The organism is Enterococcus sp. AZ089, from assembly GCF_050547225.1.
GTDB classification, from domain to species: Bacteria; Bacillota; Bacilli; order Lactobacillales; family Enterococcaceae; genus Enterococcus_D; species Enterococcus_D entomosocium.
The window spans coordinates 2,275,201-2,390,543 of the sequence record NZ_CP172954.1 but is presented as its reverse complement, the minus strand read 5'-3'; the positions used below and the strand labels follow the sequence as shown (position 1 = coordinate 2,390,543).

88 protein-coding genes (2 of these 88 only partly in view) are annotated in these 115,343 nt (G+C 42.0%); 71 read left to right on the top strand and 17 right to left on the bottom strand.

Features of this window, described 5'->3' with window-relative positions; translation table 11 throughout:
• The 4 genes from IGJ01_RS11070 to IGJ01_RS11055 form a co-directional block, all read right to left on the bottom strand.
• Positions 1-910, bottom strand: the 5' portion of a protein-coding gene (locus IGJ01_RS11070) for an ABC transporter ATP-binding protein (RefSeq protein ID WP_086373144.1). The gene continues 821 nt to the left of window position 1, outside the view; the window shows 910 of its 1,731 coding nt (coding positions 1-910); its start codon is at positions 908-910; its stop codon lies beyond the left edge, outside the window.
• Positions 911-962: 52 nt separating this feature from the next.
• Entirely contained in the window at positions 963-1,505 is a 543-nt protein-coding gene (locus IGJ01_RS11065; RefSeq protein ID WP_034878476.1) for a GNAT family N-acetyltransferase, read from the bottom strand.
• Positions 1,506-1,654: 149 nt separating this feature from the next.
• Complete coding sequence (locus IGJ01_RS11060) at positions 1,655-2,014, bottom strand: hypothetical protein (protein WP_218193189.1); 360 nt, start codon at positions 2,012-2,014, stop codon at positions 1,655-1,657.
• Between the two features lie 73 nt (positions 2,015-2,087).
• The gene (locus IGJ01_RS11055) at positions 2,088-3,020 is read right to left on the bottom strand and encodes a helix-turn-helix transcriptional regulator (RefSeq protein ID WP_430601080.1); all 933 of its coding nucleotides are present in this window, start codon (positions 3,018-3,020) and stop codon (positions 2,088-2,090) included.
• Positions 3,021-3,097: 77 nt separating this feature from the next.
• On the opposite strand from IGJ01_RS11055, the gene IGJ01_RS11050 reads away from it, so the two are divergent.
• The 8 genes from IGJ01_RS11050 (at position 3,098) to IGJ01_RS11015 (ending at position 11,371) form a co-directional block, all read left to right on the top strand.
• Positions 3,098-3,562: a VOC family protein gene (locus tag IGJ01_RS11050; RefSeq protein ID WP_430601079.1), complete on the top strand. Its 465-nt coding sequence runs from the start codon at positions 3,098-3,100 to the stop codon at positions 3,560-3,562.
• 193 nt (positions 3,563-3,755) lie between these two features.
• Positions 3,756-4,910, top strand: coding sequence for an LCP family protein (locus tag IGJ01_RS11045; protein ID WP_034868433.1), 1,155 nt, complete (start codon positions 3,756-3,758; stop codon positions 4,908-4,910).
• A 175-nt stretch (positions 4,911-5,085) separates the two neighbouring features.
• Positions 5,086-6,003: a cation diffusion facilitator family transporter gene (locus tag IGJ01_RS11040; protein ID WP_430601078.1), complete on the top strand. Its 918-nt coding sequence runs from the start codon at positions 5,086-5,088 to the stop codon at positions 6,001-6,003.
• Between the two features lie 768 nt (positions 6,004-6,771).
• Positions 6,772-9,438, top strand: a complete 2,667-nt coding sequence (locus IGJ01_RS11035; RefSeq protein ID WP_244732100.1) for a cation-translocating P-type ATPase — start codon at positions 6,772-6,774, stop codon at positions 9,436-9,438.
• 211 nt (positions 9,439-9,649) lie between these two features.
• Complete coding sequence (locus IGJ01_RS11030; protein WP_121261821.1) at positions 9,650-10,057, top strand: MarR family winged helix-turn-helix transcriptional regulator; 408 nt, start codon at positions 9,650-9,652, stop codon at positions 10,055-10,057.
• A 14-nt stretch (positions 10,058-10,071) separates the two neighbouring features.
• Positions 10,072-10,707 carry a nitroreductase family protein gene (locus tag IGJ01_RS11025; RefSeq protein WP_240457327.1) on the top strand — a complete coding sequence of 212 codons (636 nt, stop codon included), beginning with the start codon at positions 10,072-10,074 and terminating at the stop codon, positions 10,705-10,707.
• Positions 10,708-10,721: 14 nt separating this feature from the next.
• On the top strand, positions 10,722-11,009 hold the full coding sequence (locus tag IGJ01_RS11020; protein ID WP_016608137.1) for a putative quinol monooxygenase: 288 nt from the start codon (positions 10,722-10,724) through the stop codon (positions 11,007-11,009).
• 2 nt (positions 11,010-11,011) lie between these two features.
• The gene (locus IGJ01_RS11015) at positions 11,012-11,371 is read left to right on the top strand and encodes a DUF1304 domain-containing protein (RefSeq protein ID WP_244732097.1); all 360 of its coding nucleotides are present in this window, start codon (positions 11,012-11,014) and stop codon (positions 11,369-11,371) included.
• A 132-nt stretch (positions 11,372-11,503) separates the two neighbouring features.
• On the opposite strand, the gene IGJ01_RS11010 is transcribed toward IGJ01_RS11015, so the two are convergent.
• Positions 11,504-12,106: an ECF transporter S component gene (locus IGJ01_RS11010; RefSeq protein ID WP_121261817.1), complete on the bottom strand. Its 603-nt coding sequence runs from the start codon at positions 12,104-12,106 to the stop codon at positions 11,504-11,506.
• A 110-nt stretch (positions 12,107-12,216) separates the two neighbouring features.
• Between IGJ01_RS11010 and IGJ01_RS11005 the strand changes: the two genes are divergently transcribed.
• From IGJ01_RS11005 to IGJ01_RS10995, 3 genes are all read left to right on the top strand, one after another.
• Positions 12,217-12,837, top strand: a complete 621-nt coding sequence (locus IGJ01_RS11005; RefSeq protein ID WP_430601077.1) for a TetR/AcrR family transcriptional regulator — start codon at positions 12,217-12,219, stop codon at positions 12,835-12,837.
• A 368-nt stretch (positions 12,838-13,205) separates the two neighbouring features.
• Positions 13,206-14,696 carry an NlpC/P60 family protein gene (locus tag IGJ01_RS11000; protein ID WP_430601076.1) on the top strand — a complete coding sequence of 497 codons (1,491 nt, stop codon included), beginning with the start codon at positions 13,206-13,208 and terminating at the stop codon, positions 14,694-14,696.
• A 33-nt stretch (positions 14,697-14,729) separates the two neighbouring features.
• Positions 14,730-16,595 carry a glucosaminidase domain-containing protein gene (locus IGJ01_RS10995; RefSeq protein ID WP_430601075.1) on the top strand — a complete coding sequence of 622 codons (1,866 nt, stop codon included), beginning with the start codon at positions 14,730-14,732 and terminating at the stop codon, positions 16,593-16,595.
• 62 nt (positions 16,596-16,657) lie between these two features.
• On the opposite strand, the gene IGJ01_RS10990 is transcribed toward IGJ01_RS10995, so the two are convergent.
• On the bottom strand, positions 16,658-17,281 hold the full coding sequence (locus tag IGJ01_RS10990; protein WP_142964372.1) for a hypothetical protein: 624 nt from the start codon (positions 17,279-17,281) through the stop codon (positions 16,658-16,660).
• Between the two features lie 489 nt (positions 17,282-17,770).
• Here IGJ01_RS10990 and IGJ01_RS10985 point away from each other — a divergent pair, with 489 nt between their 5' ends.
• From IGJ01_RS10985 to IGJ01_RS10975, 3 genes are all read left to right on the top strand, one after another.
• Positions 17,771-18,148, top strand: coding sequence for a DUF7006 family protein (locus IGJ01_RS10985; RefSeq protein WP_005234961.1), 378 nt, complete (start codon positions 17,771-17,773; stop codon positions 18,146-18,148).
• 138 nt (positions 18,149-18,286) lie between these two features.
• Positions 18,287-19,054, top strand: coding sequence for a putative ABC transporter permease (locus IGJ01_RS10980; RefSeq protein WP_430601074.1), 768 nt, complete (start codon positions 18,287-18,289; stop codon positions 19,052-19,054).
• A gap of 205 nt (positions 19,055-19,259) precedes the next feature.
• Positions 19,260-20,456, top strand: coding sequence for a 3D domain-containing protein (locus tag IGJ01_RS10975; protein WP_194199525.1), 1,197 nt, complete (start codon positions 19,260-19,262; stop codon positions 20,454-20,456).
• A gap of 300 nt (positions 20,457-20,756) precedes the next feature.
• Here the strand turns inward: IGJ01_RS10975 and IGJ01_RS10970 are convergent, their stop codons facing one another.
• Positions 20,757-22,226 (bottom strand): helix-turn-helix domain-containing protein, encoded by a 1,470-nt coding sequence (locus tag IGJ01_RS10970; RefSeq protein WP_016621502.1) that lies wholly within the window; start codon positions 22,224-22,226, stop codon positions 20,757-20,759.
• Positions 22,227-23,086: 860 nt separating this feature from the next.
• On the opposite strand from IGJ01_RS10970, the gene IGJ01_RS10965 reads away from it, so the two are divergent.
• The 19 genes from IGJ01_RS10965 to IGJ01_RS10875 all read left to right on the top strand — a co-directional run bounded on the left by IGJ01_RS10965 (position 23,087) and on the right by IGJ01_RS10875 (position 42,747).
• Positions 23,087-23,956 (top strand): hypothetical protein, encoded by an 870-nt coding sequence (locus tag IGJ01_RS10965; RefSeq protein WP_016621501.1) that lies wholly within the window; start codon positions 23,087-23,089, stop codon positions 23,954-23,956.
• A gap of 49 nt (positions 23,957-24,005) precedes the next feature.
• Positions 24,006-24,938, top strand: coding sequence for an LCP family protein (locus IGJ01_RS10960; protein WP_005234969.1), 933 nt, complete (start codon positions 24,006-24,008; stop codon positions 24,936-24,938).
• A 15-nt stretch (positions 24,939-24,953) separates the two neighbouring features.
• Positions 24,954-25,733, top strand: coding sequence for a YveK family protein (locus tag IGJ01_RS10955; RefSeq protein WP_008378786.1), 780 nt, complete (start codon positions 24,954-24,956; stop codon positions 25,731-25,733).
• 9 nt (positions 25,734-25,742) lie between these two features.
• Positions 25,743-26,450 (top strand): CpsD/CapB family tyrosine-protein kinase, encoded by a 708-nt coding sequence (locus IGJ01_RS10950; protein WP_005234973.1) that lies wholly within the window; start codon positions 25,743-25,745, stop codon positions 26,448-26,450.
• 23 nt (positions 26,451-26,473) lie between these two features.
• A complete protein-coding gene (locus IGJ01_RS10945; protein ID WP_016621499.1) occupies positions 26,474-27,238 on the top strand; it encodes a tyrosine-protein phosphatase in 765 nt (254 codons plus the stop codon).
• 12 nt (positions 27,239-27,250) lie between these two features.
• The gene (locus IGJ01_RS10940; protein ID WP_016621498.1) at positions 27,251-29,068 is read left to right on the top strand and encodes a polysaccharide biosynthesis protein; all 1,818 of its coding nucleotides are present in this window, start codon (positions 27,251-27,253) and stop codon (positions 29,066-29,068) included.
• Positions 29,069-29,080: 12 nt separating this feature from the next.
• The gene (locus tag IGJ01_RS10935) at positions 29,081-29,695 is read left to right on the top strand and encodes a sugar transferase (protein WP_042890468.1); all 615 of its coding nucleotides are present in this window, start codon (positions 29,081-29,083) and stop codon (positions 29,693-29,695) included.
• Complete coding sequence (locus IGJ01_RS10930) at positions 29,692-30,588, top strand: sugar nucleotide-binding protein (protein WP_016621496.1); 897 nt, start codon at positions 29,692-29,694, stop codon at positions 30,586-30,588. Before IGJ01_RS10935 ends, IGJ01_RS10930 begins: the two co-directional genes overlap by 4 nt.
• Positions 30,581-31,801, top strand: a complete 1,221-nt coding sequence (locus IGJ01_RS10925) for a glycosyltransferase family 4 protein (RefSeq protein ID WP_016621495.1) — start codon at positions 30,581-30,583, stop codon at positions 31,799-31,801. Before IGJ01_RS10930 ends, IGJ01_RS10925 begins: the two co-directional genes overlap by 8 nt.
• Positions 31,794-32,816: a polysaccharide biosynthesis protein gene (locus tag IGJ01_RS10920; protein WP_016621494.1), complete on the top strand. Its 1,023-nt coding sequence runs from the start codon at positions 31,794-31,796 to the stop codon at positions 32,814-32,816. The genes IGJ01_RS10925 and IGJ01_RS10920 overlap by 8 nt, the downstream gene beginning before the upstream one ends.
• Positions 32,813-33,922, top strand: coding sequence for a capsular polysaccharide biosynthesis protein CapF (locus tag IGJ01_RS10915; protein WP_016621493.1), 1,110 nt, complete (start codon positions 32,813-32,815; stop codon positions 33,920-33,922). The genes IGJ01_RS10920 and IGJ01_RS10915 overlap by 4 nt, the downstream gene beginning before the upstream one ends.
• A 2-nt stretch (positions 33,923-33,924) precedes the next feature.
• A complete protein-coding gene (wecB, locus tag IGJ01_RS10910) occupies positions 33,925-35,049 on the top strand; it encodes a non-hydrolyzing UDP-N-acetylglucosamine 2-epimerase (protein WP_196044652.1) in 1,125 nt (374 codons plus the stop codon).
• A complete protein-coding gene (locus IGJ01_RS10905; RefSeq protein ID WP_244732088.1) occupies positions 35,046-36,158 on the top strand; it encodes a glycosyltransferase family 4 protein in 1,113 nt (370 codons plus the stop codon). Before wecB ends, IGJ01_RS10905 begins: the two co-directional genes overlap by 4 nt.
• A 14-nt stretch (positions 36,159-36,172) precedes the next feature.
• Positions 36,173-37,402: a glycosyltransferase family 4 protein gene (locus IGJ01_RS10900; protein WP_244732085.1), complete on the top strand. Its 1,230-nt coding sequence runs from the start codon at positions 36,173-36,175 to the stop codon at positions 37,400-37,402.
• Positions 37,403-38,332, top strand: a complete 930-nt coding sequence (locus IGJ01_RS10895) for a glycosyltransferase (protein ID WP_430601073.1) — start codon at positions 37,403-37,405, stop codon at positions 38,330-38,332.
• A gap of 12 nt (positions 38,333-38,344) precedes the next feature.
• On the top strand, positions 38,345-39,415 hold the full coding sequence (locus IGJ01_RS10890) for an EpsG family protein (protein WP_244732079.1): 1,071 nt from the start codon (positions 38,345-38,347) through the stop codon (positions 39,413-39,415).
• 12 nt (positions 39,416-39,427) lie between these two features.
• Complete coding sequence (locus IGJ01_RS10885; RefSeq protein WP_005234993.1) at positions 39,428-40,864, top strand: flippase; 1,437 nt, start codon at positions 39,428-39,430, stop codon at positions 40,862-40,864.
• Positions 40,865-40,870: 6 nt separating this feature from the next.
• Positions 40,871-41,506 (top strand): CatB-related O-acetyltransferase, encoded by a 636-nt coding sequence (locus IGJ01_RS10880; protein WP_196044668.1) that lies wholly within the window; start codon positions 40,871-40,873, stop codon positions 41,504-41,506.
• 74 nt (positions 41,507-41,580) lie between these two features.
• A complete protein-coding gene (locus tag IGJ01_RS10875) occupies positions 41,581-42,747 on the top strand; it encodes a nucleotide sugar dehydrogenase (protein ID WP_430601072.1) in 1,167 nt (388 codons plus the stop codon).
• A 112-nt stretch (positions 42,748-42,859) separates the two neighbouring features.
• Here IGJ01_RS10875 and IGJ01_RS10870 read toward each other — a convergent pair whose 3' ends face one another.
• Positions 42,860-43,474, bottom strand: a complete 615-nt coding sequence (locus tag IGJ01_RS10870) for a helix-turn-helix domain-containing protein (protein ID WP_244732074.1) — start codon at positions 43,472-43,474, stop codon at positions 42,860-42,862.
• Positions 43,475-44,107: 633 nt separating this feature from the next.
• On the opposite strand from IGJ01_RS10870, the gene IGJ01_RS10865 reads away from it, so the two are divergent.
• Positions 44,108-47,239 carry a MucBP domain-containing protein gene (locus IGJ01_RS10865; RefSeq protein WP_430601071.1) on the top strand — a complete coding sequence of 1,044 codons (3,132 nt, stop codon included), beginning with the start codon at positions 44,108-44,110 and terminating at the stop codon, positions 47,237-47,239.
• An 82-nt stretch (positions 47,240-47,321) separates the two neighbouring features.
• On the opposite strand, the gene IGJ01_RS10860 is transcribed toward IGJ01_RS10865, so the two are convergent.
• A complete protein-coding gene (locus IGJ01_RS10860) occupies positions 47,322-47,993 on the bottom strand; it encodes a CPBP family intramembrane glutamic endopeptidase (RefSeq protein ID WP_430601070.1) in 672 nt (223 codons plus the stop codon).
• A gap of 234 nt (positions 47,994-48,227) precedes the next feature.
• On the opposite strand from IGJ01_RS10860, the gene IGJ01_RS10855 reads away from it, so the two are divergent.
• On the top strand, positions 48,228-49,790 hold the full coding sequence (locus tag IGJ01_RS10855) for a polysaccharide deacetylase family protein (RefSeq protein ID WP_430601069.1): 1,563 nt from the start codon (positions 48,228-48,230) through the stop codon (positions 49,788-49,790).
• Between the two features lie 71 nt (positions 49,791-49,861).
• Here IGJ01_RS10855 and IGJ01_RS10850 read toward each other — a convergent pair whose 3' ends face one another.
• A complete protein-coding gene (locus IGJ01_RS10850; protein ID WP_016620542.1) occupies positions 49,862-50,746 on the bottom strand; it encodes a helix-turn-helix domain-containing protein in 885 nt (294 codons plus the stop codon).
• 1,153 nt (positions 50,747-51,899) lie between these two features.
• On the opposite strand from IGJ01_RS10850, the gene IGJ01_RS10845 reads away from it, so the two are divergent.
• From IGJ01_RS10845 to IGJ01_RS10790, 12 genes are all read left to right on the top strand, one after another.
• Positions 51,900-61,310, top strand: a complete 9,411-nt coding sequence (locus IGJ01_RS10845) for an Ig-like domain-containing protein (protein ID WP_430601068.1) — start codon at positions 51,900-51,902, stop codon at positions 61,308-61,310.
• A 102-nt stretch (positions 61,311-61,412) separates the two neighbouring features.
• Positions 61,413-62,882 (top strand): adhesive domain-containing protein, encoded by a 1,470-nt coding sequence (locus IGJ01_RS10840; protein WP_429960663.1) that lies wholly within the window; start codon positions 61,413-61,415, stop codon positions 62,880-62,882.
• A 14-nt stretch (positions 62,883-62,896) separates the two neighbouring features.
• Positions 62,897-63,205, top strand: coding sequence for a hypothetical protein (locus tag IGJ01_RS10835; RefSeq protein ID WP_086332525.1), 309 nt, complete (start codon positions 62,897-62,899; stop codon positions 63,203-63,205).
• Positions 63,202-63,849, top strand: a complete 648-nt coding sequence (locus tag IGJ01_RS10830) for a WxL domain-containing protein (protein ID WP_430601067.1) — start codon at positions 63,202-63,204, stop codon at positions 63,847-63,849. Before IGJ01_RS10835 ends, IGJ01_RS10830 begins: the two co-directional genes overlap by 4 nt.
• A 111-nt stretch (positions 63,850-63,960) precedes the next feature.
• The gene (locus IGJ01_RS10825) at positions 63,961-65,004 is read left to right on the top strand and encodes a DUF916 and DUF3324 domain-containing protein (protein ID WP_005235023.1); all 1,044 of its coding nucleotides are present in this window, start codon (positions 63,961-63,963) and stop codon (positions 65,002-65,004) included.
• A gap of 658 nt (positions 65,005-65,662) precedes the next feature.
• A complete protein-coding gene (locus IGJ01_RS10820; protein WP_005235024.1) occupies positions 65,663-66,391 on the top strand; it encodes a LytTR family DNA-binding domain-containing protein in 729 nt (242 codons plus the stop codon).
• Positions 66,392-66,419: 28 nt separating this feature from the next.
• Positions 66,420-72,350 carry a bacterial Ig-like domain-containing protein gene (locus IGJ01_RS10815; RefSeq protein WP_430601065.1) on the top strand — a complete coding sequence of 1,977 codons (5,931 nt, stop codon included), beginning with the start codon at positions 66,420-66,422 and terminating at the stop codon, positions 72,348-72,350.
• A 270-nt stretch (positions 72,351-72,620) separates the two neighbouring features.
• Positions 72,621-74,297, top strand: a complete 1,677-nt coding sequence (gene kdpA / locus IGJ01_RS10810; protein WP_086332521.1) for a potassium-transporting ATPase subunit KdpA — start codon at positions 72,621-72,623, stop codon at positions 74,295-74,297.
• A gap of 12 nt (positions 74,298-74,309) precedes the next feature.
• The gene (gene kdpB / locus IGJ01_RS10805; protein ID WP_016620534.1) at positions 74,310-76,340 is read left to right on the top strand and encodes a potassium-transporting ATPase subunit KdpB; all 2,031 of its coding nucleotides are present in this window, start codon (positions 74,310-74,312) and stop codon (positions 76,338-76,340) included.
• A 48-nt stretch (positions 76,341-76,388) separates the two neighbouring features.
• Positions 76,389-76,925, top strand: a complete 537-nt coding sequence (locus IGJ01_RS10800) for a potassium-transporting ATPase subunit C (protein WP_086316334.1) — start codon at positions 76,389-76,391, stop codon at positions 76,923-76,925.
• Between the two features lie 12 nt (positions 76,926-76,937).
• On the top strand, positions 76,938-79,538 hold the full coding sequence (locus tag IGJ01_RS10795; protein ID WP_008378731.1) for a sensor histidine kinase: 2,601 nt from the start codon (positions 76,938-76,940) through the stop codon (positions 79,536-79,538).
• Between the two features lie 11 nt (positions 79,539-79,549).
• A complete protein-coding gene (locus IGJ01_RS10790) occupies positions 79,550-80,251 on the top strand; it encodes a response regulator transcription factor (protein WP_016613477.1) in 702 nt (233 codons plus the stop codon).
• Between the two features lie 286 nt (positions 80,252-80,537).
• Here IGJ01_RS10790 and IGJ01_RS10785 read toward each other — a convergent pair whose 3' ends face one another.
• Positions 80,538-80,969 (bottom strand): GNAT family N-acetyltransferase, encoded by a 432-nt coding sequence (locus IGJ01_RS10785; protein WP_016613476.1) that lies wholly within the window; start codon positions 80,967-80,969, stop codon positions 80,538-80,540.
• Positions 80,970-81,251: 282 nt separating this feature from the next.
• On the opposite strand from IGJ01_RS10785, the gene IGJ01_RS10780 reads away from it, so the two are divergent.
• Positions 81,252-82,592, top strand: coding sequence for a peptidoglycan DD-metalloendopeptidase family protein (locus tag IGJ01_RS10780; RefSeq protein WP_430601061.1), 1,341 nt, complete (start codon positions 81,252-81,254; stop codon positions 82,590-82,592).
• 77 nt (positions 82,593-82,669) lie between these two features.
• On the opposite strand, the gene IGJ01_RS10775 is transcribed toward IGJ01_RS10780, so the two are convergent.
• Positions 82,670-83,038 carry an iron chaperone gene (locus IGJ01_RS10775; RefSeq protein ID WP_008378716.1) on the bottom strand — a complete coding sequence of 123 codons (369 nt, stop codon included), beginning with the start codon at positions 83,036-83,038 and terminating at the stop codon, positions 82,670-82,672.
• Positions 83,039-83,456: 418 nt separating this feature from the next.
• Here IGJ01_RS10775 and IGJ01_RS10770 point away from each other — a divergent pair, with 418 nt between their 5' ends.
• From IGJ01_RS10770 to IGJ01_RS10660, 23 genes are all read left to right on the top strand, one after another.
• Positions 83,457-83,969, top strand: a complete 513-nt coding sequence (locus tag IGJ01_RS10770; RefSeq protein WP_008378714.1) for a hypothetical protein — start codon at positions 83,457-83,459, stop codon at positions 83,967-83,969.
• On the top strand, positions 83,953-85,308 hold the full coding sequence (gene celB, locus IGJ01_RS10765) for a PTS cellobiose transporter subunit IIC (protein ID WP_016613472.1): 1,356 nt from the start codon (positions 83,953-83,955) through the stop codon (positions 85,306-85,308). The genes IGJ01_RS10770 and celB overlap by 17 nt, the downstream gene beginning before the upstream one ends.
• Positions 85,309-85,409: 101 nt before the next feature.
• Entirely contained in the window at positions 85,410-86,138 is a 729-nt protein-coding gene (locus IGJ01_RS10760; RefSeq protein ID WP_008378710.1) for a GntR family transcriptional regulator, read from the top strand.
• A gap of 789 nt (positions 86,139-86,927) precedes the next feature.
• On the top strand, positions 86,928-88,001 hold the full coding sequence (locus tag IGJ01_RS10755) for a DivIVA domain-containing protein (protein ID WP_087663937.1): 1,074 nt from the start codon (positions 86,928-86,930) through the stop codon (positions 87,999-88,001).
• Positions 88,002-88,138: 137 nt separating this feature from the next.
• Positions 88,139-89,446, top strand: coding sequence for a hypothetical protein (locus IGJ01_RS10750; protein WP_087663938.1), 1,308 nt, complete (start codon positions 88,139-88,141; stop codon positions 89,444-89,446).
• On the top strand, positions 89,443-89,817 hold the full coding sequence (locus IGJ01_RS10745) for a hypothetical protein (protein ID WP_005235091.1): 375 nt from the start codon (positions 89,443-89,445) through the stop codon (positions 89,815-89,817). Before IGJ01_RS10750 ends, IGJ01_RS10745 begins: the two co-directional genes overlap by 4 nt.
• On the top strand, positions 89,750-91,129 hold the full coding sequence (locus IGJ01_RS10740; protein WP_086316327.1) for a glucosaminidase domain-containing protein: 1,380 nt from the start codon (positions 89,750-89,752) through the stop codon (positions 91,127-91,129). Before IGJ01_RS10745 ends, IGJ01_RS10740 begins: the two co-directional genes overlap by 68 nt.
• Positions 91,122-92,165 (top strand): hypothetical protein, encoded by a 1,044-nt coding sequence (locus IGJ01_RS10735; protein WP_086316326.1) that lies wholly within the window; start codon positions 91,122-91,124, stop codon positions 92,163-92,165. Before IGJ01_RS10740 ends, IGJ01_RS10735 begins: the two co-directional genes overlap by 8 nt.
• Before the next feature lie 13 nt (positions 92,166-92,178).
• Positions 92,179-93,633, top strand: coding sequence for a hypothetical protein (locus IGJ01_RS10730; protein WP_430601057.1), 1,455 nt, complete (start codon positions 92,179-92,181; stop codon positions 93,631-93,633).
• Positions 93,634-93,671: 38 nt separating this feature from the next.
• Positions 93,672-93,995, top strand: a complete 324-nt coding sequence (locus IGJ01_RS10725) for a hypothetical protein (RefSeq protein WP_005235105.1) — start codon at positions 93,672-93,674, stop codon at positions 93,993-93,995.
• 25 nt (positions 93,996-94,020) lie between these two features.
• The gene (locus tag IGJ01_RS10720; protein WP_005235106.1) at positions 94,021-94,716 is read left to right on the top strand and encodes a type IV pilus modification PilV family protein; all 696 of its coding nucleotides are present in this window, start codon (positions 94,021-94,023) and stop codon (positions 94,714-94,716) included.
• Positions 94,717-94,759: 43 nt separating this feature from the next.
• Positions 94,760-95,446 carry a PulJ/GspJ family protein gene (locus IGJ01_RS10715; RefSeq protein ID WP_016613462.1) on the top strand — a complete coding sequence of 229 codons (687 nt, stop codon included), beginning with the start codon at positions 94,760-94,762 and terminating at the stop codon, positions 95,444-95,446.
• The gene (locus IGJ01_RS10710; RefSeq protein WP_430601055.1) at positions 95,433-97,481 is read left to right on the top strand and encodes a type II secretion system protein; all 2,049 of its coding nucleotides are present in this window, start codon (positions 95,433-95,435) and stop codon (positions 97,479-97,481) included. Before IGJ01_RS10715 ends, IGJ01_RS10710 begins: the two co-directional genes overlap by 14 nt.
• 14 nt (positions 97,482-97,495) lie before the next feature.
• A complete protein-coding gene (locus tag IGJ01_RS10705; RefSeq protein ID WP_244732023.1) occupies positions 97,496-99,070 on the top strand; it encodes a GspE/PulE family protein in 1,575 nt (524 codons plus the stop codon).
• A gap of 91 nt (positions 99,071-99,161) precedes the next feature.
• Entirely contained in the window at positions 99,162-100,472 is a 1,311-nt protein-coding gene (locus IGJ01_RS10700; protein ID WP_008378685.1) for a type IV pilus twitching motility protein PilT, read from the top strand.
• A gap of 3 nt (positions 100,473-100,475) precedes the next feature.
• Positions 100,476-101,687, top strand: coding sequence for a type II secretion system F family protein (locus IGJ01_RS10695; RefSeq protein ID WP_086332510.1), 1,212 nt, complete (start codon positions 100,476-100,478; stop codon positions 101,685-101,687).
• 75 nt (positions 101,688-101,762) lie between these two features.
• The gene (locus IGJ01_RS10690; RefSeq protein WP_008378681.1) at positions 101,763-102,287 is read left to right on the top strand and encodes a type II secretion system protein; all 525 of its coding nucleotides are present in this window, start codon (positions 101,763-101,765) and stop codon (positions 102,285-102,287) included.
• A gap of 96 nt (positions 102,288-102,383) precedes the next feature.
• A complete protein-coding gene (locus IGJ01_RS10685) occupies positions 102,384-103,136 on the top strand; it encodes a prepilin peptidase (RefSeq protein WP_430601054.1) in 753 nt (250 codons plus the stop codon).
• 108 nt (positions 103,137-103,244) lie between these two features.
• Positions 103,245-104,291: a type IV pilus biogenesis protein PilM gene (pilM, locus tag IGJ01_RS10680; protein ID WP_430601053.1), complete on the top strand. Its 1,047-nt coding sequence runs from the start codon at positions 103,245-103,247 to the stop codon at positions 104,289-104,291.
• 2 nt (positions 104,292-104,293) lie between these two features.
• On the top strand, positions 104,294-104,917 hold the full coding sequence (locus tag IGJ01_RS10675; protein WP_430601052.1) for a hypothetical protein: 624 nt from the start codon (positions 104,294-104,296) through the stop codon (positions 104,915-104,917).
• The gene (locus IGJ01_RS10670; protein WP_430601051.1) at positions 104,910-105,536 is read left to right on the top strand and encodes a hypothetical protein; all 627 of its coding nucleotides are present in this window, start codon (positions 104,910-104,912) and stop codon (positions 105,534-105,536) included. Before IGJ01_RS10675 ends, IGJ01_RS10670 begins: the two co-directional genes overlap by 8 nt.
• A gap of 21 nt (positions 105,537-105,557) precedes the next feature.
• Positions 105,558-109,601, top strand: a complete 4,044-nt coding sequence (locus IGJ01_RS10665; protein WP_430601050.1) for a pectate lyase-like adhesive domain-containing protein — start codon at positions 105,558-105,560, stop codon at positions 109,599-109,601.
• A gap of 252 nt (positions 109,602-109,853) precedes the next feature.
• Complete coding sequence (locus IGJ01_RS10660) at positions 109,854-110,567, top strand: demethylmenaquinone methyltransferase (protein ID WP_430601049.1); 714 nt, start codon at positions 109,854-109,856, stop codon at positions 110,565-110,567.
• A gap of 97 nt (positions 110,568-110,664) precedes the next feature.
• On the opposite strand, the gene IGJ01_RS10655 is transcribed toward IGJ01_RS10660, so the two are convergent.
• The 5 genes from IGJ01_RS10655 to IGJ01_RS10635 all read right to left on the bottom strand — a co-directional run.
• On the bottom strand, positions 110,665-112,470 hold the full coding sequence (locus IGJ01_RS10655; protein ID WP_005235129.1) for an ABC transporter permease: 1,806 nt from the start codon (positions 112,468-112,470) through the stop codon (positions 110,665-110,667).
• A 13-nt stretch (positions 112,471-112,483) separates the two neighbouring features.
• The gene (locus tag IGJ01_RS10650; RefSeq protein WP_005235131.1) at positions 112,484-113,236 is read right to left on the bottom strand and encodes an ABC transporter ATP-binding protein; all 753 of its coding nucleotides are present in this window, start codon (positions 113,234-113,236) and stop codon (positions 112,484-112,486) included.
• A 7-nt stretch (positions 113,237-113,243) separates the two neighbouring features.
• Positions 113,244-113,606, bottom strand: coding sequence for a YxeA family protein (locus IGJ01_RS10645; protein ID WP_005235132.1), 363 nt, complete (start codon positions 113,604-113,606; stop codon positions 113,244-113,246).
• Between the two features lie 168 nt (positions 113,607-113,774).
• The gene (locus tag IGJ01_RS10640; RefSeq protein ID WP_008378669.1) at positions 113,775-114,125 is read right to left on the bottom strand and encodes a hypothetical protein; all 351 of its coding nucleotides are present in this window, start codon (positions 114,123-114,125) and stop codon (positions 113,775-113,777) included.
• Positions 114,122-115,343 carry the 3' portion of a DUF1576 domain-containing protein gene (locus tag IGJ01_RS10635; protein WP_005235137.1) on the bottom strand. The gene runs 80 nt beyond the window's last position, so 1,222 of the gene's 1,302 nt are visible here — the last part of the coding sequence; its start codon lies beyond the right edge, outside the window; its stop codon occupies positions 114,122-114,124. The genes IGJ01_RS10640 and IGJ01_RS10635 overlap by 4 nt, the downstream gene beginning before the upstream one ends.

Genomic DNA, 115,343 nt, shown 5'->3' with positions numbered 1-115,343 from the left:
AACCTGATGCTGCCGCACGGGTAAAGATGATCACTAAGTTGGAAACCACGATCAATGCTAAGAGCATTTGATTCATGTAATTGACCAGTGCCAGCACTTGTCCTTGCTGCAAATTGCCTATATTGACTTTGAATCCACCGATATAAAACAACGCGATAATGCCGACATTCATGATCAAGGTGGTGGCAGGCGTCAATAAAGCAGACAGGTTTGTCACCCGTAAATAGACATCACTTAAATCATCAGTTGCCTTATCAAAGCGTTTCGTTTCCGTTTTTGTGCGGGCAAAGGCACGAATCACCCGAATCCCGCTTAAATTTTGACTAACTAGCTCATTCAACTCATCTAAATGGACTTGAACTTTCTTATACAATGGCACGGTTTTGGCGATGATCCAGAATAAGACGATACAAAAGAGCGGTAAAACGAGTAGGAAAATCAAGCCAGCTTGCCAATCAATGACAAAGGCCATAATCACAGAACCGATGCTTAAGAAGGGCGCCCGGACAACCAGCCGAATCAGCATCGCCAAAGCAATCTGCATCTGATTGATGTCGTTGGTCATTCGAGTAATCAACGTATCAGTACCGAATAAGTTCAGTTCGCTATGGGAAAGGGTGTTGATTTTTTTCATCAAGCGATTGCGTAATTCTGTCCCGAATCCTTGAGAAGCGACGGAAGCATAATACTGACAGATGACTGCACAGATCATCCCCACCACGGACATCACGATCATCCAGATCGTCATTTCAACGACCTTAGACCAATTGTTTTGCCGTAGCCCCTCATCGACTAAAGCGGCCATCTGCAAAGGCAGGACCAATTCAAACACCGCTTCTAAAAATTTGAAAAACGGACCAAGAATAATCTGTTTGCGATAATCCTTGGCGTAGCGTAACAAGCTTATCATAAAAAACCTCCTAAATTATTGCGGATGAGCGGACTTGTTCATCCTCATGAGCTTATGAGTGAACTTCAGCAAGATGTTCACTGACTAAACAGGCAAAAACCAAACTATCGGTCCATTCCCCCTTGTTCCACCAGTCTTGGATAAAATGTGCTTCTTGGCGCAATCCAATCCGTTGGCAAAGCTTGGCTGAGGCCTGATTGCGGGCATCTAGCGTCGCTTGGACCCGATGGATCTTCTGACTGGCAAACAACCAGTCCAACAACTCTTTCAAGGCTTCTTGAGCAAACCCTTGTCCGCCAAATGACGGATGGAAGGCATAGCCGATTTCAACGGAAGACGGCTGACCAGTAGACCACACCGACAAATCGCCGATGACCGTTTGATCGTGTAGTACCGCCAAAGAAAGACCTGCTTGGTCCGTCAAGGTGTGCTGTTGACATTTTTTGGCAAAAGACGCCGCTGCCGTTTCTGTCTGCCAAGGCTCATGAAGTAAGAAACGGCAAACTTCCGCTTGCTGATAAATAGCAAAGGTATCGGCAAAATCACTTTCTTGAAACGGACGGATCGTTAACCGTTCACTTTCCATACATACCATAGACAGCCTCCATTTCTTTAGGGACATCTTACCATAGAACGAAATAGCCGAAAACATTATCAGAAAAATACAACAACTTTCTTGTAAAAGAGTGTAAATTTCATGAAAATTCTTTCTTTTACAATTAGAACTTGCCAGTTGCTGCCTACTTACCACGCCTGCCAGCGGGCAAGAAAGGTTTTTTGCCAATCGCCCAAGGGCAAAATCACTCGCTGCATTTGAAAACGGTAGGTTTCCCCTTTATAAGTAAAGCGAATCGGGACGAGCATCCCTACAACAGGATCTTTGTGCTGTTTTTTTAGCTCAGCAAGCGGCAAGATTTTGTGCTGCAGGACTTTTGTCGAGAAAAGATTCAATGCCAAAATCGTCAATTGCTGATCATCTAAGACGAGCAGGGTACGGCTGGTGATGGCATTGAAGGACTGCCATTTTGCATAGCCGATCACAGCTCCTTCCGTCAAATAGGGGGCTGCCAACGCTTGGAAGGTTTTTTTATTTAAAAGAAACATGGGTAGAAAACTCCTTATAAGTAAGAATCGTTTTAGGCAGAGTGTCAACCATCATCGAACAGCGTGAAGACGCTTAGTCAGTTGTAAATGGCTGCAGCATCCGCCGAACTTTTTCAGTATACGCCTGTTTGAGGGCTAACGGTTCGATTTCTTTGATGGTTGGCCCAAATTGCAAGAGAAAGTCAGCTAGAAAATCAAGCTCATTTTCGCTGATATAGCCATCCAAACAAAGCTCACTAGAGCGTTCGGTCACTCTCATGTCAGGATATCGTTCTTGCATAACTCGTTCTTTCACTTGCGGTATCAAGCGGATCTGATAGGCCAATGTTTGAGTTATTACTCGCTGTTGCGTCTGTTTTCTGGCTAACTGATCTAAGGGATAGCCCTTTGTTGTCGTTACAACAAGTCCCTGCATTGCATCACAGCGATAGCGGCGAAAGGCCTGCTTTTGACAATCAAAGGCCAAACAATACCAGTAACCGGCACGAAAATCCAGCTGATAGGGTTGTACGGTCTTGTTCGTTTTTTGATAACGCTGATAGGTAAATTGGATGACCTGTTCTTGTACGATCGCTGAAAAAAGCGCTGAGAGGATCGGTGCACTCGTCAATTGAGGCACCCCTTGAAATGAAACCGCCGTCTCCATTTTTTCTAACCAGTCGGTATCTCCTTGATAAAAAGACTGCAAAAGTTTTCGCCGCAGCCCTTGATAGCTCCGATCAAAAGGAGAATCGGATAATTTTTGTAAGAGCTGTAAAGCAAAGAAAAGGGTATAACGTTCATTTTTGTCAAAGTACAAGGGGGTCAGTTGATTTTTTAAGATCTGATAGCCGCCATAACGACCGGTTTCTACCACGAGAGGCAAGCCCAGCTCTTCCAACGATTGGACATCGCGGACGGCTGTGCGTTTTGAAATCGCAAAGGTTTCCATCAAATCAGCTAGATGAAAAGTGGTTTTTCCTTGTAAATACAATAGCTCCTGAGTTAAACGTTCTGATTTTTTCATTTCTTTCTCCAATGGTGCCAAGTTTTGGCAATATTCACAGTTACACTTATGGTAACAAGAAAAGGAGGAACCAACAAATGATCGAACCAAAAATCGCTTTATTTTTGACCTTAGACGGCAAAGCCCAAGAAGCCATCCACTTTTATCAGGAAACATTAGACGCGACCCTCTTATTCGCCATCACCAACCAAGAATATCAAAAAAAACTTGATCCAACGCTGGAGATTCTTGCAGGTCAAGAACAGTATCTTTCTCATTCCATCCTACAAATCGGAGATTTCCAGTTGCAGCTGGCTGACAATCCATTGATCGAAGGGGAGCCCATTCAAGCAGGGAATCACTTATCCTTGAGTTTGACGATAGACGACACCAAAACAGCTCAAAAGCTTTATCAACGACTAGTGGAAATGGGCAGTCAGGTGATCCAGGCACCTAGTGAAAATCCGTTTGCGTTTTTTTATGCAAGTGTTCGCGATCCATTTGGTGTAATTATTCAGCTTACTGTCGAAAAAGAAGTTGATCCATCAAAAAAGGGTGAATGAAAAAAATCGTTTTTTAATAAAATATCCATAGAAGTTGACTAATTATCCAGCTTTCTTTCATCATCAGAATTATTTTTAAGGAATGTTTAAAGGACTTCACAGAAAAAGAATAAAACTTCTTAAAAAAATAGGCGGATCGCAAAAATTCTGGTACAATCGGGGAGAGCAATTCAGGAGAAATGAAGGAGGCACTATGGATAGAAAGACGAGATATAAACAGCAAAGAGCCCACAAAGCGCGCAACAAACGCGTGATTATTGGAGGAATCTTTCTTTTCGCCATTGCAGGCATCGTTTTATTTGCCGGCTATACGTATTATGCAGCAAAAAATTCAGTGGATAAAATGTTTAAAGAATCCGCTGTGATAACCTCTAACAAAGAAAAAGAGGATGGATCACTCAAAACATCCGATGTAAGTTCTAAGTTCGGTGTTTTATTGATGGGTGTCGATAATGATGAGGAACGTGAACAAACAGATCATTTAGACAGTGCACGTACTGATAGTTTGATCTACATGGTTTATGATGGCGAAAATAAAAAAATCGATATGGTCAGCATCCCGCGGGATATTTGGACGAATATCTATGATGGAACTGGAACAGGTACAATCTATACCACAGCAAAAATCAATAGTGCTTATACAGTCGGAGAAGAAGATGCCACGATCGAAACCGTTCAAAATTATTTGCAATTGCCAATCGATTACTATGTAAATGTGAATTTCATAAGTTTTAAAAAAATTATTGATGCAATTGGTGGTGTAACTGTAAATGTCCCTTACGACATAAATCAAGATTATGCCGCAGATAACTCTGGGGAAACATTGATTCCGGAAGGTCGTCAGTTGTTGAATGGTGAGCAAGCTTTGATTTTTGCGCGTATTCGAAAAATGGATACCGATGTTGATCGGGGAAATCGTCAGCAAGAAGTCATTGAAGCAGCAATTCATCAGGCTTTAAAAATTAATAACGTGACGAAATATCAAGAAATTTTAGATTCTGTAAGTAATGACGTAAATACAAACTTTAAATTTGAAGATTTAGTTTCCCTTGCTGGAAATATGATTTCAGGATTTGAAATCAATAGTCATACCTTTGAATGGTATGATGGGGAGTCTTACGATGGTCAGTCCATTGTGTACATCCAAGACTACTCTTACAATGAAATCCGAAACGACATGCTTAAGGCATTAGGCAAGCAGACAGAAGAACAGAGTACCCAAAATCAAAACACAGATGCTCAGACAGGATACGACGACGGGTCTCAAGGAACAGGTTATGGCAGCGAGTACGGTACTGACAACGGAACGGGCTATGGCACGGAGTATGGATCAGATTCAAATTATTAATGAAGTATAATTATCTGAAGCAAGCCAGGAGAAATCCTGGTTTTTTTGCGTTCAAGAGGGGAGCAAATGGTAAATCTTTGTCACAAGCCACTTTCGTTTTCATCTAAGAAGTGCAGTGCTATGCTTTAGATAAGAAGCAGCCTACTGCAGCGAGGCCGACACCGAAGGAGGAACCATGATGGAAAAACAGCAAGAACAAAAAGCCCGAAGAATCGTCTTGTTGACCCATGTCTTAGGGTTGCTCATGAAAGCCATTGGGTACTTCCTTAGCGGCAGTGCAGTTTTAATGAACGAAAGTATTCATAGTATGATCGATTGCATCAATCAAGGGCTTCTAGCCATCGGTGAAAACCGAGCACAGCGAGGACGCAGTGAATTGTATCAGTTCGGTGAAGGACGAGCGACCTATTTTTTTAGTACTGTGGTCGCAATGACGGTCTTTTTAGGAGGCGGCATTTTAGCTGTTGTCGAAGCCAGCCGCGATTTGTTGGACCCCACCCACGAAGTGGAGCAGATCCAGCTGGTGGCAGCAATCTTATTTGTCAGTTTGTTTATTGAAGTGACTGCAGTTCAAGAAGGCTGTCAAGAAGTCAAAGAACAAAATAAACAAAAACAACCCCTCGTCCGATTTTTGAAAGAAAGCCGGGATTCTGATTTACTATTAGGCTTTACGGAAAATTTGTTTGCCTTAGGAAGTGTGACGATCGCTATCGTAGGAATCTCATTGACTGCTTTGACAGGCAATCCGGTATTTGATTCCCTCGGGGGCATTTTAGGTGGATTGTTGTTGATTGCTGCTGCTGTCTTTTTAGCCAAAGAATTTTATAGCCTTTTGATTGGCGAAGGGGCATCCGCATCGGATTTACTGGCGATCAAACAAATTTTAGCCGACCCTGCAATCATTCAAATCAAAGATTTACGAACCCTTCATCTCAGTCCAGAGGAACTTCTGATCGTTGCCGACCTTACCTTGAAGCTAGCGCCGGATGAAGAACCAAGCACGTTTATTGATACCATTGAGCAGCAAATAAAGCAGGCCTTGCCTGAACTGCGGGTCTATTGCTATATCGAGAGTGAGGAAATTACCTCTTAAAGTCGAATATACGAAGCGTTCATCGGCTGGTGATTCATCATTCAACCGAAGAATGTTTTTTTTGGGGTAGTGGTGAGTTCGTGTTGATTGAACACAAAGGATCAATGGCTTGTTCTAAATTATAAGCTTTTCTGACGACCAAGAATTAGATTGTAAGCGGAAAAATCCAGCGATTTATCTATTTTTTTAGCAGTAAACAGTTTTTTTGTTCAAAAGTTTGTGTTTTTTTGTTAAAATAAAGTGAGGACAGCAAGCGTTCTCTTTTTAAAGTTATTTTTTTGCCCGAGTTGTAACATTGTAAATCACAACAAATTTATGGTGCAGGTTATCGATAAAAGACAGAGACTCATGCCTGTTTGCCATAGTCCCATTGTCTTTGAATCTCTGGCAATTTTTAGGTGATTCATTCTGTTACGACTGTTTTTTTACTTTGCTTGTGAAGCAAAATCCTTTGCGAACATCTTCATCCATGATAGGTTAGAAGTAGGCCGAATGGTTTTTTCACAAAGTACGTACATAGAAAGATCATTTGCGACTACTAAAAAAGCTACTTCACTGCTCGCAAAATGATCGGCGCTCAACACGCATACCTTTTCCCTCAGCCAGTCAACCTGCGCTTGCTTTTCTTATTGGCTATATTCCCTTCATTCAGCGATCGCCTGAACCAATTCAAATCAAAAATGACTGTGCAAGGTATCTGTAACGATGTATCCCTTCAGAAACGTGGAAACCCTCGGCAAGAAGTTTACAATTAAAAGGAGGAATTTGATGGAAAAATTTTACCAGCAAAAGACTGAAGAGACCTTGAAACATTTTGAAAGTGACCGCAAGCAAGGCCTAAGCGGGAAAGAAGCCGACAAACGCTTAGAAAAATACGGAGAAAACACGATCCAGCAACAAGAATCCCTTTCTGTATGGGAATTGCTGTGGCATAACTTGAACAACTTGATTGTTTATCTCTTGCTAGCAGCTGCGTTACTCTCTTTTGCGATGGGGGAAACGGTTGAAGGAATTGCAGTTTTGATTGCCGTGGTGATCGCTGTGATGACAGGATTCATTACAGAGCTACGAGCGCAAAAATCAATTGATTCACTTCAAAGCATGATTTACACTACCGCAAAAGTGATTCGTGATGGAGAAGTAATGGAAATTGAGTCGGCAAAGATCGTTCCAGGCGATATTCTCGTTTTGGAAGAAGGGGATGCTATTGCGGCAGATGCTCGCTTACTTGAAACGAGCAACTTTGCCTGCATCGAATCAGCGCTGACCGGTGAGTCAGAAGCTGTTGAAAAAGATGCACGAGAAACTTATGAAGAAGATGTTCCATTAGGCGATCGTCGCAATGTCGTTTTCGCAGGAACTGCGGCAACTCGGGGAAATGCCTATGCAGTAGTGACAGAAACCGGCATGAAGACCGAGGTTGGAAAAATCAGTGACATGCTGACGGGTGACAAAAAACGTCAAACACCGTTAGATATCGAATTGGACAAGCTTGGAAAAGCAATCATTATTGCAGCGCTCTTTGCTGCGGTGGCAGTTTTGGTCGCAGGTATTTTGACGAATCAGCCATTTGTCGAAATGATCCATATTTCGATTATTTTAGCGGTCGCAGCCATTCCTGAAGCAATGCCAGCCGTTTCGACAATCACATTGTCTCGAGGCATGCGAACGATGGCTGAGCACAAAGCTCTTGTTAAATCGTTATCTGCCGTTGAGACGCTTGGCGCCACCAGTATCATTGCCAGTGACAAAACGGGGACGCTGACAGAAAACCAAATGACGGTCGCCGAGATCATTTTAGGTTCAGGAGAAATGTTCAAAGTGTCCGGAAATGGTTACGAACCGAATGGAAAATTCTACAAGGCAGACTCGGAGGATGAAACCGAGATCGATGCAACCAATCATGATGCGCTGCAAGGGATGATCGAAAACGGTGCTTTATGTACCACCGCCACTTTACGTGAAAACGAGGGACAATACGAGATCCTCGGTGATCCAACGGATGGCGCGTTCGTCGTTTTAGGTCAAAAAATCGGCATCGATCGGCAAAAAGAGCAGGATAACGGTCTGAAGAAAATTGCAGAAATGCCTTTTGATTCCGACAACAAATACATGGTGACCGTGTATGAGGGGGATCAGCGGACATTGATCATCAAAGGAGCACCAGATGTCTTGATTGATTTAGCTGATGCTGATGCCACAGAAAAGGAACAGCTTCATGAATACAATGACACGTTAGCCAGTCATGGGCAGCGGGTGATCGCTGTCGGTTGCATCAAGGATTATCAAGGTGGAACGGATGAAGCAGAGCTGAAAGCAGCACTGCAGCAAATCAAGATCCAAGGCTTTGCGGGTATCGTCGATCCACCGCGAACAGATGTCAAAGAAGCAGTGAAGGTTGCCCAAGAAGCGGGGATCCGAGTGAAAATGATCACGGGGGACCATCCGAAGACCGCCTCCATGATTGCCAAAGAAATTGGCTTAAAAGACCATGAAAAAACCATGACAGGTCGAGAGATCGATGAATTGGCAGGACAGGAAGGCTTTAACGAAAAAATTGAAGAAGTCGCCGTCTTTGCTCGAGTCTCACCGAAAAATAAATTACAGCTTGTGGAAGCCTTGCGTGAAGAAGGCGATATCGTTTCAATGACTGGCGATGGTGTTAACGATGCGCCGGCACTCAACGGCGCTGACATCGGGATCGCCATGGGGATTCGTGGCACAGAAGTAGCCAAAGAATCTTCCGATATGATTTTAACGGATGACCGTTTTGGAACGATCGTCGATGCCATCAAAGAAGGACGCATCATTTTTGACAACATCAAAAAATATGTTTCTTTCTTGTTCTCATGTAATATGGTTGAGATCGTGACGATCTTTTTAAGTGTCATTTTCTTGATGCCAATGCCAATTCAACCGCTGCATATCCTTTTCTTGAATCTAGTTATCGATATTGCGCCAGCCATGGCGTTAGCCTTTGAACCAGCAGAAGACGACATCATGAAACGTCAGCCACGTTCGAAAGCTGATGGCCTCGTCAACAAGCGCTTCTTAGGACGTATCATTTTAAGTGGTGTTGTAATTGGTTTGGTGGCGTTTGGCTTTTTCAACTTCCTGATGTTGACGGATCACGAGTTGCTTTATGCACAAACAGCGACCTTTACCTTTATGGCAGTGGCGCAATTGATGCATATTTTCAACGTTCGTAAGAGCAGTGGGTTTGGTTTAGATAAAACCCTCTTGAAAAACAAACCACTGATGGGGGCATTGCTCCTTTCCGTCGGCTTGCAGCTTTCAGCGGTCTATGTACCGTTTATGAATGAGCTATTAGACACGATGCCAATTCAAGCCGGCACGTGGGGGATCATTTTCGCTGCTGCAGCGATCTCCACATTGACCGTCATGGGCTTGAAGAAACTCTTCCAATTAAAATAAAATAAATTTTCCAGTATTGACTCAATACTGGAGTAACGAAGACCCGCAGCCTAATGGTGCAACTTCATCAAAGGATTTCTGATTCGATCCTTGATGAAGTTCGCCTAACTGCGGGTCTTTTTTTTGCTTACTCTTTACAAGCAAAAGAAAATGATTTATACTTGACTAGTCAACAGTTGACTAGTCAATGATGGAAGGAGCGGTTGATGCAATGAATTTACGTGAGCTAAGCGGATTGCTGTATCGGATGAAAATCGTGAACCAAGAATTAACGGCGATCTTTGAAAAAGAGACCGGCTTTAGTCTGACCCGTTATCAGTTGCTGCAGTTTTTGAATGAGCGAGGACGCTGTACCCAAAATCAAGTACAGAATGAATTGAAGATCGATAGTGCAGCGGTCACGCGGCATTTGAAGATTCTCGAAGAAAAACAATTTGTGACACGGGAACGAAACAAAGACAATAACCGCGAGATTTTTGTTTCTTTGACACCGAAAGCACAAGCCGATTTGGCTAGTTGTGCTTCAAAGCATGCCAGCTCTGAGGAGTCGTTAGGCATCAATTTGACCGAAGAAGAAGAAGCACAGCTTCTAACATTACTTATGAAATTAGTTCCATGAAAGAAGGTAAACCCATGATAGAATACAGCAACAACAATTTTTCAGAGATTACTTTTGGCCGAAAATCGGTCCGTGTCTATGATGAAACCTACAAAATCCCCCATGAAGAAATGTTGACCATGATCCAAGAGTCAACGACAGCACCTTCCTCAGTCAATATGCAGCCTTGGCGTTTTGTCGTTGTGGAAAGCGATGAGCAAAAAGCAAAATTGAAACCATTGATTCGTTTCAACGTCCGACAAAATGATACATCTTCTGCAATGGTCTTGATTTTTGGCGATATGCTTTGTCATGAACTAGGAGAAGAAATTTATAACAAAGCAGTAGCAGAAGGCAAAATGCCAGCGGAAGTACGTGACCAACAATTAGCAGCGATCATTCCTCATTATGAAAATCTTACAAAAGAACAAATGAATGATGTGGTGAAGATCGACGCTAGTTTAGCAGCGATGCAATTTATGTTAGTTGCGCGGGCGCATGGCTATGAAACCAACCCAATCGGCGGCTTTGAAGCAGATCAATTAGCAGAAGCTTTTGGCTTAGACAAAGAACGTTATGTTCCTGTCATGATCCTTTCAGTCGGAAAAGCCAAAGAATTAGGCTATGAATCCGTTCGGTTAGACGCAGAACAAATTACGACATTTCTATAAGAGGAGGGAAAACGATGGAAATCATTAATGCAACGTTTTACATCAAAGAAGAAAAGCGGGCAGATTTTTTAGCCGCTGTTACGCCATTATTAGCATCGGCGAGAGCTGAGGAAGGCTGCCACGGCTATCATCTCTATGAATCATTGGAAGAGAACAATCGGTTTGTCATGGTCGAAAAATGGGCGAATCAAGAAGCGATCACCGCTCACAATCAAAACCCGCTGCTGCAACAATTATTCCAACAAATGCCTGACTTTGCAGCCAAACCGAGCGAGATCGTTGTCGCTCATCAAGGAGAATAAAGATGACGATTTTATCGACGATTTTGATTGTACTGGTTGCCTTAGAGTTTTTCTATATTCTCTATTTAGAAACATTTGCCACTACGTCCAAAGCAACGGCGCGGGTCTTCAACGTGACGAAAGCAGAACTTGAACGACCGATCGTTGTGACCTTGTTCAAAAACCAAGGGGTTTACAATGGACTCATTGGTTTGGGGTTACTGTATTGTATTACCTTTGCTTCAGCACCATTGGAAATCAGTCGCTTGTTGCTGATCTACATTATCTTAGTAGCTGCATATGGCAGTGTGACTAGCGACAAGAAAATTATTTTGACCCAAGGCGGTCTAGCGATCCTTGCCTTGCTGTCCACCTTTTTTTAACCAATAAAAGAAGAAGCCCCCTAATCTAAGAAAGCCTTTCTATACAATAGAAGCTTTCTTAAATCGGGGGCTTTTAATGTTTGGGCAAAGAGTACTCAGAACGTGAAAAAAATGATAGGATAAGAGAAGGGACTAACGATTTTCTGGACGTAAACTGGTTGCCGCAAATAAGGCTTTTACTAGAATGGGTGTTAAGATCGCAGCTGTGATCACCTCAGAGATTCCATTCGTTATAGCAATCCCACCGAGGGTCACGAATAAAGCCGAAGCATCGACACCATAGGTATTGGCAACTAAGCCAGTATATAAGGTTCCCATTAGGGTTAAGACCAAAACTGTATTGGTGATGGTCCCAAAGATTGCTGCAACAATCGAAGCAGCGACAACTTTTTTGGTCTTTTTGTAAATGATCGTAAACAAGAGACCAGCCACTAAGCCAACCAACACACGGGGAACCACCGAGATGATTGGGTTGGTGAAAACGGCAATGTCCAAGGGCGTTGTCGGAGAAGTAAACGCACGGATCATGGTAAAAACACCCCAGACTAAGCCGATGAACATCCCGTCTTTTGTCTCTAAAACGATGGCAGCGACGATCACCGTGATATGGATGATCGTTAAACTAGTGATACCGATCGGAATAAATCCAAGGAAAGGTACCATCGTCTGTAAAATAATAATAGCAGTCAAAATGGCACGAATGACAAGGCGATAGGTTTTGCTTTTTGTATTCATTGTAAAAACTCCTTTTCTTATAATGACACTCGTGTCATTTTTAAGTTAGGTTGATTATACAACAAAATGACACAAGTGTCATTAATAATGTGATGAAAGGAGCCAAAAAAATGGCGAAGAAGCAGCAGAGCGAATTGACTACAGCGGAAAAGAAAAAACAACAAAAGCGTGATTTGATTCTTGAAAGTGCCAAAGTCGTCTTTAGTAAGAAAGGCTTGATTGATGCGACAATGAAGGACATTATCGAAGAGTGCGGCATTAGTCGCGGCGGCATTTATTTGTACTTTCGTTCGGTGGATGAGATTTTTTTGGCAGTGTTAGAGCAGCGTTCCAAACGAAAATTTGATGATGTACGAGAGATGATCATGGAGCAAGTACCCTTTGAAACGATTTTAAACAAATATTTTTCCGACCATCGCAAGCGTCTACTCCACAGCATTTCTGACGGTATGCTGCGCGCCGTCTATGAGTATTACTATACGCATAAAACCGAAGTCTCCAGTTCACTGCAGCAAGCTCAACTCGCTGAGACGAAACGGACGATCCATGAGATTTTTCAAGTGGGCGTTCAGCAAGGTGTATTAAAAGATGAAAACTTGGCAGTGATTGCAGAAAACTATATGTTCGTGATTGAAGGATTAGGGATTTTGGCTCTGACCGGTCACATCACAGAACAGACCATTGATGACCAAATCGCCGTAATGAGACAACTACTCCCTTATCGTGAATAACACAGACAAAAAAACCTCGCTCTTTTCTAGAAAACACTAGGAAGGAGCTTTTTTCGTCTATTTATAACTTTGTGAATCAAGCATATTTTGCAGAAAATTAATGTAATAAAAGTGAAATCTACAACATTATTTATTTTTTCTTAAGAAAAAGGACTTTTTCTATGAAGTTTTCTTGAACAGTTGATACATAGGGATTCACTCGGCGTGTCGGTGGGATAGGAGTGGGGAACATGTAATAAAAAAACAGAGCTTATTTATGTAACTAAAATGTAAATCGCTTACGGATTGGGTTTGTTGCTGAACTATGGTAAAATGAAAATGGTCAAATAAATGAAAAAAAAGTTTTAAAATTGAATTTGGAGGATCATATGAAGAAGAAAATCTTTGCAACAGTGTGTATGTGCGGCATTGTATTGTCATCATTCGGCGGACCTGTGACCGTTTTTGCTACGAATCATGATCAATTGATCGAACAAAAAAATAACGAAATTGATCAGTTGAGGCAGCAACGTCAAAGCGTACAAGGGGAAATTGACGGATTGTCTGCAGAAATTGATTCGTTAAATCAAGAAGCAGCAATCATTTTAACGCAGCAAAGTGATTTGTTGCAAGCGATCGAAGGATTGGATCAGGAAATCAGTCAGTTAGAAGAGCGCATTGCCAAACGCTCGGAAAACATTGAAAAGCAAGCCAGAGAAACACAAGTTAATGGAAAAGGCGACCATTTTCTAACAGCGGTACTAGAGGCGGACTCTGTCAGTGATCTAGTCGGTCGTTTGCATGCGATGACGACGATCATTCGAGCGAATAATGAAGTGATCGAACAGCAAAAAGCCGACCAACAAGCTGTTGAACAAAAGCGTGCGGAATCACAAGAAAAAGTGGCAGAATTGCAAGCAGCACAGAGCCATCTGGAAGCACAAAAAGGTGTTTTGGAAGCAAGCCAAGCAGAATTAAATGTCTTAGTTAGTAATTTAGCCTACGAAGAAGCAACGAAAGAAGAAGAAAAAGAACAGCTGCGTGCGGAAAAAGAAGCCTATGAAGCGGAGCAAGCGAGAATTCGTGAAGAAGCTGCCCGAGTAGCTGCTTTACAAGCCCAAGCGGAACAAGCGGCGCAACAGCAGGCAGAACAAGCTGCAGCGGAAGAAGCAGCCTTGAATGAAGCAGCTGTTCAAGTAGAGAGCACAGAACCTGACGCAGAAACAGAGAGCCCAGCGCCAGTGGAAGAGCCAGAAGCACCAGCAGAAACGCAACCAGAGGAAACGCAAGAATCTGAACCGGTTGAAACACCAGAGGTTCCAGAGGAAACACCAGTAGATACACCAGAAATTCAAGAGCCAGAAACACCAGTGACACCTGCAGCACCGGAGACGCCAGCGGACAGTGCACCTGCAGTTCCTGCACCAACGCCAGCACCGACGCCAGTTACACCAACACCGGCGCCAACGCCTGCTCCGTCACCTGCACCGATCGTGACGCCGCCAGCACCTTCTGCACCAGCATCAACAAATGGTGCTGCAATCGTGGCAGAAGCCTATAAGCATATCGGAAAACCCTATGTGTGGGGTGCCAAAGGACCGGACAGCTTTGACTGTTCTGGGTTTACTCGCTATGTCTTTTTACAAGTAACAGGGAGAGATATTGGTGGATGGACGGTGCCACAAGAAACAGCCGGTACAGTGATTTCCGTTAGCCAAGCACAACCAGGAGATCTTTTATTCTGGGGTTCATCAGGTAGCACCTATCATGTAGCCATTGCTTTAGGTGGCGGACAATACATTCATGCACCACGCCCAGGACAAAATGTTTCTGTTGGCAGCACCGCTCATTTTACACCTAGCTTTGCAGTAAGAATGTAAGAAGTAGCTAGCTGTAGTTTTAAGGAGAGACAAATGGAAGAAAGAAAACAACTTCGTTATCGTGCGAAGAAACAAAAAAGAGGGCTTCTTTACCGTAAAAGTGCGGCGGCAACCGCTGCACTTGTTAGTACGGTGAATATTTTGCCGATGAATGTTTTAGCAGATACACTCGAGTCAGCAGAAGCCCAAAATGGTGTTCAAGTAGTTGAAACAGCAGAGTCAACCCAAGACACATCGACGCATGATTCAGTGAGCATTGTAGAAGATCAAGAAGTGAACGAGGGATCACTAGCAACTCAAGCTAGTGCCGATCCATCAGAAGCTGAAAGTGCGGATGGAGTAGACATCCAAGAGGTACCCGAAAATGCACCAGCAGATGATGCTTCTGAACAGAATGAAGCAGAAACCGATAGTGATATTCCTGTTCTGTCAGAAGAAGAGCGGATCGCCATTGAAACGAAGGTCATGCCCAACTACAACAATCCAATGGCACGTTCCAACAATCAGCAAGCATTTATTCAGCAAGTAGGACCAATGGCACAAGAAGTTGCCGGGGCAAATGACCTCTACGCTTCGGTCATGATTGCCCAAGCGATCTTAGAATCGGGTTGGGGGCAATCCACGCTGACCACTCTTGCAAATAATATGTTTGGTATCAAGGGATCTTACAATGGACAATTTGTAGAGATGCAAACCATGGAAGATGACGGGAATGGCAATCTCTATCCGATTATTGCTAGGTTTCGTAAATACCCCTCATTAAAAGAATCTTTTCAAGACAATGCGCACGTTTTGAGAACTACCTCATTTTCGCCGGGTGTTTTCTTCTACCATGGGGCATGGAAGTCTAATACAAATTCTTATCGTGACGCGACTCAATGGCTGCAAGGACGTTATGCCACCGATACTTCTTATGCAAGTAAGCTAAACAACTTGATTGAAACGCACAATTTGACCCAGTACGATACATCAAGTGGTGGCGGTTCAAATGATAACAACAATAACAATTCTGAGCAGGCTATCAATAAGCAATTCAGAACAAATGCAGCACTCAATATCCGTTCGGATGCTTCCACTAGCGCCTCGATCGTTGGTTCATTGGCTGCCAATGCAACATTTGAAGCAGTAGCGCAAAAAACTGGTACCAGTGTGAACGGCAATACGACGTGGTATCGAATTCAAGGACGTGGCTGGGTAAGTGCTGCTCACGTGACGGAGATCTCATCGAATACGGGTGGGAATGATAACAACAATAATAATGGTAACAACAACAATAACAACAATAACAACAATGCCGAACAAAGCATCAACAAAGAGTTCCGCACAACTGCTGCCTTGAACATCCGTTCAGATGCATCGACTAGCGCTTCTGTTGTTGGCTCCTTGGCAAGTAATGCGACATTTCGAGCAGTCGCTCAAAAGACGGGAACGAGTGTCAACGGAAACAATGTGTGGTATCGAATTCAAGGACGCGGCTGGGTGAGTGCTACGTACGTGACAGAAGTGAACGCTGGAAGTAATAGCTCTGAGCAAAGCATCAACAAAGAGTTTCGTACAACCGCAACATTAAATATTCGCTCTGATGCGTCTACCAGTGCCAGAATTGTTGGTTCTTTGTTAAACAACTCTTCTTTTCGCGCGGTTGCGCAAAAGACCGGAACCAGTGTGAATGGCAACAACGTCTGGTATCGAATTGAAGGGCGTGGCTGGGTAAGTGCAGCGTATGTTCAAGAAACGAACACTTCCTCATCAAACAGCACCACCTATACCGTACGTTCGGGAGACACTCTATGGGGCATTTCGCAACGCTACAGTGTGACTGTGAATCAGTTGATGCAGTGGAATAATCTTTCTGGCTCATTGATTCTTGTAGGACAGCGTCTTGTAGTCCGTAGATAAAATGAAAAAACATCTGGAACCATTTTTGCGGCTATTTGCCAAAATGGTTCCAGATGTTTTGTTTATTCTTCTTTGAAGCTGTTCATGATCGCTGTTAGCTCGTCTTTTGAAGAGTCGTATAAGCTTTCTAACGTCCAACCATACAACTGAACATAATTATTGTCGGTTTCAAGTACATAATAAATATAGTGGATATTTAGCCCTTCAACTGTCGCTGGGAAATCAACGAAATAGGCCTTCGTGTCAGGAATTGGTAAAAAGGTGGCGGTCGTATCGAAGCTTGTTGCCAAATTTTCTTGAACCAATCCGAGATAAGTTTCTAAATCGGCAAAATCTTGTTTTGATTCAACGACTGCAGCTAAGTATTTCGTTTCTAACGCATCTGACAACATGAAATCATTGTCAGGGTTCAATGAAGTGAAATCGGGTACCTCTTTCCAATTACTAGGCAAATCGATGGTATAGTTTGTTCCACTCACGCCTGTGATGGTTTGTTCCGAACTCGGTAAAGACGCTTCGCTGGAAGAGCCCGTCGATTCTTGCGCGACTTCTGTTGACGAAGTCATAGATAAGCTTGTAGCGCTTGCATTTTCCGTGCTTTCTGAAGCTGGTTTCTCCTCTTTTGGCGTACAGCCAGCAAAAAGAAGTGTGAACCCCAATAAACTAAAAACAACACTTTTTCTCATTATTCTCACGTTCCCCTTTGTTTTCTATTTTCAAATAACCAACATTATTTAGTTAATCGTATAATAGGAAAGGAAATAACGCAATAAAATATTCTCAGTTACTGCATGAAAAGAAAAAAATAAAGGATTGTTAAATAATAAATTTAAAAAAATGAAGCCGAAATAACTGACTGTTACCGCTTATTTTCACTTTTTTCTTAGATTGATGCAAAAGTTGATTATAAATACGGGGCGACTTTTGCTATGCTTTAGAAAAGAAAGGAAGCATTAAAAGAATAGTGAAGTTAAAAATTGTGTCGGTTATATCTATAAAATAATAGTGTGTTTTTTATTTATCTATTTGTTTTGAATAATTGTCAGAATTTTGTTGCGAAATACTATGGCTTCTTTCGATACAAAAAGTAGGGCGACATCAGCGACAGCCGGATAGAGAAAGATAGCTCAAAGCGGCGAGGAATAGAAGAAACATAAGATCTACGTTTAAAAATAATGGAACTAGGGGGAAGGAAATTGTTTTATCAATCAGTAAATGAGTATCTAGTAAAAATGAGAGAAGGATTATCTGCTGAAACCATTAAAGGTGAAATGCCATCAGTCTATGCGTACTGGTTAGCACAGGAAGCAGAATTGAAAAAAATATTGAAAAACAAAGACATGGCTTTTTGGATGGATATCCAAAGAGTTCTCTTGATCGATGCAAAATTAGTATTACTTCGCAGTTATATCAATGACTACGATTTTCACGGATTTTCCGAAGATGAGATCATTGCAAATGTGGAACAAGATCATTTTACCTTTAACAAAGAACTGTGTGGCTATAGTTTGAAAGAACAAGTGCACCCATCAATTATTTTTGGTGATCAATAAGCAACGAAAAAAGAACGTTCAAACAGGGAATAAGCTACTGCACTGATTCAAAATAAGACTGATTGATTTGTGGTATGATTGTGATGACAAGTACGATTGCACAGATCATTGTGACAGTTTGAAAAGGAGCGGATAGGTATGGTTCAATTTGAACGGATCATTTTATTATTTTTCTTGTACTCATTTATCGGTTGGCTTTGGGAAACCATTTATTGCTCACTAAAAGCCAAGCACTTTGTTTATCGGGGCTTCCTTGTTGGTCCCATCACACCCATCTACGGCTTTGGGATTCTTGGCGTTGTCTATTTATTGCGGCCATTGCATGAGCAAGTGATTCCACTGTTCTTTGCGGCAGCGTTGTTGGTTACCGTGCTTGAATATGTGACAAGTTATTTACTTGAGCGTTTTTTTCATGCCTCATGGTGGGATTATAAAGAAGTCCCATTGAATATCAATGGACGGGTGGCATTGCCGATTTCTCTTTTTTGGGGCTTGTGCTGTGTGCTCATTGTTCGATTTGTTCATCCGCAAATGCTGGAGATTGTTCAAACATTGAGTGCTCGCGTAGGATTCTTATTGCCAGTTTTCTTATTAATGGTTCTCTCTTTTGATATGGGCTATACCCTAGCTAACTTGGTTGCCTTTCAGAAAGCGGTGCAACAGGTCAATCAAGCCTTTGAACAGCACAAAAAAGAATTGGCTGAAAATATTGAGCAATATAAAAACGATTGGCAAGGGCGTTTCGCAGCGTTTCCAGAAGAATGGCGCATATTAAAACAGAATCTACCGAGATTGACTTTCCATCAAAGAAGACTCTTAAAAAACTTTCAAAAGTTAGAAATCAATCAGATAAAAAGCAGTCAGGAATTGTCTCGATTTATTGAAGCGATCCGTAAGAAAAAATAGGTTTGTTACGGTAAGATTACAAAAAATAAACCCTTATCAATGCTGATTCTTCCCACTTCTGACTGATTTCAGTTGAAAAAGACGATTAAAACACCCACTATTACGATAATTTGTAACAAATTGTAAAGGTCCTGCAATAAAATTCTTCTTAAGAATTTGTATAATAGGATATGTTGGAAAACATAGTGAGAAGTGAGGGAATTTTTTGAAGGCAAAGAAACTACGAACAATCGTTGTCGCTGTCTTTGCGGCAGGAATCGTTTCTCCAATCTTTGCGCAGGCTGAGTCACTTGAATCATTGCAAGAGCAAGAAAGTGCCGTCATGCAGCAAAGTCAGGAAATCAGTACGGAAGTACAGATTGCATTGACTGATGTGAATGCGAAATACAGTGAGGTAGAAGAGCTAAAAGCTCAAATCGCTGAAAATGAAGAATCATTAGCAACAACCAAAGCAGAAATCAAAACTGCACAAGAAACAATTGAAAAGCGTGAAGCAGTCGTTGCGGAACGTATGAAAGACATCCAAGTCAATGGCGGGGCTACCAGAGACTGGACGGTACTGTTAGAATCATCAAACATCCAAGATTTTATCAATCGTGCCTATGCGATGACGATGTTACAAAACTTGGAAAAAGAAAAGATCGATTCATTAACAGCTGAAAAAGAAAAGCTAGAAGCTTTAGAAGAAAAAGCACAGTCAACACAGCAATCATTGAAAGAAAATCAAACCGCATTAGAATCAGAAGCCAAAACACTGGATTCAAAAATTGCGAATCTACAAGCCCAATTGAAAGAAAACGAATCAACTTTGGCACAAATCGCTTCAAGCAAAGAAGCTGAAACAGCTCGCTTAGCTGCTGAAAAAGCAGCAGAAGAACGAGCAGCCAAAGAAGCGGCAGAACAAGCAGCGAAAGAAAAAGCAGAAAAAGAAGCAGCCCAAGCTGCCGAACGTTCAAGCGCTTCTGAATCACAATCGTCTGCTTCATCGAGCAGCAATACGACTGAAAGCAGCACCTCATCATCGAGCAGCTCTTCAAGCAGTAACAATAGCTCAAATAGCAGCTCAAGCAATACCAACAACAACAATAACAATAGCAACAACAGCAATACAAGCAGTGGTCGGACATTGATGATGGAATCAACTGCCTACTCTTATAAAGAAGCTGGCTCCAGTTTCTTTACAGCAAGCGGTACAGACTTACGTAAAAATCCAATGGCAGTTGCCGTGGATCCAAGCGTGATTCCGTTAGGCACCTTAGTCAATGTTGAAGGCTATGGCGTAGCACTAGCGCTTGATACTGGTGGCGCGATCAAAGGAAATATCATTGATGTTCACTTTGATAACGTAGCACAATGTATCCAATGGGGACGTCGTCAAGTAAAAGTAACGATTCTCGATTAATCAATCAACTAGCAAGAAGCAGCTCACAGAATGAAGTGGCTGCTTCTTTTTTTTGCTTTTAATAGAATAAGGCATAAGTAGAGAGCGTATCGCTGTGTCAGTGCCGACCCGAATGGATACGCTCTATTTTGATTTAAATTGCCCATAAGTCCTTACAATCGTTCTCTCAGTTATTTATTTTGTGGTGATCTAATCATACTAGAGAACGATATGTTTTTTAATACCTAAAATGAAAATGGGGCTGAAGAATCAGTTATGATTCCTCAGTCCCATAAATTAAAGAGCCAAGATTTTCATTTATCAAGGATTGAAGTTGGCATTCAGTTTTTCTTCTAAAGCTTCCCAGTCGTGCTCATCGGGAAAAGTTTTGAATAGCAAATAATCAATGTCTTGGGCATATTCGGTAATGTATTCCGTATAGTTGGTGACGATCAAGTCAATTTGATTTTTTTCCAAATAGCCTGCCGACAATTCATTGGAGTCTGGAAAATAAAATGTCCGAGAGCTGCGCAAATAACGAACAGATTTGCATTTTAATAATTGGCATAAATAAAAGGGGCCTTCAAACAAAAAAGCGATATTCTTCTTTGCTTGCCAGTACAAAGATTTAATAGAGGTAACGTACATCGTAAGACTCGTTCCTAAGTGTTCCAGTGTGATACTGTCCCAAATTTCTCTGGCTAATGGTTGCGTCAACAGATAGTTTTTAAATAGATGGTAATCATCCATATACGCCTCTTCGACAAAATGAACGGTATCCGAAATCATATGGTTTAATAAGGGGGATAATAATTGCTTGATTTTTGCTACCGTAAAAAAGGATTCTACTAAGAGCCGATCACGAGCGCTATCTTGAGTATCTGGCAAACAATCCTTGACAAAGGCTGCAGCAAGCTGCTTAATTTCAGGCCAATGATTATACTCTTTACAAAAGGTTTGTTCGATCGCCAAGTTGCTGATCGAACGACGGGTTTTCACCAATAAGAACAAATAAAGGACTTCCTCATAGGGAAGTTCTTTTTGGTATTGTTCACTCATTGCCTCGTTGATTTCAGAAAATAGCCGAAAATCATTATATTGCTCAAATATTTTTTTTATTTGCTTAGGCAACTCAATACCTTGACCCGCACAATGGCGCTCAAAGGTGATATACAAGTAATAATTGAATTCACCAAACGAACAAGCATGCTGGTCAAGTTGATAACATCTAGAAAAAGCGCTAGCAGTGATATTTTGGATGGCGATCGGCGGAAAAATCGTATGGGCAGTAATTTCCGATTCGTAATAGAAATCATGGAAAAACTTGCGAATATTGATCTCCTCACCAATAAAGCAAATAGGATTGGTTTGGATCTCCAAACGATAGAAAGAAAAAATCGGTTGCACTTTCCGCAAATAGCGAAGAACAGTGCTTTCTGATATATGGTATTTCTCAGCCCATTCAGATGAGCTATAAAGATCATTGTGGAAAATACTTTCGATGATATGGAAGAGAATCTCATTGGCAATCAGCGCACGTTTTTTCGTTAAATAAACAGCGGAATGTTTGATCGAAAAAATATACCCCTTGTGAGAAGAGTCGATCGATAAACAATCGCCAAAGTACTCTTTTAGATCCGTCACATCCGTAACGATCGTTCGCGTGGTACTTCCTGAAATTTTTGCCAAACCTTGAGTCGAACATTGATAATTTTTCTCGAATGCCCTCAAAATTTTCAGCCATCGAATCGTTGCAGTATTAGTAATAAAATTTATTTGAAAATTTCTCAAGACGTGGCTCCTTTCACGAACAAAATCGCAAATCTTACTTATTCATCTTAAAGAAGATAGGGAAGAAAAAACAAATCACGTATTTCATCGATTGGTGAAATCTATACCTGAGTCTATGCGAGATTTTTTGCATTTTCTATAAATCAACTGACGATCGGCATATATATAGGTAGAAACACGTTTTTTCCAGCATGTCGAAGAAGATTGATGGAAATTGAATAGCCAGAGAGGGGGCGAGACGATAAGTGTTTAGTGGTGGAATAAAAATTAAATGATTATTGTTTTTCGGGGGGCGATTGAATATTAAGGGGAACAGAATTGAAGAAAAAAGTCACTTTGCGAAAGACAACTTATAATTTTAACAGGAACGATTGACGTAAATAAATAGCAGCCGCAAAGGAAACCCTAAGTGCGCCAAGAAAAGAATTCAGCTTTGCCAAATTAATTTATAATAACAAGAAAAGTGTATAAAAATACTTTCTGAATTTCTTATCTTTTCTATTTATAATGAAAAGATGTTGAGAAAGTGAACGAATATAATCTCTTAAGGTTATTTTTCTATAATGTGACAACCTTCAAAGGTGATGATAACAACGATTATAACTGAATTATTCATTATTTAAAATGAGGGTTTAAATAAACTGTCAAGTAAAGTAGACGTTATTTATGGTTTTTTAAAATAACTGATGTTTGGCATTATATAAGTCTTTTATTGACGAAAAATATACCTTAATAAATAAAAAACGGGAATTTCCTTTATTTAATGATACATTTCTCTTATAATAAACTAGAATTGCCTTTATTATGTGAGAGGAAGGCAGAATGCTTAAACAAGCACAATTGAAGTAGGGAGTGTGTTCATGGGAAAGCCGTTAATAAAGACTTTGACTGTTTTAGCCGTTGGTATTGGCGCCGTTGCAATTTGTTTAATTGGTTACCGACAAAATAACCAAAGGCAATATCAGCAGCGAGTCGAATATGCACAGACAGCGATTGCAAGCGAGCGAGAGCGCTTGAATGAACTGTCCGGAGAAATTACTGGTATGTACAGCAACGAAGAGCAAACGTTTTTACGAAGTGATCTTAGCGAAGAAGAGGTTTTGAAAACTGTCGCGAAACTATCAGCAGTAAAAGTATCTGCAGATGATTACGGAATCGAAGAGAGCGCATTACCGAGCGAATCTGTTGAGATTCAAGAAAAGAAACAAGCGCTGGATGATCAACTAAAAGAGATCGAGGCAAAAGTGAAAGTACAAGCTAATACAGCAGCGCTGTTTACTGAAGGTGTTTCGAATTGGCAAGTTGCTGAGAACAATGTCACTATTAAAGAGGATCTAAAAGAAACGGACTTAGGGAATGTCCGTGAGGATTTAAATTTTCTTGAAGATGGTCCGTGGAAAGACCTTGTTTCTGCTTATTTAGAGTTTGCGACCACTCAATTGGATCGCATTACACAAATTCAAGCCAGCTTGAATGCTATGCTGCAAGATAATGTTGTAACTAGCGAAGCGACTTTGGATGGCTATTTAGCTCTGATTGACAGCATCAATCAAGTGCGAAATCAAGTACTTAAAGATTCTTTTACAGAGTCCGCTAATTCAATTGCGGCTCAAATGGGGTATACAGGCTATACCAGTTATATTCCCTCAGCTTCAACTGAAAGTTATTCTGACGATACATCAACAGGAGACGGTACTGGAACAGAGACAAGTTCAGCGTCTTACTATTAAATAAGATGAAACGTGCTGAAGGAAATTTTAGATAACTGGAGGAAAGCAAATGTCAAAAGGAAAAAAAATCTTTTTAATCATCTTTTCAATCGTTGCAGTTTTAGTCATCGGAATGATCGGTGTCGCTGCAAAATTATATTTTGATGTATCAAACTCAATTCAAGAAACCTATCAATCAGTCGAACGTGATCGAGAAGATCGTCTACGTGAAAATGATGTCGACCTATCCCAAAAAGATTCCTTCTCGGTTTTACTGATGGGGATCGATACCGGTGATTTAGGAAGAGTCGAACAAGGACGTTCTGATACCATGATGGTGGCGACCATCAGCCCACAAGACAATCAGACGACGGTGGTGAGTATTGGAAGAGATTCCTATGTTGATATCGTTGGACATGGGACGACAGATAAAATTAATCATGCCTATGCTTTTGGTGGACCAGCGATGGCAATGAATACCGTAGAAAAATTCTTGGATATTCCGATCGATCATTATGTATCAATCAATATGGCTGGTTTGAAAGAATTAGTCGATGCGGTTGGCGGCATTGAAGTTGATAATGAAATCACCTTTTCGCAAGATGGCTTTGATTTTGCTATCGGACGTACATCACTAAATGGCGAACAAGCCCTTGCTTATTCAAGAATGCGTTATGAAGATCCAAACGGCGATTATGGACGTCAAGAACGCCAACGTAAAATCGTTGAAGGGATCGTTAAGAAAGTCTTGAGTCTTGATGGAATCACCCAATATCAAACGATCTTAAATGCCGTTGAGCAAAACATGAAGACAGATATGAGTTTCGATGACATGCGAACCTTAGCATTTAATTATCGCAGTGCCTTTCAAACGATCAAACAAGATCAGTTGCAAGGGGAAGGATTCATGCAAGACGGCATCTCATATCAGCGTGTGAGTGACGAAGAACTAGCAAGAGTTCAAAAAGAGTTGAAAGCTCAACTAAATCTAGAGAATGAATAGGAAAGTGGAGAAAAGATGGAAGAAACAATTAGCTTAAAAGAAATATTCGCAATTCTACGGAAACACTTAGCTGCTATTTTTATTTCAATGTTTGCTGGTTTAGCTTTAGCAGGGATATTCACCTTCTTTGTCATTACACCGAAATACAGTTCACAAGCTCAGTTGATTGTGACATTGCCTCAATCCGAAACTACCAATGCCAACGATGTGAATACAAACTTGCAAATGATCAATACGTATAAAGATATGATTGTCAGTGACTTGGTTATGACACAAGTAAAGGATCGTTTGGAGTCTGAAAATAACCTTGACTTGACTGTCGGACAATTGAAAGAATCCATTTCGATCAACCAGTCACAGAACTCACAGATGTTTTCCATTCAGGCAACTAGTACAAATGCAGTGTCAGCGCAAAATATTGCCAATACGACAGCATTGGTCTTTCAAGAAAATGCTCAAGATGTTATGAATGTTGATAAAATCTCAATCATTTCAAGTGCGGTAGCTAGTACTACACCAGTTTCACCTAACAACAAACTAAATTTAGCCATTGGTCTGGTATTAGGGATCATGGTCGGTGTCGGTTTAGCCTTCTTATTGGAGCTACTTGATCGAACTGTCAAAGATGATAAATTTGTAACCGAAACATTAGGCTTTACCGTATTGGGTACTGTACCCCAAATGTCACCAAAAGAATTGGCTGCGACCATTCAGAAAAAGCCAAGCGCACCATTTATTAAGAAACCGCAAGGCGACAAAACGGCAGAATCACGCCGTAGTCGTAGCCGGGTCTAGGAGGGAACAATGATGGCAAAAAAACAAGAACGTACTGGGACACAGACACATGCAGTAAGTTTGATCACGCTAATTGATCCTTCTTCACCAATCTCAGAGCAATATCGTACGATCCGTACAAATATTCAATTTGCTTCTTCCGCAGATAAACAAATTAAGACTATTGTTGTTACTTCTTCTGGTCCAGGGGAAGGGAAATCGACAACTTCAGCCAATTTAGCAGTTGTTTTTGCTAAATCAGGACAACGGGTATTGTTAGTTGATGCCGATATGCGAAAGCCTACTGTATACAAAACATTCAGTCTAAACAATGCAAGTGGATTGAGTACCGTGTTAAGTACCTCAACGAGCGTCCTTGAAGCAGCTCAAAAAACGGTGATTGATAATTTATCTGTCTTAACCAGCGGACCAAAACCACCAAATCCATCTGAGCTACTTGGGTCAGCACGAATGAACCAAGTGATGGAAGAAGCGAAAAACCTTTATGATGTGGTTATCTTTGATATGCCACCAGTTGTAGCAGTCACCGATGCACAAATCATGGCATCTAAAGCAGATGGGACGATCTTAGTGGTTCGAGAAAATGTTGCACGTAAAGAATCCTTAACAAAAGCGAGAGATCTTTTGAATATGGTTCAAGCAAGAATCATTGGGGTGGTCTATAACGGTGCCGAACACTCGAAAGATTCAGGTTACTACTATTATTATGGAAATTAATTAATTTGAAGGAGACGAGAGAAATGATTGATTTACATTGCCACATTTTACCAGGAATTGATGATGGCGCAGAAGACATCACTGCGAGCATTGCTATGGCTGAAAAAGCGATTAGCCAAGGGATTACGCATATTCTTTGTACCCCACATCATAACAATGGAAAATACCGCAATCCGAAGTCAGAGGTCATTTCTCTCGTTACTTCTTTACAAGAAGAATTAGACGCACGGAACCTGCCCTTGACAGTACTTGAGGGACAAGAGGTGAGAATAACAGGAGATTTAATTGAGGATATACAGAAAAATGACATCCTTTTTACAGATCTTGATGATACGTATATCTTGATAGAATTTCCTACGATTGAAGTGCCTACGTATGCAGAACAAATATTCTTCGATTTACTACAGCTGGGAAAGATTCCAGTCATTGTCCACCCCGAGCGGAATGCTCATTTTAGAAAAGACCCTAACAATCTCATCCCTTTTTTAGATATGGGCTGTTTAGCTCAGTTAACTGCGCCAAGTTATGTCGGCGTATTTGGAAAAGAGATCCAAAAAACCGCAAAAACAATGGTTGAACATAATCTTGTTCAGATGGTCGCTTCGGATGCCCATGGCGTCACAAAACGCACCTTTAATTTGAAAGAAGCTTATGAGCAAATTGAGCAAGATTTTGGCATGCTCAAAGTAACCTTGATGAAACAAGTAGCAAAAGATTTGATAAACGGGGATCAAATCAGTTTTCCAGCTTTTACAGAAGTGAAAAAAAAGAAATTCGGGTTATTTTAGGGGGCAACTGGGTTGTTTGAATTAACGAGAAGAAGAAAAATTGTAACTTTGATAGTTGTAGATAGTTTATTGATCATAGCAGCGAATATAGCAGCAGTTTATTTTATGAAACCCTTTGTGGCGATCCCAAAAGAATTTACATTGATGTCGGTGAGCCTTTCTGTCGGTTTCTATCTTTTTTATGGTTCAGTGTTTCGTGTTTTTTCTCGAATCAATCGTTACACGAACTTGAAAGAAATGATTGCTATCTTCTTGGCTGTATCATGCAGCGCTTTTACTTGTAACGTGATCTTGTTTTTCGGTGATGAAACCTATAGCGTGCGCTTAGTGATCTTTACGTACTTTCTTTCGCTCTTTCTGATTATTGCTAGTCGATTGATTTGGCGGATCTATATTGAAAGAAAAAATATGAGGGGGACGTCCAATGAGGTTGTCAAAAGTACCCTGATCGTCGGTGCAGGAGAAGGCGGCCGTATTCTTTATAATAGCTTTGTAGGTTCGAAAACGGCAAGTGACATTAATATTATCGGATTTGTCGATGATGATCCGAATAAACGAAACACTTATCTTTCTGGGAAAAAAGTCTTGGGTTGTATAAGTGATTTACCTGATTTGATTCAAAAGTATGAGATCAATATGGTTACGATCGCTATTCCATCCTTGTCACGGAAAAAATTGCGGAGTATTTTTAGCTTAATTGAACCTTTGCATGTCAAAGTCAACACGATGCCATCAATGGAAGAAATCGCCTCTGGAAAAATCAGCACATCACGTTTGAAGAAAATCGATGTCGTTGATTTGCTAGGCAGAGACGAAGTCAAATTGGATATCGACTCCATCAAAGATCAAATTACTGGAAAGACGATATTAGTGACTGGTGCTGGTGGATCGATCGGTTCCGAAATCTGTCGCCAAGTGATTCAATTCAATCCTAAAAAACTAGTTTTGTTAGGACATGGCGAAAACTCGATTTACTTAATTGACCGTGAGTTGAACATCAATTTTAAAGATAATATTACCGAAATCGTTCCTGTTATAGCCGATATACAAGATCGAGAAAAGATGTTTGAAATCATGAAGGAAGTCAAACCGGATATCGTTTATCATGCGGCAGCACATAAACACGTACCGTTGATGGAATACAATCCTAAAGAAGCAGTTAAAAACAATATTTACGGAACGAAAAATACCGCTGAAGCTGCCAAAGCTGCGAAAGTGAAAAATTTTGTAATGGTGTCTACGGATAAAGCCAATAATCCACCAAACGTCATGGGGGCAACAAAGCGCATCTCCGAGATGATTGTTACCGGCTTGAATGAAAAAGGTTGCACGAAATTTTCTGCTGTGCGTTTTGGCAATGTCTTAGGTTCAAGAGGCAGTGTGATTCCAGTATTCCGTGAGCAAATAGCAAAAGGTGGACCGATCACAGTAACTGATTTTCGTATGACCCGCTATTTCATGACGATCCCAGAAGCTAGCCGATTGGTTATTCAGTCAGGGGCACTTGCTAAAGGTGGCGAAATCTTCATTTTAGATATGGGCGAACCGGTGAAAATCGTTGATCTTGCGAAGAATATGATTCGTCTAAGTGGTTATAGTGAAGAAGAGATTGAGATTATTGAAACCGGGATTCGACCTGGGGAAAAATTATATGAAGAGCTTTTGCTGGATAAAGAACGAAATGATGAAGCAGTCTTTGAGAAAATTTTTGTTGGGAATATCAAAGGATATTCATTGGAAGAGGTACTTTGTTTTGTAGATGCACTTCCTAAAGATAGTGCTACATTGGCTAATGAAATTGTGAAATTTGCAAATGCTTCAAACAAATAGGAGTGGGTTTTATTGTATAAGGATGGATTGAAACGAATCATTGATTTTATTTTATCGTTAATGGGGATTGTTGTGTTATCACCGGTTTTATTACTTTTATGTTTAGCAATAAAACTAGATTCTAAGGGAGCAATTATTTTCAAGCAAAAACGGGTTGGTAAAAATAAAACCCATTTTAACATTTATAAATTTCGGACAATGAAGATCGATACACCGAAAGAAATGCCGACACATCTTTTAGCAGACCCTGATTTTTATATCACCAAGGTCGGAAAATTTTTAAGAAAAACCAGTTTGGATGAACTGCCTCAGTTGTTCAATATTATCAAAGGTGATATGGCTGTCATTGGGCCTCGTCCAGCGCTATGGAATCAATATGATTTGATTGAAGAACGTGATAAGTATGGGGCAAATGATATTCGTCCAGGATTGACTGGGTTGGCTCAAATTAGTGGTCGAGACGAGCTTGAGATTCCAATTAAGGCCAAGTTAGATGGCAAATATACGGATAATATTAGTTTAAGGATGGATATAAAATGCTTCTTTGGTACGATTACTTCTGTTTTCAAAAGTGACGGTGTCGTTGAAGGCGGGACTGGAACGATGAAGAAGGAGGAAATCGAATGAAACGAATCCTAATTACAGGAGCGAACAGTTATATCGGTACATCCTTCGAGAAATGGATGCAGCAATTTGGCGATAACTATCAAATTGATACAATTGATATGCATGGAGATCAATGGAAAGAAAAAGATTTCTCTCAGTATGATTCTGTTTTTCATGTCGCAGGAATTGCTCATGCAGATGTATCAAAAGTCAGTGAAGAAACGAAACAACTTTATTATAAAGTGAATTGCGATCTTGCAGTTGAGACAGCAGAAAAGTACAAAAACGATTTAAATGGAAAAAACGGACAATTTATTTACATGAGTTCGATTATTATTTATGGTGAGGAAACAAATATAAATAAGAAGCGTGTTATTACTCCAGAAACACAACCTAATCCATCCAATTTTTATGGTGATAGTAAGTGGAAAGCAGAAAAAGCTTTAATAGAAACACACAACAAAAATTTGAATATAGTAATTTTGCGACCACCAATGATTTACGGGGAAAATAGTAAAGGGAATTTTCGAGAACTTGTAAAATTAGCGAATAAGCTTCCAATTTTTCCATTAGTAAATAATCAGCGATCAATGTTATATATTGAAAATTTGTGTATAGTCATTAGAGAAATTATAGACAAAAATAAAGAGGGGGTATTTTTTCCTCAAAATAACGAATATGTTCAAACGAGTACCCTCATTAAATTGATAGCAAAAAGTACAAATCATAATCTGTTTATCTTGAATTATGTAAGTTTATTGATTAAGGTTTTAGGCTATTTTCCAGGTAAAATAGGTAAATTGACAAACAAAGCTTTTGGTAATCTAATTTATGCTCCGATTACAAGAAATCCAGATTTTGTAGATTTTGAAGAATCTGTTAAAAGAAGTGTAGGTATAGATAGAAATGAGTAAAAAGATATTAGTAGTATCACAATATTTTTATCCAGAACAATTCAGAATTAATGACATATGTACTTCGTGGGTTAAACGAGGCTATGAAGTTACTGTCCTTACGGGGATACCTAACTATCCTCAAGGAGATTTTTATAAAGGATATAGTCTGAAGAAAAGACGAAAAGATGATTTCGATGGCGTTAATATAATTAGAATTCCAATAATACCTAGAAAAAGCAACAGTATAATGATGGCTTTAAATTATCTTTCTTTTGTTATATCCGGATTATTTTGGAATCTGAATAATAAAGAAAAATTTGATATGGTATTTATTTATGAGGTATCTCCTATGACGCAAGCAATGCCAGGGATTTGGATTGCGAAAAAATTAAAAATTCCCTGTTATATCTATGTAATGGATTTGTGGCCAGAGAATTTTGAAATTATCACAGGAATCTCAAATAAACTGATAATTAAGACTTTAGATAACATGGTCGATTATATTTATAAAAATTGCACCAAAATTTTTACAGCCTCGGAGAGTTTTAAAAAGAATATTGAAAGTCGCGGACATGATTCAAATAAAATTTATTTTTGGCCTCAGTATGCGGAAGAATTTTATCGTCCTAATGCTTTAGCAAGTGACAAAATAAAACAAGATGATAAGATTAATATTACTTTTGCCGGTAATGTTGGGATGGCTCAAGGATTGGATATATTACCTTCTATTGGTGAAGATTTAAAGCGTAGGGATTCCAATATAAGATTTAATATTGTTGGAAACGGTAGATATTTATCAACATTAAAAGAGGAAATAGAGCAAAAAAATCTTCAAGAATATTTTTGTTTTATAGATCCTGTGCCACCAACGGAAGTATCAGGAATTTTTTCGGCGAGTGATTTTTCATTTGTCTGTCTTCAGGAAAGTGAGATCTTTTCGATGACCATACCAGCGAAACTTCAATCTAGTATGGCTTGTGGAAAGCCTATACTACTATCTGCTAGTGGAGAATCTCAGACAATTGTCAAAAACGCCGATTGTGGATTCGTTAGCGATGCAGGAAATATTAGCCAATTACTAAATAATCTAATGCTAATTGAGTCACTTACCAGAGATGAAATTGTTCATATGGGGAACAACTCAAGAAACTACTTTTTAGAGTATTTTGAAAAAGAACTACTTTTAGATAAAATGGATAATTATATAACAGAGGAGACATATAATGTTTGAAAATAAAACACTGCTAATAACTGGTGGTACAGGGTCTTTTGGAAATGCTGTTATGAAAAGATTTCTTGACTCCGAAATAAAAGAAGTTCGTATTTTTTCTCGAGATGAAAAGAAACAAGATGATATGAGAAAGAAATACAACAATGACAAATTGAAATTTTATATTGGGGATGTACGCGATATAAATAGTGTTAAAAATGCAATGTACGGAGTAGATTACATATTTCATGCGGCTGCTTTAAAGCAAGTTCCTTCATGCGAATTCTTTCCGATGGAAGCTGTTAAAACAAATGTCATGGGTACGGATAATGTTGTGACAGCTGCTGTTGAGATGGGGGTAAAAAAAGTTATTTGTCTTTCAACAGATAAAGCTGCTTATCCAATCAACGCAATGGGGATTTCAAAGGCAATGATGGAGAAGGTTTTTGTAGCAAAAGCGAAAACTGTGACAGATGAAAATACAATGATTTGCGGAACGCGGTATGGTAATGTCATGGCATCCAGAGGTTCTGTGATTCCATTATTTATTGAGCAAATAAAAGCAGGAAAACCGTTAACTGTAACGGACCCGGGCATGACTAGATTCTTGATGAGTTTAGAAGAAGCCGTTGAATTAGTTGTTTTTGCATTTCAAAATGCAAAAGCAGGAGACATCATGGTTCAAAAATCGCCTGCGTCAACGGTCGGGGATCTAGCACAAGCAGTGAAAGAACTTTTTGAAGTCGAAAATGAGATTCAAATTATAGGCACACGTCATGGTGAGAAAAGATACGAAACCCTTCTTACAAAAGAAGAATACCTCGTTGCGAAAGATATGGGTGGCTTCTATCGTGTACCAGCCGATACTAGAGATCTTAATTATGAGAAATATTTTAGTGAAGGCAGTACCGAGTTGACACACGAAGGTGAATACAATTCTGATAACACAGAACGACTATCCGTAGAACAAATTAAGGAAAAATTATTAGCATTAGATTATGTTCAAGAAGAGTTGAAAGAGTGGAAAAGTCGATGAATATTTTAGTTACAGGAGCCAATGGATTTGTAGGTAGAAATTTAATTGCAGAGCTTCGAAACGAAGGTTATGAAAATATTTTTGAATATGATATAGATACTCCTCCACATTTATTAGATGAATACTGCTTAAAAGCAGATTTTATTTTTCATTTAGCGGGCGTAAATCGGCCCAAGGAAGAAGAAGCGTTTATGGAAGGAAATTTCGGTTTCACCTCAGTTCTTCTAGATAAACTAAAGGAATACAACAATACCTGTCCAGTAATGATATCATCCTCTATTCAAGCTGCTCTTAACAATGCTTATGGTCGCAGTAAGAAAGCTGGAGAAGATCTCTTACGAAAATATCAAAGTGAAACTGGAGCGAAAGTCTACATTTACCGATTCTCTAATTTGTATGGAAAATGGTCGAAACCAAATTATAATACGGTAGTAGCGACTTTTTGTTATAAAGTAGCTCGAGGTGAAGAAATAACCGTTAATGATAAAAATGCGGAAATTGAACTTTGCTATATTGATGATGTTGTTAAGGAATTGCTGCATTGCCTTCAAGCAAAACCATTTATTGTCGACGACTTTTGTTCAGTAAGAGAAACGGATACAGTAACTGTGGGCACTTTGAGAGATATAATTCTTTCTTTTAAAGAAAGTAGAAGAAATCTATCTGTACCTCAATTGAATCGTAGAATAGAAAAAAATCTGTATAGTACATTTCTTAGCTTTTTACCAGAGGATGAGTTTTCATATCCTTTAAAGATGAATATCGATGATCGCGGATCATTCACCGAATTTTTGAGGACTGAAGATCGCGGACAAGTCTCAATTAATATTTCAAAGCCGGGGATTGTTAAAGGAAATCACTGGCATCATACCAAAAATGAGAAATTTTTGGTAGTAAGTGGAAAAGGCGTCATCCGCTTTAGAAAGATTGATTCTAAAGAAATAATTGAGTATTTCGTTTCTGGTGAGAATTTAGAAGTAGTCGATATACCTGTTGGCTATACCCATAATATTGAAAATTTAGGGGATACTGACATGGTCACTGTTATGTGGGTAAACGAAACGTTTGACCCTGAAAATCCTGATACTTATTACGTGGAGGTCTAGCATTGAGAAAATTAAAAGTTATGACAGTCGTTGGGACTCGTCCAGAAATCATTCGCTTATCTGCAGTTATTAATCGTTTAGAGAGTTCTGAAGCGATTGACCATGTACTTGTACATACTGGTCAAAACTATGATTATGAACTAAATGAAGTTTTCTTTGAAGACTTTAAATTAAAGAAGCCAGATTATTTTTTGAATGCAGCAACAGGTACAGCCATTGAAACCGTTGGGAATATACTGATCAAAATAGATCCAATTCTTGAAGAAGTAAAACCAGATGCATTTTTGGTCTTGGGAGATACCAACAGTTGTTTATGTGCAATTGCCGCGAAGCGAAGACACATTCCTATTTTTCATATGGAAGCTGGAAATCGCTGTTTTGATCAAAGAGTACCAGAAGAAACAAATCGAAAAATTGTTGACCATACAGCTGATATTAATTTAACGTATAGTGATATCGCCAGAGAATATTTATTGAGAGAAGGGCTTCCAGCGGATCGAATCATTAAAACCGGTAGTCCCATGTTTGAAGTGCTGAATTCTAGAAAAAAAGATATTGAGCACTCACCTATTTTGGAAAAACTAAACCTTAAGCAAAATGAGTACTTTTTAGTGTCGGCACATAGGGAAGAAAATATCAGTTCAAAAGAAAATTTTCATGATCTCATGGATTCACTAAACTCAATTGCTGAAGCATATCAATATCCAATTATTATCAGTACTCATCCACGGACAATGAAAATGATAGAATCAGAGGGTATTCAATTCCACGAATTGATTCAAACCATGAAACCTATGGGATTTAATGATTACAATAAGCTTCAAATGAATGCTAAAGCTGTTTTAAGTGATAGTGGTACGATTAGTGAAGAAGCATCAATTCTCGGATTCAAAGCTCTAAATATCCGTCAGGCACATGAAAGACCAGAAGCTATGGAAGAAGCTAGTGTAATGATGGTTGGCTTAAAGAAAACCAGAATTCTTGAAGGATTAGAAATATTAGAAACACAAGAAAACGATGCTCTCCGACAAGTAATAGATTATACAATGCCGAATGTGTCAGAGAAGGTGTTAAGGATTATTGTTTCTTATACAGATTATGTGAATCGTGTGGTGTGGCATAAATGAAAAAGGTTCTAATAATACAGGCTGGTTTTTTTCCAGCTAAGAATTATGGTGGTCCACCGGTTAGTATTAAAAACCTTTGTTTAGCTTTAGATGGCTTATTTGATTTTTATATAGTTACTCAAAATAAAGAATTACACGAAAAAGAACCACTTTTAGCTAATAATAACATATGGCATTATATGTGGAATATAAATGTTAAATATCTCAATGCCAAAGATTTTTTTCCGTATAAATTTAATAAAATTGTGAGTGAAATAAGGCCAAGTACTCTTTATCTTCAAAGTTTTTTCAGTTTTAAGATAGTAATACCTACGATATTATATGCAAAAAAAAATAAAGTTAAATTGATAATTGCCCCAAGGGGTGAATTATTATCTGGTGCTTTGAAGAAAAAGTGGAAAAAAATACCTTACATTTATTTTATGAAGCTTATATTGCCTAAGAATACTTTGTTTCAAGGAACTAGCGCTGAAGAAATCAAGTCGTTGAAATTTTTTTTCCCAAAATGGGACAACATTTTTTTGAAAAATTTACCTTCTCCTATTGATTTACAATCTAGTTATCATAAGAAAAAAAATAACACTACTAAGTTTATCTTTTTGTCTAGAATTGTTAAAAAAAAGAATTTGAAATTTGCTTTAGATATTCTAAAGGATATTTCTGAGAATATTATTTTTGATATTTACGGACCTATTGAAGATTTGAATTATTGGAAACAATGTTCAGAATTAATTGCTTCTATGCCCGAAAATATTTCTATCAATTACTGTGGTGTAGTGTCTAATGAAGACGTTACAAAGGTTTTTAATCAATATGACTTCTTTTTATTTCCCACATATAGTGAGAACTATGGTCATGTAATTGTTGAAGCTATGGTGTCGAATTGTCCGGTCATTATAAGTGATAATACGCCGTGGAATGATATCAATATAGTTAAATCGGGTTTTGCTTTACCTTTATCTGAAAAAGAATTATTTGTTAATGCTATCAACAAAGCAATAAAAATGGATCAACAAGAATATAACAAGCTTATTATGAACAATAGAAGATTCGTAAGAGAGTTTGTTTATGATGATGTTTCTGTTGAAATGTATAGAGAATTATTTTAGAAGGGATGCTATAGATGGTGAAAGTTATTGTAGCACATCCGGCTCAACAACATTCTTTTAAAACAGCTGAACAATTGCATAAAAGAGAAATACTTGATAGTTACGTTACCTCTATTTATTTAAAAGAAGGGTCTTATACAGCAAAGTTAATAAAATTTCTAAAAAAAGATGACCTGATAAGAGCTAAAGGACGAAAAAGTGACAACATTCCTGATGAAAAAGTCATTTTGTTTTGTGAAATAAGCGGATTAATTCTATTGGCATTAAGGCGTATAAATTCACTAAAATTAATTTATAATATTTGGTGGAATTTTCATAATTGGCGTTTTAACAAAAAACTAATAAAATATCTTGACAATAAGAAAGACTTAGATGCTGTTATTTTGTATGACCAAGTATCTGCTGCTTTTTTTAGAAAAAAAAGAAAAGCACAATATAAGAAAGTTCTTGATATGACAGCACCATACTTTCTAGAGACATATAAATCTAAATATGCAAGTTTATTGGATAATCAAGATTCGGGAAAACTACATATTAGATACAAGGAAAAATATTTATTGAAAAATGTTCCAATCGAAATTTCCAATTCTGATGGCTTTTTAGTAGCATCAGAATTTACTAAAAATACACTTATTAAAAATGGTGTGAATGGTAACAAAGTCTTTAAATGTGTTTATGGTATTGAAGCTAGTTCTAATATAAAAATTGATAACAAAGAAAATAATAAGAATATTATTTCGCTATTATATATTGGAAGATATACAATTGAAAAGGGTGCACTATATTTTTCAGAAGTGGTAAAAAAATTGCCATCGAATTACAATATCACCGTGTTAGGTGAGTTCGATGAAGAGTCCACCCAATATAAATTAGTGAAAGATAGAGTGAATTTTTTAGGCCATGTTCCAAAAGCTAAAGTTAATGAAATTATTTCTAACGCTGATTTTTTAGTTTTTCCCTCACTAAGTGATGGCTTTGGTTTATCTGTTGTAGAATCATTATCACTTGGAACTCCAGTAATTTGCTCGGATAATGCTGGAGCAAATGAGCTCATTAAGAACAATTATAATGGATATAGTTTTAAAGCTGGCAGTAATGAAGAACTATTTGAAAGGCTAATAACATTAAATAAAAGTAATTACAGAGAATTTTCAAACAATGCGATTTTGTCGGTCAGTAACCTAACTTGGGATAACTATGGTATTGATCTTGTTAAAACGCTAAAAAAAATTATTGAGGAATGAATGAGATTGAATGACGTAGAAGTTCTTATGACTACTTATAATGGGGAAAAATATATATACGATCAATTAGATTCGTTATTAAAACAAAATTATGATTTTTTTAGTGTTAGCATTTACGATGACGGATCTACTGATAAAACAGTATCTATAATAAAAAGCTTTATAAAAGAGAATAATTTAAGCAATTGGAAATTAACAAAAAATATTCATAATAAAGGATGGAAAAAAAATTTTATTGACGCTGTGAGGTTCTCTAAAGCCCGATTTCTTTTGTTTTGCGATCAAGATGATATTTGGTATGAAAACCATATAAATGAGATGACTGAAATCATGAAAGACAATAATGACATTAAAGTACTGTGTTCAAATTATGAAATAATTAGCTTTTCTAATACTTTAATTGATAAAAAAAAATATTTTAAAAATGATTCGACATTAAATAAAATAAAAGTGTCAGAATCAAATTTTAATGTCCTGAGACCTGGGTGTTCCTATTGTCTGGATGGTGATTTCGCAAGGATCCAGGCTTTAGATTGGTTATCGGGTTGTCCCCATGATCAATATTTTTGGATATTGTCTTTATTTAATGATAGTTTGTATCTTTACAATAAAGTACTAATGGGATATAGAAGACATGACTCTAATAATTCTGGATTAATTAAAACAAGGAAAGAAATGGTTATAAGACTTGAACAAGATTTAAATTTAATAAAGTATCTATATGAGTTAAAATCAAGACAAAACTTTTTTCCAAACAATACAGTTGAACAAGTTTTGCGTAAACAGGAAAAATTTATTGAATTAAAACTAGATATATATAGACGGAAGAATCTGAGGAAAATTATTCCGTTAATATTTAAGTATCAAAAATGTTATATATCTTGGAAGCATATGGTTTTAGAGGTTAAAAATTGCTTTCTATTAAACTAAGGAGAAATATTGATGCATTTTCTATATATTTTGAACCTGTTTACAAATTTAGTTTCTATTAATCTAAAGAAAAGACAAACTATTTTTGTTCTATTTACATTCGCTTTTTTCGTTATTTTGATGGGAGGAAGTACAAGTGATCCAGACTGGCTTGGATACTTTGCACATTATGTAACATCAAATTCAAATACTTTGTCCATAGAATTTGGTTATAAAACTATTCAACAAATCTTTTATAGCCTAGGTTTTGAATATCAGATGTTTAGGTTATCAATATCTTTACTTTCGTTTTCTTTGATGTATTATATTTTAAATAAATTTATTGGTAAAAAGTCATGGAGCCTTTTTTTATTCTCGTATTCTTTGTTCCTTGTTTTTTATGATAGTATTCAAATCAGAAATTTTATAGGTTTTTTATTTGTTTTACTTGGTTTATTTTTTCTTTTTGAAAAAAAAAGAAATAAAATTGTATTTATTATTTGTGTTTTAATAGGCGCAAGCTTTCATATTAGTATGGTTGTTTACTTGATATTTTTAATTCCATATTTGAAAAATTATAATTTTTATTTATTTTTTATATTACTCTTTTCTGTAACTATATCGTCGTTAATAGTTTTCAATGGTATGAGAGTACCCTTTATAGAACCAATACTATCAAGTATTGATGGAGAAAAATATCTGACCTATTTTAAAGAAGGTACATCTCTAGGATCGTTATACCCAATAATTTTACAAATAATTAACTATATTTATATATATATTATTAGTCGCTTTTATGTTGATAAAGAGAACACTTTATATCACAATCAAATTATTTTGAATATAAATTTATTGTCATTTAGTTTTGTCCCATTCTTTATGGTTAATTTGAATTTCTACAGATTTATAAGGAATATTGTTTTTCTAAATCTAATTATAGGACAGAGAATATACAATGATTTATCTTCACAAAAACAAAAGATTTCACTAGTATCAATTACTATTATTTATATTCTAGCTTGGTGTTTTTATGGTTTTGTTATTAATAATGAGTTTAGTTTGGTTGTCGAAAATTTATTAACTGGTAATTATTGGTTTAAATGAGGAGTAATATTTATGAATAAAGTTTCATTGAGGCAGAATGCATTGTATAGTACTTTAAGAACTGCTTTAAATGTAATATTTCCGCTGTTAACATATCCATATATAACTAGAGTATTATCTGTAGAAAATATAGGACGGATCGATTTCAGCAAATCAATTGTAGCTTATTTCCTATTAATTGCAGGTTTTGGAATTGCACAGTATGGAGTTAGAGAAGGTAGTAGATATAGAGATGACAAAACTAAATTTTTAAAATTTTGCAATGAAATTTTTAGTATTAATATACTATTTTCTATCATATCGTATATCCTTTTAGGTATCTTAATATTTCAAAGTGATTTTTTGTCAAGCTATACCATTATAATCGCTATTTTTAGTGTAAATATAATAGGGACGACTCTTTCTGTAGAATGGGTGTATACTGTTTTAGAAGATTTCAGGTATATTACTATAAGAACAGCGCTAGTACAAGTTATTTCCTTAATTCTTCTATTTGTTTTTGTTAAATCAGAAAAAGATTATTTAACATATGCATTAATTACAGTTTTTTCATTTAGCGGAACCAGTATAATAAATTTTTTGCACGTTAGAAAATTCGTTAAATTAAGACTAGTATTGAAAATAGAATTTAAAAATCACTTTACTGGATTATTTATATTCTTTGTAAATTCTATTGCAAGCATAATATATTTGAATTCCGATATTACATTGCTGGGATTAATTACAACGAGTTATTATGTGGGTTTATATAGCGTTGCAACAAAAGTATATACAATCTTTAAACAAGTTGCTAATTCTGTTCTCTTGGTTTCTACACCTAGATTGTCTAATTATGCTGCTAAAAATAACTTTGATTTATATTCTAATTTATGTATTAAGATGTTTAATTTTGTAATCATCTCAATCATTCCATTAGGTACGTTATTAATAGTATTAAGTAAGCCTATTATCAATATTTTAGCTGGTACTTCTTTTGAAAGAAGCGCTATATCGTTATCTATTTTAAGTTTAGCTAGCGTTTTTAGTTTACTATCTTCTTTCTATGTTTATGCGATTTTATTGCCATTCAAAAAAGAAAAATTAATTCTTTACAGTACGATTTCAAGTGCATTACTAAACATAATTTTAAACCTTATACTAATTCCATACTTTCAAGAAATTGGCGCGGCGATATCAACTTTATTTGCTGAGATATCCGTAATGGTATTAGCTGTCAGGTTTTCAAAAAATATTTCACCAAAACTTTTAAATATTAAAATCATGATAACATCAATATTAGGAAGTATTGTAATCTTTATCACAGGCTATATTGTGGGTAATGTAGTAACAAACCAATTTATGTTAATCATTTTGACTTCAGTAATGTCTTTGGGGATATACTTGATTATTTTAGATAAAATGAAAATAATTCGTATTCAAGATCTAATTCTAAGCAAATTTAGGAGATGAAATATTATGATAAAAAAGCTACATAATATTTTGAAAGTTTATTTATTAAATAAAAAGTGGAGAAGAGCAAATCAGCATAATTTTACAACAATTAAAACTTTTTTTCCCTTGGAAATATTACAAGTTGGCAAATATACTTACGGCAACCTTAATGTCATCTATTTTGGTGAAGAAAACTCTGGACTTGCTATTGGCAATTATTGTTCAATAGCAAATGATACTAAATTTTTATTAGGAGGAGAACACAATTTTAATTATATATCGACATATCCTTTTAAAAGTAAAGTGTTACAGCAAAATAAAACGGTTGAATCTTTCTCTAAAGGGAAAATAATTGTAGAAGATGATGTTTGGATAGGATCCAATGTTTTGATTTTATCTGGTGTCACTATCGGGAAAGGAAGCGTTATTGGAGCGGGAAGTGTGGTACGTAAATCCGTTCCGGAATACTCTATATATGTTGATAGCAAAGTTATCAAAAAAAGATTTAACGAAGATATTATTAATGAATTGAGAGATATAAATTGGGATGGAATTGACAAAGAACTTATTAGAGAATATAGTGATATTTTTTATAATGATATGCAAATTGAAACTAACTTGGAAGTACTAAAAACTCTTAAAAGACTTTCTCTAGAATAATTTGTTAAGAAAGAATCTAATAATCTTCAATCTGTTAAAGTATCTCACAAATTTACGCATGGGCGGTATGTAAAATGAAAATCTCTGTTTTTGGTCTAGGTTATGTCGGTCTAGCAAACGCATTACTATTGTCTCAAAACATAAATGTAAAAGCATATGACATTGTAGAAAAGAAGATTGATCTCTTACGTCAATCAATATCACCTTTAGAAGACAAAGAAATACACGAATTTTTGAAACGTGACGACTTGAATATTGAGTTCACGCAGGATTTTGAAGACGCTGTAAACTTTGCAGATTATCTAATTATTGCTACACCAACTGATTATGATGAAGTGAAGAACTATTTTAATACATCTACAGTTGAAGATGTTATAGAAAAAGCATTGGCGATACGCCCAGATGCAACCTTCATAATTAAATCGACTGTACCAGTTGGATATACGTTAGATGTAAAGGCAAGATTTAATACTGAGAATATTATCTTTTCTCCTGAATTTTTGAGAGAAGGCAAAGCTTTATATGACAATTTGTATCCTTCCAGAATTGTTGTAGGTGAGGTTTCTGATCGGGGAAAAGAAATTGCTGCTATGTTCAAAGATAGCTGTATTAAAGAAGAAGTGCCGGTTTTACTCACTCATTCTACTGAAGCAGAGGCAATAAAACTTTTTTCAAATACGTATCTTGCCTTAAGAGTAGCGTATTTCAATGAGTTAGACACTTATGCAGAGTCACGTGGTTTAGATAGTAGACAAATAATTGAAGGTGTAGGATTAGATCCACGTATAGGCTCACATTATAATAATCCTTCTTTTGGTTATGGTGGATATTGCTTACCGAAGGATACAAAGCAGTTAAGAGCAAACTATGAAGATGTCCCTAGTAATATTATTGGTGCTATTGTAGAAGCGAATACTACCCGAAAGGATTTTATTGCTGATCAAATTATTGCAAAAAAACCTAAAGTGGTTGGTATCTATCGTCTGACTATGAAGGCAAACTCAGATAATTTCAGATACTCTTCCATCCAGGGAATTATGAAACGTATTAAAGCAAAAGGTATAGAAGTTGTTGTCTATGAACCAACTTTAGATGCAGCTGAATTTTATCATTCAAGAGTAATAAAAGATTTTGATGAATTTAAAGATTTGTCTGATGTAATAGTTACCAATCGTTTTGAAGAAATTTTGAAGGATGTTGAGAATAAGGTATATACAAGAGATATCTTTGGAGACAACTAACTTCGTTTTGTTGAATAAAATTATTATGCTTAAATCCTAATGCAGTTGAGAACAATCAAATCAATTATTTTTATCAACTGCATTCTTGATTTTAAATTTGAAATTGGAGTCCTTACATCTCAAACTTCCGCCAATCAAATAAATAAATCACCCCAATTGCTTTAAACGTTAAATAGATAAAATGACCATAATTATGGCCAATCAGATGTAACGCATCAGCGGAAGCTCCTTTATTCGACCAAAGAGTAAAACCTAATATAATGGCTAAGATCAACAGACCTTTTCCTAATGCAAAGACAATTGTTTTTGCAGGAAGGGGTCTTTTTTTTGTGAGGAAAAAACCGAATAAAAGGACAAAGTTAACTAGTAACAAAAAATGTGCAGCAGCTGTCCATAGGGTCATTGTTCCTGTAGGTGTTAAGAAGTCGGTGAAAACGCAAGCGAGGACTGCAGTCAAATTGAGCAAGTATAGAGGAAGGCGGAAGGTTGGTTTCTTCTCCTCACTCATTCTTTCTGGTTCTTCTGCTAATTGTTCTGGTTTTAGCAGTGTCTCTAAATCGATTTGATAGAGATCACTTAATTTGATCAATGTATCGATGTCTGGGGTACTTCGATTGTTTTCCCAATTTGAGATCGTTTGTCTGGTAACAAATAATTTTTCGGAAACTTCTTGTTGGGTGAGTCCTAATTTCAAGCGACTCTCTTTTATTTTTTCAGCTATAGTCATTTCAATGCTCCTTCTGACATATCCTATCATAAAGCGGTTCAAAGAAACAATTGTAAAGCTCGATTTAACGAAGAAATGCACAAGTGTATTTCTTCGTTTTCAAAAAATGAAAATAAAATGAGTTTAGCTAGAATTTCGCATTGGGTATTCACGACAGCTCGATTGTTTTTAGTGATTTTTTCTTTTAAATAATACCTAATTCAATTATGCTGAGTTGGAAATTTGAAAAAATATCTCTTTTGAAGATTAGGAGGTATTTTTATATGAGTCATTTAAAAAAGAAAGGAAATCTTTGGTGAAAATAGTGTCCTGTTTTAGGAAAACGGAAATCGTTGATAAAACAAGGATGCAAAGAATCTTTGCGCTGATTTGCACTGGATTTGCTTGAAGGGAAGGGTACTTGAATTATAAAATTCTGAAGAGGTGATGTAGTGCAATGATAAATGAATCAGGTATACACAAGATAAAGGGCATTTCATGAGTCCGCATAAAAATTTCAGCTAGGAGTGGAGCATACGATAAATAAAAAATGTTTTTAAATTAAAATTTAATAAATTATAATGATTTTCAGGTGTGAAAAAAGCTTGAATAAAAAAGTATAAATTTTGAAAAAGAAGGTTAAGGTGAAAGTTTGTGAAAAAGAAATTTAAACATATTATGTCTTTAATAATCCTATTAAGTGCTGCGGTGGTAACACCAGCATTTCAGGTAATGGCGGAAAGCGAAGGTTTTTCAGATCCCCAACAGTTGGAGCAAGACGAAAAGATAGCTACACCATCTAATGATACAAATGATTCAACGGAAGCAGATAATGCTGCGATGACATCAATGACCTCATCGAGTGTGGATGCTAAAAACGAGCAAACGCAAGTCAACAGTGATAATGAAAAAAATATTTCTGAATCAGATATTAAAGAAGATTCTGCTGTAAGCACTGTAGATAAGGTCCCCTCATCTGTTAATGCTTCAGCTGCAAGAGTTGTCAATGGGCAACTGACGGTTCAAGTGTTAGATGGTAATTCAAACCAACCGATCCAAGGAGCTTATTTCACATTGACCTCCTCGACATCTGGTGAAGTGACATTGTTAGTCACGGACAGTTCAGGAAAGGTTACAATTCAACTTCCTTCAGGTGGCTATTTTATTAAGCAAGTTGGTACCACGAATCAAAGACAAAACTATGCATTCACGTCGGTTGGAAATTCCATCACCTTGCAGCCTGGGGAAACGAAAACACTTGAACTCTACGAGCGTTTAATTACGGGTGAGTATGCTTTTGGAAACAGTCCCGATACGATTCATATTCCTGTAAACAGTACGTTTGATTTCTCAACCAAAGCATTAGGCATTGAGGCGTTTAAACTAAATTTTAGCGGCAATATAGAAAAAAGCATTTCTGACTCGCAAATCTATCCTTACTACACCAATGTTGACCCAAGCAATCCAGGTTCCTATGTAGCAATTTTTATGGCTCGACAAACCTCCTATAGCGTGAATACCACACATGTGGTCAATGTCATTGTCGATCCGGAGCAAATTGGAGAGGTAAATGTCCGATACCTTGATGGTCAAGGGCAAGAAATCCATGAGATGCAGACCTTGACCGGTAAGATTGGTGAACCATATGATGTCAGCAACGAAGAATATAAGTTAACAATTGATGGCTACACGTTAGATGAAACTAAGTTACCAGAAAACAGTAAAGGTATCTTGGGAGAAACAGCACAGACGGTCACCTATGTGTATACAAAAAATCCCGTACCAGCAGCAGATGTAACAGTCGAGTACGTAGATACAGAAGGCAAAGAAGTTCATCCTTCTCAAACGATCAGTGGAAATGTAGGGGACCCATACGATGCTAGCACAGAACAATATCAATTAAAAATCGAAGGCTACACTTTAGACGAAACTAAACTACCAGAAAATGGTATCGGTGTATTTGGCGAAACGGTGCAAACAGTCACTTATGTGTATACAAAAAATCCCGTACCAGCAGCAGATATCACGGTCGAATATATAGATACCGAAGGCAACGAAATCCACGCTTCTCAGACGATTAGCGGTATTGTGGGCAATCCATACGATGCCAGTACAGAGAACTATCAATTAACGATCGACGGCTATACACTGGATGAAAGCCAACTGCCAGAAAATACCACAGGAGTATTTGGTGAAACGGTGCAAACAGTCACTTATGTGTATACAAAAAATCCCGTACCAGCAGCAGATGTAACGATTGAGTATGTGGATACAGAAGGCAAAGAAATACACGCTAGCCAAACGATTAGCGGTAATGTAGGTGAATCATACGATGCCAGCGTAGAAAAATATCAATTAAAAATCGAAGGCTACACTTTAGACGAAACTAAGCTACCAGAAAATGGTATCGGTGTATTCAGCGATACGGCCCAAACTGTTACCTACATTTACATAAAAAATCCGATACCAGCAGCGGATATAACAGTAAAATACGTTGATACAGAGGGCAATGAAATTCATGACTCCCGAACCATTTGCGGAAGTATAGGTGATTCATACGATGCCAGCACACATCAATATAAAGTAACGATCGAAGGCTATACTCTAGATGAAACCCAGTTGCCAGAAAATAGTAAAGGTATTTTTAGCGAAACCGCGGAAACAGTTGCGTATATCTATATAAAAAATCCGGTACCAGCAGCTGATGTCACAGTGGAGTACGTGGATACAGAAGGCAAAGAAGTTCACACTACTAATAAAATTAGTGGGAATGTTGGTGATTCATATGATGCCAGCTCAGAACAATACCAAGTAAAAATTGATGGCTACACCTTAGACGAAAGCCGATTACCAGAAAACCTTAAAGGTGTGTTTAGCGAAACAGCACAAACAGTCACATACATCTACACAAAAAATTCTGTACCAGCAGCGGATATAACGGTCGAGTATGTGGACACCGAAGGCAAAGAAATTCACTCTTCACAAAGGATCAGTGGAAACGTAGGCGAATCTTATGATGCTAGTACAGAAGAATATCAACTAACAATCGAAGGCTACACCTTAGATCAAAGTCAATTACCAGAAAATAGTAAAGGTTTGTTTAGCGAAACAGCACAAACTGTCACATACATCTTCACAAAAAATTCTGTACCCGCAGCGGATATAACAGTCGAGTATGTGGACACAGAAGGCAAAGAAATTCACCCTCCACAAAGGATCAGTGGAAACGTAGGCGACTCTTATGATGCCAGCACAGAAAAATATCAAGTAAAAATCGAAGGCTACATCTTAGACGAAAGCCAATTTCCAGAAAACCTTAAAGGTGTGTTTGAAGAAATAGCACAAACAGTCATCTACATCTACAAAAAAAATCCGATACCAGCAGCGGATATAACAGTGGAGTATATGGACACAGAAGGCAAAGAAATTCACCCTCCACAAAGGATCAGTGGAAACGTAGGCGACTCTTATGATGCCAGCACAGAAAAATATCAACTAGCAATCGAAGGCCACACGTTAGACGGAAGTCAGCTGCCGCAAAATGCCAAAGGCACATTCGGTAAGCAGGAGGCAACTGTGACGTATGTTTATACAAAAGAAAACGTAGCAACAGTGGATAGTTCTGATAAAAAAGAAAAAGACCCAACAGCGACTGTTACTTCGAAAAAAAGCACTTCTGCGCAAAGATTGCCGCAAACCGATGAGCAGGGGACGTTGTTCCCATTTGTAGTTGGTTTGTGCTTCGTCGCCACAGCAAGCTGGCTTTATTTCAGAAAGCAAAAATAGCGATCAAGTAAGTCATTGGGGAAAGGCGTTACTGACTATCAAAAAAGGACAGCTACGATTCAGCTGTCCTTTTTTTGATTATTTAACGAAAGAATGAAATAAAACCGAGTCCATCATAAAGAAAATGGCAGATCCAGCTGACCCAAACACTGTTGGATTTTTTCCAGACGTAGTTGAGTGCCAATCTTGCGGGCATCAAGGTGATCAATAATTGTGCTGGATGAAAACCGTACGCTGGGATATGCCACAAAGCGAACAGCACACTGCAAATGATGGAAGACCAGAGGAAAGAGAATCCTTTTTTCTGTAAAGCTAACAAGAGATTGGTACTAAGCAACTCTTCTCCCATCAACATGAAGGGTACTTGTAAAAAGACCATTTGGACAGTGATGGTTTCGCCGATCGAGTTAGTTGTTGGTTGTCCCAAAATAGCGGCATAAATAAAGGAAAAGAACACGCCAGTCAAAATGACGAAAGGCACACCCCATAATAAAACGATGAAACGAAAATGTTTGAATTGTTCCAAAAAGGTCCTTCGTAAGAGAAAGTACCCTGCACCAAATGCCAAAATCACATTCCATACAGTACCAATGATGGATAAAACGGAATCGCTTAGGGGTGTATAGGGAAGCATTTGATAGGTTAAACCGATGACTAATGTAAGAATAAATAAATACGTTGCTGACTTGTGTTTCATTTTGAACACATCCTTTAAAGTAATTGCCACACGCTGAATTATAAACAGAAAAAACATCAAAGTACAAAAAGATATCTCTCATTATTTTTAAACGAAAATAAAACGGAGTGAATACGATATCATGGCTGATAGGCTTGCTTTTATTAGTATCAGAATAAAAGATTTCTTAGAACAATTCTCAAAAATGGTGAACAAAAAGAGAAGTTTATAAGAATCTCTGTAACACTGTTGAAATATTATTACGCTTATGTTACATTTTGTTTACGTTATTATGTTTTAGGGAGAATGTTTATGAAGAAATCAAGCAATTATTCAAATAATTCACAACATAAAGAAGCGACGTCTGAAAAACAAGCACCTTTTTCCAGGGTCGAATCACATCAAAAGCAAACAACGGGAACGGCAAGACGCACGCAAATCAACGATCGTCAAGTTTCTAAAAAGAAGCCAACCCATCGTAAGTATCTCTTTTCATTGATGACGCTTCTGACAATCGTCATTATCGCCACTGGCGGCTATATCGCCTTTACGTTGAAGCAGCAAGAAGCCTTGGCACGGGAAAAATATGAGGCTGCTGCTGAAAAGTTATTGGCATCGATCCAAGAAGAACAAGTTAAAGAGGGAATCCCAGCAAAACTCGAAACATTGTCTAATGGAGACAAGAAAGAATTGATTTTCCGACCAAAAGAAGAAAGTACGATTCCTGTCAAAGATGCAAGCAAGAAATTGTCGACCATGGCGAACAAATTATGCAAAAAACACACCGACAAAGAGACAGTCACTGTTGCTCGGATTGAAGCACAAGCGGTCGCATCGAAAGTGTCAACCTATTCTTTAAAAGCGGACAGCTATGTTTGGAATCGGGAAACTGGTCGCTTTGAAGATGCGGATAGCTTGGTTGCCGATCCAATTTTTATTTCCGAGAAAACCGGCAATGAATTATCCTTGAAAGACTTGGTTCCAGACGAGGGCAGCTTGCTAGGGATCCAGCAAGTCATTCAGCAAAAGATTTTAGACCAAGCCAAGGAACCTGATAAAGTCATTGATGCGGTCTTGGCGATGGATCGAATCACCTATGAGTCGAAATTTACGTATGATCCTGAAAAATTAACGATCCAGTTGCCCCAAAATCAAACTGGCGTATCTGAGATCACGTTGGCGTACAAAGAGATTGCACCGTTTATTGATCCGGAACTTGTTAATACGGATCAATTGAAAGAGCAACAATCGACATTGGACCAAAACAAAAAATATGTTGCACTGACTTTCGATGATGGCCCTAACGACACAACCACATTAGATCTTTTGAAGATTTTAAAGGACAACGATGTCAAAGCAACGTTTTTTGAATTAGGACAAATGGTGGATCGGTATCCTGAAGTATCGAGAAAAGTCCATGAGGAAGGGCATGAAATTGCCAGTCACTCCTATTCACATCCGCAATTAAATACGTTGTCGCCGGAGGATGTCAAAGCTGAAATAACTAAGACCGACAAAGCAATCTATCAGGCAACAGGAGTCTTACCTAAGAATTTGCGCCCGCCGTATGGGGCGATCGATCAACAGAGCGCCCAAGCGGCAGGAAAATCGATCATTCAATGGAGTGTTGATACCGAGGATTGGAAGCTAAAAGATCCGAACAAAATTTTGAAGGTCGTACAAAATAATGTCTACGATGGTTCAATAATTCTGCTCCATGATATTCATCCGAAATCCGTTCAAGCCGTACCTGGTATTATTCAAACGCTGAAAGCGCAAGGCTATGAATTTGTGACGGTGGATCAGTTGCTCAATGGCAAACAAAAACCAATGTATCAATACTTTGGTGCCACAGATGAACGCAGTGTTAGCTAATAGCTCAAAAAGGAAGTGATGGCAATCATCGCTTCCTTTTTTCAAAAACGAACGCTGCAGTTGCCGCTTTATCACTCGGAGGAGGCAAATGCTCGGAGATAATCTTCATCCAATAGTAAAGCAAAATCATCGGCAAGGGCTTCTTGATCCAGTTCTCGCATAATAGCCAACATCTTTTGTGTGATCGTTTCACCAGCTTTTTGATCGCCGGTTCTTATGAGCAACACGCCTTGGAAAAACTTGCAGACGGTTTGGTGGAAAAATTCTTTGTAGTCTGTCGCTAAAAGTTTCAATTGGACAACGAGAACTTCCGTCGCATCGTACTGCTGGTGTTTTAGCGTATATTCAATCAAATTGATCAGCAAGGCGCAGTAGATTTCACGACCTTTTTCCATATCGATGTAGTACTCGAGCATCTTGGATACTTTTTTGAAAAAGAGGAAATTATGGTCGTTGTCCAAAAGATCGATGGTGTTGCCAAATAGTTGGATTTCTTGTAACGTCCAGCTCTCAACATCAATGAGGTAAGAAGTGATCGTTTGGCGATCGCATTCTAAAACAGCACTTTGTCGATAGACCCCATGTTCTGCCAAGCATTGTAGCATGCGAATTCGCGAGCGAACCTCTGCAATACGGATATTGTTCAGTCTACTAGTGGTTTGTTGTAGTTCTTGTAACAGTTTTTGTAAATTTGGCAGATCGTGTTTGTTTGAATATTGATTATACCGATGATTATAGCTGTTTTGCTCATCCAAGCGATAGCCATTCGCGATATAGAGAAATTCATCGATATCCATTGAAAGATTTTCTAAAATTTGCAACAGCAAGTTGGCAGCAATTTGATGCTTGCCTTTTTCGAACTCGATGGCATAAGACTTTGAAATAATCGTGCCATAGACTTCTTTTTGGGTGAAGCCTTTTTTCAATCGGATTTGTCTGATCGTTTCGCCATACATAAGAAAGCCTCCGCTCTCGTTGAATTAATGAGATCTTGTATCCCCATTATAGTAAAGTAAAGCCAATAGAGGAATCTAAAAGGTCTTTTATTTCAGACTTTCCTTGATTTGGTGGAAGAAATCGTTCAGTAATCTTTGTGATAGAGGATCCTCAGAGGGGGATCGTAGAAAAGCGTGAGAACATTCGGTTCTCACGCTTTTTTTAGACAAAACTGAGGCAGATCAATAGAAAAATCATTACTAGCCAATGCATCGTTTGTTGCTCCTTAAGTCGTATTAGAAGAAGCCAATTGGGCAGCGGTGTTTCCTTCTTACCAACAAGTATAACCGCTTCGAGTAGAATGAACGCTTACGTCCGAAATGTAGGACCAAATAACTAGGTGAGGATGAAAAGCAGCGAAGAGCAACTGAAGAAATAATCGTTCATAATAGTGCAACGTTGATTTTGATAGAATAGTTTCATTCTTTTTTCACAGAACTTTCTGCGAGCGTTTCGATTCCTTTTTTTCGTTAGCAAGAGTTATTTTAGGTGATATCGTGAAAAAACGTCTAAATTATTTTTGTTTTTTTATTTGCGGAGGTAAAAAACGAGGTTAAAATCATGAAAAAACACAATCATCATTTTTCTCTATCCAGATGTATAAACATGCAATTGAAATCGTATTCATTATATTGATTAAACATAAAAAAAAGAAAGGTTAACTGACGAAAAAAGGCAATATTTTATCATTATACATTTGTTTATAAGATAAATATAAATAATTTCTGCTTGTTTATAAAATAAACCTTTTGTGTTTTGAAAGGTAAAATTCAGTGTTTTTTTAATTATTTATCGTGTTTATAATTTGTTGGAAATAAATAAATTTGCTAGAATTTTGGTACACAGTGTGTTCGTTTAGTTATTTTATTTTTTAGTTTCACAAGAGTGAGCTAATGTGCTTCTAAACTATTTGAACAAAAATCACTGGGTTTTTCAGAAAGCATGCGAAAAAATCTTCGCTTTGCGATCGGTTACTTTTTGTTTTCTCTCTATGCCTTTAGGTGTTGGGTTGAAATAGATTTTCATCTGGTTTTAAAGGGGGAAAGAAGGATTCCAGAGATCATCAGTTTTATCTTTTGTCGGTTAAATTTTTTTCGAACAGGAGGAGAATGAATGAAAGGCATTAATTATAAAAAGCTCATGGATTCAAAGAAAAACACACGCGTTCGAACAAAGAAAAATATTATTGCGAATTTAACTGTCAGTGGAATGTTGTTGACAAGTACGGTGGTTGTGCCAGCAAGTTTGTTATGGGCACCAACGACGGTTGAAGCTGCTTTGGTTTCAGCTGAACTTTTCTCAGATATCACAGCGTCTAATAACTCAGGCACGAGTGCGTCTGCACCTTATGCAACTCCTGGTGCAACGAACCAAGTCAATTTCTCGATTTCTGGATCGAATGCAGTAACGGTTGATGTCTTGAATGGGGATAAAGTCGCGGTTGTTGGGGTTCCTCAAGGCCTTACTGGTTTGGTTCAACCGGCAGGGAATGCATCGATTTCCACCAATGTGATACTCCAACTGGGGAATTTCCCAGCCTTGCAAACATTGATCGGTACAGTCACACCAGCAGTCAATACCTTGATCAGCACGGTGGATGGAATCGTCAATCAAAATTTAGCTGATGCACTTGATATTCCGCCAACAATCGTTGGCGGCTTGCCAAATCCGTTGTATACGGCGGCTTCAATCGTGGATGTTAGCCAAGTGATATCCGTCAACTTAGATGAAATCACTACCCAGTTAGACTTATTAAATCAACTTGGACAATTTGGCCAAGCGAATTTTGAAATTCCAGCTGGACTAACCGATAACGAACGTGCCCTGATTGCCAATGTGGATGATGGTTTATTTATCGTTATCAATCAACGCATCAATCAAATTCTCGATAATTTACAAGCAGCCCAGATTCAAGTCAGTATTTTGGATGGTGCAAGTGGGATTCCAGGCATCGGTACCTTGATCGGTCAAATCAATACGTTGGTACAAAGTACCGTTAATACAGCTAAAGCCACTTTAAACGCAACGGTTGAAACAGCACAAACAGTCTTCAATGCAACGACAGATTTAGCAGATCAAATCGCTTCTGCATCTGTTTTAGGTCAAACCAATGTGGTCATTCCAACGAATGTCACCAGTCCGACCTATGCACAATTGGTTGAAAACGGCGTGGCGAATCCATCTAATCCTTACGAAGCCCGCTTCGAAGGAACGATGTCTCAACTTGATTTGATCACCATTGATTTATTTACGGATGCTGACGGCAATAACTCGATTTGGTTTGCGCCAGATACACCAGAAGATCAAACCGATACACCAACAATCAATCCATTGACAGCAGGGGAAACGACGATCAGCGGAACAGCTGAGCCAGGCGCAGCCATCACATTGGCGATCAACGGCGGTGCACCTATTACAACAACCGCAGATGGTGACGGCAATTGGACGGCAGATGTCCCTGAATTGGTGGAAGGCGATACAGTCACAGCAGTAGCGGAAGCTGATGGGGAATCGGCGAGTGAGCCTGCAACGGCAACGGTAGCAGCACCAGTGGTTAATGCACCAACGGCTTCGATTACAGGAAATAGTACCGATGGGTACCCTGTGACGGGGACAGCCGCAGCAAATGCAGCCATTGAAATCACCAATGCCGAAGGTGAAGTCGTTGGCTCTGGTACGGCAAATGAGAACGGCAACTACAGTATCACGTTGAACCCAGCAGATGTAGCAGAAAATGAAAACTTGAATGTTGCCGCAATCGTCACTGCCGGTGGGCAAACTTACCGTAGTGGTAATACGCCAATCGTCGTTCCAGCAGACGATGCGGAGCAACAAACGGGAACACCAACGATTCAACCGGTGACTGCCGGGGATACAAGCGTCAGCGGAACTGCTGAGCCTGGTGCCTCGATTACTGTGACCGTCAACGGTGCAGATCCGATCGTGACGGAAGCCGATGAAGAGGGCAATTGGCGTGTTGATGTGGACGAAGTGTCAGAGGGCGATACGGTTTCAGCTATCGCCGAACTAGCAGGACAAACGCCAAGCCAACCGGCTAGCACCACCGTGTCCGCCTTAACAGTCAACGCACCAACGGCTTCGATCACAGGAAATAGTCAAGAGGGCTATCCAGTGACTGGAACCGCAGCACCAAATGCGGCCATTGAGATCACCAATGCGGATGGCGAAATTGTCGGAACAGGTACCGCCAATGAGAATGGTATTTATACAGTCACGTTAGATCCAGCGGATGTTGACGCGGAAGAAACCCTGAATGTGACAGCGGTTGTGACCGCTGGCGGCGAAACCTATCGAAGTAACCCAACACCTGTTGTGGTGCCTGCAGATATCCTGCAGACGGAAACACCAACGATCGATCCAGTCAGTGCTGGAGATACGACCGTTAGTGGGACAGCGGAACCGGGGGCAACGGTAACGATCACGCTTCCTGAAGGCGATCCAATCACGGCTGAAGCCGATGATGAAGGCAACTGGGAAGCAACGGTTCCTGAATTATCAGAAGGCGATTCCGTGACCGTCGTAGCTGAGTCTGAAGGCAAAGATCCGAGTGCCCCAATCACCGTGAGTGTAAACGGTTTAACCGTGGCGGCACCAACGGCTACGATCACCGGAAATAGCACAGATGGGTATCCAGTAACGGGAACAGCGATTGCCAATGCAGCAATTGAAATTTTGAATGAAGCAGGAGAGGTCGTTGGTAGCGGAACAGCTGATGAGGATGGTAACTTCACGATCACCCTTGATCCTCAAGAGGTGACAGCTGGCGACAACTTACGAGTGGAAGCGATCGTGACGGCTGGTGGTGAAGATTATCGCAGTACAGGCACACCGCTTGTAGTTCCTGCAGATGATGAAGAAAATTTAACTGAAACACCAACAATCGACCCAGTAACAGCTGGGGATACGACCGTCAGCGGAACGGCTGAACCAGGGGCAACTGTGACGATTACGCTGCCTGAAGGCGATCCGATCACGGCAGAAGCCGATGACGAAGGCAATTGGGAAGCGACGGTACCAGAATTAACGGAAGGTGATACGGTAACAGTCGTTGCCGAAGTAGAAGGCAAAGAGCCAAGTGCACCGATTACCGTGACCGTTGATGGTGTGACTGTCAGTGCACCGAGCGCTTCCATCACAGGCAATAGTACGGATGGCTATCCGGTCAGTGGAACAACCACGCCGAATGCGGCCATTGAGATTTTGAATGAGGCAGGAGATGTCGTTGGTAGCACGACGGCGGATGACGCGGGTGCTTATACCGTGACCTTAGATCCAGCCGATGTGGCGCCAGAAGAAGCCTTGCAGGTGGTGGCAGTTGTGACAGCGGGCGGTCAAGACTACCGCAGTAATGCCACGCCAATCACGGTACCAGCAGACATTGAACAAACAGAGACACCAACGATCGATCCGGTCACAGCAGGTGATACCACGATTAGCGGAACGGCAGAACCAGGTTCGACGGTTACTGTTACGATCACCGGTCAAGAACCAGTAACGGCTGAAACGGATGACGAAGGAAACTGGCTTGCGGAAGTGCCAGCAGTCTCTGGTGGCGATACAGTCACAGTCGTTGCGGAAGCCGAAGGCAAAGAGCCAAGCGCGCCAGTCAGCGTTGGAGTCAATGGAGTCACCGTTGCAGCACCAACAGCGATCATCAGCGGCAATAGTACCGATGGCTATCCAATCACGGGGACTGCTCCAGCGAACGCAGCGATTGAAGTGTTGAATGAGTCAGGCGATGTGATCGTTACTGGGACAGCCGATGGGGATGGAAACTATACGGTAACCATCGCACCATCCGATGCAGCACCAGAAGAAACCTTGTCTGTCGTTGCGATTGTTACAGCAGGCGGAGATCAGTACCGCAGTCCTGCCACACCGGTGACGGTACCAGCAGATGAGCTTGAACAAACAGCATCACCAACCATTGACCCAATCAATGCCGGGGATACGACGATCAGTGGGACCGCAGAACCAGGCGCTACGGTGACGGTAACGATCCCAGGTGAAGAACCTGTTACTGGTGAAGCCGATGACGAGGGGAACTGGACAGTTGAAGTTCCTGAAGTTTCTGAAGGAGAAACCGTCACAGTGGTCGCACAAGCACCAGACAAAGACCCAAGTGCACCGATCAGTGTTGGAGTCAATGGGTTGACGATCGCTACACCAACCGCGACGATCAGCGGCAATAGTACCGCAGGTTATCCAGTAACGGGAACGGCACCAGCCAATGCAGCCATCGAAATCTTGAATGCCGATGACGAGGTCATAGGTACTGGCACCGCCAATGACGAAGGCCAATATACGATCACGTTAACGAGTAATGACGCGTCTCCAGCTGAAGCCTTACGGGTGGTGGCGGTAGTCACAGCCGGTGGTCAAGAGTACCGCAGTGCGGCTGCACCAATCACAGTACCTTTGGATCAAACTGCAGTCCCAACGATTGAATCGGTGACAGCCGGCGACACGACCATCAGTGGTACGGCTGAACCTGGTGCGACAGTCTCGGTCACGATTGGTGACGCAGAGCCAGTCACTGCCGAAGCGGATGACGAAGGCAATTGGACGGCAACTGTGCCCGAGGTTTCTCAAGGAGAAATTGTTTCTGTGGTAGCGACCCTTGATGGGGAAACACCAAGTGATGCAGCTACGGTCGTCGTAAATCCACTCACTGTGGCGACACCGACAGCAGCGATCAGCGGCAATAGTTCGGATGGGTATCCAGTAACCGGAACGGCCACGCCAAATGCAGCGATTGAGATCTTAAATGCAGCCGGTGAGGTTGTTGGTAGCGGTGAAGCAAATGAGGAAGGTGCTTACAGCATCACATTGAGCAGCGACGATGTTGATCCTTCAGAAGCACTTCAGGTGGTGGCAGTGGTAACAGCTGGCGGCGATGAGTACCGCAGTACGCCGCTCTCCATCGTGGTACCAGCAGACCAAACGACCACCCCAACGATCGATCCAGTGCAAGCAGGTGATACATCCGTCGGAGGAACTGCCGAACCTGGTTCAACGGTGACGGTAACGATTCCTGGAGAAGATCCAGTGACTGCCGAAACGGATGAGGAAGGCAATTGGACAGTCACCGTACCAGAACTTTCAGAAGGCGACACGGTCACAGTGGTTGCTGAAGCTGAAGGCAAAGACCCAAGTGCACCAATCAGTGTTGGTGTCGGTGCCTTGAACGTGGCTGCACCAACCGCAACGATCACGGGCAACAGTACTGACGGCTATCCAGTCACAGGAACAGCACCAGCCAACGCAACCATTGAAATCTTAAATGCTGCCAATGAAGTGGTAGGCAGTGGTACTGCCAATGGAGACGGTGAGTATACGATCACCTTGACAGAAGGTGTTTCACCAGCAGAAACCTTGCGAGTGGTGGCTATCGTATCAGCCGGCGGTCAAGACTATCGCAGTCCGGCAACTACTATCGTGGTGCCAGAAGATAACGCAGAAGACCAAACAGCGGCACCGACTGTCGCACCAGTGATTGCTGGGGCTACAACCGTTAGCGGAACGGCTGAACCTGGGGCAGATGTAACGGTTGAACTACCAAACGGCGATACTGTTACAGTGGCAGCGAATGACGAAGGTGAGTGGACGGCAACTGTGCCGACGGTTTCTCTGGATGATGTCTTGACAGTTACTGCCTTGGCAGACGGCAAAACAGAAAGTTTACCAGTAACAGTGACGGTGCAAGGGCTGATCGTGGCAGCACCAACGGCAACGATTTCTGGCAATAGTGCAGATGGCTATCCAGTAACTGGTACAGCACCAGCTAATGCGTCAATCGAAATCTTAAATGCTGATGATCAAGTGATTGGCACAGGGACGGCCAATGAGAATGGTGTTTACACCGTTACCTTGACCAGTGAAGAGGCATCAGCAGGAGAAACGGTCCGTGTCATTGCCATCGTTTCAGCAGGTGGGGATGACTTCCGTAGTCAACCAACGGCTGTCGTGGTACCTGCGGATCAAACGGCGACACCAACGATCAATCCAGCAGTTGCCGGCGCAACAGAAATCAGCGGGACAGCCGAACCAGGAGCAATAGTCAACGTGACGGTCGGTGAGCAAGACCCAATCTCAGCCGAAGTTGACGAAGAGGGCAATTGGCAAGTTGATGTGCCAGAGCTTTCCGAAGGGACGACTGTTACGGCAGTAGCAGAAGTAGAAAATGAAACACCAAGTACACCAGCAACGATCACAGTCGGTGCATTAACGGTGGCGGCTCCTAGTGCGTCCATCAGTGGCAATGCAGCCGAAGGTTATCCAGTGACCGGAACAGGACCAGTGAATGCGACCATCGAAATCTTGAACGAAGCTGGCGAGACAGTTGGAACGGGTACGACCAATGATGCAGGGCTTTACACGATCGATTTGACCAGTGAAAATGTCTCTCCTGAAGAAAACTTGACGGTAGTTGCGGTGGTCACAGCTGGTGGTACAGATTATCGTAGTCCAGCGACACCAATCATGGTGCCAGCTGAACCGGGTGAAAATCAAACAACGGCACCAACGGTTGATCCAATCAAAGCAGGCGATGAAACAGTTAGCGGAACGGCAGAACCAGGCTCAACTGTGACTGTGACACTACCTGACGGCACAGAAGAAACCGCCGAAACAGATGATGAGGGCAACTGGAGTGTCGATGTGCCTGAATTGTCTGAAGGGGATACCATCACAGTCGTCGCAGACAGTGACGGCAAAGACCCAAGTGATCCAATCACTGTCATCGTTGAAGGAGTGACTGTCGCAGCACCAACAGCTTCCATCAGCGGCAACAGCACGGATGGCTACCCAGTGACTGGTACAGCACCAGCCAATGCAGCGATCGAGATCTTGAACGCAGACAATGAAGTCGTTGGAACAGGCACTGCCGATGGAGACGGCAACTATACAGTGGACTTAACTGCTGAAACTGTCAATCCAGAAGAAACCTTAAATGTCGTTGCCATCGTAACAGCTGGTGGGAAAGAGTATCGCAGTAATCCAACAGCGGTCATCGTACCAGCAGATACGGTAGTGGATCAGACAGCTGCACCAACGATTAATCCAATCACGGCAGGAGATACCAGCATCAGTGGGACCGCAGAACCAGGTTCAACCGTGACGATCACTGTACCAGATGCGGAACCAATCACGGCTGAAACGGATGACGAAGGCAATTGGACAGCAGAAGTACCAGAAGTTTCTGAAGGCGATGCAGTCACTGTTGTGGCTCAATCACCTGACAAAGAGCCAAGCGCTCCAGTAACAGTTGGTGTGGGGGCGTTGACGGTCACTGCTCCTAGTGCAACCATCACAGGCAATAGCACGGATGGCTATCCAGTAAGTGGAACGGCACCAGCCAATGCCACCATACAAATCTTGAATAGCGATGGACAAATCGTCGGTTCAGGAACCGCAGACGCGGAAGGAAACTACAGTATCACTCTTGAACCAACAGCTGTTGCACCAGCGGAAAGCCTAACAGTCGTCGCAGTTCTGACAGCTGGCGGCAAAGAATACCGCAGTAATGCGACACCAATCGTGGTACCTTTGGATCAAGAAGAGCAACAAACTGCAACACCAACGATCGATCCAGTCAAAGCTGGCGATACGACGATCAGCGGGACTGCCGAACCAGGTTCGACGGTGACGGTAACGATTGGTGAAAATGAACCGATCACAACTGAAACGGACGAAGAGGGCAATTGGACAGTCGAGGTACCTGAAGTTGCGGAGGGTGATACCGTCACTGTTGTGGCACAATCCCCTGAAAAAGACCCTAGTGCACCAATCACAGTGAGTGTGGATGGCATCACGGTTTCAGCACCGACCGCTTCCATCACTGGCAATCCAGAGGATGGTTATCCAGTGACGGGGATGGCAGCACCAAATGCGGCGATTGAAATCGTGAATGAAGCGGGGGATGTCGTTGGATCAGGCAATACCGATGAAAATGGCAACTACACCATCACGCTCTCTGGTGAAGATGTTTCTCCTGAAGAATCATTGAACGTCGTTGCGATCATTACAGCCGGTGGCAAAGACTACCGAAGTAATGCGACACCAATCGTCGTGCCCGTTGAGAATACGATCGATCAAACCGCCACACCAATCATCGAACCAGTCACAGCTGGTGACACGACCATCACTGGTACTGCTGTACCGGGAGCGATGGTCACCGTGACGGTAACGGGAGAAGAAGCGGTTGAAACCGAAGCAGATGAAGCAGGAAATTGGTCAGTGGAAGTTGCAGAAGTTTCTCGAGATGAAATCGTAACAGCAGTGGCGCAAAGTGAAGGAGAAACCACCAGTGAACCAGCAACGACCGTTGTTAATGGCATCACGGTCAACGCACCTTCCGCGTCCATTACGGGTAATTCCCAAGAAGGCTATCCAGTAACCGGAAACGGGCCTGCCAATGCAGCAATCGAAATTCTTAATGAAGCGGGTGTTGTCGTAGGAACAGGCACGACCGATGAAAATGGTGACTATACGATCACATTGACTAGTGAGGATGTCGCACCAGAAGAAAACTTATCGGTTGTGGCGATCGTTACTGCTGGTGGGGATGACTACCGCAGTAATGCGACGCCAATCGTCGTACCTGTCGATGATGAAAATATCAAGACAGATACACCAACCATTGACCCAGTCACGGCTGGTGATACAACGATCAGCGGAACGAGTGAGCCGGGTGCTACGATCACCGTTACCATCAGTGATCCGTTAACAAGCAGATTCCTAACCATCTTTGCGGCTGAAAGACCGATCACAACGATCGCCGATCAAAATGGCGACTGGCGTGTTGAGTTATCCGCGGAAGCGACGGAAGGTGAAACCGTTACGGTTCTTGCCTTAGCCGAAGGCGAAACCTTAAGTGATCCGACGACGACCGTAGTCGGTGCCTTGACGGTTGACGCACCGGTTGCCACGATCACTGGCAATCCTACCGATGGCTATCCAGTCTTCGGGAATGGGTCAGCCAATGCGACGATCGAAATCTTGAATGAAGCGGGTGACGTTGTCGGAACTGGAACGACCAATGGGAATGGTGCCTTCAGCATCACATTAGACCCAGAGGATGTTTCACCAGAAGAAACCCTTAACGTTGTGGCTATCGTTACAGCAGGTGGCAGAGAATACCGCAGTGCAGCAACACCAATCGTGGTACCAACGGGTGACAATGGTACGGATGGTACCGACGGCACGGACGGTAGCAATGGCACTGACGGTAGCAATGGCACTGACGGTAGCAATGGCACGGACGGTACCAATGGAACGAATGGTACCGACGGAAGCAACGGCGCTTGGGGTAACTGGGGCAGTTGGGGGAACAACAATGGCAACGGTAGCAATAACAACCAAAGCTGGTGGGGAAGTAAGTACCTACCGAAAACGGGATCTGAAGGAACTTGGTATGCTTCACTGATTGGGGCAGCAGTCTTCGTTGTAGGAGGAATTGGTTTGTTCTTCAAAGCAAGAAAGAAAAAAGACCAACAAAAATAGCATGACTTTACCAGCGGAGTGGACATCCTCCGCTGGTATCTCTAGTGAACAATAGTTTTGAAGCAATGATCATCGTTTCGTAAAGAAAGGGTTAGAAATGGTATGAAAAGCAGAAGGAGGGAAAAACGTCTTTACAAATGGACGATCGGCCAATTAATTCTCTTTTTGACCAGCATCAGTTTCGTCAATTTGTATCTTTTAACAACGACAATAAAAGCCGAAGCAGCAGTGAATGTTTTAGATGTGGAGATTTTAAGCAATTTAACGAGTGCCAATACAAGTGGCACCTCAGTAAGCGTTCCATGGCCAGGCAGCGTGACAAATCGACCAGTGACTTTTTCTATTAAAGGCAACGGCGGGTTGAACGCTTCTGTCAATGTCAGTGGGGAAGATAAATTTGCTTTATTAGCGATCCCAGCAGAATTGAGAACTAGCATTAGTGCCAATGGATCAGCATCGATCAAGACGTCGACCACAGTCAATATTGCCAATGTCCCACTTTTGAATGCGATCTTAACAGCGCTTGATTCCTTGACCAGTTCACTAAATCTCAACCTTGGGATTGTTCAAATCGATTTGACAGCGATCAATCAGCAGATTTCTTTACTAAAGACTGTCGGAAATATTGGGAATGTTGAATTTACCAGTCCGTTGCAGTTTACGACCCAGAAAGAAGCTTTATATGCCAATATGAGTTCGAACCTTGGTGTCGTCTTAGGAACCAATGTCCCGCAAATTCTACGGAATTTAAGTACCGCGATTCAAAATACCCAGATCCGAGTGATCGGCATCGATATTGGCGGCGTCGTGCGCGCATTGCTGCAAGGGTTGCTCAATACTCTACTTAGCACCGTGAACTCAGCATTGAATAATTTGACAACTGTCCAAGAACAGCTGGCGGATGCAGCTGTTTTAGGAGCAACGGATGTTCAAATTCCGACGTTACTTTCAGGTCCGGGTCAGTTGACTGCAAATTGGACTGCTAATTTTTCCGCTTCTGTTTTGAAAGCAAAGCCGACGGACATCAATCTCTTGAACTTTAGTGCGCTAAATATCAGCAGTCGCCAAACCATGATTTATTTCATGGTCGAAGCACTGACGATGGATCGGACGAATCTACCGACTCAGCTGAATTTTGGCCGACATGCCATTCAAACGAAAAAGAGTGAGACGTGGCGGGCAACCGCCAACGGCGATCAAAGCTCAGCTGCTACAACTGGGATTTTACGGATCAATGATACCCGCAATCGGCAGAAAAAATGGCAAGTCAAGGTCAGACAATCCACCAATTGGGTCAATGGTACACGCACATTGCCAGCCGCCGAATTAAGGGTTCAGCTTGGCACTGTCAATTCGACCTTTACGGATGGTCGAGTTGTTTTACCTGATAATGCAACGATTGCCCTGCAGCAAAATGTCGAAAAAAATGTGGTGACGTTGGAAAATGCGGCATCGACTGGTGGACTGACCGTTAACTTCTCACAGTTCAATTTATTTGTACCTGAGAAAACACCTAAATTTCAAGGTCAGTATCGCGCCACAGTCGTGTGGACCGTTTCCGATACACCTTGAAAAGGAAGAGCAGAATGAAAAAGAATTCCCTTGTGCTGCTTCTGATTTTGATGATCGGCAGTTTCTGCAGTTTCGTTCCATCAGCAGTAGCCAATACGACGACCGGCAACATTGAGTTTTATGAAGGACCAACGGAAACAGCTAGCAGTGATTCAATTGATGAAGAAATTGAACCACCAACCAATCAAGAAACGGTCACTAACGTAGAAGAACCACTGCCGCAGCTTGCTGAAACCAATCACTTTTGGCTGCCCTTAATAGGCGGATTCTTCATTAGTCTGACATTGATCATTTGCATCAAAAAAAGGAGGATGGCAACATGATTTCAAAGAAATCGGTAATAGGCGCATTGGGGGTATTGACCGCCCTTAGTATTGTGACCACGGTGCAAGCGGACGATACGACCGGTGTCGTAGAATATACCTCTGGTGGCATCGTGTTTGACCCGGATAAAGGCGGGAGTGATCCCAATACGCAGCTACCAACGAATTTAGATTTTGGTGCCCATGAGATCCAAACAGAAAATGGCGAAACGTGGGTGGCTACTACGGATGGGACTGGACTACCTGGCGATGGGTCCACGCTGCAAAGAGGGGCAGTTGCAGTCAGTGATAACCGAGGACAGGCGAACTCTTCTTGGGCAATTAAAGTACGGCAAGCAACCCAATTTACGGCAGGAGACAGTACGTTGGACGGTGCGATATTAACGGTAGATACGGGTACATTGACCAACAACTTAAGTTCGCCGCCAACCGGAACCAGTGATATTGCCAATGGCGAGCTTGATTTTGCGGCGATCAACAATGAATATGCTTTCTTGACCGCCAATGCTGGTGAAGGGATCGGTGAAACATCGATGCCTCTAGAACAATTTACCCTTTCGATCCCAGCCAATACGGAAAAACAATCGGCAACCTATCAAACGACCCTCGTTTGGACGATCAGCAGTGCTCCGACGACCCCATAGGTTAGTAGTCATTGCTTAACAGTTAGCAGAAAAAAAGCAGCTTGCCTAAGCGGCTGCTTTTTATGCTAGCTGATTTTTCTTTCCTATTTTGTGTAGAAAGGATCTGACAGGATGCATCAGAACAAACTTCGAGGCAAAGGATTTCAGTATTGGGTAGTAAGTATTCTAACGGTCTTATTTTTCATTGGTACTAGTAGTACGGGGGCAGCAGATTCACTTGATACCTTCGATGTTCAAATCAAATTGCCGGAGTCACAGCGGGACAAAGAGTTGATGTACTATGATTTGTTGCTGGAGCCCAAGGCAGAAGAAAAACTAGCAGTCATGGTTTCCAATAAAAGCGAGCAACCAATCAATCTACAGCTATCGTTTAATCGAGCGGTCACGAACATGACTGGCGTCGTTGAGTACTCTGGGGCAAATGAGGAAGCAACGCCTTCTGCTCCGTACGCGATCGAAGAACTCGTTACTTTAAGTGATGAAACACTTTCATTAGCCCCTAATGAACAAAAAGAAATCACCTTGACAGTCCGGATGCCATCTAAATCATTTGATGGGATTTTGGCAGGGGGACTATACGTACAGCAAACCGGCAGTGAAGAATTTCAAGGGAATGTTCAAAACCTATTAGCAAGAGAAGTGGCGGTATTGCTCCGAAATAAAGAGTCAGACATCCCGCCAGCGGTCCGAATTGAAGAAGCCCATTTGGAAGAGATCAACCGCCGCAATGTCATCATCGTAGCGGTGGAAAATGCAGCAGCCGATTATCTCAGTAAAGCCACGCTTGCTTATGAAGTGTTCCATGAAGGAAAAGCAACAGCCATCAAAGGGGAAAAAGAAATCCAATTAGCGCCCAATGCATTAATGAATTACGCACTTCCGCTGGATGGAAAGGAACTGCTATCAGGAGAGTATGAAATAAAAGCGACCCTTAAAGCAGCCGATCAAGAATGGCAGGGAGAGCCGACCTTCCAAGTTGCAAGGCAAGAAGCGCAAGAAAGAAACGAGCAAGATGTCAGTATTGAAGAAACCGCTTCGCCGATCCTTCTCTATCTATCGATTGGTGGTGTTTTATGTTTGATCATCGCTTATCTGATTTGGCATAATCGAAAACTAAAACGAGCATTAAAAAAAACAGATGATAAAACCCCATGAGCACTTGTAAAAAATTCCTTATTAATATAGAAGGAAAAAAAGAAAACAATCAAAATTCACGGGATGCATGTAAATCAAAAGCATAATAAAAGCAGCAAACAGGCCATTTATTGTTCGAAATAAATGGTTTTTTGTCGTGTCCATGTAGATTCGATATGGTAAATTAAGTAGAAAATTTTTTTTGATTGCATCTTGCAGCAGCGAACGATCTCTTTTATTTTGATGGAAAATCTTCAGAGGAAACAGTTGATTACCCTTAACCGGACTGCCCAAAGAGAAGGGTAGCTTTTTTTTGCGAAAAAACGAAGAATAAATAACGATTAATATTTAATTTGAACGAAGGTTTTTTTTTTGAAAATCATTAGAAAGGTTGGGCAGTAGTCGGTAAGTTTTGGAATTGTTAATTAGTTAAACTACTTAAAAAAACATAAGTTTTTATTGTTGTTTGCGCTTTCTGTCTTATAAATGTGTTAAGAAAGCAGTACGACGGGAACTCCTTTACTATAATAGGTTTAGACCAATTATAAAGTCTTTTCTTACTTTGTTTTTAATTTAAACTACCTTTTTTGCATAAACGTTTCGCTAATTCGTTTGAAAGTGCAAGCAGGCATTTTTAATTAAGAATACAATTAGAAATGATGTGAAAAGGAGAATTAAGATGTCTGCAAATTTGAGCAATTTCGCTGTTTATATAGTAGATGACAACTTTTTTAATGGAAATTTGATGAAAAAAATGATCACTGAAAGTCATGTTCCTTATTCTATGGTGGAGATCATTTCACCGGAAGAACTAGATTCTTTTCTTGAAGGGTATCTAACAGATGTGAACGATTTATTTTTATTTTCCATTGAAATGATGGGCTTTGATCGAAGTTTTCAATTAGCAGGGCGATTGAGGGAGCAGTGCAAAAAGTGTCAAATTGCTTTTTATGGTGCCTATGCGTCCAAAATCGAAATCAAGAAACTGAATCTTATCTGTCCTTTAGGAATCATCGATACAGAAGAAAAGGATGTGGCAATGCAGTTAAGAAATTTGTTAACAGAAGCAATTGAAGTGAAACGATCATTGCTGGGAAAAAAACACTTATTAAAAATTGTTAGTAAACGAGAGTTGATGATCGTTGATGCAGAAGCAATCAACTACATAACAACGATCAAAGGTGAGCGAAACCGAATCGTATTCCATCAAAAGAAATCAGTTGAGTGCATTGAAACTTCGTTAAAGGTCATCAAACAGCTAGATTTGCCTGAGTATTATAAAGTATTCAAATCGTACATTATTAATGCGCGACAAATCAAAATGATTGATCGAACAAACAATGTCCTTTGCTTTTTTAATGGGGAAGAATTAGAAGTTGGAAAAAAAATCCGTAAAGCAATCAGTTAAAACTACATATATTTAATGGAGGAAAAAAATGAAAAAGAGAAATAAACGAATTCGTCATGGCATTGTTGTTACCGCTTTAGGTCTGTCCCAAGTGATCACTCCGGTCATGGCGCTTGCGGAAACCACGGAACAGGAACAGACCATTCGTACTTTAGATAACTCAAATCATCTGCTGGAATCAACCAGCGGCGTTGCCAATGAAACAAACACAAGCGACGCGCAAACAACTGAGACTACTCAAACGGATCGTTCTTCAGAAGAAAGCGGCGAAGCAACCTCCAAGACGGATGCAGCAACAACGAGTCAAAGTGAAACGCCAGCTACAACTTCATCAACGCATACAGCAGATACTACAGATTCGACGCAAACAAGTTCTTCAGAAACTGAATCGAAAGAGGCAAAAGGAGCCGAAAAGAGTTCCCGTGTCAGCACCCGCATCAATGGACAAGAGCTTTTAGAAAAAGGCACATTACTGACGATTGCTGGTGAGGAGTTCAGTCAAACGGAAGAAACGCGGATTTTAAACAATAGTCCGGTGAAACTGAAATTAGACTTTGAAATCAATGACGAAGACTATTTAGCCGGCACCACTGCTGTTTTTGACCTGCCGGAAGGCCTTGGTTTTAGTGATATGCAAGGAACAAATGAAGCAATCAATGCTTCGTGGGCAGTAGATAGTGCCGCCCATCAATTAACGATCACCTTTAACCAATCCATTCATGATGCATCGTTTTCGATCGAGTTGACCAGTTATCTTTATTCAGAAGACAAGCCTCAGCTAACCATTGAGATGGGCGATCAAAACCAGACAAGCTACGCCATTGATTTGTATGAAGAAGTTGACCCGATTCAATATGTGTCAGAAAAAAATGTCTTTGGGATGCAAGGAATGGTTTACTACAATACCGATCGGACATTATCTGGAACGGAAACTCTTTCACTGCATTTGGTTGATACGCCGGGTGCGTCCTTCAAAAAGATTGAGACCCAACCGTTAAAAGTCTTCAGCTATGAAGTGGATATCAAAGGAAAGATCAAGCCAGAAACACAAACAGCATTGACTGAAGGGACGGACTACACAATCACCTCAAATAGTCTCTACAATACTGCTGTTGAAGTCAAACAAATGGACAAGCAAAAGGCCTATGGTGTTTCTTATCAATTCACGATGAGTTTGACCGCGTTGACGGATTATACTTCTTCTTTTTCAAAAGGGTATCCGACGACCGGATTTGGTTCGGTACAGCTAAAACAAACAGCTGCCCAAAACAGAGGGTTTTCCTTCACGGCAGCAACCAGTAAAGATGAAAAAGAAGTCGATTCTAGGTATTATATGGGGGTTGCTTCTGCCAGTTTTATGAATGGCCTTTCTAAAGGAAACTACTATGTATCAATTCATCAAATGCCGACGGAGATGAAAGCAGGTCAACAAATCATTCTTTCGAGTCAAAACGGACAGCCGATCACGGCGAAACAGTTAACAGCAAGAGACGCCTTCTATCAAAATGTGACTTTTACGGATTATTTTTCTGTCGAAAATAATGGGGACAAACTGATTGTGACGGCCACAAAAGACAGCAATCTCACTCTTGGTTCCACGAACATAACCGTACCCTTTGATCAGAAAGATATCATCCTCAATGTCTCGACACCGTTAATTGCTAATAAAGAATTCAAAATCGTTGAAGACAACTACGTCGAACCAATCAGTGTTCTTAATCCCAATAACGCTGAAACTGCTTGGGGAAATTATGATCAAAATGGTGCCTATGCCAGTGACACTTCAGTCAATATCGAAGGCAGCACCTCACAACCGATTGAAAATTTACAAATGTTTATTGAACATCCCGAGTATCTTTCTTTAAGAAAGGTACCAAAAGTCGGCTTCTATTATACTTTAGGAACTGATTATACGATTGAAGAAGTAGCAGGCGGAACGATGGTCACCTTTACGTCGCCCATTACCTATTCTGTTCAATTTGATATTGGCTTCAATTATGTGCCAGATAGTTTAGCACCGACAAAATCAATTCCTAACGATACAATTCCAATCACGATTTCCGCGACAGGACTTGACACGGTTCATACCTCCGTCTATACCGGAAGAAAACTGTATTCTGAACGCACGCTCCAAAGCAGTAAGAATCAGTTTTTAGTCAACGCTCGTCAAGATACCATCAGTGATTTGACTGTTGAGACCCATGTTCCGAAAAATACGGATGTTGTGTTTTCGATCATCGATGTTTCCAATGAACAAGTCAGTGGCATTTATCCACAGTACTGGGATCGTGGTTATTATGATAATCAAGCCATGAAAGAAAGCGATCCGAATTATCCAACGATCACCCATGATGAGGCAACCAACTATTATACCTTTGATTTTGGGACGACTAACCATCGCTACATCATTTCCTATCAGTACGCCAATGGTTGGCAGGAAATGAGTACGATTTATGTACCTGGTTTTGCAAAAGAGCCGCTATCAAATAATCAGCAAGGCTCAACTACCGTTTCGGTTTCCAATACAGCGACGGATATTATTGGGATTACTCAAAATACCGTGAATAATACAAAAAACATGACTCAGGTCAAGGTCACAACAAAAAATATCGATGATGGCTCGAAAAAAGTAGCAAATCCAACGATCCTTCTAAAATCATTGGGAAATACCAATGGTGAAATCGATCTTAGGTCAATCAATGTTTCAAATGTGCCAGACGATAGCTACGAAATCAAAGAAGTTGACGGAGACGTACAGCTTGTCTTTTCAAACTATGTTTTAACGAAAAATATCGAAATCAGTTACAACGTACTTTCACAAAACGCCGGCCAAATCTCAGCTTCAGCAACGATCGTTTCTGATACGATTGATACCTTGTCGGAAGCCAAACGGACGGCTACTTCGACGGTGACTAACCTGCAATTTTCGGCAGGTGATTCAAACGGGATCATTTACAAAACTAGTGCGTCACTTGATGTTTATAATACCGAAGAACCAACTCAGAAAATTGCAGGCGTTACATTGATGCTTTGGAATCAGTTGACTGGAGATGTTATTTCTGTTGTAACGGATGAGAAGGGAGAGTATCAATTAGCTGATATTTATACAGGGACCTATATGCTTTATGTTTCCTACGTCCCAGAAGGTTACGTCATACCACAGGAACTTCAGCTTGGTAAAGAGGTGCAAGTGAACCGGACGGGCAATCATCTTTCTGTCGGCATCACACCAGAAGAAGACTTGTCGACGATCGACGCCAAAGATAGCACGATCTACGTGGGAGATGAATGGCATGCTGAAGACAACTTTGTTTCAGCGACAGACAAGCATGGCAATGCGTTGACCTTCTCGGAAATTACCGTCAACGGTGAGGTCGACACATCTAAAGTCGGCACTTATGAAGTCAAATACATGAATGGCAACGTGAGCGAGACAGCGACGATCACTGTGGTGGCCAACCAAGAAACGGTGGCAGCCAAAGACAGCACGTTATATGTGGGCGATGCATGGACAGCAGCTGATAATTTTCTAGCGGCAACGGATAAAGACGGTAACACAGTGGCAATCACAGAAGTGACCATCACCGGTGAAGTTGACACGGATACACCTGGAGAATACCAAGTAATCTATCGTAACGGCAAAGCCGAAGCAACAGCTACGATCACGGTCTTAGCAGACCAAACTTCGGTTAAAGCCAAAGACAGCACCTTATACATCGGGGACGACTGGCTTGCGGTTGATAACTTTGTTTCGGCAACGGACAAAACAGGAGCGAACGTTCCATTTTCAAATGTGACAGTTAGTGGAGCCGTGGATACTTCCAAAGAAGGCCAATATTTAGTGGTTTATCAAAATGGCAATCAAAAAGCAGTCGCCACGATCACCGTGGTTGCCAATCAAGAAACAGTCGTTGCCAAGGATAGTACACTTTATGTTGGAGATGCGTGGGAGCTTGCGGATAATTTTGTTTCAGCAACGGATAAGAAGGGACAACCGTTAAGCTTGGCAGAAGTCACCACCAGTGGTGACGTGGATACGAAAGTACCAGGAGAATACCAAGTAACCTATCGCAATGGCAAAGCCGAAGCAACAGCGACGATCACTGTATTGGCAGATCAAACGAGTGTCAAAGCCAAAGACAGTACCTTATATGTTGGGGATGACTGGCATGCGGTTGATAACTTTGTTTCAGCCACAGACAAAACAGGATCGAATGTCCCATTTTCAAATGTGACCGTTAGTGGAGCCGTTGATACTTCCAAAGAAGGTCAATATCCAGTGGTTTATCAAAACGGCAAAGTAAAAGCAACGGCGACGATTACGGTGGTTGCCAACAAAGAAACGGTAGTCGCCAAAGATAGTACGATTTATGAAGGCGATGACTGGCAAGTCGCCGATAACTTTGTGTCGGCAACAGATAAAGACGGCAACGCAGTAAAACTGGCTGATATCACAACGATAGGTACAGTCGACAGCGCCACACCAGGGAAATATGAAGTAATTTATCGCAATGGCAAGGCCGAGGCGAAAGCAACGATCACCGTGTTAGCTGATCAAACATCAGTTGAAGCCAAAGATAGCACCTTATATATCGGGGATGACTGGCAAGCAATCGACAACTTTGTCTCAGCCACAGACAAAACCGGAGCAAACCTACCATTTTCAGGAGTGATCGTTAGCGGATCAGTTGATACCAGCAAAGAAGGTCAGTATAAAGTTACTTATAGCAATGAGAAAATGGAAGCTATTGCTACGATTACGGTCGTTGCTAACCAAGAAACGGTAGTCGCCAAAGACAGTATGATTTATGAAGGTGATGACTGGCAAGCTGCCGACAACTTTGTGTCGGCAACAGACAAAGACGGCAACGCATTAAAACTGACTGATATCACAACAGTAGGTACAGTCGATAGCGCCACACCAGGGAAATATGAAGTAATTTATCGCAATGGCAAAGCCGAAGCAAAAGCGACGATCACCGTTTTAGCTGATCAAACAAGCATTAAAGCTAAAGACAGTACCCTATACGTCGGCGACGATTGGGAAGCTGCCGACAACTTTGTCTCAGCCACAGACAAAACGGGAGCAAATCTATCGTTTTCAGGAGTGACGGTTAGTGGCACAGTCGATACCTCCAAAGCAGACGAGTACCCAGTGGTTTATCAAAATGGCAATGTAAAAGCAACTGCGATGATTACCGTGGTGGCTGACCAAGAAACGGTAGTTGCCAAAGACAGTACGATTTATGAGGGTGAAGACTGGCAAGCAGCCGATAACTTTGTGTCTGCAACAGATAAAGACGGCAACGAAGTGCAACTGACTGATATCACAACAGTAGGTACAGTTGACAGCACCACACCAGGCAGATACCAAGTAACCTATCACAATGGCAAAGCCGAAGCCACTGCCACAATTACCGTGTTGGCAGACCAGACCTCTGTGACTGTGAAAGATAGCGTGATTTATGTTGGTGACAACTGGACAGCTGCCGACAATTTTGTCTCCGCTACAGATCGTGATGGTAAGACACTTACGTTGGAGCAACTGTTGGTGGACAGTTCGGTTGATACCAAAAAAACCGGAACCTATCAAGTCACCTATTCAATCGTAACCGATGAAGCAGCAACTCCTAACTTTTTCGCACGCTTATTTGGTACTGACTCACAAGAAGCAGTCACCGCCACAGCGACGATCAAAGTCATTGAAAAAGCAGAAGAACCAGAGGAAAATGATAAGCAGCCAGAGAAAGATGATTCTAATAAAGGGCAAGAAAAACCAACGGATGCAGGACAGCCTGATAAACAAAGCAAAGCGACCGCAAAGGACAAGCGGGTGTTACCAAAGACCGGTACAGCCATCACTCAAGGCTATTCGATTGCAGGAGTGAGCCTTATTGCACTAGCGGGGATCGTCTTCTTTCGTAAGAAACACACGAACAAAAGCAGAAAAACAAAATAAGTCTCAATGACTCTAACAGCGGATATCCTTCACGATATCCGCTGTTTTTGTTTTTTTCTAAAAAAAACCTGCAGTATTGCGGTTTTCTTGTCTGATAAGCAGCCGTATAAAGAAGATATAAAGATGCTAGCAGAAGATTTACACTATTTTTATTTCTTTTTGCGTATGCTTACGTCATGAAGGAGTGAAGAATATGAATCTTGTTTTAGGAATAATCGGAGTGATCGTAATGATCTATCTCTTTTGGTACTTGTTTGAGGGGGGAGAACGATGAGTAGCTATTTTGTGCAAGGTTTTTTATTTTTACTGATCTTACTAGCAGCAGCGGTTCCTTTGGGCTGGTATATCAAAGAAATCATGCAAGGAAAAACACCGCGGTTTGTCCGCTTTATTCAACCCATTGAACGGTTGACCTATCGAGTGATTGGTTCGGTCAGCAAAAAAGAAATGACCGCCAAAACTTATCTATTTTCAGTCTTGGCCGTCAGCGTCTTTTCCATCATCGGATTGACCGGATTATTGATGGTCCAGCACTGGTTACCGCAAGGGGCGGCCGTTGAGAATTTGTCCTTTGACTTAGCATTGAACACAGCCGTCAGTTTTGTGACGAACACGAACTGGCAAGCTTACGCTGGGGAAGAAGCACTGACCAATCTTTCCCAAGCATTAGGATTAACGGTGCAAAATTTCTTATCTGCGGCAGTAGGACTAGCTGTACTGTGTGCCTTGATTCGTGGGCTGCAGCAAAAACAAAAACGAACGGTAGGGAATTTTTGGCAAGACATCACTCGTTCCTTACTGTATATCCTTTTACCACTCTCATTGATTTTAGCGATCTTGCTCCTGTCTCAAGGCGTCGTTCAAACGTTGAGCAGCGGCGTGGAAGTCAATGGATTTGAAGGGAAATCCTTTTGGATGGCGCTCGGGCCGGTAGCGAGTCAAATCGCCATCAAGCAATTAGGGACCAACGGCGGCGGTTTTTTTGGCGCCAACGCCGCCCATCCATTTGAAAACCCAACGATGTTCAGTAATTTTTTAGAAAACTTAGCGATCTTGTTGCTGCCAGCTGCTGTGATTTTTGCCTTTGGCTTTTGGATCAAAGAGTGGAAACAAGGACGTACGATCTTGATCACCGCAACCGTCTTTTTGATCCTGGCCTTTATTGGCGTAGTGATCAGTGAAGCTTATGGGCCGCAATTCAGTCAAGTGCTTGGGAATGCCAACCTAGAAGGCAAAGAAGTACGTTTCGGTATCGGTTGGTCGAGTCTCTGGGCAGTGAGTACCACCGCCGCTTCCAGTGGATCAGTCAATGCCATGCTGGATAGTTTCACACCACTCGGGGGTGCGATCCCAATGTTCTTGATGCAGCTGGGGGAAATCATCTTTGGCGGTGTCGGTAGCGGACTTTATGGCATGATCGCTTTTCTATTATTGACGGTCTTTATCGCTGGTTTACTCGTGGGACGAACACCAGAATATATCGGCAAAAAAATCGAAGCCTTTGACATTAAAATGACGAGTATCGTTATTTTGACGCCATTGCTACTGACGCTTTTCGGGGCTATGTTGATGACCTTGCATCCTGACATCATGAGCTGGCTAACCAACCAAGGCGCCCATGGCTTTAGCGAACTGTTGTATGCAGCAACTTCGTTCAGCAACAACAACGGGAGTGCCTTTGGCGGCTTGACCGCAGATACTGTTTTCCTGAATAGTTTGGGTAGTATCTTGATGTTCGTTTCACGTTTCGTTCCCATCGCAGCCATCTTGTATCTGGCAGAAAACATGGGTGCCAAAAAGAAAACCGTTCGTAATGAAGGAACCTTGTCAACCACGAGTCCAGTCTTTGTCACGATGCTAATCATTGTGATCATCGTGATCGGTGCACTGAGCTTTTTACCAGCGATGGCTTTAGGACCAATCGCAGACTTTTTTACAACGAAATAGGAGAGAGAAAAAATGAAAAAAATCTATCAATGGGCGATCGGCGAATCCTTTAAGAAATTGGACCCTCGCCAACAAATCAAAAACCCCGTGATGTTTGTGGTTTACCTAGGGGCGATCTTGACAACGATTTTATGTTTTCAAGAACAAACGGTCCCGTTGTGGTTTAGCATCAGTGTGACCGTCTTCTTATGGTTGACTATATTGTTTGCCAATTTTGCCGAAGCAGTAGCAGAAGGGCGCGGCAAAGCACAAGCGGATAGTTTGAAGCAAGCCAAAAAAGACATCATGACCTACAAAGTCATGTCCTTGGAAGATGTCGCCAAAGAGGCTTTTATCGAAGTCCGTTCCTCCGATTTGAAAAAAGGCGACTTGGTTTATGTTCCTTCTGGCGAACAAATTCCTGCCGATGGGGATGTCGTGGAAGGTGCTGCTTCGGTGGACGAAAGTGCCATCACAGGAGAATCAGCACCTGTCATTCGTGAATCTGGTGGCGACCGTAGTGCAGTCACGGGAGGAACCTTAGTCGTTTCCGATTACTTGGTCATTAAAGTGACCGCTGAAAATGGTCATTCTTTTTTGGATAAGATGATTGCGATGGTGGAAGGGACACAGCGGAAAAAAACACCCAATGAGATTGGCTTGCAGCTGTTCTTAGTGACACTGACCATCATCTTCTTGGCTGTTTCCATCACATTGATTCCCTTTACTGATTTTAGCAGTCAGTTATCTGGTCGGGGAATGGCGATTTCCAGTGTGATCGTGATCGCTTTACTGATTTGTCTCGCACCAACCACGATCGGCGCCTTGATTTCCTCGATTGGGATCGCTGGAATGAGCCGTTTGACCAAAGAAAACGTCATCGCCATGAGTGGACGCGCGATTGAAGCTGCAGGAGATGTGGATGTTTTGCTGCTGGATAAAACAGGAACCATTACTCTGGGAAACCGCCGTGCCAGCGAGTTCTTACCGGTACCGGGGGTCACCGCCAAAGAGTTAGCAGATGCAGCGCAGTTGGCATCTTTTGCCGATGAAACGGCAGAAGGACGCAGTATCGTAATTTTAGCCAAAGAAGCCTTCAATATTCGTGAACGGGTATTTCAGCAAGCTGATGTCCATTGGATCGATTTTAGTGCCAAAACCCGGATGTCTGGGATCGACTATCGTGGTGATGAGATCCGTAAAGGAGCTGCTGATACGATCAAGCAATATGTGACGGCAAAAGGGCAGACCTATCCCACTGCATGTGACGAGATCGTGGAAAAAGTCGCTAAAGCTGGTGGAACCCCATTGGTCGTAGTGAAAAATGGCCAGGTACTCGGGGTCGTTTATTTAAAAGACATCGTGAAAAACGGCGTCAAAGAAAAATTTGCCGACATGCGAAAGATGGGCATCAAGACGATCATGATCACCGGGGACAACCCCTTGACGGCAGCTGCTATTGCCGCCGAAGCGGGCGTCGATGATTTCTTAGCCGAAGCAACACCAGAAAACAAAATGAACCTGATTCGCGAATATCAGGAAAAAGGGCATTTGGTGGCGATGACGGGGGATGGAACCAACGATGCACCCGCACTCGCCCAAGCCGATGTGGCAATGGCGATGAACACTGGTACACAAGCAGCCAAAGAAGCGGGCAATATGATCGACCTTGATTCCAGCCCAACCAAATTACTGCAAGTGGTGCAGATCGGTAAACAGCTGCTGATGACCCGTGGGGCATTGACGACCTTTAGTATCGCGAATGATATCGCCAAATATTTCGCAGTGATCCCTGTTCTGTTTTATGCGATTTATCCAGAACTCGCAGCGCTGAACATCATGAATCTTGGTAGTCCCTTAACGGCGATTTTGTCCGCAGTCATCTACAATGCAGTCGTGATCATCGCCTTGATCCCTCTGGCGTTAAAAGGGGTCAAATACCAAGAAAAACCAGCCAGCCAAATGCTGCGGCACAATCTTGTCGTCTACGGCCTAGGCGGCATCATCGCACCATTCATTTGTATCAAGCTAGTAGATTTGCTTTTGTCAGCTGTTCTACTATAAGAGAAAAGAGAAGTCCATCAGAGACAAAGAGTCATTTAGGAGGAAAACATGATGAAGAACACCCTCTTTGCCAGTATCAAATTTTTACTATTTAGTACCGTGCTATTTGGCGGTCTCTATACATTATTGGTCACCGGTGTCGGACAAGTCTTTTTTGCCCATCAAGCCAACGGCAGTCAAATCGTGGAAGATGGAGCGGTCAAAGGGTCTGAGCTAATTGCGCAACCCTTTGACCAAACAGGTTACTTCCAAGGCCGTGATCAAACCGTTTCGCAATTGTCGCCCTATGATCCGACCCAAAAAAAGACTGTAGCTGAGCGGACAGCGGCGTTACTGGCAGAAAACCCAACCCAAACCAGTGTGCCGATCGATCTCGTGACCGCTTCGGGTAGTGGCGTTGATCCTGATATCAGTGTCGAAGCGGCGCTTTTTCAACTGCCGCGGATCGCTGACACAAGAGGCATCGATGAACAAACAATTCATGATATAATAAACAGAAATAAAGTAGCTGATCTGTTCTCCACGAGAGAATATGTCAATATCATGACCTTGAATCAGCAGCTCGATCAATTACCCGAAGAATAGGGGGAAGCATCTATGAGTGAAAACAACCAGCAGACGATCCCAGAAGAGATGCTGCTGCAAGCCGGATTTGGCCCCAAACGTGGCAAGCTACGGGTATTTTTCGGTTTTGCTGCCGGTGTCGGAAAAACCTATACGATGTTAACCGAAGCCCATGAGTGTTTGCTCATGGGCAAAAATGTGGTGATCGGCTATATCGAACCCCACAAACGTCCCGATACCAATCGATTGCTTGAAGGGTTACCACAAGTACCATTAAAGCAATACCAGCACAAGCAATTGACCCTATATGAGCCGGATATCGATCGACTGATCCAACTAAAACCAGATATCGTCTTGATCGATGAGTTAGCACATACCAATCCTATTGGTGCACGAAACAAAAAACGTTACCAAGATGTTGATGAACTATTGCATGCAGGAATCACCGTCTATACGACGATCAATGTCCAGCATATCGAAAGTCTGAATGACATCGTGGAAAAGGTCACGGAAGTGGAAGTCAGAGAAACTGTCCCTGACACCTTTTTCCAGCACGCCAGCTTACGAGTGGTGGACGTTGAACCAGACGAACTGATTGATCGGTTGGAACAAGGCAAAATCTATGCCGATGAAAATGCCAAGCGGGCACTAAAAAACTTTTTTACGCCAGAAAAACTTGATCATTTACGTGGATTAGCGATCCAAAAAGCTTCCAATCATATCAATCAAATGAACGGCGGTCGAAAACGAGTCCAAAGCAAGCTTTTGACGATTATTGATGATCGCTTGCCGAAAATGGCAGAGAAATGCATTCGTTGGACCGCCCGTCTAGCCCAAGGAGTGGGGGCGGAATGGACGGTGATTCAAGTTCGATCGTTAGATGATACACCTACCGAGGTGCCATTGGCAGAGCGTTTGGGAGCAGAAGTCATCAACATCGAAGCGGATGACAGTTTTGAGACCATCGTAGAGTATGCCAAAATGACGGGTGCCAGTGACATTATCATGGGGAAACAGGTTTCTCAGAAGTGGTTCCAAAAATTGTTTGTCGAGGATTTGGAAGACCGCTTGATTCGGCGCCTTGATGATATTGAGATCCATTTGATTCCTTTTAAAGAAAAAATGCAGCGACCACGGCTGACGTTTTCGCAATTATTTGAAGGCGGTGGTCGAGATTTCACCTTGACCTTTGGGCTGATCATGCTCGCCACCATAGTGACAGAAGGCATGCAGTACTTACATTTCGGCGATCAGAATTTGATGCTGGTTTATATCTTTTTTGTTCTCTTAGTGGCACGTTACACAAGTGGCTATCTTTGGAGTGCCATGGCATCGATCATTAGTGTCCTTTCTTACAATTGGTTCTTTGTCGAACCCTTGTATTCCTTGACGGTCTATAAAGCAGGCTATCCAATCACATTAGTGATCATGCTGATCGTTGCCTTAATGATCAGTAATTTGATGGTTCGATTGAAGACCCAGGCAGAAAATGCCAAGGAAAAAGAGCATCAAATGGAGATATTGTATGAGTTGAACAAACAATACATGGAAACGCGGAATGAGCAAGACATTTATGAAAGTACGACCACCTATTTGGCACGCTTACTCCAGCGAGAAGTGGCGTTATATGACAGGGAAGGTCACTTGAGAAGTCTGCATTCTTCAAGAGAAACATTGTCTCAACTGACTGGCAAGGATGAGAAAGCCGTCGCTTTTTGGGTCGTGAAAAATCAAAAAGAAGCCGGTCGCGGCACAGATACTCTGATTGGTGCCAATGGATTTTACTTGCCGATCGTTTTAAACGGCAAACCACTAGGCGCCCTTGGGGTAGAACGCAACGAGGAGCATCAGTTGGCCAATAGTCAATTGAATTACTTGCGCCTTGTGATCACCCAAATTGCTACCGTGTTGGAGCAAGTCTCTCTGGCGAGTGAGAAAGAACAGATCCAATTAGAAAACGAACGGGAAAAAGTCCGCAGCAATCTACTGCGTGCGGTTTCTCATGACTTGCGGACGCCACTGACGACGATTTCTGGTATTGCCGAAACATTGAGCGAAACCGAAGGCGCGATCAAAAAGGAAACGAAACAAAAGCTGCTAGGAGATATCCAAAGTGAATCCCAGTGGTTGATCCGCATGGTCGAAAACTTACTGTCGGTGACTCGCATCAATTTGACTAACATGGCGGTCAAGCGCAGTGAAGAACCAATCGAAGAAATTATCGAAGCGGTTTTAACGCACCTAAAAAAAGTCTATCCGCAACAAAAAATCATCGTGAAGATGCCCGATCAGCTGATTTTTGTCAAAGTCGATCCAATCTTGATCGAACAAGCCTTGTTTAATTTGATTGAAAATGGCGTACGCCATGGAACCGCCGATACACCGATTTTCTTGCGAGTTTTTCAGGAGCAAGAAGTGGTCATTGAAATCGAGAACCAAGGGGAGATCCCCTTAGGGCAATACCAAAAAATCCAAGCGAATTTGACTAATGACACCGAAGTGCCGGTGGATTCCAAAAATGGACTAGGCATCGGACTGAGTATTGTTAAAACCATCATCCATGCCCATGAAGGCAAATTGGCGATCGAAACGAAAGCTGGCAGTACCATCTTTCGTATTTATTTAAAGCAGTAAGGAGGAAGAGCATGCAGCGACATTTTTTATTGATTGAAGATGATTCGAATATCGTTGATTTTATGGAGGTCGTCTTGCAAAGAGAACACTACAACTTTACGTCAGTTGGCACGGGCATGGAGGCATTGATGCTCTTGCAGGAAGAAACTATCGACTTCATCTTGCTGGATCTGGGCTTACCGGACATTGACGGCATGGAGCTGTTAAAAATCATTCGTAAGCGCATGAACACACCGATCATCGTGATCTCTGCCCGCAAAGATGAACAAGACAAAGTGCAAGCGTTAGACCTCGGTGCCGATGATTATGTAACAAAGCCCTTCAGTACCAATGAATTATTTGCCCGTATCCGCACGGCATTGCGGCACAAGGAGTCAGCTGCCTTTAGCAGCAGCCCGATTCTCGTAAACAAGGAGTTAACGATCGATTTTGAGAAGAAAATCCTGTACAAGAATCAAAATGAGATCCATTTGACCAAAAACGAATACCGCATCATGGCAGTTATGTTCAAGAATTTAGGCAAAGTCGTCACTTATGATACGCTCACCAGCGAAGTTTGGGGACCTTTTGCAGCGGATGCACAAACCTTACGAGTCAATATCTCAAACATTCGCAAAAAAATCGAAACCAATACGCTGCAGCCAGAATATTTGATCACTGAAATCGGCGTCGGGTATCGCTTGCGGGAGTATCCAGCAGAATCTTCTGTATAAGTTCGATTCAATCCTAAACAGCCTCCTCCTAAAATTTAGGAGGAGGCTGTTTACTTTCATTGCATCGATGACCATAGTATCCACTGCTTTATACCATTTGACAGTGCCAATCCAAGGGAAGATGGGACTGCACGAAGGGGAAAATGTCGCTCATTCAAATTTTGTATATTTGTCCTATATGTATTGCTGGGAAATATGTTGTTTGATCAGTTATACTTTTTTTATTAAACAGTTTCCAAAGGGTTCGTTAACTAACAGGTAGAAAAAAATAGGAAAAAGAGCAGCATCAACGATGCCACTCCATGGTGTTTTCGATTTCATTGGTATCAGAATCCAGTTGTTCAGAAACGATGGTAAAGCCGTTTTTGAGATAAAACGCAATAGCAGCTGTATTTTTTTGGTAGACATTCAGAGTCAGCTTCTCGTGTTCTGCTTGTGCTTTTTGTAAAAGCTGCTTGCCAATGCCGTGGGCACGATAGTCTTTCAAAACGAAAATACCAGCGATATAATCACCCAACATCCCGATGAAGCCGACGGGCTGATCATCCACCGAATAGGTGTAAATAAGGGCATCAGAGAAGGCTTTTTTCACAAAATCATAGTTATCTTGCCAATGGGCAGCCGAAATAAAGTCATGGGCATCCAAATTACTTTGCAGCCAAATCTGGGCGATGGTTTCTAATTCAGAATCAGTAAATTGGGTCACTTGTTGTATCATGAGAACCTCCGTTTTTATTCAGTATAGCATAGGTATATTGCTGATTGCTGCGAATCGCGGCACTTTTGTAGGCAATTGGTCAGGAGACGAACCGCTTGATAAGTAACGAAGGTTAAATGACGAAGAAAAGCAATCTTTTTCGTTGAAATATTCTAACAATTTTGTTTCAGCTAGATGTCAATTTCTTGCAGCCAGATGTTATTTGTGTGAAAACAGCCCCAAGAATGAAATCTTTCGGTATGCTAGAGAAAGCGATAAGACACATCTAGTTAAGGAGAAAAAATGAAAAAGACACTTTTGGTTGCAAGTTCACTTGTTTTGCTGACGCTGCCTGTCGTGACGGTATCCGCAGACAGCTTTGATCAGAAGATCCAGCAGCAAAATGAAAAAATCAATGACATAAAAAATGAATCTACCTCATTAGAATCACTGAAACGATCCACAGAGGCAGAGATTCAATCGATTGAAGGAGAAATCCAAGCAATCCTACAAAAGAAAACGACGACGGAAGAAGAAGTCAATGCCTTGGCACAAGAGATCCAAGTCCTTGAAGAAAAAATCATCAAGCGCACAGAGGTACTGGCGAATCAAGCGCGTGACATTCAAACGTCGGAACCTTCCAATCGGTTGTTCCAAAAAATCGTTGATGCTGAATCCATCGGAGAAGCCATTCAACGGGCGATTGCTTCAGTAACGATCATGAATGCCAGCAATAGCATCGTCGAACAACAGCAAGAAGATATCGCAATGAGCCAGCAATTGGAAAAAGAGTTGCAGGAACAATTGGTTGCGATCGAAGAGCAGTCAAGCGCATTGCAAGGAAAACAAGCGGAATTAGCTGATGTCAAATTGAATCAAGAAGTTGAACTAGCGGACCTTGCCTTGGCATTGAACACCGAAGAAGAGAAAAAAGACCAATTGGAAGCGGACCAAGCAGAAGCAAAACGGCAACGAGAAGCAGCGTTGAAGCAACTGGCTGAGCAAGAAGCACAAGAAGCAAAAGCGCGCAATGAAGCAGAAGAAGCAGCAAAACGCCAGCAAGCAGCAGAAGCCGAGTCAGCTAAAACTGCTGAAAATCCTGCCGTTCAACAAGCAGCAGTGGCAGCAGCACAGCCGAAGACGGAAGCAGCAGTGGCGCCAGAAACATCGGTGGCGCCAGAAAAAACTGCAGCTACTCCTGCACCTGTGCAGCAAGCAACTGAGCCAAAAGAACAAGCAAGCACAGGTGGATGGCAAATGCCAGTCGATTCGGTTCATATTTCGAGTCGTTTTGGGTATCGAACAGATCCAACAGGGGCATCAGGAAATCAACATAATGGCATTGACTTTACCGGGGGGACAGGAACACCGATCTATGCGATTCAAGCAGGCGAAGTTGTCGAAGCGGGCTATGGTCCGTCAACTGGTAACTATGTGATCATCAAACATGCCAATGGCATTTACAGCTACTACATGCACTTTAGTACACTGCCAGCTGTCTCGGTCGGACAAAGCGTCTCAGCTAGACAATATGTAGGCGGTATGGGAACGACTGGAAATTCAACTGGCGTCCATCTACATTTAGGGATGTCAACAAGCTTATGGTCAGGATTCTTTGATCCGGCACCAGAATTGGGCTTATAATAGTCAGAAAATCCGCAGAAGCGAACAGGCTTCTGCGGATTTTTTGGTTGCTATTCTTTTACGAAGTCTCAATTGGCTCAGCGCCAAAAGCGGGACATCTCCGCTTTGTCTTTCAGGTTGAAAGCGATCATGTCTTCAATCAATGCTTGATCGATCGGCTCAGTCCACTTGATGCGAAAAATGTTATCCGTATGGCTGTAGCCAGCTTTTTCAATGGCATCGATAAACTGTTCAAGACACTTGGTTTCTGGAGAGACAGAAAAGTGCGGTTTTGAAACGCTGAAACCGATAATAAAGGTTTCATGGGCGGTGAACATCGGCTGATTCCATTTAATGACTGGAACGAGGTCAGGAAATTTCTTGGTAATAGCGGCAAATAAGGCACGCAGTTTTTCTTGTTTTACTGGATCTTCAATGCTGGTTAAGTAAGTTTCTAATACATCCATTGGGAGATCTCCTTTCGTTTTAAGGAACGAGTACAGGCAATGTCGATTAATAAAAATAACGCATGTTTGAAATCAACTATTTTGTTACTTAGAGTGTACTGTAAAGTTAGTAAGTTGACAAACCTGTTGCCTTGCATGGGGGATAAAGCCTTCAGAAACAAACATTTTTTGCAAAAAGTAACGCTAAAAACAACTTTTTTTCTGCTCGAACAAAAGCCAAACATCAGGAACATTCCAGTATTATCCTGCACGGTTCCTTGAGATCAGCTTAACTTTTCAGAAATAACAAATGAAAAAGCAGATTATTTTCAGAGAAAACTTTCAAAAAGAAATCGGTTGCATTCAACAAGAATTCTGCTAGAATATAACTTGTTCGAACAAGTTGTTGAGCGAAAGCAAAAAGAAAGGAGGAGGACTTGTGACCAAAAGGAAACCGGTAACCCAAGCAGCCAAGAAAGAATATGCAAACAAAAGTATGCGGTTTAATCGTTTTTTACTTTTTCGTTATATGACTGCGATCTTTTTCTTTGTCAATCTTTATTGGACCCTATTGAGTCTGTCTCAATGGACATGGGCTGGTTTGATTCCCATTGCCTTATTGATCGTTGATGGACTTATACTTATTGAACAAACTCAAAAATATTGGCAGCAATCGAATCGTTTACTGGTGTCAAAAATCGGATATTGGCTCCAATTCGGTGTCAATCTGATTGCAATTCTATTTATTTTGATCGGACAGCAAGCAACATTGATTCCTTTTATGAATCAATCGGGTAGAGGCATCTTACTTGCCTTGTTTACTGTCGGCATGATCGCGTGCCTGTTCATCCAGCGTAAAGCGTGGTTGATCGAGCATGACCGCGACAAATATTTCACGTATTTGACTACATTTGAAACTCAAGGAGGAACAGTCAATGGATTCAGAAAATAACAAAATGTTTGCCTTCTTGGACCGCTACTTAATGGGTCCAATGGGGAAAATCTCACAATTACGGATCGTTCGTGGGGTCATGGCAGCCGGGATGGCGTCGATTCCTTTCACTATTGTAGGATCTATGTTCTTGATCATCAGCGTTTTACCCCAAAGTTTTCCTGTATTAGAGGGCATTTGGAGCACATCATTTGATAAAGTAGTTAATCTATATATGCTGGGTAATACTGCAACAATGGGGATTTTAGCACTATATTTTTGTATTGTCTTTGGATATGAGTATACTAAGATTCAAGCACAAGAAGAAAAACTTGTTTTAAGTCCAGTCAATGGGGCATTGCTTTCAATGATGGCGTTCTTTATGTGCTTACCGCAACTAGTGTTTGAAGGCGGAGTAGCCACGCTAGTAGAAGTGATTTCTGACGATCAAAAAATCATTAATGGTTGGGAAATCGGAGGAGGCGTTACTCGTTTAGGAACAACTGGGATCTTTACAGCGATCATCATGGCGATCATTGCGGTAAAAATCTACGCGTTTTGTGTGAAGCGCAATATTGTCATCAAAATGCCTGATACAGTGCCTACAGGTGTTTCTTCCTCATTTACTGCTTTGATTCCTACAGCGCTAATCGCACTTACTGTAATCGTCATCAATGGTGTATTAGTCGCAATGGGCACAGATATTTTCAAAGTCATTGCGATTCCTTTTAGTTTCGTGACGCAATTGACCAGTACCTGGGTCGGACTACTTGTTATCTACTTCTTCATGCATGCGCTCTGGATCGTGGGTATTCATGGGGCAACGATCGTGACCTCATTTTTGACGCCAATCGTATTGTCGAATATGGTGGAAAACCAAAATGGTGCCAACATTGCCTTTGCGGGTGAGTTTAACAATAGTTTCGTAACGATCGGTGGTTCAGGAGCGACGTTAGGAATGGTGATTTTCATCGCCTTCTTTGCAAAATCAGCGCAGTTAAGTGCTTTAGGAAAAGCAGCGATCGTGCCATCCTTCTTCAATATCAATGAACCGATTTTGTTCGGGATGCCAGTGGTATACAACCCGTACACAGCGATCCCATTCTTCTTAGCACCGATGGTTTCAATGTCCGTTGCTTATTTTGGCATCAACTTAGGCTTTGTTAACCCACCGATTGCCCAAGTAGCGTGGCCGACCCCAATTGGCTTATCCGGCTTTATTGGTTCAGGTGGTGACTGGCGTGCCTTTGTCTTAGCAATCATCTGTGCAGTCGTTGCTTTCTTGATTTGGTTCCCATTCATCAAAATGTATGATGGCAAATTATACAAGGACGAACAAGCAAACGCAACGAAGGCATAATCTTTCCGTTTTTTTGATAAGCCGGCTATGAAAAATAGCTGGCTTTTTTTACGCCAAAGACGATAATAGTAGTAGAGAATCGCAAGGAAAGGAGTAGGCAGATGACGAAACTCAGTATTGAAGACTTAGCAGCAGAATTGATCAGAAAGATCGAAGCTGGTGACATTGGAAATGAGCAGGGGAAGATGCCTAGTGAACGAGAGCTTTTGGCAATTTATCCAGTTTCTCGTTATACGTTACGCCAAGCCCTCAATAAGTTGAGCAAGATGGGCTGGATCTACCAGATGCAAGGCCGCGGCTCGTATATTCGTTTTCATAACAACCAAAAACCGACCATTGAACAAGGAGATCTTGGCTTCAATGAAGACTTGACCCGGGGCGAGAAAAACATTCGAACGGTCAAAGCCTCAAAGCGACTGGTCAAAGTATCAGAGGCGTTGTTTCTCCCAAGTCAAAAACAATTTGCGAAAGATCAGCACTTTATCGAAGTCCAACGGTTTCGCACGCTAGATGACAAACCGTATTTGATTGAACGTTCCTATTATATACCTGAAATCGTAGGGGAGATCTCCGAAACAATGATGGAGGGGTCAATGTTCCAAGCTTTGGCAGAAGAAAAACAACTGACAGTCGCCTTCATCGACAAGTTCATTCAAAGCAAACCGTTATCACAGGAACAAGCTGCGTTCTTTCATCTAGAAGAAGGCATGCCCGCATTGATCGTACGAGATGACAGCTATCTGAGAAATGGGGAGCTATTAGCCTTTTCGATGATCCATTATGATTATCGGATGGCGACATTATACATGCATAAAAAGTTATTCGTTTAAAGCAAACTGATTTTCAAGAAACGGTTCTTTCTTTTTTTGAAGGCAAGAGAAAAGCAGCCCATCAGGGAGAAAAAAGACTTACAGTTGCAGATCGGTAGACAGGAACCGGCTTTCAAACTGAGAGAAAAGGGATCGCTTCCAATAGATGAAAGATGACTGAGCAGTAAAACTATATAATAGGTAAAGAATCGATCAGCGACCTTGGCTTATAAGGTCGCTGATTTTTTTTGAGGGGATTGATCGGCGGTTAGGAAGGCGTGATTGTTGATTTAAGATAAAGATCGTTTAAAGAAGACCATTCGTTTCCTTAACACGAAGATATTTTGCTCAATTTTTAACAATATCATGTGGATAAACGACTTGCTCTGACAAATATTTCATCAAGTGAAGAAATATCTGATTTTTCAATCTGTTTTTGCTTTGATACTATCAAATAGACAACAGATGTTCTGCGAACGGAAGCCGTCTTTTCGTTTAATGGCTATTTTATTGAGAAACAGGCCGATTCACTGACTTGATTTCTATCCTCCAAAATAAATGGAGGTCGTGGAAATCATGGGGTGTGGTGGTTTTGCTTTCTTTTTTTGAACGAATGATGGCAAGAAGGAAACGGACATCACTGCTCAAAAGGTCACAGCAGAAATGTCAGCTCGTTTGAAAAAAGACCGAGGTTAGAACAGCCAAAGTGCAACTTTTCACGAAAGTAGACGTTCAAGCAGACCAATTTGTAGACACACTAAATTGTTAACGAATCAAATCATCGATGAGTGAGGAATCAGGAGGGGTAACATGGCATTATTTCGCAAAAAGAAAGATGAAGAAACTTACGAAGGCGTTCATGTCTACGACGAGGAATATGATGAAGAAGAGTACGACGAAGACGAGTACGATGATGAAGAATATGATGACGATGAAGAATATGAGGACGACGAGTACGAGGACGATGAGTACGAGGATGAAGAATACGAGGAAGACGAGTATGACGATGATGCCCAAGAAGAGCTGCTGGCATTAGAAAATACCGTTTCACAACTGACCAAGACCGTCGAACATTTGACCAAGCAATTGGAAAACAAACAAGAATCCATCAATCGGATGGCTTCGCAAGCGACGCAACAAGAAAGTATCATTTATGAAAACAAGCAGCTGCAAATGCGCTACAACGAGTTACAGCAGCAGTTAAAAGAAGCAGAACGTCAACAAGAAGCCCTCAAAACCAATTATGAGCAAGAAATTGAGCAGTTGACGAGTCAAGAAGACGAATTGATCGAAGTAGAAGAAGAGCTCGAACAATTGCGTCAAAGAGAAGATGAACTGCTAAAAGAATTAGAAGAGAAAAGCAAGCAAGTGGAAGCTTTTGAAGAAAAAGCGATTCATTTAGAAGAAAAAGCGGCGATAATCGAAAACTACAAATTAAAAGAAGTCGAAAGCATGCGCCGGATCACTTCGCTTGAAAATGAAAATCAACAGTTGAACTTGCGCTTGCAAGAAGCGGAAGCGAAATATCGGGATCTCGAACGTTCAAGAGTCGAACAATTGGCAGATAAGAATGTCTTACAGCGTGACTTGGAACGTGAGCTGGCAAAGGTCGAACAAATGAAGGACGAGCTGGCGACGATTTTGATCGAAGCAAAAGAAAAAGCACGAGAAACCGCTGCTGAAGCAGAACTGGAAGCCGACAGAAGACGTCAGATGGCGGAAAATGAAGCCCACAAGATCATTTCAGAAGCATCGATGGAAGTGATGAAAATCCGTCAAGAGATCAAGCAATACCAAGAACGACTTACGACGTTTCATCATGAATCGAAAGGGTTGTTTGAGCAGTTGATCCAGCATAGCAAAGTGTTGAATCTTCCAGACTAAAAAGAAGGTTATGAGTCGGAATAGACGAAAAGGTCTGCTAAATAATTTCCGAGAGCGACACGACAAAGGAGGGAAACCCACTAGGACCATATGTGCTGTATAAGAAATCACAAGCAACAACTACGACTTGATTTCTTATGAGAATGTTGGTCATTGGGACGAATGTGACGAATGATATTTTAAAAATTGCCATCTATCCAACCTTGAGTCCAAATCTTGAGGAATTATTTTACAAACAAGAGGCACTTCCATCAGTAATCACTGCCTGCGACAACCTCTATCAAAAAAAGTGGCCGCTCAAATCGTCGATTCGCAAACAAGTGACGCATTACTTTGAGCAATTTTATTCCATCGAAGCCTTCACTCATCATATCGAGATGGAGATCTTACGGAAAAAAATCGATTACTCAAAATTACGCATTCCCTTGGAACAGCAATTTCCTCAGTTTGTGTGGACGCAAATCGGCATCAATCATGTGTCCGATGAGAAAAGCAATTTGTTTTTGGAGTTTGTACCAATCGCATACACAGAAGAAGAGTTTCCCTTTACGATGCAGTTGCATGCTAGCTTGCAGCAGCAAGCCCCCGCTGGTGTAAGTGATGCGAACGACTTTAAAGAGCAACTGGTAAAAATCGTACAAAGCGTGATCGACGAACAAAATGTCACGTTTGTGAGTCGCCCGAAAGCGCAAGTCCATGAAGAAAAACGTCAGGGCAAAACCAATGTAGTGAAAAAAGAACTGGAAGACACGCTCGAGTTCCAAAAGGTCAGTGCGGATGAGCCACCAAAGTTCAAAAAGAAAGTTCGAAAAAAAAGCAGCAAAAAAAAACAGTCAAAAAAAGCCAAGCAATTGTCCAAAGTCAACGCCAATGAATTAGCGTTGGAGGAAGAGGCGAAACGAGAACGAGCAAGCAAAGAGCGCTTGCGCTTGGCCAATCAAAAGCTTGAGATCTACATCGAAAACTTAGAAGCCTCTTTGATCAAAAATAGTATCCACTATTTAAATAGCTTGACCGATGAAGAAGACGAGAACTGGCATACGCAATTGAAAATCAGCTTACGAGAATATACCTATCTTTTTCAAAAAGCCAAATACCTCGAACAGGTTTGGCGCATCAATGACAATCTCGTACAAAAGATCGAAAAAATGACCTTGAACGAAAAAGAATTGACCTATGAGAGAGGGCAAGTGCAGCAAGTGGTCGACAACAACCTATCTGCTAAAGATATCAGTTTGGTTTTTTATGAATGCAGCGTGATTGAGTCACGAGTCAAATTGTATGAGCGACCATGGTTTAGAAAACCTTACGCACGCATTATGAAGATGGACTATGACAATCTTTTACGAAAAGCTGCTTACTTTGATCTTCTCCAAAGCGAAAGCTATCTATTAGAAAAAAAAGCATTGATCGAAGGCAATACAGACGTTAGGAGCAGTCTATGAGAACCCAAAAGCAAAAACAACGATTCTTATTCTTATACCGCATCTACTTTATTGCTTCTTTGATCCCATTAGCGGTATTTTTGCAGCTGACCGCCTATTTTTATCTCTCTGCCTTTCGAGAATATGTCACTATCAGTCACTTGTTTTTACTCGCTCTTTTGCTAGGTTTTACGATGTATTTGCGGAACAATGCCTTTCATTATCAATTGCTGCTTGTGCAGCTTGAGAAAAATGAAAGCAAAGACCATGAACGACCAAAAAAAGGCACCAGCAAGAACAGCCCCAAGGAGGAGGATCAAGAAGATGAAAAAGCCCAGAAGAAACGTAAAAAGTCTGTTAGCGATCGGAGCATTTATCGGAATCATCAATAATCAAACGATTTCTGAAGCCATGGTTCGATCGATCTTAGGTGTAGAACCATCTACTTATATGGAAACCATCGATGCACAACGAGAAAGTCGTGGGCAATCGATAACGGATGCCCTCCGACCGGTCTCTTACGAAGGAGCTGACAGGATAACGGAGCAACTTGATACTCCTCCAGAACAAACAAAAGAAACCCTTCCAGAAGAAGCGGAGCAGGCCGAAAAAGGAACGGAAGTCCAAGTCGTAAATGATGTGGAACGACCGGCAGACGAGGGACAGACAGACGAGGAAGAGATGGAGAGCGGCTCGGATGAAACAGAAGACCAAGAGGCCGAAAATGTTCCGTCGACGCCAGATCCTTCAGAAGGCGATCAACAGCCGAATCAGCCTGCTGGACCTGAAACGAATGAGCAAGAAACCAACGATACCAACAGCAGCAACAATAGCGGAAACAACCAATCAAATGGGAATCAAACCAATCAGGACAAAGAAAAAGAGCCCGATCCAATCACTGAAGAACCCGAATCGCCGATCGATGAAGAAGAGCGGGAAAGCAACTTTCAGTTTTCGGTTTCACGTAATCTAACGACACAACAATTCATCAATGAGATTGGTTCTGACGCGCAAGATGTTGCCTATAACAATGATCTTTATGCCTCAGTGATGATCGCACAAGCCATCTTGGAGACCGGCTCAGGAAACAGCGCCTTATCCAGTCCGCCAAACCATAATCTTTTCGGCATCAAGGGCAGCTTTCGTGGGCAAAAAGTGACCTTCAATACGCAAGAAGATGATGGAAGTGGTGCGTGGTATACGATCTCTTCCAATTTCCGTAAATACCCAAGTTACCGTGAATCCATCGAAGATTACGCTCGCTTACTAAGAGGAGGCATCACTGGCAACCCGCGCTTTTATGCCCCCGTTTGGAAAGAAAATGCCCCAACTTATCGGGAAGCAACTGCGTGGTTGACAGGGCGCTATGCTACGGACATCCATTATGACCAAAAGCTGAATGCGTTGATCGAGGCCTATGATCTAACCATTTATGATAATGAGCCGACCGAAGAGATTTTGGAAGAGATTGAACGCACACGTGCACACGCAATCGAAGCAGCCCGCAAGGAAGAAGCGGAGACGACCCGTTCGTTGTTTGAAGACTTGCAAAGAAGCGCGGCAAATCGTCGAGGCTCAGGGAATTTGCCAGCATCCATTCGGACCGTCAAGGATCGCTTGCAGGAAAATGCCAATGCCAATACTTATGCAAACCAATTAAGAGGGATGGAACGAGCGGGCAGCGAGGTAGATGCCAATGAGTAATCAGTCGCAAGCACCTAGAAGAAAAAAACGTCCGCCACAGCCTGCCAAACGTGAAAAAAAACGAGACCAACCAGAGGATACACCGAGAAATCCCCGAATCGAAAAGTTTCAGGCGCAAGGAAAGCAAGCCAGCCCTTCTAGTGGCAAGAAACGACCAAAAAAGCCGACCCAAAAAGAACCGACAGGACAGGCGCCTGTGAAAAAGAAACGAAAAAAAGCGGCTGGTACAGCGAATCGCCCCAAATTACCGACCGAAAAGCAGCGTCCTAGCAAGCAAAAAGAAAGAGCAGCTGCCAGTACGACCAGTGAAGCACCACGCAAAAAGAAAAAGCGTCCACCGCAGCAAGCACGTCCAAGTCAGCACAACGAGCAGGGGAAAATCAAAAAATCAAGTCATCCTAATGCCAAATCAAAAGGGACCCACAAGCACGGCAAAAAACCAGCGGAAGTTTCCCAGAAACGACGTCCCCCGCAAAAAGGCAAAGCCGCGACGAAGAAACCAACAGCCAAAAAGAAATCTGGCAATCTCGTACTGAAAATCATCTATCTGATTTTCTTGGTTTGTAGCATGACTGTCCTATTTACGTTTATCGGCTTATATGTGACTGATCAAAACGAAATGACAGTTTTTAATCATCGGGTGGTGCGTTTATCAGATAATGGGATGGCGAATCTTGACAGCTCCGCATTACGCACACAAGATTTGATCATTTTAAGAGAACAAGCCTTCACTCAAGTACAGCCAAACGGGCTCGCGGTCTTTACAAATGGCTCAGGAACCGGCTATATTGCTCGCCGAGTACTATCGATCGAGGCTGACGAAGAGCAGGGCTATCATTTATCCGTCATTGGTGATGGACAGGCATTTGGGGAAGAAGCCATCGAAGCAGACCGTTTCGTTGGAGAAGTCTCAATGAGTATCAACCATGTAGCAGATGTGTTTCGTTTTATTGATCAAAACTTGATATTATCCATCATCTTCTGTGTATCATTGATCGCCTTATTCATTCTATTAGGCATTTATCTCTTTACTTGAGAGCCGTCATTACTTGAGAAAAGAGGAAACAAGGGTGCAAAAAAAAATAGTGTTAAGAAATAGTATCGCGGGTCTGCTTTTCTTTCTTTTGTTGCTTAGCATCTTGATTTGGCAGAATAATCAGTCTATTCATATTCGTCGATTAGCGGATGAATATGAAGTGTTCGAAAAAATCGAGATTTTGGAAGAATGGCAGGAACGAATGACCCTTACAGGGACGACGATCCAACGATCCGTTCGGGTAATGAACGCTAGTGAAGTGCCAGTCTTTGTCCGAGCAAGTTTTGAAGAAGTGCTGCGCTATATCGCGCCAGACAGTGAGGAAGCAGCTTTTGAGCAGGCGGCAGATGCGAGTGATGCGCCAGACTTATTACCAGTACTGTCTCGCTTTGATGAAAACGAAATTTTAGCAAGAGGGTATCAGAACGTGACCCAGCAGATCCCAGAACTCATTGGAAATGCTCTTGATGGTCAAGTGATGGTTTGGATCAGCGATGAGACGATCGAAGAGTTGGCACCCACGCCTCCCTTGGATGCCTTCGATAGTGAAGAGATGCAGGAGTTATTGGGGGAATTAGACGCTGAAGAACAGGAAAATCCTGAGAACTTCTACGATCGCACCGAAGGCAATGAAGAAATGGAGGAGCCACCGTCATCAGACTTGATCGATGGTCCACCAGATCTCTGGCAAGAACCGGTCCTTGTCGAAGCTCACTTCAGCTATTCCTTTCGACGAAACCAACAACCGGTCATGCAGAAAATGAGTGGGGAACTGCTGCTGCTCAATCCTGCTGATCCGGTTGCTGAGTGGACCTTTGAAGCAGCCAACTTGACCTATAGTTATTATCTTGAAGGGTATCGTTATTTTGTTCGAAACTGGGCGGAGTCGCAGCTAGCCAGCCCCTTTTCCACCAATGAAGAACCTACGGGATTCACGTATCTCGGAGAACAGGGAACGATTGACCAGTCGTCATTTGATTACACGACGACAGAATCTGGGTTAGGCAGTGCCTTTCAATTGCCAGAGATGATCAGTGCGTTTCCCGATGCTGCTGGGTTGTATCCGACCCAAACGGTGAAAACGCTAAGCAGCTTTGTCTCTGAAAGTCCTGCCCAGATCAATTCAGAAGCCATCATGATCGAATTCGGCTCTTTGAGCGATTACCGTCAGATCGATCGCAACACTTGGATCTATAATCCCGATGATGGCTGGTTTTATTATAGTTTCCCTTTGGACCGATCCTATCAAAGTGAAGACGGTTATGGCGTCACCCGTTCACTGATCGAACAAGTGATGATCGATACAAGTGTCGCAGACGATAGCCATCTTGCCTACGAACTTTTACCGAAAGTCGAAGTCATTCAGGCTTCTGATCGACAATCATTAAAGGAGGTCTTTCAGTTAGACAATGATCGCCCAGAGAGTGCTACTGCGATCATCTATCGGCATTTGTACTCACTTCAATAAGTTGCTAGAAAATAAGTCAAGGAGAGATTCACGTGAAAATGGTCATTGAAGAAATTGAATACCGTTATTTTCTTCAATACGGGAAGTATTTGGATTATTTCTACCAACAATATATGCAAGCGAATGTCGAAGATCCTGATGTTGAAAAAGGGATCGCCGAGATTCAGCGACTGGTTGAAGAAGAAAGGTATCATTATATCAGGGAACGAATCCGCATCACACGCAAAGCCAAAAAAAGTATTCCATTAGCTGACTACCCTGATTTCAATAAACTGATTCACTGGGGGTTTGCCCTTAGCAAATTATCTTTTCTTGACCCAGATACAAGTATCAACCAGCTAGAAGAAAAGGATTCTCCTTGATCGGGGGCTAGGTAAAAAGCAGGTGATGAAACTGAAAAACGGCAGACAAGCACATAAAGTACTTGATGAATCAGGGTTCAGCCTGGTTGAGATCCTTGGAGCGATCGTCATTCTCGGGATCGCAATGGTCATGATCGCCATGCTGATCATCCAAAACAACCTGATCCTTAGCTACAATACCCGAATGGAAGAGGCCATCGCAGCACGAGATGATGTCAAGGAATGGCTAATCTACCGGGCACAGACTCAAGACTTGGCGGATTTGAATATCGGGATCTTTACGGCTAGACCTTCTTGGATGATGGTCGATCCAGATGATCCCTCAGAAGTTCGCCGACACCATTTGGTCCTCGATAATTCAGGGATTCAATACAATGCGCAAGGGCAACCGATGTATGAAGAAATCCCGATTGCTGTAGATGATCTCAATCGGGGCCGATTTATTCGCAAGGTGGTATACGATCATTCTGGCGCTCATTTGCCGCAGCCCTTGGTAAATTCGGAAGAAAATCGCCTCTATATGGGAACGTACTTGTCGGAGAATGAAGAAACCACCAACTATTTGGTCAAGGTCTCCATTCGCGAAGACCCCAGACATGGACTGCGAGAAGACAGTTACGACCGTCGTCAGCTCGGGCTCGGACTTATTATTCAGGTCTTCGATAAACAAACGGGCGCATTTTTGACAGAAACGTATCTGCATTGGGTAGTAGACTATTGAAAGGGCTGGCTGTTCTTGCGGAAGTTGCAAAGGAGGGGCGCAGATGAAGCATCGATTACAGGATGAGCAAGGAATCACGCTTGTCGAATTGTTAGGGGCGATGGTCATATTCGGCATCATCATTGCACTCTTTTCTGGGACACTCTTTTTGATCGTCCAAGCCTCTGTTCGTCAAGGTCGAATTGCTGCCTTTCAAGGGATAGCGAATGAAATCTTGGCGCAAGCAGACCAAATCGCCAAAATTGATGGTATCTATGAACATGCGGGGTATTTAGGAAAATATGATAGTCTTCTTTTCCACGAGGAACATATTGTCAAAACAATGCCCGAAGGAACCTTAGGGGCAACGATTACGGAAGAGGGCAGTCCGCGAATGGTTGTGACGGATATCACAGATACCAACAATATTCGTGCCAGAGTCTATGATACGAAAGATCCTACGATTAAGTTAAAGATCATTCAACAAAAAAATGAGAATGAAGCGACGTTGACCCATCACTATACGCCAAATTATCGCGATACGTTCAGTATCCAGACCAAGTTTTTCGTTTTATTTTACACGGAAACGATCAACTTTGCGGATTATTATGATGATTTGACTGGCTGGTGGCAGATGGAGGAGCTGGTCACTGATTACCACAAGCAGATTATCTATAAACGAGAATTTACGATCAATTATCGTGACAATGAGAAAGCAAGAGGGGGGGTACCCGGGAATGGACGATGGTAGACAAAATGAAGCTGGTTTTGCGCTGATTTATGCCCTCGCGGCGATCATTCTTTCCTATTTGATGATTGGCTTGGTCTTCCTTGTTGCTCGAAATGTCAATTCACAAATTCGAACGATAGATAGCTTCCGTCGAGTGGAAGATGTACACGAATATTCCTTTCAACTCGCTTCTCAGGAGCTAAAACTGAGAATAGATGATTTCATCACTCGAACCATGCAGAATGGCGGCTTCTATTCTAATAATAATGACTGGCAAGACCATCTAGATAACGAATTGAGATTTGTGCTGGACGAAGTCGATGTGAATGAGACCATCGATGATAAATTTTCTTTTACCTCCTCTGTCGTTGACTATGAATATAATGAGATCGCCCCTTATGTAATGACCAAATCTGGTGGGGAGCAAGGATGGATCCAATCCGCCTCGATGCTGCCAGATAAAACCAATCTTCAAATCATTATTCAAATTCAATCGCAAGTCACGGATCAGACGCAATTGGCTGAAGGGCAACCGCGAGTACATACAGCTTCTGCCGAATATATCTATGAAATGCAGCTTGAAGAAGAAGACCTCGAACAAAGACAAACACAGCTGGATATTTGGCGAAACATTTTTTATCCCTATTACTTACCCTCTACAGCAGGGCAAGCTGTATCCGCCGATACTTGGGTTCGAAAATTGTTTGAAGTCGCCGATTTTCAACGCGTACGTCCATCGTTTGATTATCTCGCTTTTGAATCGGATGACTTCTTGCAATTCGGGTTTGCCAACAATGTCCTGCAAGATTTTCAAGACGGCAGATTTTTAGATTTTCGAACAAAGCCGATTCTTAATTGGCTGCATTTCGATGGTTCCTTTTTCTTTAATCATGGGGTCCAGATGGAAGGACAGGGAAGCGGGCAATTTTCGTCAAAAAGTCTGCTTGCGATCCAGAATGATGGCGGACAGCCTAGTAACGGGTTGAACGTGATCAAAGACATCTTCTTGCAAGCCGGTTTAGGAATGTATATCGATTTGGGCAGTCGAGCTGGCAGTCGCTTGGTCCTATCACAAGCATATACGGATATCCTTGCTGGAAACGTATGGATCAACAACACCAATAGTTCGGCTTCGAGAGTTGAGCAAGAAGGGGTTCTCTTTGCTGAAGGCCATCTAAATGTTTCCGTAAATTCACCGGATGCGGGCACTGGGTTAGGCGAATTAAATAGCAATTATTTTAATTTTTATCATCGAGAAGCCACGAAACAGAATCCTGCGGCAGATGGTAGTTTGACGTTTATGAAGCCGTCGATGGTTCTGACGAGCAGCAATTTTTATGCGGGACCAGTCACGGAAGGCTCGATCGTGCATAGTACCGAAGATACGGAACGAAGGATTACTGTTTATGGTGATTTTATGCTGACGAATACGATGATGCCTAGTGGTGGAACGATCGATGATTTCTCGTATTTTCAGAATCAAAATCAATTCACAGTGCCCCATGACCCGTCAAGAATCACATTGGATGGCAGCAATACCATAATGGAGGTTCACGGGCTTTCATTTATCGATGCGCCGAAAACTGCTCGTAGATTGGCATTAGCAGAAGCCGGCAGTTCCGCGGTTTTTGATTCTTATTATGAAGATCCAGCGTATTGGAATCAAATCACCTTAAAAAATGGTGCTCAGCTGATCTTGGGTCATACAGGCGTGGAACCCTTTCATTTAGCTGTGGATAGAGAGTCGACCTTTGTCATGGAAATACTGCCAGATTTGGCATTATTTGACCCGACTTTTTTAGCAACAGGGGCTCATAACCGTCGTCTTGAAGGAACGGTCGTTCTCGTACCTTACTATATGGATGACCAGGTGGAACTAGAAAATCAACTGCAACAATTAGGCGTCAATTATCGCGTCCGCGACTTTGAAAGTCAGGCGCAATCGGGGGAGGTAACGATCCTCAGAAGTTTTTTGGATCGAAACATGTGGTCTGATGATGAAGCATATTTAACCGTTACACGAATGTTTGACTATATCAACAAACTCGATTATTGAAAGGAGGGCGCCAGTTGCCGCAATCAAGTGAAAGAACGCCACGTAGAAAACCTAGAAGGTCTCTCAAAAAGTCAGAGAACACCACAAGTTCAACCACTGCTGAGAAAACACAAACAGGCAACCTGTTTGACTTAGAGATCAGCTCAGAGGTTTTGTCCTTGATCCCCCGCTCGTTTGCCAAACAGCACAGCGTCTTTCCATTAGAAAAAAAAGGCAACCGCTTGACCGTTGCGATGGCAAACCCTGGGGATTATGCGGCGATCAATGAAATGCGTTTGATCACTGGGTTATTGATTCGTCCGCAAAAAGCCCACAATGCCGATATCCAACAACTGATCGTTCGCGATTACCCTTCTGAAATCAGTTTGGATGGCTTGAGCGACTCTCTCGTTGAAACCATCGACCCAGAAGGCGACTCAAAATTAGATGATTCGCCGATTGTCAAATTGGTCAATACCCTGCTGCAAGATGCGGTGGATCGGGGCGCCAGTGATATCCATTTCGATCCCCAAGAAAAAGGATTAGTCGTCCGCTTACGGGTCGATGGGGAGCTTCGTACCCATGAAAACTTGCCTAAGAGTATTCAGACTGGTGTTACTTCACGACTGAAAATCATTTCCTCCTTGGATATCACCGAAACACGTGTGCCACAAGATGGTCGAGCAATGATTCGTAACGGGGGCAACGTGGTTGATTTGCGGGTCTCGGTTTTGCCTGTCATTCATGGGGAGAAAGTCGTGATTCGGGTGTTGGATCGCTCCAGTGGCATTCGGCGCCTAGATGAGTTTCGCTTTGAACCGAAGGTATTGGCGACCTTTAAAGCGATTTTGCATAAACCCCATGGAATCATTCTTGTCACAGGACCGACAGGATCAGGGAAATCATCTTCCTTGTATGCGGCGCTGCAAGAGTTGAACACGCCGGAGATCAATATTATCACCGTCGAAGACCCAGTAGAGTTTCAGCTGCAAGGTATCAACCAAGTGGCAGTCAACAGCAATGTCGGTTTGACCTTTTCCGCTGGGTTACGGTCGATCTTGCGACAAGACCCCAATGTCGTGATGGTGGGAGAGATTCGAGATGGCGAAACGGCGGAGATTGCGATTCGGGCTTCCATGACCGGGCACTTGGTATTATCCACCCTGCATACCAATGATTCCGTCAGCACCATCAATCGCTTAGTCGACATGGGGGTAGAACCGTTTCTGGTCGCTAATGCGTTAGAAGGCATCTTAGCTCAACGGCTCGTCCGAACCCTTTGTTCTTCTTGTAAGACAGTAGGACCAGCCAGCGACAAGGACAAGCAGTTATTTGAATCCTATGGCATCACGGTTACGGAACTGGCACAGCCTGTGGGCTGTCCAAAGTGTGGCAATACGGGATTCAAAGGGCGAATGGCCGTCCAAGAGCTGTTGACGATCGATGCCAAGCTGCGTCGTATGATCACGAACAAAGCGACTAACGACCAGCTGATGGATTATGTTCAGGAACGAAAGATGCGCTTTTTGTTGGATGATGGGTTAGACAAAGTGCAACAAGGCTTTTCCACCATCGAAGAAGTCTTGAAGGTGGTCGCCGCAGAAGAGTGAGGCACGGATTGATTTATCGGTGATCTAGGGATCACCGAAGAACTACATACATTGTTTTAAAAGGAAATGCACATAGAAAGGGGCTGGTTTAATGGATCAAACGAGAGTGGCAACACAAGAGCGAGCAACCAAAAGGGCGACGAGAGAAAAAACAGCTCCGACCCGTACCCGCATTCGGGAAAATCGTGAACTGAGAGAAAAAAAACGTGCCCACAGTCGCCAGAGCGATCAAGACCGATCTGTCTCGACGCGGGAGATCATTCAAAAAGCAGAACGGCAAGCAGTGACAAAAACGACGACTGCCAGCAGTACACAGGGCGTCAATCGCAACGAAGCGGCGCAATTTGCTGCCATGTCACCTAAAGAGCGGATCGATCATTGGTTGATGATCGCCGTCGAACAAAAAGCATCGGATATCCATTTAGTCGAAGGCGTACCGCCGATTTTTCGTCGCCACGGCGACTTGCTACCGATCGAAGGGGTTCCGACCATCGACACCAAGGACATCGAAGCCATTGCCGAAATCCTTTGCAACCAACGGCAATGGGAGGAATTCAAGGGAAAAGGCGAGACCGACTTGGCCTACGAACTAGGCGACATCTGTCGCTTTCGGGTCAATATTTTCCGCCAAAAAGATACCGTTTCGATCGCCTTGCGGCAGATCCCCATCGAGATCCCGAAGCTAAGCAAACTCGGTATGCCGACCGTCTTGCGGACTCTGATCCATAAAAGCCAAGGCTTGTTCTTAGTTACAGGGCCGACCGGTTCAGGGAAATCAACGACACTGGCTGCGATGCTGGACTATTTGAATGATACCAAAAAGACGCATATTTTGACGTTGGAAGACCCGATTGAGTACATCCATAACCACAAAAAAAGCATCGTTGCCCAGCGCGAAGTCGGCAGCGACACCATGTCCTTTGGCAATGGCTTACGAGCTGCCCTGCGTCAAGATCCAGACGTCATCTTAGTAGGGGAGCTACGAGATTTTGAAACAATCTCGATTGCTTTGACGGCAGCGGAAACGGGACACTTGGTATTAGGAACCTTGCATACGTCAAGTGCCCCAGCGACTATTGAACGGATCGTCGATGTCTTTCCTGCCGATCAGCAGACTCAGATTCGTACACAGCTTGCTGGCGCATTACTAGGGATCTTGTCCCAGCGCTTGCTGCCAACGATCGATGGCAACGGACGGGTAGCAGCAACCGAGATGATGCTCAATACCCGAGGGATCGCCAGCTTGATCCGTCAAGGGAAAACCCACCAGATCCATAATATGCTGCAGATGGGAAAAAACGAAGGCATGCATACCATGAGCGCTTCTTTAGAAGAACTCGTTGCTGCGGAACGGGTCGATGCCGATGTGGCAGATAACTTAATGGAGGAAGGGGGCGAATAGCCGATGGCACTCTTTGCCTATCAAGGCACCAATGTCCGTGGCGAAACGTTTTCTGGCAGCTTGCGTGCCAATTCCTCCGTTGAAGCCCGCCAAAAGCTGCGCCAAAAGCATATCAAAGTCAACAGTTTGATCGAACAGCCAGAAACCTTGGCGAATAAAGAGATTCAACTCTTTACAAAAGTTTCGTTAAAACTGCTGGTAGGGTATTTGCGCCAGTTTTCGACATTGATCGCTTCGGGGATCACGATTGTTGATGCCTCACGAATGCTGGAAGAGCAACAAAAAAACCCGAATTTCAAGAAAATTCTTGGCGAAGTTCGGGATGAGATTGATAGCGGACGCCCGCTCTCAGAAGCCTACAAAGATCATCCCAATGCCTTTCCGACACTTCTGACCAGTGTCATCGCTGTTTCGGAGATGTCTGGATCACTGGAAGGAAATTTGAAGGATATGGCGGATTACTATGAAAAAAGCGCCGAAAACCGCAGCGGGATCGTCACAGCGATGGTCTATCCGATTATTTTAGTGATTTTAACCTTTATCGTGGGGATCATTTTATTGGTGATGATCGTACCGATGTTCGTGGAAGTATTTGAAGGATTTGATGCCGATCTGCCGACGATCACCGTCGCAACGATGGCGATCAGCGAGTTCCTTCAGTCCAGAGGATGGGTTTTAGCCGTCTTGATCGTCGGATTTTTCGTCGGACTGTGGATCGCGCGACGCAATCCAACCTTTGATTTCGCTTTTCAAAGTTTTCTATTACGCATTCCACTGGTGGGCGATATGATCACCAAGAATAGTTTTTCACTATTTATGACAACCATGTCGACACTGCTCAGCAGCTCTGTCGGTATGGTGACCGCCTTGAATATGAGTCGGGATGTCGTTGCCAATAAATACATCAAGCGAATCATCGATAACTGTGCCTTTCAAATTGAAGAAGGTGGCAAGATGAGCGATGTCTTTCGCGGCAACATGATGGTTCCGATGTTAGTGACCCAGATGGTCGAGATTGGCGAAAGTACTGGTTCCCTTGAGGACATGCTGAAACGATTGAGTATCATCTATCAAAAAGAAGTTGATGAAACCAGTAAGCGACTGAAAACGATCATGGAACCGATTGTCATCTTGATAATCTGTGTGATCGTTGGCTTGATCGTTGCGGCGATCATGATCCCGATGTTCGATTTATTCGGTGCGATCCAAGGGTAATGAATTTTGGTATTATCAAGCCACCTAGACGGCTTGTTTAATATATATGGAAGAAACAGGAGGAGTAAACACACTATGATTGATGCAATTTTAGCAGAAGAAACAACAGACAATCGATTGAATAAATTATTGAAAGACGAGCGCGGCCTCTCCTTGGTCGAGTTGCTGGCAGTAGTCGTTATCTTAGCGATCATCGCTGGGATCGGGGTTATTGCGATTGGGAACGTGATTCAAAATGCTCGAGAAGATGCAGTTGTTTCTGATATTCAACAAGCTTTCTCAGCAGCAGTGCTCTATCAATCAACTAATAGCAACTTGAATGACGGGACAGCTAACGCGGTTTTAGATTTTACCTTAGAAGATGTAATGGATGATGGATTACTAAACAGTACATCATGGGAAGATACTGATAATGTTATGTTTTATATCGGATCAACAGGTGCTTTAACAATGTATGCTCCAGCTGGCGTTTTAAAGGCTGGACAAGAAAATAGCAACGAGATAGGTGTTCTCGGTACTGGGTTAACACAAAATCAAATCAATGGTTTAACTCGAGAGTATGTATTTGGAGATCCTCAACCAGCTCCTCCACCGTTATAAGATATTAATTTTTTTAGGAAACTAAAAACACCTCAAGTCACTAACCTGACCTAAGGTGTACGGCAACTCAACCCCCCAGGAAAAAAGGAGTTTTTTATGAACGAAATTTTGCAACAGATCCCAATGGGCCTAATCATTGGTTATCTTTTCATCATAGGAATGTGTCTAGGTTCTTTTTTCCTAGTGGTTGGTTGGCGGGTTCCCAAAAAGGAATCCCTGCTGACTCGCTCGCACTGTGATGACTGCCAACAGACATTAGGTGCAAGGGACCTCATTCCAGTTTTATCATACCTTATTTTAAAAGGCAAGTGCCGTAAGTGTCAAAAAAAGATCCCGCTGATTGCTTTTCTTTATGAAGTGTTGATCGGCATGCTATTTACGGGTACGACCTTGCTGTTTTGGGGCACTGCTGAAGTGATTGCCGCTTGGTGTTTATTAGCCTTATTAGCCATTATTTCTGCCAGCGACATCTTCTATCAGCTGATCCCCAATAAAGTGTTAGCCACTTTTTTCGCCGGAGGGATCGGTTTACGGTTGATCCAACCGCAAAATGAATTTTGGTGGTATTGGCTCGTTGGCTTCTTTGCTGGCTTCTTGCCATTGTATCTCTTAGCGGAGCTCAGTAAAAAAGGCATGGGTGGCGGCGATATCAAATTATTTGCCGTCTTAGGTGTGTATATCGGCCCAGTGCAAGTCTTGACGGTTTTATTTGTCGCTTCTTGCTTGGCAGTGATCTTTTACGTGATCCAAATGCTACGGGGCAAAGTCAAAAGCCGCTACATTGCTTTTGGTCCCTTTATCGCCATTGCTACCGGCATGGTTTATCTTGGCAGCGGCTGGTTCCTTTGAATTGGGTTGCTGACCTTGGCGTTTGCTTGATTTGCTAAGCAAGCGTTGTACATAGAAATAACGTTGGTTCCTTCATATAAAACCAACAAGAAGAAAGCAGGTCCTCGTATGTTTGGCAAAAAAACAATTCCCCGCTTAGTAGGGATCGACATCCAAAAAAACTGCATCCGTTACTGTACCAAAAAAGGTGACCGTCTCAAATACGGCGAGCTGGTTGTGAATGGTACGATTTTTAAAGATGATAAGCTGCGCAATCCTGATAGTCTTGAAGCCGCCTTCAATGAGATTGCCAAACGCTTGGGATTACGCACGATGAGTGTGGTGATCACGGCACTAAATTCTCGTCTGCTGATCAAACAGATCCCAATCGGCAAGATGAACTCGGAAAAAGAGATTCGCGAGTACTTGTATTTTGAATTGGGGGAGTCCATCTCCTTGCCTTTTGAAAACCCGATTTTTGATCTACTGATCCTAGGTAAAGGCAACAAGGAAAAAGCACCAAAAGCACAAAAGAAAAAAGCCAGCAAGAAGGAAGAGAAAGCAGAACCGCAAGCTGTGGTCATCCAGCGGAATCGGTTTACCATCAATGGCAATGTGCCAGTCGTGGTCACATCAGAGCCGATTTTGATTCAACTCGGCGACACATTGAAAAAAGGCGGCCATCAGTTGATGGGCGTCGATTGCAGTTTTCTGGCGTATAGTCGTATGTTTCAGCGACAGATCAACTGGAGTGAAAATTTCGTGCTGGTCGAGTTAGATGCTGGCATCGCCAATATCACCTTTTTTGAAGAATTGGTGCCGACTTACCTGCAGTATGAAGATTATAATCAAGCCAACTGGAAATATATTGAAAAAGCCCAATCTGTGCAAGTGAACTTTAGGGAAAGTGCGGAGATCCAAGCACTGGAAGGGTTAGCAGAAACCCTGAATTCGGTGATTGCTTACTATTATCAGGAAATCTCGCCTGATTGTGAATTGAAAAAAATCTACTTAGTCGGCGGTCATCCAATGCTGCGGAAAGAAGTCCAAGAAATATTTCATGAGGTGTCTTCTTTGCCGGTCAAAACGATTTCCGCAAAAGTAAGTGAAACCAGCAAGAAAAAAATTCCCGACCGCTATATCTTGGCTGCGGGATTAGCGACGAAAGAGGTGTAACCATGAACATCAATCTATTGCCTAATAAATTTATCCGTAATCGGGCGTTTGAAGTCATTCTTTCGGTTTCGCTTCTCCTTTCGTTAGTAGTCGTTGGGGTTTGTGGGTTAGGCTTTTGGTATTATCAAAGGCTGGTGACCAATAATCAAAGCAGTATCATGTCTAGTCAAGCAGAGCGCATCGTTTTCCAGCGCCAGTTAGAAGAGATGCTGGCATCAAAATCACAAGAGCTACAAGAATTCATCGTCCTGCAAAAGCAAGAGAAATATTTCACAGCGCCTATTATGGAAACCTTTGAGGAGGTGGCATCAGGGATCGATGTGACCATCAATTCGTATAATTTGCTGCTAAATGGTGAGGGGACAATGTCCGAAACAGCCCAAGACGGCACACCATTGTTTCCTTCGGTGAACTTGGCGGTCCAAGGAGATGTTTATGAAAGTCTGATTCGCCTTAAATCGGCTTTTGAAGCAATTGATTGGGTACATCATGTGACTTATCAATCTTTTTCTCATAGTTCAACGCCGCAAGATGGGCGCATCACTGTCTACCTCTCACGAATCGCTGCACCACAAGTGATCAGTGAAGAGAGCGAAGAGGAAAGCGAGGTGGAAGCGGATGAGTAAAGTCTTTTTCTCCAAAAAACACATCATCATCTCCGCGGTAATTGCGCTAGTTCTCGCTACCTCAGTACTCATTTTCTGGCTATTTTTACTGAATCCCAAACGTGCTGAAGGGATCGAATTGGCTCAGGAATTAGCTGGGATCGAAGCTGAGATCCGCGACATTCAGGAACAGCTAGTCTACCTGCAAGGGGAACCAGACCTTCTTTCCTCAGAGACGGTCAATGAGGTGCCAATCATTCCCAATGGTATGGCGATCGAGTATTATTTTACCGATCTCGCTGCCCTTGAAACGGAATTGCCGATCACGATTTTGCAATCGACCTTTAATGAAGAGATGCTTTACCCTACACCAGAACAACTGGCGGATCAGACCGGTGACAATCCTTTGGCTACGCAATTTCGGGTCACAAGGATCGGCTTTGACCTCCTGAGTGAGACGAATGAAGGAATCGTGCGTTTTATTGATCGGATGGAAAACCTGAATCGCTTTTTAAAAGTGGAATCAGTCGAATATCGGCAAGGAAGTAATACGTCAGGAGCAGATGCGTTTTCGGCAAGTGTCGTTATCAAGCTGTATTATCTATCGAGCTTTGAAACGGGACAAGAACTGTTGGAGTAATCAAAGGAAAGGGGTGGCTAGATGAAATCATTTACTGTTCTGGCGACTGTCTCGAAAATCAAATTGGCTACCGCTGCATTAGGGGGCTTTATCGTAATTTCTGTCTTGTATGCGGTCTTTGCTATCCATGGTGGCAATTCCTATGAAGTGTCCGGTCACTTTGACCCAGAAACAGGACAATATGTAGTGACGATCGAATCGGAACAAGCCGCAGGCGAGACGCTTTTCTTGATGGCGAATCATGAAGCGCTGGTGTCATTAGAAATGTTTGAAATGCTTGAGCTTGAGGAAGCGACCTTGCATCCAGCTGAACAAGAGGGTGTTTATGGTGTGGCAATCGAAGTGGCGCCTACGGAAGAAACGTTGTCCTTGGCATTACCGGTCTCTTTAGGAGAAGAAGACGCCATCGAATTTGTTCTTAAACGGGGAAACCGAACGCTGCAAAAAATCGCTCCGCCTTCACTCGAGGAACGACATGCCTTGCGATTGGAAGCCGACAAGGCTGTAGAAGAAGCAGCCTTGCTTGACATTCAGCAGCAGGAAACCAATGAGTCAGCGGCAGTCGAACTACTTTCAGAACGGGCGATGCAAGGAGAGCGTGCCGAAGTTTCGGACTATCAAGAGCTGCGGGCTGCTTTTAGTGATTCCTCGATCTCTGAAATCGTGTTTCTCGCTGACATTACCGCTGATTATACGAATGAGGCCAACAATCGCTTAACTGCGTTGAATCGTTCGGTGTCTATCGATGGGAATGGCTTTACCTTAACCACACCGAAGCGTTTCAACACGAACGGGACACCAAACTATAGCACGAATCCTACTGGACGTTTCTTTGAACTGACGACTACCCATGATCGTCAACCAGCGGTCTTTGAGTTAAAAAATATGACGATCGATTTTCAGGGGAACAATCTAGGATTAAACGCGTTGATCTATCAACAATCGCTGGCAGCTTCGGCTTTTTGGACGATCAAAATAGAAAATATCGAGGCAAAAAGTGGTGTGCTAGAGGGAAGTACGGGCAATGATTTCCTTTATTTGCAGCAAGGAAATCTCGAGATTCGAGGAACGTTCCATTGGGTGGCTCACAAGAATCCAACCGCAGGTACTAATAATGATAATGGCAGCTTTAATGTCAAAAGTGTCTTGATCACGGATGAGGCGGATGTCAAGATCTCAAATACTCGGCCAATTTTTCGACTTCATCCAAATAACAACAACATTTCAACCTCGTTTCGAGTCAATAAGGGTTCCAAAGTAGATCTCTATAGTGTCCAGTGGCAAGCAATTTGGGCAAATCTCGAAGGACGTACTAACGAGGTGATTTTTGAAGTGGATGGAGAAGGTACCGTCTTAAATGCCTCCTCACAAATGGACTTAGCGGGAGCAAACGGTGCAATCATTTCCCTGATTGGACGTCGGGATGAGACGCAAAATAAGTTTTCTCGTACCATTATTTCTGGTGGGGCGGTCGTAAACTCCTATTCTAGAGCCCCCAGTCCCACGAATGGTGTACCGAAAGGAACCACTGCTTTTGTCAATCAAATCTCTAAAGCGGGATCGACCACCAAACTCGGCGGCAATGTGACGGTAACTGGGGAAGGGTCGCAATTTAATTTGTTTGGCGAAGGTCAACATCATGAGTATGGTTCAGTTATGCGGTTTCGCTTAGTAGGGGAACAGACTTTTCTGCTTGCCGACCAAGGGAAAATGAATATCGTCAAATACCATGGCAATGCGGCTGCAGTGCGGATGTACGGGCGGAACAACGAGTTCTATGTGGAGTCAGCCGGTCAGTTGAATATCTTTAACCATGCCGGCACCAGGACTGCGGCAGATGATGGCATCTATATTGATGAAGCAGGCTTTGCCGTATTCGATCAATACAATGATGAAGAACGAGAATTTGACCCATCTGCTGATTCCACCATTACTGCCAGTAATGGCTCAGATACGGCTGGTCGACAAGGCATTCAATTTCCTCTTGATGGCAGTGGAACTTCGGTTTTTCATGCACAAGGTGAAAACAGTCGAATCCATATCTATGCACATCGTGGACCTGCTGTTTGGATGCAAGGCGGAGAAGCCGAGTTCTTAGCTGGAAAAGACGCGACCTTTCGAATGGAAGGTCGGACCCTAGGTGCAAATAATGGAATAATCAGTTCGGTTGCCAGAAGCAATTTTGTGATTGATGAACCACTGTTTTATGACTTCCGAAATAATCGTCCGAATGGCGGACAAGCTTTTTCTAATTCGAACCGTAACAGTACCTTTATGTCTAATCGTGTTGGACTAGCGGTTTGGGAAAAGCGCAACGACGTGAATCTAGATGGTGATCCGGACAATTTCTGGAATCCACTGAGCTATCAACTAGGCAATGTCAATTTTGCACAAATCGTTAGTCCGCAGCCGGGAGAGCCTTTTTCAAATGAATTCAACAGTACGACTTTTAGGGGCGGGAATGCCTATACGCGATTTTCTGCCAATAATTATCCGCCAATGATCCAGCACTTAGTGACCCCGACCAATGCCGACAAAACCTTTTATGCCAAAGCGGTCGTTCCGTATGAATACACGGGGGCGATTCGCGATGCCTGGGATGATGAGGTCTGGGTGGAAGTTGCTTTGAAGGACGAAGCAGGCAACCAGCTTGAAACGCAATGGCTTTCCTCCAAATCAACTGTCGATGTTTTTGGTGAGGTGCATAATGGTGTGATCGCATGGACGCGGGACGACTTTTTCAAGACAGGTCAACGTTTTGAAGTGCTGCGTGCCCACCGAGGATTAGACCCCACGATGGAGGATGTTGACGATTCGATTTTCATTCATGCAACAGAAGAGAGTATTGCCGCTTTGCCTGATGCGGTCGTCGTGGATGTACGACCACCGACTGGTCTGCAAGTGGCAGAGGATCAGGTCTTTAATGAACGGACGACAACAGTTTCGGGGATCATGGATTTTCATTCTCCGCAAGACGACCAGCCAAAAGAGCGCGTCGCCATTTATGCGAGTACCGCGCAAGGATTGATCCGTGATGCTTCAGGTGACCCATATGTCATTACGCTTGATGCCGAACAAGGCAACTCCGTGCCATGGCAGTATCAATTACCACGTCGCCTTGATCCTGAAGAGGATGTGTATATCGAATTTTACGCGAAAGATTTTGCAAATGATCGTTACGACGATTTCGTAGGAACGTTACCAGATACGACCACGACGGAACCCAATGGTCAGTTGGGGAGCACGAATCCGTCCGCCAGCGATTATGAGGACTATTTAGGGTATCGTGATGCCATTGGCGATGAACGTTTCCCACCAGCGCTCTCCTTTGAAGTCACCAGTATTCGACCTTCTGACCCATCGATTACGTTGCGAGTACCGCAAAGCTTTGATCGTGATGAAGAAGGCAATCCGATTATCACCGTCGGCAATCAATTGATCTTGCGGACGATCGTAGAAAGCAACGATGCGCGAAATTCTGGGAAAGACGATATTGAGAATGCTGTCGTGACACTAGATATCTCGCCGAATTTATTGACGTTCTTAAATGTCGATGCGCTCGTGTACCAAGACAATATAGCCTCGTCTAGTCTTTCTGGCGATCGTATCACGATCCACTTAGAACGACCAATCGCACCGGGGGATCGCATGGAATGGAACTTGACTGCTCGAGTGGATGAACAGGCAGCTGCTGGTAATGTTCTGACCCCGGTAACGATCAACGGTAGAGTTTCGGGGAATCAGCCAGAGACGGAAAACATTTTGATAGGGGAAGACAGTCTCACGCTTCAGACCGGCACACGCGCTGTCACTGGTGAGTTGATCAACCTTGCTGTTCATAACAATCAGCTGCAAATTTTTTATTCCAATCTTAGTACCTTTGACGTCTATATGGATGGCACCTTTTATCGAACATACAACGTGCAACAAAGACCCGTAACGGATTCTGTCACCCTTGACATTCCTGTTCATGACATCCGTAATTTGATTTCTGTGCGCTACAAAGATGAAAATGGCGCAGACCGTGTTTCTTATTGGAACAATATCTGGGACTTCATCGATTAAACGTGAACAACCTTTTTTAAAACAAACAGAAGAAGAACAGTCTTTCACTGCTGGATCCGCTTGTTGCTGACCGAATTGCCTTGGTCAACAAGCGGGGAGCTATGTAGGAAAGACTGTTTTTTTGTGGGGAAATGACTGGAGGAAAAGCCGAAAGCAGGGTTTTTGTTCCGCAGGTTTTTTCGTGCTAGACTAAAAAGCAGAAGCACGTGAAGCAACAGCAAAACGAAGGGAACAAAGAAAGGACGTGCCGCAATGGCAACAACAGCCAAAGAAACCAAAGTACATGATGTATTTGAATCGATCGCTTCCCGTTATGATCGAATGAACGGTATTATCTCCTTTCAGCTCCACAAACGGTGGCGCAAGGACACCATGAAACGGATGGCAGTACCAATGGGTGCGGAGATATTAGATTTATGCTGCGGGACCGGGGATTGGGCGTTTGCTTTAAATGAAGCGGTCGGTCCGACGGGGCAAGTGACCGGCGTTGATTTTAGCGAAGAAATGTTAACGGTTGCCAAAGCAAAGGCACAGAAAAAGCAACAAACGCAGATCCAGTGGCAGAACGGCAATGCGATGGCATTAAGTTTTCCAGACGCGCACTTTGATTATGTGACGATCGGGTTCGGGTTGAGAAATGTCGCGGATCGCCAACATGTCTTGGCGGAAATCCATCGGGTGCTGCGCCCAGACGGGAAAATCGTTTGTCTCGAAACATCACAGCCCACACTGATCGGCTGGCGGCAACTGTTTACTTTTTATTTTCACCATGTCATGCCGTTATTTGGCAAATTGTTCGCCAAAAGCTATCAAGAATATTCCTGGCTCCAGGAGTCTGCGCGGGATTTTCCTGACAAGGAGGCATTGAAACGGGAGTTTCAGGCAGCTGGCTTTGATGTGTTGCAAGTCAAAAGCTATGCAGGAGGTGCGGCGGCGATGCATATGGGCGTTAAACCTCAAAGCTAACGGCGTTTTTTTTCGATAGAAGAGCGACGAAATGAAAGAGACCATCAAGCGGATTGATGGTCTCTTTGCGTTGAGCAATTCAGAAAGTCTGTACGAGTTATTTTTTGTTTGGTCGTAAAACGATGTTGGTGTATAACCAGATGGTCACCACGTAATAAATGGCATAGAGAGCAATAAAGATGCCAAAGGGCAGCCATAGATCGTGGTACGGATCGATCATCAATGTTGTGAACATTTGTAATCCGAACAAGACATGGATCATCCCTAAGATACCAGGAACTAGGAAGAGCACACCAATCTCTTTGCGGATCGATCCTTTCAATAAGCTAGTCCGGGTTCCGATTTTTTTCAACATCGTATAGCGTTGAATGTCGCTGTTGGCCCCAGAAAGAATTTTAAACATCAAGCAGCTTGCTAACATCGTCAAGAAGGCGATCCCCAAGAAAAAGCCCATAAATTCAAAACCGGAGAAGAGACCATTATACGTGTCATAGACGAAGACCCGTTGCGAAAAATTCGTATCGGCAGTTTCAGTAGTATTGGTTTCTTGGTTTGTTTGCGCCAATTCATGTAATGCATCGTAACTTGCTTGAAAGTCTTTGACTTGCACCATTCGCAAGCTGGATTCAGGGGCATTGATTGTGTCAAAAGCGGTTTGATCGACAACTTGGATCTCTTTGCCTCGTTGTTCTGGCAAGAGGTAGCTACGCAATTGGTCCTGCGCGGTGATGTCTTTGGCTAATTGGTCTCCCGACAGCTTGTTGTAGGTAACGTCGATACTCAACTGATTCGTACTGGTGCTGAGCAAGTTGTTCTTGTTGAATTGATCTTTATTGTAATAAAGGGTGTCGTCTGTTTCCTTCAGACTATAAGTGACATCAAGAGTCGGCTTTAAGGCTGCAACTTTTTCGTCAGAAGCATTTTGGGCATTATTCAAATACAAGTCATAAGGGGCAACGGATTTTGCCATAATTGGGATCTCGTTTTTGAAGCCCAGACCAACAGTCAAAGCACCTAATGCTAGAGCAAAGAGCATGGCTACCATCGATAGCATCTGCGTATAATCACGAATCCGAAAGCTTAGCTGAGACAAGGTGAAATTGTTTAACCTTTTCAAAGCAATGGCATCGGTCCTCTTCAGCAAAGATAAAATCGTGATGATCACGGAACGAAAGACAAGGTAGGTCCCTAAAATAATAGTAACTAGGGCAACACCGATCCCCACTAATTGGAATTTCATCAAGTCGCTCATCATATAATAACCGACTGCTAAAGAACAAATCCCTAAGACAGTTTGCAAAAAGAGCATGAAAGGACGTTGCTTGACTTGCGCCGGAGTGCTGGTTTCTCGTAACAAGGCTAAAATTGATTTCTTGGCAATTGCCCGTGCATTAAAGATAGCAGCGATCAAAAAGAGAATCGAGAAGAATGCAAGTGTCACGACTAATGCTTGTAGATTAAAGGCCGCATAATGGCTGATCTGTAAATTTAATTGGTTCACTAGTAAGGTATTGACACCACTGGCTAATCCAATACCTAGTAAAGAACCAACAGCAGTGGCGGCGATCCCGACCAAGAATGTTTCAATGAAAATCATTTGGGCGATCTTACGTCCTTTGGCTCCTAGCATCATAAACATGGCATAGTCTTTTTGCCGCATCGCCATTAAGAAAGAATTGGCGTATAAAATGTAGGCAAAGGTGATGATCCCCAATAAGACAGAACCAAAGCGAAAGATAAAGACCACCATACTGATGATCGAGTTGCTTTTTAAAAAGGCTTCATTGCTGGCCATTGATTCGAACATATAGAAGATGGCTGAGGCCATGACTAAACCAGAAAAGAGGACGATATAATCCTTCAACCGGCCTTTGATTCCGGTAAGTGATAATTTCCAAAGCATGTGTTCTTCCTCCTTATTGTTCCAAGTTTCCTAGAATGACAAGGATCTTGCGGTAAAATTCTTCCCGGCTTTGATCCTCACGTTTCACTTCTTGATGGATCTTCCCGTCCTTGATAAATAAAATACGTTGGCAATAGCTGGCAGAAAGGGGATCATGAGTGACCAATAAAATCGATACTTGGTCATTGGTATTCAAGTCGTCCATCATATTTAATAAGTCTTTGGCACTTTTTGAATCCAAGGCACCTGTCGGTTCATCTGCAAAAAGAATCGTTGGTTCCGTGATCAAGGCTCGAGCGGCTGCCACCCGTTGTTTTTGTCCACCTGAGATTGCTGCCGGATAGTTGTCGAGGATATGCGTGATAGACAAACGTTCTGCGACTCGTTTGATCCGTTGTTGGATGATCTTTGGTTTGACCCCTTGTAAAGAAAGGGGCACCGCAATGTTTTCAGAAGCTGTTAAGTTTTCTAGGAGATTGAAATCTTGGAAGATGAAGCCAATTTCACGGCTGCGAAAATCTGCCAAGGCATCGCCTTTTAGTTTGGTGATGTCGCTGTTGTTGATGCGGATCGTACCTTTGGTTGGATGATCCAAGGTTGAAAGAATGTTCAACAAGGTAGACTTACCGGAGCCTGAAGCTCCCATGATTCCGATAAATTCACCTTTTTCAATATCAAAGCTGATGCCTTTCAAGGCTTCGGTTTGTTTTTCGTTGGCTTTTCCGTAAACTTTAGTAAGTTCACTTGCTTGAATAATTTTTTCCATGATTAAGTTACGCTCCTTTTAATTGAGTTAGTGCTTTTGCGGGAATGTCTTTTTCTTTGACCTCTTCATAGCTGGTCACGCCTTTTTTCTCATTCCAAGTAAGTTTCAAATAGGCTTCTTTACGCAAAGGCCGCTCTTGGAAACCATTGAAATCAAGGGTTTTGCTTTTGCCATTTTCGTCATAAGCCGGTAGTTCATAGTGGTATTGAGTATAGACATTGCCACTGTCATCTTTAGAAGTCGTCTTTTCGCCATCTGTCGTGATTTGGACATAATAGCTGTCGCCCCCCATGATGACTGATTCAGCAATTTGCAATGCACCAAATCCCACAAGCACGACAACTGCTAGTCCAATCAAAAATTTTTTCATAAATAGGTCACCTCGTTTTTTATTATGATGAAAGTATAACGCTAGTTTTCTGAAAAGGAGTGTGAAAAATCTATCAATAAACTTTCAATTTTGTCACGAGGAACGAACAAAAAAACGTTTCTGAATTGTGTGATCCACAAATCAGAAACGTCGTTTGCTTGTTACTCTTCAGTCATATTTTTTGCGAAACAGTTCAACGACTAGTTGTCCCTCATCATACATAATGGCGGCTTCATCGATCATTAATCCCAATAAATAGTAATCTTTTTCTTCATGGATCGTTTGATGACCGCCCAACAGTTCAACGTAATAGTTTTCCAAGGTACTGTCTCTTGGTGTATTGAGCATGTTGATAAAATGTTCTAGATCAGAGGGCTGTTCAGGGAAAGGGCCCTGCACGACTGCTTTGAAACCTTCTGCTTCAAAGGCCATCTCGCTCGTTATCTTTTGACAGTCATGGGACAAAAAGTAGGTGACTACTTCATCGACGATTCGTCGTGCCCGTTCTTTTTCAATCATTTTTTTCGCCGCCTTCTGATTTGTTGGTATTCATCTAACAATGGTACCATTGCCGCCGCGACAAATCCACTGGAAAAACCGTTATTGTATAAGTTCAATCCTCCATGTAAATAAGTGATATTTGTGACCAGTGCTGCATGGACGATGCCTGCTAAGATACCAGCTACAGGACCATAATACCCACTGATCGGAGCTAAACTTGTTCCAAAGATCGCTGTCAGTAATAAGCTGAAGGTGGATACATCAGAAGTCAAACCGACTTTGGTGGCTAAAACCACCCCAATCATCACGGGCAAACTATTTTTCCAATGGTTTCCAAAGGCACTGAAACCAATCACGGTCAATACAGCCCCTAAAAGTGGACCGGAAAGCTCGCCTTGCAGAAGGAAAATAAAGACTAACATCAAGAGCCCCATCATTGCCATGTTCATCATGGTGATTCCTAGTGAAAAAATTGTGACATAATCGGTCATCAGTTTACCAGAAGTTTTAAAAAGATCCGTTAAACCTTTTATCGATCGTTTATTTAAAAAATAACCAATAAAAAACAAGAAAAAACAAAGGATGAGCAAGAAAGCCGTCAGATAATAGTGATAGTCAGTCGTCAATTGCTTGTTCGAATAGACTTCCATGTCGAATAATCGTAAAAAGCTAGTGAAAAACATGGTGATAATACCGGTGGCAAAGCCAATATTGTACAAAGAAAATCCTTGATGGAATTGTAAAAATTGTGCTGCCAGTGGAGGGAGTGTTAAGCCAATCAAAATGCCGATTCCATAACCTAACGCGATTCCTAGGGGCAAAGGTAAGCCTAAGCCAAATGCTAAGTAACTAATGACGGGTGAGGCAGCACTACCAAATAAAGCGACAAGTGAGTACTGGGTTGAGGGCCGTTGCTGTATGTAAGAGTATAGATAGACACCCAAGGGAATGGGGATTGAGTTAAAGATGTTTTTTCCAAAAAAAGAAAAGCCGGATATGGTAAAGAAAGCGGCGATCATCGGACCACTAATAATGGTTCCTTGCTTTTTAGCAAGCAGGATACTAATCAAAGTCAATAAGCCGCTATTCAAAAAGGCGCTTCCGAGATTGCCGATTGCAAAATAATCAGAAATCAAATTGCTAGGGGCATTCAAAATAGCCAACGATCCTTGCCACAATGCCTGAGGCGGCGAGGTGAACAAGCCGAGTAGAATCAACACACAGCTGTAAGCCAGA

Bases quoted from the DNA above. Each gene is read 5' to 3' on its own strand.
- IGJ01_RS11065 (WP_034878476.1), bottom strand. From the start codon at position 1,505: ATGGTATGTATGGAAAGTGAACGGTTAACGATCCGTCCGTTTCAAGAA.
- IGJ01_RS11060 (WP_218193189.1), bottom strand. From the start codon at position 2,014: ATGTTTCTTTTAAATAAAAAAACCTTCCAAGCGTTGGCAGCCCCCTAT.
- IGJ01_RS11055 (WP_430601080.1), bottom strand. From the start codon at position 3,020: ATGAAAAAATCAGAACGTTTAACTCAGGAGCTATTGTATTTACAAGGA.
- IGJ01_RS11050 (WP_430601079.1), top strand. From the start codon at position 3,098: ATGATCGAACCAAAAATCGCTTTATTTTTGACCTTAGACGGCAAAGCC.
- IGJ01_RS11045 (WP_034868433.1), top strand. From the start codon at position 3,756: ATGGATAGAAAGACGAGATATAAACAGCAAAGAGCCCACAAAGCGCGC.
- IGJ01_RS11040 (WP_430601078.1), top strand. From the start codon at position 5,086: ATGATGGAAAAACAGCAAGAACAAAAAGCCCGAAGAATCGTCTTGTTG.
- IGJ01_RS11035 (WP_244732100.1), top strand. From the start codon at position 6,772: ATGGAAAAATTTTACCAGCAAAAGACTGAAGAGACCTTGAAACATTTT.
- IGJ01_RS11030 (WP_121261821.1), top strand. From the start codon at position 9,650: ATGAATTTACGTGAGCTAAGCGGATTGCTGTATCGGATGAAAATCGTG.
- IGJ01_RS11025 (WP_240457327.1), top strand. From the start codon at position 10,072: ATGATAGAATACAGCAACAACAATTTTTCAGAGATTACTTTTGGCCGA.
- IGJ01_RS11020 (WP_016608137.1), top strand. From the start codon at position 10,722: ATGGAAATCATTAATGCAACGTTTTACATCAAAGAAGAAAAGCGGGCA.
- IGJ01_RS11015 (WP_244732097.1), top strand. From the start codon at position 11,012: ATGACGATTTTATCGACGATTTTGATTGTACTGGTTGCCTTAGAGTTT.
- IGJ01_RS11010 (WP_121261817.1), bottom strand. From the start codon at position 12,106: ATGAATACAAAAAGCAAAACCTATCGCCTTGTCATTCGTGCCATTTTG.
- IGJ01_RS11005 (WP_430601077.1), top strand. From the start codon at position 12,217: ATGGCGAAGAAGCAGCAGAGCGAATTGACTACAGCGGAAAAGAAAAAA.
- IGJ01_RS11000 (WP_430601076.1), top strand. From the start codon at position 13,206: ATGAAGAAGAAAATCTTTGCAACAGTGTGTATGTGCGGCATTGTATTG.
- IGJ01_RS10995 (WP_430601075.1), top strand. From the start codon at position 14,730: ATGGAAGAAAGAAAACAACTTCGTTATCGTGCGAAGAAACAAAAAAGA.
- IGJ01_RS10990 (WP_142964372.1), bottom strand. From the start codon at position 17,281: ATGAGAAAAAGTGTTGTTTTTAGTTTATTGGGGTTCACACTTCTTTTT.
- IGJ01_RS10985 (WP_005234961.1), top strand. From the start codon at position 17,771: ATGGAACTAGGGGGAAGGAAATTGTTTTATCAATCAGTAAATGAGTAT.
- IGJ01_RS10980 (WP_430601074.1), top strand. From the start codon at position 18,287: ATGGTTCAATTTGAACGGATCATTTTATTATTTTTCTTGTACTCATTT.
- IGJ01_RS10965 (WP_016621501.1), top strand. From the start codon at position 23,087: ATGGGAAAGCCGTTAATAAAGACTTTGACTGTTTTAGCCGTTGGTATT.
- IGJ01_RS10960 (WP_005234969.1), top strand. From the start codon at position 24,006: ATGTCAAAAGGAAAAAAAATCTTTTTAATCATCTTTTCAATCGTTGCA.
- IGJ01_RS10955 (WP_008378786.1), top strand. From the start codon at position 24,954: ATGGAAGAAACAATTAGCTTAAAAGAAATATTCGCAATTCTACGGAAA.
- IGJ01_RS10950 (WP_005234973.1), top strand. From the start codon at position 25,743: ATGATGGCAAAAAAACAAGAACGTACTGGGACACAGACACATGCAGTA.
- IGJ01_RS10945 (WP_016621499.1), top strand. From the start codon at position 26,474: ATGATTGATTTACATTGCCACATTTTACCAGGAATTGATGATGGCGCA.
- IGJ01_RS10930 (WP_016621496.1), top strand. From the start codon at position 29,692: ATGAAACGAATCCTAATTACAGGAGCGAACAGTTATATCGGTACATCC.
- IGJ01_RS10925 (WP_016621495.1), top strand. From the start codon at position 30,581: ATGAGTAAAAAGATATTAGTAGTATCACAATATTTTTATCCAGAACAA.
- IGJ01_RS10920 (WP_016621494.1), top strand. From the start codon at position 31,794: ATGTTTGAAAATAAAACACTGCTAATAACTGGTGGTACAGGGTCTTTT.
- IGJ01_RS10915 (WP_016621493.1), top strand. From the start codon at position 32,813: ATGAATATTTTAGTTACAGGAGCCAATGGATTTGTAGGTAGAAATTTA.
- IGJ01_RS10905 (WP_244732088.1), top strand. From the start codon at position 35,046: ATGAAAAAGGTTCTAATAATACAGGCTGGTTTTTTTCCAGCTAAGAAT.
- IGJ01_RS10900 (WP_244732085.1), top strand. From the start codon at position 36,173: ATGGTGAAAGTTATTGTAGCACATCCGGCTCAACAACATTCTTTTAAA.
- IGJ01_RS10895 (WP_430601073.1), top strand. From the start codon at position 37,403: ATGAGATTGAATGACGTAGAAGTTCTTATGACTACTTATAATGGGGAA.
- IGJ01_RS10890 (WP_244732079.1), top strand. From the start codon at position 38,345: ATGCATTTTCTATATATTTTGAACCTGTTTACAAATTTAGTTTCTATT.
- IGJ01_RS10885 (WP_005234993.1), top strand. From the start codon at position 39,428: ATGAATAAAGTTTCATTGAGGCAGAATGCATTGTATAGTACTTTAAGA.
- IGJ01_RS10880 (WP_196044668.1), top strand. From the start codon at position 40,871: ATGATAAAAAAGCTACATAATATTTTGAAAGTTTATTTATTAAATAAA.
- IGJ01_RS10875 (WP_430601072.1), top strand. From the start codon at position 41,581: ATGAAAATCTCTGTTTTTGGTCTAGGTTATGTCGGTCTAGCAAACGCA.
- IGJ01_RS10870 (WP_244732074.1), bottom strand. From the start codon at position 43,474: ATGACTATAGCTGAAAAAATAAAAGAGAGTCGCTTGAAATTAGGACTC.
- IGJ01_RS10860 (WP_430601070.1), bottom strand. From the start codon at position 47,993: ATGTTTTTTCTGTTTATAATTCAGCGTGTGGCAATTACTTTAAAGGAT.
- IGJ01_RS10855 (WP_430601069.1), top strand. From the start codon at position 48,228: ATGAAGAAATCAAGCAATTATTCAAATAATTCACAACATAAAGAAGCG.
- IGJ01_RS10850 (WP_016620542.1), bottom strand. From the start codon at position 50,746: ATGTATGGCGAAACGATCAGACAAATCCGATTGAAAAAAGGCTTCACC.
- IGJ01_RS10845 (WP_430601068.1), top strand. From the start codon at position 51,900: ATGAAAGGCATTAATTATAAAAAGCTCATGGATTCAAAGAAAAACACA.
- IGJ01_RS10840 (WP_429960663.1), top strand. From the start codon at position 61,413: ATGAAAAGCAGAAGGAGGGAAAAACGTCTTTACAAATGGACGATCGGC.
- IGJ01_RS10835 (WP_086332525.1), top strand. From the start codon at position 62,897: ATGAAAAAGAATTCCCTTGTGCTGCTTCTGATTTTGATGATCGGCAGT.
- IGJ01_RS10830 (WP_430601067.1), top strand. From the start codon at position 63,202: ATGATTTCAAAGAAATCGGTAATAGGCGCATTGGGGGTATTGACCGCC.
- IGJ01_RS10825 (WP_005235023.1), top strand. From the start codon at position 63,961: ATGCATCAGAACAAACTTCGAGGCAAAGGATTTCAGTATTGGGTAGTA.
- IGJ01_RS10820 (WP_005235024.1), top strand. From the start codon at position 65,663: ATGTCTGCAAATTTGAGCAATTTCGCTGTTTATATAGTAGATGACAAC.
- IGJ01_RS10815 (WP_430601065.1), top strand. From the start codon at position 66,420: ATGAAAAAGAGAAATAAACGAATTCGTCATGGCATTGTTGTTACCGCT.
- kdpA (WP_086332521.1), top strand. From the start codon at position 72,621: ATGAGTAGCTATTTTGTGCAAGGTTTTTTATTTTTACTGATCTTACTA.
- kdpB (WP_016620534.1), top strand. From the start codon at position 74,310: ATGAAAAAAATCTATCAATGGGCGATCGGCGAATCCTTTAAGAAATTG.
- IGJ01_RS10800 (WP_086316334.1), top strand. From the start codon at position 76,389: ATGATGAAGAACACCCTCTTTGCCAGTATCAAATTTTTACTATTTAGT.
- IGJ01_RS10795 (WP_008378731.1), top strand. From the start codon at position 76,938: ATGAGTGAAAACAACCAGCAGACGATCCCAGAAGAGATGCTGCTGCAA.
- IGJ01_RS10790 (WP_016613477.1), top strand. From the start codon at position 79,550: ATGCAGCGACATTTTTTATTGATTGAAGATGATTCGAATATCGTTGAT.
- IGJ01_RS10785 (WP_016613476.1), bottom strand. From the start codon at position 80,969: ATGATACAACAAGTGACCCAATTTACTGATTCTGAATTAGAAACCATC.
- IGJ01_RS10780 (WP_430601061.1), top strand. From the start codon at position 81,252: ATGAAAAAGACACTTTTGGTTGCAAGTTCACTTGTTTTGCTGACGCTG.
- IGJ01_RS10775 (WP_008378716.1), bottom strand. From the start codon at position 83,038: ATGGATGTATTAGAAACTTACTTAACCAGCATTGAAGATCCAGTAAAA.
- celB (WP_016613472.1), top strand. From the start codon at position 83,953: ATGGATTCAGAAAATAACAAAATGTTTGCCTTCTTGGACCGCTACTTA.
- IGJ01_RS10760 (WP_008378710.1), top strand. From the start codon at position 85,410: ATGACGAAACTCAGTATTGAAGACTTAGCAGCAGAATTGATCAGAAAG.
- IGJ01_RS10755 (WP_087663937.1), top strand. From the start codon at position 86,928: ATGGCATTATTTCGCAAAAAGAAAGATGAAGAAACTTACGAAGGCGTT.
- IGJ01_RS10750 (WP_087663938.1), top strand. From the start codon at position 88,139: ATGAGAATGTTGGTCATTGGGACGAATGTGACGAATGATATTTTAAAA.
- IGJ01_RS10745 (WP_005235091.1), top strand. From the start codon at position 89,443: ATGAGAACCCAAAAGCAAAAACAACGATTCTTATTCTTATACCGCATC.
- IGJ01_RS10740 (WP_086316327.1), top strand. From the start codon at position 89,750: ATGAAAAAGCCCAGAAGAAACGTAAAAAGTCTGTTAGCGATCGGAGCA.
- IGJ01_RS10735 (WP_086316326.1), top strand. From the start codon at position 91,122: ATGAGTAATCAGTCGCAAGCACCTAGAAGAAAAAAACGTCCGCCACAG.
- IGJ01_RS10725 (WP_005235105.1), top strand. From the start codon at position 93,672: ATGGTCATTGAAGAAATTGAATACCGTTATTTTCTTCAATACGGGAAG.
- IGJ01_RS10720 (WP_005235106.1), top strand. From the start codon at position 94,021: ATGAAACTGAAAAACGGCAGACAAGCACATAAAGTACTTGATGAATCA.
- IGJ01_RS10715 (WP_016613462.1), top strand. From the start codon at position 94,760: ATGAAGCATCGATTACAGGATGAGCAAGGAATCACGCTTGTCGAATTG.
- IGJ01_RS10710 (WP_430601055.1), top strand. From the start codon at position 95,433: ATGGACGATGGTAGACAAAATGAAGCTGGTTTTGCGCTGATTTATGCC.
- IGJ01_RS10700 (WP_008378685.1), top strand. From the start codon at position 99,162: ATGGATCAAACGAGAGTGGCAACACAAGAGCGAGCAACCAAAAGGGCG.
- IGJ01_RS10695 (WP_086332510.1), top strand. From the start codon at position 100,476: ATGGCACTCTTTGCCTATCAAGGCACCAATGTCCGTGGCGAAACGTTT.
- IGJ01_RS10690 (WP_008378681.1), top strand. From the start codon at position 101,763: ATGATTGATGCAATTTTAGCAGAAGAAACAACAGACAATCGATTGAAT.
- IGJ01_RS10685 (WP_430601054.1), top strand. From the start codon at position 102,384: ATGAACGAAATTTTGCAACAGATCCCAATGGGCCTAATCATTGGTTAT.
- pilM (WP_430601053.1), top strand. From the start codon at position 103,245: ATGTTTGGCAAAAAAACAATTCCCCGCTTAGTAGGGATCGACATCCAA.
- IGJ01_RS10675 (WP_430601052.1), top strand. From the start codon at position 104,294: ATGAACATCAATCTATTGCCTAATAAATTTATCCGTAATCGGGCGTTT.
- IGJ01_RS10670 (WP_430601051.1), top strand. From the start codon at position 104,910: ATGAGTAAAGTCTTTTTCTCCAAAAAACACATCATCATCTCCGCGGTA.
- IGJ01_RS10665 (WP_430601050.1), top strand. From the start codon at position 105,558: ATGAAATCATTTACTGTTCTGGCGACTGTCTCGAAAATCAAATTGGCT.
- IGJ01_RS10660 (WP_430601049.1), top strand. From the start codon at position 109,854: ATGGCAACAACAGCCAAAGAAACCAAAGTACATGATGTATTTGAATCG.
- IGJ01_RS10655 (WP_005235129.1), bottom strand. From the start codon at position 112,470: ATGCTTTGGAAATTATCACTTACCGGAATCAAAGGCCGGTTGAAGGAT.
- IGJ01_RS10650 (WP_005235131.1), bottom strand. From the start codon at position 113,236: ATGGAAAAAATTATTCAAGCAAGTGAACTTACTAAAGTTTACGGAAAA.
- IGJ01_RS10645 (WP_005235132.1), bottom strand. From the start codon at position 113,606: ATGAAAAAATTTTTGATTGGACTAGCAGTTGTCGTGCTTGTGGGATTT.
- IGJ01_RS10640 (WP_008378669.1), bottom strand. From the start codon at position 114,125: ATGATTGAAAAAGAACGGGCACGACGAATCGTCGATGAAGTAGTCACC.